At 73.4% G+C, this 115,343-nt stretch carries 87 protein-coding genes, 3 pseudogenes and 4 riboswitches (1 of these 94 running past the window's edge); of the genes and pseudogenes, 61 read left to right on the plus strand and 29 right to left on the minus strand.

The genetic code is table 11. The features are described 5' to 3' along the window. A protein-coding gene (locus B9S64_RS25880; protein ID WP_103490338.1) for an anthranilate synthase family protein crosses the window boundary here: on the plus strand, positions 1–450 show its final stretch. Its footprint begins 1,524 nt before the window's first position; the window shows 450 of its 1,974 coding nt (coding positions 1,525–1,974); the start codon falls outside the window, past its left edge; its stop codon occupies positions 448–450. Positions 451–489: 39 nt separating this feature from the next. On the opposite strand, the gene B9S64_RS25885 is transcribed toward B9S64_RS25880, so the two are convergent. Genes B9S64_RS25885 through modA form a run of 3 tightly spaced genes read right to left on the minus strand, consistent with a single transcriptional unit; the run spans position 490 to position 3,268 of the window. Continuing rightward, positions 490–1,584 (minus strand): ABC transporter ATP-binding protein, encoded by a 1,095-nt coding sequence (locus B9S64_RS25885; RefSeq protein WP_181012217.1) that lies wholly within the window; start codon positions 1,582–1,584, stop codon positions 490–492. Beyond that, positions 1,581–2,444, minus strand: a complete 864-nt coding sequence (locus B9S64_RS25890) for an ABC transporter permease (RefSeq protein ID WP_109492125.1) — start codon at positions 2,442–2,444, stop codon at positions 1,581–1,583. Before B9S64_RS25890 ends, B9S64_RS25885 begins: the two co-directional genes overlap by 4 nt. Further along, complete coding sequence (gene modA / locus B9S64_RS25895; RefSeq protein WP_103490698.1) at positions 2,441–3,268, minus strand: molybdate ABC transporter substrate-binding protein; 828 nt, start codon at positions 3,266–3,268, stop codon at positions 2,441–2,443. The genes B9S64_RS25890 and modA overlap by 4 nt, the downstream gene beginning before the upstream one ends. Before the next feature lie 367 nt (positions 3,269–3,635). On the opposite strand from modA, the gene B9S64_RS25905 reads away from it, so the two are divergent. Further along, positions 3,636–4,127 carry a molybdopterin-dependent oxidoreductase gene (locus B9S64_RS25905; RefSeq protein ID WP_103490696.1) on the plus strand — a complete coding sequence of 164 codons (492 nt, stop codon included), beginning with the start codon at positions 3,636–3,638 and terminating at the stop codon, positions 4,125–4,127. A gap of 108 nt (positions 4,128–4,235) precedes the next feature. Here the strand turns inward: B9S64_RS25905 and B9S64_RS25910 are convergent, their stop codons facing one another. The 3 genes from B9S64_RS25910 to B9S64_RS25920 form a co-directional block, all read right to left on the minus strand. Continuing rightward, positions 4,236–4,634 carry a molybdopterin-binding protein gene (locus B9S64_RS25910; protein ID WP_028441029.1) on the minus strand — a complete coding sequence of 133 codons (399 nt, stop codon included), beginning with the start codon at positions 4,632–4,634 and terminating at the stop codon, positions 4,236–4,238. A 119-nt stretch (positions 4,635–4,753) separates the two neighbouring features. Next, positions 4,754–7,066 carry a 5-methyltetrahydropteroyltriglutamate--homocysteine S-methyltransferase gene (gene metE / locus B9S64_RS25915; protein ID WP_103490695.1) on the minus strand — a complete coding sequence of 771 codons (2,313 nt, stop codon included), beginning with the start codon at positions 7,064–7,066 and terminating at the stop codon, positions 4,754–4,756. A 161-nt stretch (positions 7,067–7,227) separates the two neighbouring features. Beyond that, positions 7,228–7,444: riboswitch (cobalamin riboswitch) on the minus strand. A 267-nt stretch (positions 7,445–7,711) separates the two neighbouring features. Then, entirely contained in the window at positions 7,712–9,124 is a 1,413-nt protein-coding gene (locus B9S64_RS25920; protein ID WP_103490694.1) for a hypothetical protein, read from the minus strand. Positions 9,125–9,241: 117 nt separating this feature from the next. Then, positions 9,242–9,317: riboswitch (cobalamin riboswitch) on the minus strand. 94 nt (positions 9,318–9,411) lie between these two features. After that, positions 9,412–9,546, plus strand: a riboswitch (cobalamin riboswitch). Positions 9,547–9,665: 119 nt separating this feature from the next. On the opposite strand from B9S64_RS25920, the gene B9S64_RS25925 reads away from it, so the two are divergent. The 5 genes from B9S64_RS25925 to B9S64_RS25945 are packed head-to-tail and all read left to right on the plus strand — an operon-like array spanning position 9,666 to position 17,161. Next, positions 9,666–12,455, plus strand: a complete 2,790-nt coding sequence (locus B9S64_RS25925) for a terpene cyclase/mutase family protein (protein ID WP_181387636.1) — start codon at positions 9,666–9,668, stop codon at positions 12,453–12,455. Continuing rightward, the gene (locus B9S64_RS25930) at positions 12,452–13,408 is read left to right on the plus strand and encodes a hypothetical protein (RefSeq protein ID WP_109492126.1); all 957 of its coding nucleotides are present in this window, start codon (positions 12,452–12,454) and stop codon (positions 13,406–13,408) included. Before B9S64_RS25925 ends, B9S64_RS25930 begins: the two co-directional genes overlap by 4 nt. Before the next feature lie 5 nt (positions 13,409–13,413). Continuing rightward, positions 13,414–14,646 carry an energy-coupling factor transporter transmembrane protein EcfT gene (locus B9S64_RS25935; RefSeq protein WP_258317581.1) on the plus strand — a complete coding sequence of 411 codons (1,233 nt, stop codon included), beginning with the start codon at positions 13,414–13,416 and terminating at the stop codon, positions 14,644–14,646. Then, on the plus strand, positions 14,643–16,331 hold the full coding sequence (locus tag B9S64_RS25940; protein ID WP_103505095.1) for an ABC transporter ATP-binding protein: 1,689 nt from the start codon (positions 14,643–14,645) through the stop codon (positions 16,329–16,331). The genes B9S64_RS25935 and B9S64_RS25940 overlap by 4 nt, the downstream gene beginning before the upstream one ends. Next, a complete protein-coding gene (locus B9S64_RS25945) occupies positions 16,328–17,161 on the plus strand; it encodes an ECF transporter S component (RefSeq protein WP_103489842.1) in 834 nt (277 codons plus the stop codon). Before B9S64_RS25940 ends, B9S64_RS25945 begins: the two co-directional genes overlap by 4 nt. A gap of 12 nt (positions 17,162–17,173) precedes the next feature. Here B9S64_RS25945 and B9S64_RS25950 read toward each other — a convergent pair whose 3' ends face one another. Then, a complete protein-coding gene (locus tag B9S64_RS25950; RefSeq protein WP_103489844.1) occupies positions 17,174–17,683 on the minus strand; it encodes a pyridoxamine 5'-phosphate oxidase family protein in 510 nt (169 codons plus the stop codon). Positions 17,684–17,920: 237 nt separating this feature from the next. Here B9S64_RS25950 and B9S64_RS25955 point away from each other — a divergent pair, with 237 nt between their 5' ends. Together B9S64_RS25955 and B9S64_RS25960 are read left to right on the plus strand one after the other, a co-directional pair. Next, entirely contained in the window at positions 17,921–18,400 is a 480-nt protein-coding gene (locus B9S64_RS25955) for a hypothetical protein (protein WP_103489846.1), read from the plus strand. After that, the gene (locus B9S64_RS25960; protein ID WP_103489847.1) at positions 18,397–19,047 is read left to right on the plus strand and encodes a vitamin K epoxide reductase family protein; all 651 of its coding nucleotides are present in this window, start codon (positions 18,397–18,399) and stop codon (positions 19,045–19,047) included. Before B9S64_RS25955 ends, B9S64_RS25960 begins: the two co-directional genes overlap by 4 nt. Here the strand turns inward: B9S64_RS25960 and B9S64_RS25965 are convergent. Continuing rightward, a complete protein-coding gene (locus B9S64_RS25965; protein WP_103489849.1) occupies positions 18,998–20,332 on the minus strand; it encodes a globin domain-containing protein in 1,335 nt (444 codons plus the stop codon). The two genes, B9S64_RS25960 and B9S64_RS25965, sit on opposite strands and share 50 nt — an antisense overlap. Positions 20,333–20,671: 339 nt before the next feature. Between B9S64_RS25965 and B9S64_RS25970 the strand changes: the two genes are divergently transcribed. Beyond that, positions 20,672–21,415: a response regulator transcription factor gene (locus tag B9S64_RS25970; RefSeq protein ID WP_103489851.1), complete on the plus strand. Its 744-nt coding sequence runs from the start codon at positions 20,672–20,674 to the stop codon at positions 21,413–21,415. Between the two features lie 40 nt (positions 21,416–21,455). Here B9S64_RS25970 and B9S64_RS25975 read toward each other — a convergent pair whose 3' ends face one another. Then, on the minus strand, positions 21,456–23,147 hold the full coding sequence (locus tag B9S64_RS25975) for a GAF domain-containing protein (protein ID WP_103505094.1): 1,692 nt from the start codon (positions 23,145–23,147) through the stop codon (positions 21,456–21,458). Between the two features lie 616 nt (positions 23,148–23,763). Here B9S64_RS25975 and ctaD point away from each other — a divergent pair. Then, on the plus strand, positions 23,764–25,560 hold the full coding sequence (ctaD, locus tag B9S64_RS25980; RefSeq protein WP_103505093.1) for a cytochrome c oxidase subunit I: 1,797 nt from the start codon (positions 23,764–23,766) through the stop codon (positions 25,558–25,560). Positions 25,561–25,684: 124 nt separating this feature from the next. Continuing rightward, positions 25,685–26,107: a hypothetical protein gene (locus B9S64_RS25985; RefSeq protein WP_030631061.1), complete on the plus strand. Its 423-nt coding sequence runs from the start codon at positions 25,685–25,687 to the stop codon at positions 26,105–26,107. Between the two features lie 100 nt (positions 26,108–26,207). On the opposite strand, the pseudogene B9S64_RS25990 reads toward B9S64_RS25985, so the two are convergent. Together B9S64_RS25990 and B9S64_RS25995 are read right to left on the minus strand one after the other, a co-directional pair. Then, a pseudogene (locus tag B9S64_RS25990) lies at positions 26,208–29,580 on the minus strand (pyruvate carboxylase). A 331-nt stretch (positions 29,581–29,911) separates the two neighbouring features. After that, positions 29,912–30,148 carry a hypothetical protein gene (locus B9S64_RS25995; RefSeq protein WP_103489307.1) on the minus strand — a complete coding sequence of 79 codons (237 nt, stop codon included), beginning with the start codon at positions 30,146–30,148 and terminating at the stop codon, positions 29,912–29,914. 356 nt (positions 30,149–30,504) lie between these two features. Beyond that, positions 30,505–30,690, plus strand: a riboswitch (cyclic di-AMP (ydaO/yuaA leader). Positions 30,691–30,694: 4 nt separating this feature from the next. Between B9S64_RS25995 and B9S64_RS26000 the strand changes: the two genes are divergently transcribed. Then, positions 30,695–31,534 carry a transglycosylase SLT domain-containing protein gene (locus B9S64_RS26000; protein ID WP_103489306.1) on the plus strand — a complete coding sequence of 280 codons (840 nt, stop codon included), beginning with the start codon at positions 30,695–30,697 and terminating at the stop codon, positions 31,532–31,534. Between the two features lie 257 nt (positions 31,535–31,791). Continuing rightward, positions 31,792–32,370: a hypothetical protein gene (locus B9S64_RS26005; RefSeq protein ID WP_103489305.1), complete on the plus strand. Its 579-nt coding sequence runs from the start codon at positions 31,792–31,794 to the stop codon at positions 32,368–32,370. Positions 32,371–32,626: 256 nt separating this feature from the next. Here the strand turns inward: B9S64_RS26005 and B9S64_RS26010 are convergent, their stop codons facing one another. After that, positions 32,627–33,514, minus strand: a complete 888-nt coding sequence (locus B9S64_RS26010) for an SIS domain-containing protein (RefSeq protein WP_103489205.1) — start codon at positions 33,512–33,514, stop codon at positions 32,627–32,629. A 408-nt stretch (positions 33,515–33,922) separates the two neighbouring features. Between B9S64_RS26010 and B9S64_RS26015 the strand changes: the two genes are divergently transcribed. The 17 genes from B9S64_RS26015 to B9S64_RS26095 all read left to right on the plus strand — a co-directional run bounded on the left by B9S64_RS26015 (position 33,923) and on the right by B9S64_RS26095 (position 52,809). Then, positions 33,923–34,918 carry an MBL fold metallo-hydrolase gene (locus B9S64_RS26015; RefSeq protein ID WP_103489204.1) on the plus strand — a complete coding sequence of 332 codons (996 nt, stop codon included), beginning with the start codon at positions 33,923–33,925 and terminating at the stop codon, positions 34,916–34,918. Between the two features lie 81 nt (positions 34,919–34,999). Further along, positions 35,000–36,553, plus strand: coding sequence for an ATP-binding protein (locus tag B9S64_RS26020; RefSeq protein WP_109492127.1), 1,554 nt, complete (start codon positions 35,000–35,002; stop codon positions 36,551–36,553). Further along, positions 36,550–36,972 (plus strand): roadblock/LC7 domain-containing protein, encoded by a 423-nt coding sequence (locus B9S64_RS26025; RefSeq protein ID WP_028441004.1) that lies wholly within the window; start codon positions 36,550–36,552, stop codon positions 36,970–36,972. Before B9S64_RS26020 ends, B9S64_RS26025 begins: the two co-directional genes overlap by 4 nt. Continuing rightward, a complete protein-coding gene (locus B9S64_RS26030) occupies positions 36,969–37,322 on the plus strand; it encodes a DUF742 domain-containing protein (RefSeq protein WP_103492977.1) in 354 nt (117 codons plus the stop codon). Before B9S64_RS26025 ends, B9S64_RS26030 begins: the two co-directional genes overlap by 4 nt. Beyond that, positions 37,300–37,914: an ATP/GTP-binding protein gene (locus B9S64_RS26035; protein ID WP_103492976.1), complete on the plus strand. Its 615-nt coding sequence runs from the start codon at positions 37,300–37,302 to the stop codon at positions 37,912–37,914. Before B9S64_RS26030 ends, B9S64_RS26035 begins: the two co-directional genes overlap by 23 nt. Continuing rightward, positions 37,911–39,215 carry a cytochrome P450 gene (locus B9S64_RS26040; RefSeq protein WP_228870348.1) on the plus strand — a complete coding sequence of 435 codons (1,305 nt, stop codon included), beginning with the start codon at positions 37,911–37,913 and terminating at the stop codon, positions 39,213–39,215. Before B9S64_RS26035 ends, B9S64_RS26040 begins: the two co-directional genes overlap by 4 nt. Positions 39,216–39,290: 75 nt before the next feature. Beyond that, the gene (locus B9S64_RS26045; protein ID WP_028441000.1) at positions 39,291–39,689 is read left to right on the plus strand and encodes a cell division protein SepF; all 399 of its coding nucleotides are present in this window, start codon (positions 39,291–39,293) and stop codon (positions 39,687–39,689) included. A 55-nt stretch (positions 39,690–39,744) separates the two neighbouring features. Continuing rightward, positions 39,745–41,007 (plus strand): AAA family ATPase, encoded by a 1,263-nt coding sequence (locus B9S64_RS26050; RefSeq protein ID WP_103492975.1) that lies wholly within the window; start codon positions 39,745–39,747, stop codon positions 41,005–41,007. A 137-nt stretch (positions 41,008–41,144) separates the two neighbouring features. Next, positions 41,145–41,489: a nucleotide pyrophosphohydrolase gene (locus B9S64_RS26055; RefSeq protein WP_103492979.1), complete on the plus strand. Its 345-nt coding sequence runs from the start codon at positions 41,145–41,147 to the stop codon at positions 41,487–41,489. A 145-nt stretch (positions 41,490–41,634) separates the two neighbouring features. Continuing rightward, a complete protein-coding gene (locus B9S64_RS26060; RefSeq protein WP_103492974.1) occupies positions 41,635–42,246 on the plus strand; it encodes a DUF6099 family protein in 612 nt (203 codons plus the stop codon). Between the two features lie 148 nt (positions 42,247–42,394). Continuing rightward, the gene (locus B9S64_RS26065; protein WP_103492973.1) at positions 42,395–43,318 is read left to right on the plus strand and encodes an LLM class F420-dependent oxidoreductase; all 924 of its coding nucleotides are present in this window, start codon (positions 42,395–42,397) and stop codon (positions 43,316–43,318) included. Between the two features lie 177 nt (positions 43,319–43,495). Beyond that, positions 43,496–44,446, plus strand: coding sequence for a homocysteine S-methyltransferase (mmuM, locus tag B9S64_RS26070; RefSeq protein ID WP_103492972.1), 951 nt, complete (start codon positions 43,496–43,498; stop codon positions 44,444–44,446). A gap of 30 nt (positions 44,447–44,476) precedes the next feature. Next, the gene (locus B9S64_RS26075) at positions 44,477–45,997 is read left to right on the plus strand and encodes a 3' terminal RNA ribose 2'-O-methyltransferase Hen1 (RefSeq protein ID WP_103492971.1); all 1,521 of its coding nucleotides are present in this window, start codon (positions 44,477–44,479) and stop codon (positions 45,995–45,997) included. A 50-nt stretch (positions 45,998–46,047) separates the two neighbouring features. Continuing rightward, a complete protein-coding gene (locus tag B9S64_RS26080) occupies positions 46,048–48,657 on the plus strand; it encodes a polynucleotide kinase-phosphatase (RefSeq protein ID WP_109492238.1) in 2,610 nt (869 codons plus the stop codon). Between the two features lie 101 nt (positions 48,658–48,758). Then, the gene (locus tag B9S64_RS26085; RefSeq protein ID WP_103490177.1) at positions 48,759–49,991 is read left to right on the plus strand and encodes an arginine deiminase; all 1,233 of its coding nucleotides are present in this window, start codon (positions 48,759–48,761) and stop codon (positions 49,989–49,991) included. Positions 49,992–50,149: 158 nt separating this feature from the next. Beyond that, positions 50,150–51,169, plus strand: a complete 1,020-nt coding sequence (argF, locus tag B9S64_RS26090) for an ornithine carbamoyltransferase (RefSeq protein WP_103490176.1) — start codon at positions 50,150–50,152, stop codon at positions 51,167–51,169. Positions 51,170–51,324: 155 nt separating this feature from the next. Beyond that, the gene (locus B9S64_RS26095; RefSeq protein ID WP_103490175.1) at positions 51,325–52,809 is read left to right on the plus strand and encodes an amino acid permease; all 1,485 of its coding nucleotides are present in this window, start codon (positions 51,325–51,327) and stop codon (positions 52,807–52,809) included. On the opposite strand, the gene B9S64_RS26100 is transcribed toward B9S64_RS26095, so the two are convergent. From B9S64_RS26100 to B9S64_RS26125, 6 genes are all read right to left on the minus strand, one after another. Beyond that, on the minus strand, positions 52,760–53,221 hold the full coding sequence (locus B9S64_RS26100) for an ATP-binding protein (RefSeq protein WP_103490174.1): 462 nt from the start codon (positions 53,219–53,221) through the stop codon (positions 52,760–52,762). The genes B9S64_RS26095 and B9S64_RS26100 overlap by 50 nt on opposite strands. Before the next feature lie 391 nt (positions 53,222–53,612). Further along, a complete protein-coding gene (locus tag B9S64_RS26105) occupies positions 53,613–54,746 on the minus strand; it encodes an FAD-dependent monooxygenase (protein WP_103490173.1) in 1,134 nt (377 codons plus the stop codon). Between the two features lie 58 nt (positions 54,747–54,804). Continuing rightward, positions 54,805–55,374, minus strand: a complete 570-nt coding sequence (locus B9S64_RS26110) for an ATP/GTP-binding protein (RefSeq protein ID WP_093529102.1) — start codon at positions 55,372–55,374, stop codon at positions 54,805–54,807. A 6-nt stretch (positions 55,375–55,380) separates the two neighbouring features. Next, positions 55,381–55,737, minus strand: a complete 357-nt coding sequence (locus tag B9S64_RS26115; protein WP_103490178.1) for a DUF742 domain-containing protein — start codon at positions 55,735–55,737, stop codon at positions 55,381–55,383. A 47-nt stretch (positions 55,738–55,784) separates the two neighbouring features. Then, complete coding sequence (locus tag B9S64_RS26120) at positions 55,785–56,222, minus strand: roadblock/LC7 domain-containing protein (protein WP_103490172.1); 438 nt, start codon at positions 56,220–56,222, stop codon at positions 55,785–55,787. Further along, positions 56,219–59,134: a nitrate- and nitrite sensing domain-containing protein gene (locus B9S64_RS26125; protein ID WP_109492128.1), complete on the minus strand. Its 2,916-nt coding sequence runs from the start codon at positions 59,132–59,134 to the stop codon at positions 56,219–56,221. The genes B9S64_RS26120 and B9S64_RS26125 overlap by 4 nt, the downstream gene beginning before the upstream one ends. Before the next feature lie 479 nt (positions 59,135–59,613). On the opposite strand from B9S64_RS26125, the gene B9S64_RS26130 reads away from it, so the two are divergent. The 6 genes and pseudogenes from B9S64_RS26130 (at position 59,614) to mnhG (ending at position 66,451) form a co-directional block, all read left to right on the plus strand. Next, on the plus strand, positions 59,614–62,514 hold the full coding sequence (locus tag B9S64_RS26130; RefSeq protein ID WP_103493156.1) for a Na+/H+ antiporter subunit A: 2,901 nt from the start codon (positions 59,614–59,616) through the stop codon (positions 62,512–62,514). Next, a pseudogene (locus tag B9S64_RS35565) lies at positions 62,511–63,065 on the plus strand (Na(+)/H(+) antiporter subunit C); the annotation flags it as partial. The gene B9S64_RS26130 and the pseudogene B9S64_RS35565, both read left to right, overlap by 4 nt. Positions 63,066–63,394: 329 nt before the next feature. Then, positions 63,395–65,050, plus strand: a complete 1,656-nt coding sequence (locus B9S64_RS26140; protein ID WP_103493158.1) for a Na+/H+ antiporter subunit D — start codon at positions 63,395–63,397, stop codon at positions 65,048–65,050. Beyond that, complete coding sequence (locus B9S64_RS26145) at positions 65,047–65,721, plus strand: Na+/H+ antiporter subunit E (RefSeq protein WP_258038011.1); 675 nt, start codon at positions 65,047–65,049, stop codon at positions 65,719–65,721. The genes B9S64_RS26140 and B9S64_RS26145 overlap by 4 nt, the downstream gene beginning before the upstream one ends. Continuing rightward, complete coding sequence (locus B9S64_RS26150) at positions 65,718–66,065, plus strand: monovalent cation/H+ antiporter complex subunit F (protein WP_103493159.1); 348 nt, start codon at positions 65,718–65,720, stop codon at positions 66,063–66,065. The genes B9S64_RS26145 and B9S64_RS26150 overlap by 4 nt, the downstream gene beginning before the upstream one ends. Next, entirely contained in the window at positions 66,062–66,451 is a 390-nt protein-coding gene (gene mnhG, locus B9S64_RS26155) for a monovalent cation/H(+) antiporter subunit G (protein WP_103493160.1), read from the plus strand. Before B9S64_RS26150 ends, mnhG begins: the two co-directional genes overlap by 4 nt. A 62-nt stretch (positions 66,452–66,513) precedes the next feature. On the opposite strand, the gene B9S64_RS26160 is transcribed toward mnhG, so the two are convergent. Beyond that, positions 66,514–66,882, minus strand: coding sequence for a nuclear transport factor 2 family protein (locus B9S64_RS26160; protein WP_103493161.1), 369 nt, complete (start codon positions 66,880–66,882; stop codon positions 66,514–66,516). Positions 66,883–67,038: 156 nt separating this feature from the next. Between B9S64_RS26160 and B9S64_RS26165 the strand changes: the two genes are divergently transcribed. Next, on the plus strand, positions 67,039–67,770 hold the full coding sequence (locus tag B9S64_RS26165; protein ID WP_103493162.1) for a CDP-alcohol phosphatidyltransferase family protein: 732 nt from the start codon (positions 67,039–67,041) through the stop codon (positions 67,768–67,770). Here the strand turns inward: B9S64_RS26165 and B9S64_RS26170 are convergent. Beyond that, positions 67,739–68,188, minus strand: coding sequence for an adenylyltransferase/cytidyltransferase family protein (locus B9S64_RS26170; protein WP_103493163.1), 450 nt, complete (start codon positions 68,186–68,188; stop codon positions 67,739–67,741). The genes B9S64_RS26165 and B9S64_RS26170 overlap by 32 nt on opposite strands. 119 nt (positions 68,189–68,307) lie before the next feature. Between B9S64_RS26170 and B9S64_RS26175 the strand changes: the two genes are divergently transcribed. From B9S64_RS26175 to B9S64_RS26185, 3 genes are read left to right on the plus strand one after another with little or no spacing between them, the layout of a single operon-like run. Continuing rightward, positions 68,308–69,600 carry a glycosyltransferase gene (locus tag B9S64_RS26175; RefSeq protein ID WP_103493164.1) on the plus strand — a complete coding sequence of 431 codons (1,293 nt, stop codon included), beginning with the start codon at positions 68,308–68,310 and terminating at the stop codon, positions 69,598–69,600. Then, on the plus strand, positions 69,597–71,348 hold the full coding sequence (locus tag B9S64_RS26180; protein ID WP_109492129.1) for a lipopolysaccharide biosynthesis protein: 1,752 nt from the start codon (positions 69,597–69,599) through the stop codon (positions 71,346–71,348). The genes B9S64_RS26175 and B9S64_RS26180 overlap by 4 nt, the downstream gene beginning before the upstream one ends. After that, positions 71,345–72,592, plus strand: coding sequence for a hypothetical protein (locus B9S64_RS26185; RefSeq protein ID WP_103489394.1), 1,248 nt, complete (start codon positions 71,345–71,347; stop codon positions 72,590–72,592). The genes B9S64_RS26180 and B9S64_RS26185 overlap by 4 nt, the downstream gene beginning before the upstream one ends. On the opposite strand, the gene B9S64_RS26190 is transcribed toward B9S64_RS26185, so the two are convergent. After that, the gene (locus B9S64_RS26190; RefSeq protein WP_181012157.1) at positions 72,561–74,075 is read right to left on the minus strand and encodes a hypothetical protein; all 1,515 of its coding nucleotides are present in this window, start codon (positions 74,073–74,075) and stop codon (positions 72,561–72,563) included. The genes B9S64_RS26185 and B9S64_RS26190 overlap by 32 nt on opposite strands. 121 nt (positions 74,076–74,196) lie before the next feature. Here B9S64_RS26190 and B9S64_RS26195 point away from each other — a divergent pair, with 121 nt between their 5' ends. Both B9S64_RS26195 and B9S64_RS26200 read left to right on the plus strand, forming a co-directional pair. Continuing rightward, positions 74,197–75,366, plus strand: coding sequence for a glycosyltransferase (locus B9S64_RS26195; RefSeq protein ID WP_103489392.1), 1,170 nt, complete (start codon positions 74,197–74,199; stop codon positions 75,364–75,366). 73 nt (positions 75,367–75,439) lie between these two features. Beyond that, positions 75,440–75,817 (plus strand): nuclear transport factor 2 family protein, encoded by a 378-nt coding sequence (locus B9S64_RS26200; protein WP_103489391.1) that lies wholly within the window; start codon positions 75,440–75,442, stop codon positions 75,815–75,817. An 18-nt stretch (positions 75,818–75,835) separates the two neighbouring features. Here the strand turns inward: B9S64_RS26200 and B9S64_RS26205 are convergent, their stop codons facing one another. From B9S64_RS26205 to gmd, 4 genes are all read right to left on the minus strand, one after another. After that, the gene (locus B9S64_RS26205) at positions 75,836–76,663 is read right to left on the minus strand and encodes a glycosyltransferase family 2 protein (RefSeq protein WP_103489390.1); all 828 of its coding nucleotides are present in this window, start codon (positions 76,661–76,663) and stop codon (positions 75,836–75,838) included. Further along, positions 76,660–77,394, minus strand: a complete 735-nt coding sequence (locus B9S64_RS26210) for a hypothetical protein (protein ID WP_109492130.1) — start codon at positions 77,392–77,394, stop codon at positions 76,660–76,662. The genes B9S64_RS26205 and B9S64_RS26210 overlap by 4 nt, the downstream gene beginning before the upstream one ends. Next, entirely contained in the window at positions 77,394–79,649 is a 2,256-nt protein-coding gene (locus tag B9S64_RS26215) for a LamG-like jellyroll fold domain-containing protein (protein ID WP_375153033.1), read from the minus strand. Before B9S64_RS26215 ends, B9S64_RS26210 begins: the two co-directional genes overlap by 1 nt. Before the next feature lie 169 nt (positions 79,650–79,818). Continuing rightward, positions 79,819–80,832 carry a GDP-mannose 4,6-dehydratase gene (gene gmd, locus B9S64_RS26220; RefSeq protein WP_103489589.1) on the minus strand — a complete coding sequence of 338 codons (1,014 nt, stop codon included), beginning with the start codon at positions 80,830–80,832 and terminating at the stop codon, positions 79,819–79,821. Between the two features lie 114 nt (positions 80,833–80,946). Between gmd and B9S64_RS26225 the strand changes: the two genes are divergently transcribed. After that, positions 80,947–81,927: a GDP-L-fucose synthase gene (locus B9S64_RS26225; RefSeq protein WP_103489588.1), complete on the plus strand. Its 981-nt coding sequence runs from the start codon at positions 80,947–80,949 to the stop codon at positions 81,925–81,927. A gap of 52 nt (positions 81,928–81,979) precedes the next feature. On the opposite strand, the gene B9S64_RS26230 is transcribed toward B9S64_RS26225, so the two are convergent. Continuing rightward, positions 81,980–83,473: a sugar transferase gene (locus B9S64_RS26230; RefSeq protein WP_109492132.1), complete on the minus strand. Its 1,494-nt coding sequence runs from the start codon at positions 83,471–83,473 to the stop codon at positions 81,980–81,982. Between the two features lie 383 nt (positions 83,474–83,856). On the opposite strand from B9S64_RS26230, the gene B9S64_RS26235 reads away from it, so the two are divergent. Continuing rightward, positions 83,857–85,350 carry a helix-turn-helix transcriptional regulator gene (locus B9S64_RS26235; RefSeq protein WP_109492133.1) on the plus strand — a complete coding sequence of 498 codons (1,494 nt, stop codon included), beginning with the start codon at positions 83,857–83,859 and terminating at the stop codon, positions 85,348–85,350. A gap of 285 nt (positions 85,351–85,635) precedes the next feature. Next, positions 85,636–89,133, plus strand: coding sequence for a M28 family peptidase (locus tag B9S64_RS26240; protein WP_103489520.1), 3,498 nt, complete (start codon positions 85,636–85,638; stop codon positions 89,131–89,133). A gap of 117 nt (positions 89,134–89,250) precedes the next feature. Here B9S64_RS26240 and B9S64_RS26245 read toward each other — a convergent pair whose 3' ends face one another. After that, positions 89,251–90,258: a helix-turn-helix transcriptional regulator gene (locus B9S64_RS26245; RefSeq protein ID WP_103489521.1), complete on the minus strand. Its 1,008-nt coding sequence runs from the start codon at positions 90,256–90,258 to the stop codon at positions 89,251–89,253. Positions 90,259–90,542: 284 nt separating this feature from the next. Between B9S64_RS26245 and B9S64_RS34625 the strand changes: the two genes are divergently transcribed. The 11 genes from B9S64_RS34625 to B9S64_RS26300 all read left to right on the plus strand — a co-directional run bounded on the left by B9S64_RS34625 (position 90,543) and on the right by B9S64_RS26300 (position 107,848). Further along, positions 90,543–90,749, plus strand: a complete 207-nt coding sequence (locus tag B9S64_RS34625; protein WP_181012172.1) for a hypothetical protein — start codon at positions 90,543–90,545, stop codon at positions 90,747–90,749. 72 nt (positions 90,750–90,821) lie between these two features. Then, positions 90,822–92,738, plus strand: a complete 1,917-nt coding sequence (locus B9S64_RS26255; protein WP_103489522.1) for a BTAD domain-containing putative transcriptional regulator — start codon at positions 90,822–90,824, stop codon at positions 92,736–92,738. 158 nt (positions 92,739–92,896) lie between these two features. Next, on the plus strand, positions 92,897–95,188 hold the full coding sequence (locus tag B9S64_RS26260) for a TOMM precursor leader peptide-binding protein (protein ID WP_109492134.1): 2,292 nt from the start codon (positions 92,897–92,899) through the stop codon (positions 95,186–95,188). Beyond that, on the plus strand, positions 95,178–97,124 hold the full coding sequence (locus B9S64_RS26265; RefSeq protein ID WP_103505174.1) for a TOMM precursor leader peptide-binding protein: 1,947 nt from the start codon (positions 95,178–95,180) through the stop codon (positions 97,122–97,124). The genes B9S64_RS26260 and B9S64_RS26265 overlap by 11 nt, the downstream gene beginning before the upstream one ends. Positions 97,125–97,168: 44 nt before the next feature. Then, positions 97,169–98,779, plus strand: coding sequence for a nitroreductase family protein (locus B9S64_RS26270; RefSeq protein ID WP_109492135.1), 1,611 nt, complete (start codon positions 97,169–97,171; stop codon positions 98,777–98,779). A 15-nt stretch (positions 98,780–98,794) separates the two neighbouring features. Next, entirely contained in the window at positions 98,795–101,569 is a 2,775-nt protein-coding gene (locus B9S64_RS26275; RefSeq protein WP_103489852.1) for a lantibiotic dehydratase, read from the plus strand. 173 nt (positions 101,570–101,742) lie between these two features. Then, on the plus strand, positions 101,743–102,813 hold the full coding sequence (locus tag B9S64_RS26280; RefSeq protein ID WP_374936045.1) for a lantibiotic dehydratase C-terminal domain-containing protein: 1,071 nt from the start codon (positions 101,743–101,745) through the stop codon (positions 102,811–102,813). Then, on the plus strand, positions 102,810–104,048 hold the full coding sequence (locus tag B9S64_RS26285) for a metalloprotease (protein WP_258037746.1): 1,239 nt from the start codon (positions 102,810–102,812) through the stop codon (positions 104,046–104,048). Before B9S64_RS26280 ends, B9S64_RS26285 begins: the two co-directional genes overlap by 4 nt. Positions 104,049–104,091: 43 nt before the next feature. Continuing rightward, positions 104,092–105,087, plus strand: a complete 996-nt coding sequence (locus B9S64_RS26290) for an ABC transporter ATP-binding protein (RefSeq protein WP_103489853.1) — start codon at positions 104,092–104,094, stop codon at positions 105,085–105,087. Continuing rightward, on the plus strand, positions 105,084–105,839 hold the full coding sequence (locus tag B9S64_RS26295) for an ABC transporter permease (protein ID WP_103489855.1): 756 nt from the start codon (positions 105,084–105,086) through the stop codon (positions 105,837–105,839). Before B9S64_RS26290 ends, B9S64_RS26295 begins: the two co-directional genes overlap by 4 nt. Continuing rightward, entirely contained in the window at positions 105,836–107,848 is a 2,013-nt protein-coding gene (locus B9S64_RS26300; RefSeq protein WP_181012194.1) for a TOMM precursor leader peptide-binding protein, read from the plus strand. The genes B9S64_RS26295 and B9S64_RS26300 overlap by 4 nt, the downstream gene beginning before the upstream one ends. Positions 107,849–107,930: 82 nt before the next feature. Here the strand turns inward: B9S64_RS26300 and B9S64_RS26305 are convergent, their stop codons facing one another. Then, complete coding sequence (locus tag B9S64_RS26305; protein WP_018555848.1) at positions 107,931–108,101, minus strand: thiazolylpeptide-type bacteriocin; 171 nt, start codon at positions 108,099–108,101, stop codon at positions 107,931–107,933. Positions 108,102–108,275: 174 nt separating this feature from the next. On the opposite strand from B9S64_RS26305, the gene B9S64_RS26310 reads away from it, so the two are divergent. Both B9S64_RS26310 and B9S64_RS35190 read left to right on the plus strand, forming a co-directional pair. Then, complete coding sequence (locus B9S64_RS26310; protein WP_103489856.1) at positions 108,276–109,538, plus strand: amidohydrolase; 1,263 nt, start codon at positions 108,276–108,278, stop codon at positions 109,536–109,538. An 84-nt stretch (positions 109,539–109,622) separates the two neighbouring features. Beyond that, positions 109,623–110,256 (plus strand): annotated as a pseudogene (locus B9S64_RS35190) (IS5 family transposase); the annotation flags it as partial. Position 110,257: 1 nt separating this feature from the next. On the opposite strand, the gene B9S64_RS26320 reads toward B9S64_RS35190, so the two are convergent. After that, on the minus strand, positions 110,258–111,217 hold the full coding sequence (locus B9S64_RS26320) for a LysR family transcriptional regulator (RefSeq protein WP_103489858.1): 960 nt from the start codon (positions 111,215–111,217) through the stop codon (positions 110,258–110,260). Positions 111,218–111,370: 153 nt separating this feature from the next. Here B9S64_RS26320 and B9S64_RS26325 point away from each other — a divergent pair, with 153 nt between their 5' ends. Continuing rightward, positions 111,371–113,755, plus strand: a complete 2,385-nt coding sequence (locus B9S64_RS26325) for a M4 family metallopeptidase (protein WP_103489860.1) — start codon at positions 111,371–111,373, stop codon at positions 113,753–113,755. Between the two features lie 128 nt (positions 113,756–113,883). Next, entirely contained in the window at positions 113,884–114,810 is a 927-nt protein-coding gene (locus B9S64_RS26330; RefSeq protein ID WP_103489861.1) for an intradiol ring-cleavage dioxygenase, read from the plus strand. Positions 114,811–115,343: the final 533 nt, after the last annotated feature.

Consider the following 115,343-nt stretch of genomic DNA (forward strand, 5'->3'; position numbering starts at 1 on the left):
GACCCGGCCCGGCACACCGACCCCAAGATCGCCCACCTGAGGGACCTCACCGGGCGCCTGCTGCGCTCCCGGACGCCGTTCCTCGCGGTGTGCCTGGGCCACCAGGTGCTCAGCTCGCTGCTGGGACTGGACCTGGTGCGCAGACCGGAGCCCAACCAGGGCTCCCAGCGGAAGATCGACCTCTTCGGGCGGCCGGAACTCGTCGGCTTCTACAACACGTTCGCCGCGCGCTCGCCCGGTGCCCCGCTGACCTGCCCGTACCGGGGCGGCGCGGTCCGGGTCTGCCACGATCCGGGCAGCGGCGAGGTGCACGCGCTGCGCGGCCCCGGCTACGCCTCCGTGCAGTTCCACCCGGCGTCCGTCCTGACGCGCAACGGGACCGCCCTCCTGCGCGACCTCCTGCTCGGCACGGTGCGGGACGGCTTCCCGCCGAAGGCCCGGGGCGCGTGAGCGTCCCGGGCCCTCGGCGGTGGCGCCGGCCCGGCCGGGTCAGGCCGGGTACGCGTGCGTCTGGACCGCCTTGACCGCCGCCCACACCGTCGCCCCGGGGTGCAGGTCGAGTTCGGCCGCGGCCACCGTCGTCAGGTCGGCGGCGAGGGGGAGTTCACCGGTCAGGTCGGCACGGATCCGGTCGCCGTGGGTCTCCAGACCGGCGACCTCGCACCGCCACAGGTTGCGGGCGCTGGAGGCCGTGGGCGGCTCGCGGTGCAGGGTCACGGCGCTCGGCGGGAACGCGACGAAGACCGGCCCCGTCAGATCCTGGGTGGTCGTGACCACCGGCCCGTCCCCGACCCGCACCGTACGGCCGTCGGACCGCCCCTTGAAGAGGTTCAGGCCGACCAGATGGGCGATGTAGTCGGTACGCGGACGGCGGGCGATGTCGCCCGGGGCGCCCTCCTGTACGGTCCGGCCGTCCTCCACCACGACGAGGTGGTCGGCCAGGACCATCGCGTCGAGGGGGTCGTGGGTGACCAGGACGGCGACGGCCTGGAAGTCGGCCAGATGCCGGCGGAGCTGGGAGCGCACATCGAGACGGGTACGGGCGTCGAGGGCGGCCAGCGGCTCGTCCAGCAGCAGGAGCCGGGGACGGGTGGCCAGGGCGCGGGCCAGGGCGACGCGCTGGGCCTGCCCGCCGGAGAGCTTCCGCGGCTTGGCGGCGGCGTGGCCGGCCAGGCCCATGCGGTCCAGCCACTCGGCCGCCTGGGCGCGGGCCGCCGCCTTGCCCGTGCCCTGACAGCGGGGTCCGAAGGCCACGTTGTCCAGGGCGCTCAGGTGCGGGAAGAGCAGATAGTCCTGGAAGACCACGCCGACCGGGCGGGACTCGGGCGGGGTGCGTTCCAACGCGGCGCCGTCCAGGCGTAGATGGCCGCCGGTGAGCGGGACGAGGCCGGCCAGCGCGCGCAGGGCGGTGGTCTTCCCCGCGCCGTTGGGGCCGAGCAGGGCGACGACGTCCCCGGGCGCGGCCTTCAGCGCCACGTCGAGACGGAAGGCGCCGCGGTCGACGACCAGCCGGGCGTCCAGCCCCTCCGCGCCCGGTTCCGGTGCGCCGGCCGTCCGGCGCGCGGTCTTCCCGAAGTCGGTCATGAGGCGGTCATCCATCGGTCGCGCAGCCCGGCCAGGACCGCGACGGACACGACCAGCAGCACCAGGCTGAGCGCGATCGCGGCGGCCGGGTCGCTCTGCAGGGCGAGGTAGACGGCGAGCGGCATGGTCTGCGTCCGGCCCGGGAAGTTCCCGGCGAACGTGATCGTCGCCCCGAACTCGCCGAGCGCCCGCGCCCAGGCCAGGACGGCGCCCGCGGCGATACCGGGGGCGATGAGCGGCAGCGTGACCCGGCGGAACGCGGTGAAGCGGGAGGCCCCCAGGGTGGTGGCCGCCTCCTCGTACCGCGGATCGGCGGCCCGCAGGGTGCCCTCAACGCTGATCACCAGGAACGGCATCGCCACGAACGCCTCGGCCAGCACCACACCCACCGTGGTGAACGGCAGCGTGATCCCGAACCAGGAGTCCAGATACTGCCCGACGACGCCGTTGCGGCCGAGCGCCATCAGCAGCGCCACACCGCCCACCACGGGGGGCAGCACGAGGGGGAGGGTCACCAGGGCCCGGACGAGGCCCCGGCCGGGGAACTCGACCCGGGCCAGCAGCCAGGCCAGCGGGACCCCGATCACCAGGCTCACGGCGGTGGCCGCCGTCGCGCAGACCAGGGAGAGCCGGAGGGCCTGCCACACACCGGGGCTGGTCAGCTGGTCGGGGAGGCTGTGCCAGGGGGTCCGGATCAGCAGGGCGATCAGCGGCAGCACCAGGAACGCCAGCCCCAGCAGCGCGGGCAGGAGCAGTGGCAGCGGTACGCCCCGGCGGGAGCCCGGCCGGACCCGCCGGCGCCGCGGCTCCCCGGCCGGGGGCGCGGCGACGGCGGCGGGCTCGTCGTGCGGGGAGGTCACGGCTTCAGGAACCCGGCCCCGGTCAGGACCCGCTGGCCCTGGTCGGACCGCACCAGCTCGATGAACGCCTTGGCCGCCCCGGCGTTGGGCGCGTCCTTGAGGAGGGCGATCGGGTAGTCGTTGACGGCGTCGGCGGACTCGGGGAAGTCGACGCCCTCCACCTTGTCGCCCGCGGCCTTCACATCGGTCTTGTAGACGACGGCGGCGTCCGCCTCCTTCAGCTCCACCTTCGTCAGGGCGCTCTTGACGTCCTGCTCGAAGGAGACCGGGGTCAGCTTGAGGCCGCTGGCGTCCAGTGCCTTCCGCGCGGCCGAACCGCACGGCACCTCCTCGGCGCACAGCACGACCTTCAGGTCCGACTTGGTGAGGTCCTTCAGGGAGGAGATCTTGTCCGGGTTGCCCGGCAGGGTGGCGATCTCCAACTGGTTGCGGACGAAGGTCTCCGGGGCCGCGGAGGTGTTCCCCGCGTCGGTGACGATCTTCATGGTCTTGGGGCTCGCCGCGGCGAACAGGTCCGCCGGGGCGCCACCGGTGATGCTCGCGGCGAGGGAGTCGCTGCCGCCGAAGCTGAAGGTGACCTTCGTGCCCGGGTGCTCCTTCTCGAACTGCTCGCCCAGCGTCGTGAAGCTCTCCTTCAGCGAGGCGGCGGCGAAGACGGTCACCGTGCCGGAGAGCTTCGGGGAGGAGGAGGACGCCGGCGCGGAGGAGTCGGAGCCGGACGACGAGGAGTCGTCGGAGGAGCAGGCGCTCAGGGCCAGCAGCGCGGCCGCGCCCACGGCGGCGGCCTGCGTGGTCCGGCGGGTCCGGCGCACGGAACGGGTCATCAAGGATCTACTCCCTCTGCTTCTCGCGGTTGTCCGCGAACGCTCATCGGTGGTCTCCCGACGACCCCGTGGGCCGACGTGACGTGGGCCGCGAGGGCCGGCCCCGGGACGGCCCGGCGGCCTGCGCGTCGCGTTCCGCGGCGGGATTCCCGCCGTCGACCCGGTACCCACCGGCCTCGGCGCCGACGCCGGGTACGGCGCCCACACCGCCGGTCCGGTAGGTGTTCATGCGCCGATCATACTTCCGCATATGCGAGGTGTAAGTCTCCTGTCACATTGCATGAGCCTGGGCACACATTCAAAGGGCTTGTATGTGCGTTTATACGGGCGTGCCGGGCGGGTACGGTCATGCGGGAGGTGGTAGCCCGTGAGCCGGTCCCTCACCGCCGTCGGCGCGGCAGCAGGACCCGTGGCGGAGCTCGCCCTCACCGGTGACCTGGCACGTCCGGCCCGTCTGACGGTCTCCCAGCTGCTCGCCTGGCCCCAGCACCGGGCGCGGGTCAGCTTCGACTGCGCCACCAGCGGCACCCGGTACCACAGCTTCACCGGGCCGCTTCTGCACGAGGTGCTGTCGGCCGCGGGCCCCCGCTTCGATCCGGCCCGTCGCAGGGACCGCCTGCGTTTCCTGATCGCCGTACACGGCACGGACGGCCATCACGCCCTGCTGTCCTGGGCGGAGATCGATCCGGACTTCGGCCGGGCACCCGTCCTGCTCGCGGTCACCCTCGACGGCGCCCCGCTCGACGGGGCGGGCGCCCAGCTGGTCCTGCCGCAGGACCGCTGCGGCGCGCGGTACGTCAGCGGCATCGACGCGGTGCGGGTGGACGGCGGCTACCTCGCGGGGAGCGGCGCCGGGTGAGCGGGGTGGCCGTCGGCTTCCGGTGAGCGGGGCGTCCGTCGGCGCCCGGTCCACCGTCCCCGCACGCCCGGCCGCCCGGTTGACCGGGCCGCGCGGGCCGGCCGCCCGTCACACCCGGTCGACGTGCACGTTCGTCGACTTCACCCGGGCGGTGGCCTCCATGCCGACCTCCAGCCCCAGTTCCTCCACCGCCTCGCGGGTGAGCAGCGACACCAGCCGGTGCGGTCCGGCCTGGATCTCCACCTGGGCGGCCACGTCACCGAGCTGGACGGCGGTGACGATGCCGGGGAAGGCGTTGCGTACCGACGTGGAGGAGGGGACGTCGGGCTGTCCGTGCCCGCCCTGGGCGAGTTCGACGGAGAAGGCGGCCAGGTCCTTGCCGTCCACGAGCCGGCGCCCGCCCTCGTCGCGATGGGTCGCTACCCTGCCCGCGTCCGCCCACCGTCGCGCGGTGTCCGGACTCACGCCGAGCAGCCGTGCCGCCTGGCCGATCGTGTATGACGTCATGCGGGTCAAGATAGGCCACCGGACGGTCCCACGTGCCGGTCGGCCACGGCCGTACAGGCGTGTGACCGGGGGAAAGGCCGGGGCGGGGAGGCCGTGGTGGCCTCCCCGCCCCTTCCCGTCTAGGCGAGTTCCGCCCGTACGGTGCGGGCGGCGGCGACCAGGTTCTCCAGGGAGGCGCGGGTCTCGGGCCAGGCGCGGGTCTTCAGGCCGCAGTCCGGGTTGACCCAGAGGCGTTCGGCCGGGATGGCCTCAAGTCCCTTCCGGAGCAGGGCGGCCGCCTCCTCGGTGCTCGGGACGCGGGGGGAGTGGATGTCGTAGACGCCGGGGCCGGCCTCACGCGGGTAGCCGTGGGCGGCCAGTTCGCGGGCGACCTGCATGTGCGAGCGGGCGGCCTCCAGGCTGATGACGTCGGCGTCGAGGTCGTCGATGGCCTGGACGATGTCCCCGAACTCGGCGTAGCACATGTGCGTGTGGATCTGGGTGTCCGGCCGCACCCCGGCGGTGGTGAGACGGAACGCCTCGGTGGCCCAGTCCAGGTAGGCGGGGCGGTCGGCGGCGCGCAGGGGCAGCGTCTCGCGCAGGGCGGGCTCGTCCACCTGGATGACCGACGTCCCGGCCGCCTCCAGGTCACCGACCTCGTCGCGCAGGGCCAGGGCCACCTGGCGGGCGGTGTCGCCGAGGGGCTGGTCGTCGCGGACGAAGGACCAGGCGAGCATGGTGACCGGGCCGGTCAGCATGCCCTTGACCGGCCGTTCGGTGAGGGAGTTGGCGTACGCGGTCCAGCGCACCGTCATCGGGTGCGGCCGGGAGATGTCACCGGCGAGGACCGGCGGGCGGACGTAGCGGGTGCCGTAGGACTGGACCCAGCCGTGCTGGGTGGCGAGGTAGCCCGTCAGCTGCTCGGCGAAGTACTGCACCATGTCGTTGCGTTCGGGCTCGCCGTGCACCAGGACGTCGATACCGGCCTTCTCCTGGAAGGCGAGGACGTCGCGGATCTCGTTCTCGATGCGCTGCTCGTACCCGGCGGTGTCGATCCGGCCGGCGCGCAGGTCGGCGCGGGCGGTGCGCAGTTCGGTGGTCTGCGGGAACGAGCCGATGGTGGTCGTCGGCAGCAGCGGCAGGCCGAGGTGGGCGCGCTGGGCGGCGGTGCGCTCGGCGTACGGCTGGGAGCGGCGGCCGTCCGCGTCGGTGACGGCGGCGGCCCGCTCCCGTACGGCGGGGTCGCGGGTGATCGGGGACCGGGCGCGGGAGGCCAGGTCGGCCCGGTTGGCGGCGAGTTCGGCGGCGACGGCGCCGGTGCCCTCGGAGAGGCCCCTGGCGAGGGTGACGATCTCGGCGGTCTTCTGCCGGGCGAAGGCGAGCCAGCGAAGGATCTGCGGGTCGATGTCCCGCTCCGCCGCCGCGTCGAGCGGGACGTGCAGCAGGGAGCAGGAGGCGGCCACGTCCACCTGGCCGGCCAGGCCGAGGAGCGTCCCCAGGGTGGACAGGGACTTCTCCAGATCGTTGATCCAGATGTTGCGGCCGTTGACGACCCCGGCGACCAGGCGCTTGCCGGGCAGTCCGCCGACGGCGGCCAGCGCGTCGAGGTTGGCCGCGGCGGAGTCGGTGAAGTCGAGGGCGAGACCCTCGACGGGCGCCTTCGCCAGGACGGGCAGGGCGTCACCGAGCCGGTCGAAGTAGGAGGCGACGAGCAGCTGGGGGCGGTCGGTGAGGCCGCCCAGGTCGCTGTAGGCGCGGCCGGCGGCGTTCAGCTCGGCCGGGGTGCGGTCCTGGACGAGGGCGGGCTCGTCGAGCTGGACCCACTCGGCGCCGGCGGCCCGCAGGTCGGCCAGCACCTCGGCGTAGACGGGCAGCAGCCGGTCCAGGAGGGTCAGCGGCTCGAAGTCGGCGGCCACACCCGGGGCGGGCTTGGCCAGCAGGAGGTAGGTGACGGGGCCGACCAGCACGGGACGGGCCGAGAGGCCGAGCGCGAGGGCTTCCTTCAGCTCGGTGACCTGCTTGGAGGAGTCGGCCGTGAAGACGGTGTCCGGACCCAGCTCGGGCACCAGGTAGTGGTAGTTGGTGTCGAACCACTTGGTCATCTCCAGGGGGGCCACGTCCTGGGTGCCCCGGGCCATCGCGAAGTAGCCGTCGAGGGCGTCGGCGCCGACGGCCGCCCGGTGCCGCCCGGGGATCGCGCCGACCATGACGCTGGTGTCCAGCACATGGTCGTAGTACGAGAAGTCGCCGGTCGGCACCTCGTGGACACCGGCGTCGGCGAGCTGCCGCCAGTTGGCCCGGCGGAGCTCCGCCGCGGTCTCCCGGAGGGCGTCGGCGGTGACCCGGCCCTTCCAGTAGCCTTCGACGGCCTTCTTCAGCTCCCGGTCGGGGCCTTGGCGGGGGTAGCCGTACACGGTGGCGCGCGCTGCCGCGGCTGCGGGCTGTGCTGTCACGGAAATCTCCTTCGCGAGATGACTCCTTGAGATCCCGGAGACGGGACACGGGCGCGAAGGGTGACGAACCGGACGGAACGCTCGCTCGCCTTGTGCGGCAGGTTCCGTCTGGTATGTACGCCGACCCGCCCACGAGGTCACCGGGATGTCCGTACGCGATCGTTCGCGTACGGGCAACGGGCAGGTCTTCGGACTCGTGGGCACGTCTGCCGGGGCAGACACCTACTGGCCGTCGCTTCCCAGGTCCGTGCGGACCCAGTGCGTATGACGGCGGTCGTTCCCACTCACCGCTGCGGGGCAGTCCCGGATTCCCACCGGGTTCCCTCTTACGACGCGTCTGTCTGGCGGACAGGGCGAACCAGCTGCACCGGTCAGCCTAGAGGGCGGATCACGAACCGGGTGCCGGTGTTCACATGCCGGACCGGAATATGAGACGGCGACGGGCGCGCCGGCACCCGCGTCCTGCGGCGCGGCGCGCCGGTCGCGGGGCCGTCTCCCGTGACGGCGCTCGGCGTGTCGCGGGACGTCCGCGTCCGGTGGGGGACGCGTGCGGCGGGACGGAATACCGGTGGCGGCCGGGCCCCGTCTGCGGGACCCGGCCGCCACCGCTCACGGGGTTTCCCCGGTGGCGCGGCCGGACGCCGGTCAGGCGCCCCAGCGCAGGGCCAGGGTGTCGCCCGCATGGACGACCGTGCCCCGGGTGGCGGTCGTGAAGGCCGCACCGTCGGCACTGGCCTTCCAACTCCCCGCAGAGCTGTTGGCCTTGCCGTTGAGCGCGGTGACGGTGCCCGTCCCGGACGACGGGGTCACCGACGAGACACAGCCGGACGGGGTGGCGGAGCCGGTCGCCGCGTCGAGCACCGCGCCCAGCGTGGTCGTGGTCCCCGTCGGCGTGAACGAGACGGAGCACACCTTCAGACCGCCGGCGCCGTCGTCGACGGTGAGGGCCAGCTTCGCGGCCGTACCGGAGGTGAAGGATCCCTGGGCCACCCAGCGGGGGGCGCCGGCGGTGGCCGGCACCGGGGGAGCGGCGGTGAAGCCGCCGCCCGCCACGGCACGCAGCCCGTCGACGGAGGCGTAGGCGGAGGGCGTGGTGTCGGAGGGCTGGTACTTGAAGCCGCCGCCCGGGTTGAACTGCTGGGATATCAGGAAGTCGACGGGTGTCTTGCCGGCCGACGTGAGGAAGTCGCCGGTCTGCGGGTCGATGCCGCAGGCGTTCAGACCGGAGACCGCCCAGCCGTTGGAGTCGGTGTTGACGCCGAACATGGCGTTGAAGGCACCGCTGCCCGGTACCAGCTTGCTCTTCAGGAACGCCTTGGCCCGGGTGATGCCGCTGTCGGTGTGCGGGACGCCGGAGACGCACAGCGCGGCCATCGCCGCACCGGTCATGTCGATGTCGCTGGTGGTGCCGAGCTGCCCCGGATCGCCCTCGGCCTTGCCGTAGTTCCAGCCGCCGTCGTCGTGCTGGTTGGCCCGGATACGGGTGACCAGCCGGTCGAGCAGGGCCTGCGGGACGCGTGGGGCCCCGGCCTGGGTGGCGGCGCCGCCGAGGGCGAGTGCGGCGAAGACGGTGCCGTTGAAGTTGGCGGACGGCCCGAAGTAGCCGGGCTCGGCGTTCTGCCAGTAGCCGTAGATGTCGGCGACCAGGTTGCGGGAGGCGGAGACACGGGCCGGGTCGATACCGGCGGCGTAGGCGTTGAGGGCCGCCCGCTCGTAGTCGGTGACCACCGGGGTCGCGGACGGCCAGTTCGCCGTGGACAGCAGCGCGCGGTAGACGGTTCTCGCGTTCTTCGTGGTGTCCCCTCCCGGGGTGACGTCCACGGCGGCCGTGCCCGCCGCCGCGAAGGCGCTGAACGCCCACTCGTTGGAGAGCCCCGGGCCGGCGTACGAACCGTCGGCGGCCTGGAGGGATGTGAGGTATGCGACACCGTTGGTCTTCGAGGTGGCGATCTGCGCGGGCGTCGCGGTGGCGGCCGCGGGCACGACGGTCAGACAGAAGGCGCCGAGGGCCGTGGCGGCGACGAACACCGGACGGCGGGAGGACGAAAGACGGGGCATGGCCTGCTCCTTGGATGAGGAGGCGCCGACCGGACCCGTGTCCTCGGGAGTGCGGGAGCAGCGGGCTGGGCCGCCGCCCGAACGCGTGGACCGGCTTCCTGTGGTGCGTCGCCGCACGGGCATTCGGGCTCGGCACGACGTCCCGTCGTGCCATACCGCTGCGCGTCAGCCCTGGTCTCCCACCAGGTTCCCCCGTGTGGCAGCCCAGGACGCTACCCGAGGGGTACGAGTCCCGCCAGAAGGCCCGCGGACCGCCCGCGCCCGCCGGGGAGGGCACCTTGACGGCGTCCATGGACGCGTGCTCAAATCCGCCTGATACGCACTGAGTTCCAGGGGAAGCCGGTCGAAACCCGGCGCTGACCCGCAACCGTAGGCCCGGCACCGCCGGGCGAGCCGGAACACCTGGGACGAGATCTTCAGCGAGAAACGCCGTCGCGGACTACGGCGTGGTCGACCAGCCCTGCCGTGCGGCACACGCCGCCGCGGTCACGGCCCTTCGCCACGTTCGTGTGCCCGCGGACATCAGGACGAGGGGGCCGCGGTGGGGACCGGAAGACGAAGAGGCGCACGGCGCCGGGCCACGGGCCTGCCGGCGCTGCTGTCGGCGGTGGGCCTCGTGGTCGCCGCCTGCACGACGTTCGTCACCGCCGCCCCGGCGGCCGCCGACCCCCTCGACGCCTGCACCGAGACGAAGGGCGCCGTGGTCGCCGTGGACTTCGGCCCCTTCGGCGGGACGGTCCGGCGCGGCTGCGACACCACACCGACGACGGGCTACGAACTCCTCCACGAGGCGGGGTTCACCACCACCGGCACCCAGCACGACGGGCCCGCCTTCATCTGCCGCATCGGCTACGGCTCGGAGGTCCAGCAGCCCACCGAGGACAAGGAGGCCTGCGTCCTCACCCCGCAGGCCACCGCCTACTGGTCGTACTGGATCGCCTCACCCGGCCAGGACACGTGGCGCTACAGCCCGTACGGCGCCATGGCCCGCACGCTCCGGGACGGCGACGTGGACGCCTGGGTGTACGGCGGCACCGACATCGGCGGCACCACGGGCCAACCCGCCTTCACCCCCGACGACGTGCGGATCGGCGGCGGTGGTACGACACCGGGCCCCGGCACCACCCCCACGGCCCCGGCCGGGCGGATCGACGTACCGGCCGCGGCGGCATGGGTCAGAAGCGGACTGACGGACGGTGAACGCGTCGTCGACGAGGGCGCCGACACCCCCAACCTGCCGCTGACCACGGAGGCCGCGTACGCCCTGGCCGCGGCGGACGGCGCGAGCGCCACCCTGGACCAGGTCACGTCCTTCCTCGCCGCCCGCACCGACGCCTACGCCTACCCGGCCGGCACGGACCAGGCCCCCGACGCGACCGCCGCAGCCCGCCTGGCCCTGCTCGCGGACATCACGGAAGCCGACCCGAGGGACTTCGGGGGACACGACCTGGTCGGCGACCTGGCCGCCCACGTCTGCGCCTCCGGGCCCGGTTCCGGCGGCGGCCCCACGCCCGGCTGCACCGCCGAGGGCGACTTCCGCAACGCGACGTACGCCGACGGCCAGGCGCTGGCCGTGCTGGCGCTGCTGCGGGCCGGTGTGAAGCCCCCGGCCGCCGCCGTGGACCGGCTGACCCAGGTGCAGTGCGACGACGGCGGTGTCACCAGCATCCTCATCCGCCCCGGCGAGTACTGCGACGGCGACCCCGCCACCACCGGCCTGGTGACCCTGGCCCTGCACCGGGCGGGCGGTCACGACGCGGCCGTCGCCAAGGCCCGGACCTATCTCGGCACGGCCCAGCGCGAGGACGGCTCGTTCCCCGGCTGGACGGGATCCACGACCGGCAGCGTCACGGCCACCGCCTACGCGGCACAGGCCCTCCGCACGCTGGGCGACACCGAGCGGGCCGACGCGGCCGTCTCCTGGCTCGCCGGTGAGCAACTGGCGGGCGGAGGCTTCGGGTTCGAGGAGGGCGCCACCGACCCGGCGCTGTACCCGACGTCGCCCGCCGTCCTCGCCGGTACGGGCACCGACCTGACACGGCTGACGACGGCGGCACCCGAGCCCACCGACCCGCCGACCACCTCGCCGCCCGTCACCGGGCCGCCCACGACCGGGCCGCCCACCACCGGCCCCACGGCACCGGCGGGCGAGGGTCCCGACCTCGCCAGGGGCGTCGCCTACCTCACCGCCCCCGCCCAGCTCTCGGGGGGCCACTACTACCCGGCCGTACCCGGCACGGAGCGGGCGGACTTCGGTCTCACCGTCGACGGCGCCTACGCGCTCGCCGCCACCGGGCTCGACGACAACGCGCTGCGCGGCATCGTCGACTTCCTCGACGACGGCGGCAAGGACGGCGAGGGTCGCACCGTGCGCGACTGGACCGGAATCGACACGCCGTACGTCCTCGGAGGGCAGCTCGGCAAGGCGGCCCTGCTGGCCCAGGCGGTCGGCCGCGACCCCCGGAACTTCGGCGGCGGGGACCTGATCGCCGCACTCGGCGCGGCCGTGTGCGCCGCGCCGACCGAGAGCCCGGACCGGAAGTGCGCCGCCGAGGGGGCGTACACCTACACGGAGTCCGTGTTCGGCCAGTCCCTCGCGGTCATGGCCCAGTCGCGGGCCGGCGAGAAGGCGGCCGTGCGGAAACCGCTCGCCTACCTGGAGAGCCTCCAGCTGGACAGCGGCGCGTGGCCCAGCCTGATCCCCTCCACCGGGGACGCCGACGTGGACTCCACCGCCATCGCCGCGATGGCCCTGGACCTGGCGGGCGGCGAGGAGGCCCGGACGGCCGTGGCCGAGGCGCTGGACTGGATCGCGGGCCGGCAGCTGCCCGACGGCGGTTTCCCCGGCGCGGCGGGCAACTCGGTCAACTCCGCCGCCCTCGCCGTCCAGGGGCTCTCGCTCGACGCGCCGAAGTACGCCGACCGGATCGCGAAGGCGAGGGCGTTCCTGGCCTCCCAGCAGAACACCGACGGCGGCTTCAACGTCGCCAAGGAGGGCCAGCGCGGTTCCGACGTGCGGGCGTCCACCCAGGCCGTCGGCGGATCCACCGGCATCTCCTTCGGGGCCCTGGACCGCGACCTGACCGGCACCACCCCGCTGCCCACACCCACCGTGAACCCCTCCACCCCCGTCATCGTCACCCCCGGCGGCACGGACGGCGGCACCGGCGGCATCGTGGACACCGGCGGCGGCACCGGCGGCGGCGGGGCGCTCGCCTCCACCGGCGTACAGGCCGGTCTCCTCGCGGCGTGCGGGGTGGCGCTCGTCGCCGCGGGCCGGGCCGCCGTGGTCCTCGCCCGCCGCCGTACGGCCGCAGGGGGGCGGCCATGAGCCTCCCGCCCGCGCGGCGAGTTGCCCGGCTGACGGCCGCGCTCGCCCTGGCCTTCGCCGCCCTGACCACGGGCGCGGCACCCGCCGGGGCCGCCCCGCAGCCGATGGGGCGGTGCACCACCGGCTCGGGGGCGGTCCTCGCCGTCGACTTCAGCCGGTGGGGCGGGCCCGTCTACCGCTCCTGCGGCTCGACGCCCACCACCGGCTACGAACTGCTCAACCAGGGAGGCTGGCGCACCACCGGTACCGGGCACGACGGACCGGCGTTCATCTGCCGCATCGGCTACAGCGGTTACCGCGACGGCCAACAGTTCCCGCCGCCCGAGCAGGACGACTGCGTCCTCACCCCGCCCGCCTCGGCCTACTGGTCCTACTGGCACGCCGGACCCGGGGCGGACGACTGGGAGTACAGCCAGCTCGGCGCCATGCTCTACAAGCCGAAGCCGGGCAGCGTGGACCTGTGGATCTTCGGCGGCACCGACATCGGGGGCACCCAGGGCCGCCCCCAGATCACCCCCGACCAGCTCCGGGCCCACAACACCAGGCCCAGCGGCGGGGGCGAGCCGGCCTCGACCGCACACGCTCCCGCGCTGCCGCCCGGCACGGACACCGGCCCCGCCCCGGTGACGACGGAGCCGAAGCGGCCCACGGCCCCCACGGCCCCGGAACCGCCCGCGAGCCCGTCCCCCACCGCGTCCTCCAGCCCCTCGCCCGGCGAGACGGCCGAGCCGACCGGGTCCCCCGGGCCCACCGAGTCCGCCGAGGTGCCACCGCCCGCCACCACCGGTCCGGCGGACGGGTCCGGCGACACCCGGGTCCTCGACGCCGCCCCGGCCGCGGACGCGAAGCACGACGCGGGGTCGATGGTGCCCGTGGTGGCGGGAGGCGCGCTGGTCCTGCTCGTGGGCGTGGCGGCCGTGTTCGCGGCCCGGCACAGACGCCGGGGCGCGTAGCGCCCGTGGCCCGCACCGACCCCGGCCCCGCCGGCCCGCCCCCGCCCGGCCGCGCCGCGACGACTCCGCCCGGCCCCGGTACGCCCTCACCCGGCCGCGTCGCCCCGGACACCGGCGGGCGACGGCTCCCCCGGATCCTGCATCCGGTCGCCTGGTGGATCTGGGCGCTCGCCCTGGCCACCGCCGTCAGCCGCACCAACAACCCGCTGCTGCTCTTCCTGGTGCTCGCGGTCCTCGGCTACGTCGTGACCGCCCGCCGCACCGAGGCACCCTGGGCCAGGGGATTCGTGTACTACCTCTACCTGGCCGCCACCGTCGTGGCGATCCGCGTCCTGTTCCGGGCCGTCTTCGCCACCGGCATCACCCCGCACGACCACTTCCTCTTCGCGCTCCCGCACATCCCGACCCCCGACTGGTACGCGGGCATCCAGCTCGGCGGACCCGTCTCCCTGGAGGCCCTCCTGTCGGCCGCCACCGACGGGCTCCGCCTGGCGTGCATGCTCTGCTGCATCGGCGCCGCCAACACCCTGGCCAACCCCAAACGCGCCCTGCGGGTGCTGCCCGGCGCCCTGCACGAACTGGGCGTCGCCGTCACCGTCGCGATCAGCGTCGCGCCCCAACTCGTGCAGAGCGTCCAGCGCGTGGCCCGCGCCCGCCGACTGCGCGCGGGCCGCGGCAAGGGTCTCAAAGCGCTGCGGGGCATCGTCGTACCCGTCCTGGAGGACGCCCTGGAACGCTCACTGCGCCTCGCCGCCGGGATGGACTCCCGGGGGTACGGGCGCGCCGGCACCGCGAGCCGCCGCTCCCGCCGGGTGACCGGGGCGCTGATGCTGCTCGGCATGTGCGGACTGTGCGCCGGGGCCTACGGGCTCCTCGACGCCACCGCGCCCGCCTTCCTCGGGCTGCCCGCCCTGGGCGTCGGCGCCCTGCTGTGCGTGGGCGGCCTGCGGACCGGCGGCCGCCGGGTCACCCGCACCACCTACCGCCCCGACCCGTGGCGCCTGCCCGAATGGGCGGTCGCCGGGGCGGGCGTGCTCTCCGCGCTCCTGCTGTTCGCGAACATCGGGTTCGACGCCGCCGAGCTGAACCCCTCCATCTACCCGCTGAGCTGGCCGACCCTGCCGCCGGTGCCGACCCTGGCGATCCTGCTCGCCGGAACGGCCGGGTTCCTCGCCCCGCCGCCGACCGAGCCGCGCGTCGTGCCCGCGCGGCGCACGGAGAAAGCCGCGACCACGTGATCACCTTCGAACAGGTCTCCGTCCGGTACGACGACACGGACCGGCCCGCGCTGAGAGACGTCGACCTCACCGTCGAGGAGGGCGAACTCTGCCTGGTCGTCGGGCACACCGGCGTCGGCAAGTCCACCCTCCTCGGCACCGTCAACGGCCTCGTCCCGCACTTCACCGGCGGCACCCTGTACGGCAGGGTCACCGTCGACGGCCGGGACACCGCCCACCATCCGCCCCGCGAACTCGCCGATGTGGTCGGTGTCGTCGGACAGGACCCGCTGGACGGATTCGTCACCGACACCGTCGAGGAGGAACTCGCCTACACGATGGAGCAGTTGGCCATCGCCCCGCACGTCATGCGCAAGCGGGTCGAGGAGACCCTGGACCTGCTGGGCCTCGCCGACCTGCGCCGCCGCGCGCTGTACGAACTCTCCGGCGGACAGCAGCAGCGGGTCGCCATCGGGGCCGTCCTCACCGCCCACCCCCGTGTCCTCGTCCTGGACGAACCCACCTCGGCCCTCGACCCCAGCGCGGCGGAGGAGGTCCTCGCGGCCGTCACCCGCCTCGTCCACGACCTCGGCGTCACCGTCCTGATGGCCGAACACCGCCTGGAACGCGTCGTCCAGTACGCCGACCGGGTGCTCCACCTCCCCGGCGACGGACACGTGGTGGACGGACCGCCCGCCGAGATCTTCCGTACGTCGTCCATCGCGCCCCCGATCGTGGACCTCGGCCGCGCGGCCGGCTGGTCGCCCCTGCCCCTCTCCATCCGCGACGCCCGCCGCGCCGCGGCCCCCCTGCGGGGCCGCCTCGCCGGACAACCGCCCCCGCCCGCCGCGCCCCGCCACGGCGCGGGCCGGGCGGAGGAAGGGCTGCTGAAAGCGCGGGGCGTCACCGTCAGCTACCAGGGGGTCCCCGCCGTACGGGAGGTCGGCCTCGACCTGCACGGCGGCCAGGTCACCGCGCTGATGGGACGCAACGGATCGGGCAAGTCCTCCCTGCTGTGGGCCCTCCAGGGCTCGGGCCCCCGCACCTCGGGGACCGTCGAGGTCACCCCGGCGGCGGACGGCAAGGCGCCGGGGGACCCCCACACCATGGCCCCGGCCCTGGCGCGCCGCGCCGTCGGACTCGTCCCGCAGACCCCGTCCGACCTCCTCTACCTGGAGAGCGTCCGGCAGGAACTCGCCCAGGCCGACCGGGAATCGGCCGTCGCCGGACCGGGGGCCGGAACCGCCCGCGCCCTCCTCGACCGGCTCGCGCCCGGCATCGACGGCGCCACCCACCCCCGGGACCTGTCGGAGGGCCAGAAGCTCGCCCTGGTCCTGGCGATCCAGCTGTCGGCCGCGCCGCGGGTGCTGCTCCTCGACGAACCCACCCGCGGACTCGACTACCGGGCCAAGACGGAGCTGATCCGGATCGTCGGCACGCTCGCCGGGGAAGGCCGGGCCGTGGTGATCGCCACCCACGACGTCGAGTTCGTGGCCCGCGCGGCGGACCGCGTCGTCGTCATGGCCCAGGGCGACGTCGTCGCCGACGGGCCGACCCGCGACGTCATCGTCGCCTCCCCCGTCTTCGCCCCGCAGACCGCCAAGATCCTCGCGCCCCTGCCGTTCCTCACCGTCGACCAGGTCACCTCCGCCCTCGACCGGCTCGCCACCGGCCCGGCGGGCCCCGGAAGCGGGGCGGACGCGTGAGCATCCGCCCCGCCTCGGCGATCCGCCTCACCCCGCGCGCCGGAGTGGTCATCGCCCTGGCCGCGTTCCTCGGAGCGGTCGCCTTCTTCTGGCCGTTCGTCGTCGCGCCCGCGACGTTCGGCTCGAACTACGCGCCGCCGCTGATCTTCGGCGTCCTGCTCGTCCTCGTCCTGTGCGTCGTGCTCTCCGAGATCGTCGAAGGGGGCATCGACTCCAAGGCGCTGGCGATGCTCGGCGTGCTGTCCGCCGTCAACGCCGCCCTGCGCCCGCTGGGTGCGGGAACGGCGGGCATCGAGACCGTCTTCTTCGTCCTCGTCCTGGCCGGCCGGGTCTACGGCCCCGGCTTCGGCTTCACCCTCGGCTGCACCTCCCTGTTCACCTCCGCGCTGATCACCGGCGGGGTGGGCCCGTGGATGCCGTACCAGATGTTCGGCTGCGCCTTCGTCGGCATGCTCGCCGGATTCCTGCCCCGCGCCACCGGGCGGCGCGAAGTGGTCATGCTGGCCGTCTACGGCTCGCTGTCCGGCTATCTCTTCGGGTTCCTGCTCAACCTGTCCTTCTGGCCGTTCTCCCTCGACCCGAACAGCTCGATCGCCTACCTGCCCGGCCTGCCCTTCACCGAGCAGTGGCACCGCTACGTGGCCTTCGACCTCGCCACCTCACTCGGCTGGGACACCGGCCGCGCCGTCACCAACCTGGTCTGCGTCCTCCTCGCCGGACCGGCGGTCCTCACCACCTTCCGCCGGGCCGCCCGCCGGGCCCGCTTCCAGGCCCCGGTCCGCTTCCGGGAGGCGGAGGCCGCGAGGGCCCCGGAGGTGCCCGGGGCGTGAGGGCCGCGCGGCTCAGGCGGTCAGCCGGACCCCGGTGACCAGATCGGGGCTGATGCGCACCGCGGCCTCCATCGGCCGGTCCGGCCACGGCCTGATCAGCCGCTCGTAGCGCAGCAGCGCCTCCGGATCGGTGACGGGGTGGCAGTACCCCGTGGCCACGACGCTCCAGCCCAGATGCGTCAACGGGTCGATGTCGTCGGCCTGGTAGGCCACCACCACCCCCTGCCCGCCGTGCTGCCGGGCCTGGTGGAACAGTTCCGAGTCCCGGTGGGTACGGATGACGATCCGGCCGCCGTCCAGCAGGTGGTTCACCGGGCGGATGGCCGGCAGCGCGCGGCGGGTGAAGACGATCCGGCCCAGCGGCGCGCCACCGAGCAGCGCCATCGCCTGCGGTGCCGTCAGCTCGACCGTGTGGCGGGGCGCGAGGGGGCCCGGTGGTGCCGGAGGCGGGGACGGCGCCGCGCGGGTGGACCTCACCGTACGCGTGGACGTACGGGGCGACTGATGCCGTGGGTGGATCATGGTGCGGCCTCGTCTCCTGTGTGTGCCGGCCTCCGCACGAGTACACCGCGCGCCGCCGCCCGGCGACAGGGCCGAACGGCCCGGGGCCGAACGGCCCTAGCCGGGCCGGGGCCACCCGGGTTCACTGCCCTGTGTCGCATGCCGCGGACCGGTCCTACGGCGGCACCGGTGCCGGTCCGCGGCATGCGACGCGGCCCGCCGGGTGGGCGGGACGAGGACACGCGGGAGGGGAACGCGGTGATCGCGGTCGTCGGGCACAGGGACCTCAGCAACAGAACCCTGGAACTGGTGGAGGCGGAGCTGAGAACGCGGCTGGAACGTCTGGCCGAGGGCGCGGCCGCGCTCGTACGGGCCGGATCGGGGCTGCCCCTGGTGTTCGGGCGGGCCGCCCGGGAGACCGGCCGGAAGCTGACCGTGCTGCTGCCGGCCCAGGGCGTGGTGCCCGCCCCGCTGCCGGAGCCGGACCGGCTCGCCGCCGGTGAACTGCTGGTCCTGGCCGAACAGGTACGGCTGCTGGCCTTCGACCCGGCCGACCGCGACGCCTGTGTCGGCGCCGACGAACGCCTCGTCAAGGAGAGCGGGACGCTGTTCGCCGTATGGGACGGCTCGCACTCCAACGGCCGCGACGCCACCGCCCACCTGGTCGCCTTCGCCCGTACCCGGGGCATCCCGGTCGAGGTCGTCTGGCCCGAGGGCTCCGTACGGGAGCCGGCATGACGGTGACCGAACGCGGGCCGGAGACCGGCGCGGCGCGGGAGGCGGGCGAGGGCGAGACCGCCGAGGACTTCGGGGCGCGCCGGGGGTTCGGCCTGCTGCTGGTGGTCATGGCGTCCCTGGGCCTGGTGGCCTCCTTCATGATCACCGTCGACAAGTTCGAACTGCTCGCCGACCCCGGCTTCGTGCCCGCCTGCACCCTCAACCCCGTGCTGTCCTGCACGGACGTGATGCGCAGTGAGCAGGCGTCGGTGTTCGGCTTCCCCAACCCCCTCATCGGGCTGATCGGCTTCTCGGTGGTCCTGGCCATCGGCGCCGGACTGCTGGCCGGCGCCCGCCACCGGGCCTGGTACTGGCTGGGGCTGAACCTCGGCACGCTGGCCGGCGCCGTCTTCTGCATGTGGCTGATGACCCAGGCGCTCTACGACATCGGCGCGCTGTGCCTGTGGTGCGTGCTCGTGTGGATGGTCACCGTCTTCCTGTTCTGGCACACCACCCTGCACAACCTGCGCCACGGCGTGCTCCCCGCGCCGCGCGCCCTGGTGGCGGCGGCGCTGGAGTTCCCGCTCGTGGTCCCGGTGACCTGGTGCCTGGTCGTCGTCACGCTGATAGGGACCCGGTTCTGGTCGTACTGGCAGACGCTCCTGTGACGTCCGCGATCCCGGAGACGTCCTGGTGGACCTGGGCCGCGGGCACCCCGGCGGCGGCCAGTCCGGCCGCGACCGCCCGTGCCGGTTCGGCCGTGGACGCCTCCGGGGCCAGGGCCAGGAAGGCGTGTGGCGGCCGGGAGGCCCCGGGGTGAGGAGGCAGCACCCCGTTCAGGACCCGCAGCGCGCCCCCCGCCGCGTGCACCGCCGAGTGGGTCGGCAGGACGGTCAGCCAGGGGCGTCCGCGCCGGAACGCCTCCAGGTAGGCCGTGTCGTACATGCCCGTGGCCGACCGGGAGTCCTCCGGGGCACCGGCCTCCAGCAGCAGCCGTACCCGGGTGCCGGGCGAGGACGCGGCGTCGATCTCCTGGAGCAGGGCCTTCATCGGCGCCCAGCCCGTGCCCGAGGCGATCAGCAGGATGTCGCCGGACACCGCGCCGTCGGGCAGCGCCAGCATGCCGCGGGGGGCACCGAGCCGGAGGGTGTCGCCCGGCCGGGTGCCGTGCACCAGGGCGTCGCTGACCCCGCCGGCGCGACGGGCCCGTACATGGAATTCGAGCTCCCCGTCCTGATGCGGGGCCCGCGCCAGGTAGTACGGACGCCAGGCCTGCTCCAGCAGCGGGGTCTCCAGCGAGGCGTACTGCCCGGCACGGAAGGGGTAGGGCTGCTGGGGCCGCACCCGCAGGACCGCGAGATCGGGGGTGCGCGGCTCGACGGCGGTCACCGTGGCGTCCCAGCTGGAGAGTTCGGCGATCGCCTCGTACTCGCCCCGGACCATCGAGGACACCGCCAGCCGCAGCATCCGCAGCCAGGCGTCCTCCAGCGGCCCGGTCCACCGCGCCCCGCCCCGGGCGCGCAGCGCCTCGACGAGCGCCCCCTCGAACGCGGCGAAATGCGCCGGGCGCACACCGAGCTTGCGGTGGTCGCGCCCCAGCTGGGTGAAGCGCTCGGCCACCACGTCCGTCCGGTGCAGATTGCCGATCAGATACCGGAAGGCGGCGGCCAGATGGGCCTGCTGGAAGGCCATCGACTCGGGGAACAGCGCGCGCAGGTACGGATGCCGGTCGAACAGCGCCCGGTACAGGTCCCCGATCAGCTCCTCCAACGGGCCCACCAGCGGCAGGAAGTCCTCGACGAGCCGCTGGTCGGCCGTCCCGTCGTACGTCTGGGGAGGGGCCGGACGCCCCGCCTCACCGGAACTCCCCTCCGGGGTCAGGATGCGCCGGCGCAGCCGCATCGCGTCGTGCCGCGCGAGCAGTGCGTGGTAGTCCTCGCTCGGGGTGTTCATGGGCAGGTGGCTCCTCGGGACGGCGCGGTGGGGGTGCGGGGGCGTCCCCCTGGCGGGCGCGCTCCGGCGGCTGCGGCACCGCACAGCACGACCGGGGCGCCCGGAGACCAGGGACGGTGGGACGGCCCTCGGCCGCACCGGGACGTCCCTGGGGTACGGACGGTGCGGGCGGCGTCAGTATGGCACCGGGTGTCCGGTGCTGACCGGCCCAGGTCACAGGGCCTTTCGGCCCCTTCCGCGACCGGGGCCGACGTGCAGCGGAACCCGGCCGCCGACCGGTCCGCGGGTGCCCACATACTGGGTGCCGTCCGACCCGATTCCCGACCGATCGAGCATGGTGTGAACGACGATCCCGCGCAGTCCCGGACGAGCCCGCCCTCGTCACCGCCCGCCGCCCCGGTGCGCGTCTTCATCCTCGACGACCACGAGGTCGTACGGCGCGGTGTGCGCGACCTGCTGGAGGCCGACGGCGGTATCGAGGTCGTCGGCGAGGCGTCCGACGCCCGTGAGGCGCTGGCCCGGGTGCCGGCCGCCGCGCCGCAGGTCGCGGTGCTGGACGTACGGCTCGGCGACGACCGGGGCGGCGACCACGCCGGTATCGAGGTGTGCCGGGAACTGCGCGCCCGGATGCCGGGTCTGGCCTGCCTGATGCTGACGTCCTTCGACGACGACGAGGCGCTGTTCGACGCCATCATGGCCGGGGCGGCGGGCTATGTGCTGAAGCAGATCAACGGCGCCGACCTGGTCGCCGCCGTGCACACGGTCGCCTCCGGCACCTCCATGCTCGATCCGCGCACCACCGCCCGGGTGATGGCCCGCCTGCGCGGCGCCGAGAACCCGCCCGCCCCCGAGGTCTCGGAGCTGGACCGGCTCACCCCCAGGGAGCGGCAGATCCTCGATCTCATCGGTGAGGGGCTCACCAACCGGGAGATCGCCGAACGCCTCTTCCTGGCCGAGAAGACCGTCAAGAACCGCATCTCCGCGATCCTCGCCAAACTCGGCGTGGGCCGCCGCATCCAGGCCGCGATGCTCGCCGGCCGCATCCGGGAACGCCAGGGGCAGCCCCCGGCCCAGGGGCGCTGACCGGCGGCCGACGGCCCGGCGGACCACCGGGCCGGCGCGCTCAGTCGAGGGGGGCGCGCCAGCTGATCCGGGTGCCGCCCCCGGCGGGCCGCTCGACGGTCAGGGTGCCCCCGCACAGCTCGGCCCGCTTGCGCATGTTGGCCAGACCCCCGCCGCGCCGGACCCCGTGCCCGTCCGTGTCCGTGCCCCCACCGGAAGGGGAGGCCCCGTCGGCGGGGGAACCGATCCCGACGCCGTCGTCCGTGACGGTCAGCGTCACCGCCTCGTCGGCGGAGAGCGCGATGTCGATACGGCTCGCACCGGCATGGCGGGACGCGTTGGACACCGCCTCGGCGGCGACCGCCACCACATGCTCCGCCAGCTCGTCGGGGACCACGGAGTCCACCGGACCGTCGATCCGCACGGACGGCCGGAAACCGAGGGCGCGGGACGCCGTACGCGCGGTCTCCGCGATCCGGTGCCGCAGCCCCCCGTGGCCCGAACCGTCCGTGGTGCGCAGGTCGAAGATGGTGGACCGGACGATCCGTATCGTGGTGTCCAGGTCGTCCACCGCGCGCCTGACGCGTTCGGCCGCCTCCGGGCGGTCCGCGATGGCCCGGGTGGTGCTCTGGAGCGTCATCCCGGTCGCGAACAGCCGCTGGATCGCCAGGTCGTGCAGATCGCGGGCGATCCGGTCCCGGTCGTGCATGACCGCGAGCTCCTCGGACTCCGCCCGCCCGCGCGCCAGTTCCAGGGCGATGGCCGCCTGGTCGGCGAAGCCGGAGACGAGCGCGACCTCGGAGTCGTCGAACGGCGGGCGGCCCGCCGGACGCCCCAGCCGCAGCGCGCCCCGCGCCCCCGTACCCACCCGCAACGGCACGGCGACCACCGGGCCGAGCCCCTCCTCGGCGCCGCCGCCGAACGGATGGGCCCGGGGGTCCGTCCGCACATCGGCGCAGTGCACCGGAGTCCCGGTGCGGGCGGCGAGCCCGGCCAGCGACCCCGGCGCCGGGACGGACAGGCCCCGTACCCGGCCGGCGTCCCGGCCGTGGGCGACCAGGACGGTCAGGCGGTCGGGGGCGGCCGGGACCTCCGGCTGGACCGGCGCGCCCGGAAGCGACGGGGGCAGCAGGATCGCGGCCCGGTCGGCGCCCGCCACCTCCATCGCCCGCTCGGCCACCAGGTGCAGCACCTCGTCGGCGTCGGTCCCCGACAGCAGGGCGCGGGTGATCTCGCCCAGCGCCTCCAGCCGCTGCTCCCGGCGGCGGCTCTCCTCGTACATCCTGGCGTTGTCGATGGCGACCCCGGCGGCGATCGACAGGGTGGTCAGCACCGCCTCGTCGTCGGCGTCGAAGCTCCGGCCGCCGCGCTTCTCGGTGAGGTACAGATTGCCGAAGACCTCCTCGCGCACCCGCACCGGGACGCCGAGGAAGCTGTGCATCGGCGGATGGTGGGGCGGGAAGCCGTAGCTGTGCGGATGGGTGCTCAGATCGGTCAGCCGCAGGGGCTCGGGGTGGTGGATCAGCTCACCGAGGATGCCGCGCCCGCACGGGGTCTGGCCGATCCTGGCGGTCATCTCCGGCGACATACCGACCGTCAGGAACTCCTGAAGGGTCTGCCCGTCGCCGACGATGCCGAGCGCACCGTACTCCGCGTCGGTCAGCGCGACGGCCGCCTCGACGATCCCGCGCAGCACCTCGGGCAGTTCCAGCCCCCGGCCCAGGCTCATCACGGCGTCCAGCAGGCCGCGCATCCGGTCCGGCCGGCTGGGCTGCGGCCAGCTGCCCGGTCCGGCATCCGGAGCGGAACCCGCGCCCGTGACCGGGCACACGGGCCGCGGCGTGCCGGGGACGGGAGCGGGGGAGGAGGCGCCGGGGGAGTGGGGCACCGGGCATGCTGCGTCTGTCATCGGGGTGCCGCTCTCTGGGATCCGTGTGCCGTAGGCCGGGCATCGCTCACCGGCTCACCGCGGGGGCTGGGACCGGTCCACGGGCGGTCAGTTTACGGCAGCCGGCGGGCCGGGCCCCGGGCGGCCGGGAGACGGCGGCGCCCGGCGCGTACCCCGGAACCGGACCACCGGACGGCCACCCGCGGCGGACGGCCGGGCGTCCCGCACCAGGGCCGGTCGGCCCTGTCCACGGGTCCCCCCGGCCCCCGGCGGAGGTGTCCCTCGGCCCCGCCCCACGGTCCCCCTCGGCCCCTGGAGACCACCACGGCCCGCGAGCACCATGGTGCGGCCGGGAAGGTCGGCTCCGTCCCCCGCGTGATCGCGGACCTTCCCGGCCGCACCCCCTCCCCGCCGCTCCCGTCCCGGGCGGGCGGGCCGGGGGTGTGCAGGGAGAACCGCACGAGGTGGAGGACACGGTCCGGTGGACGCAACGGAATCGCAGGGCAGCAAGGCCGCTGGGACACAGGGCCCCAAGCCCCCCGGCGGACGAGGGCCCGACGGCCCGGAACCGGCGGGCCTCCGGGACCCGCTCCCCGGCCCGGGGACCGGCACGGCGGCGGTGCCACGCGACCGCGCGGCCAAGGCCTCGCGCGGACGGCTCGTCGTCTCGTGGCTCACCACCACCGACCACAAGCAGATCGGCACCCTCTACCTCGTCACCGCCTTCGCCTTCTTCCTGATCGGCGGGGTGATGGCGCTGGTCATGCGCGCCGAACTCGCCCGGCCCGGCACCCAGATCATCTCCAACGAGCAGTTCAACCAGGCATTCACGATGCACGGTTCGATCATGCTGCTGCTGTTCGCGATGCCCCTGTTCACCGGGTTCGCCAACTGGCTGATGCCACTCCAGATCGGCGCGCCGGACGTGGCCTTCCCGCGCCTGAACATGCTGGCCTTCTGGCTGTTCCTCTTCGGTTCGCTGATCGCCGCGGCCGGCTTCCTCACCCCGCAGGGGGCCGCCGACTTCGGGTGGTTCGCCTACGCCCCGCTGTCCGACGCCACGCACTCCCCGGGCGTCGGCGCCGACATGTGGATCATGGGGGTGGCGCTGTCCGGGTTCGGGTCCATCCTCGGAGCGGTCAACTTCATCACCACCATCATCTGCATGCGCGCTCCCGGCATGACCATGTTCCGGATGCCGATCTTCACCTGGAACGTGCTGCTGACCGCGCTGCTCGTCCTCCTGGTCTTCCCGGTGCTGGCCGCCGCGCTCTTCGCGCTGGAGATGGACCGTAAGTTCGGCTCGCACATCTTCGACCCCGCCAACGGGGGCGCGCTGCTGTGGCAGCACCTCTTCTGGTTCTTCGGCCATCCCGAGGTCTACGTCCTCGCCCTCCCCTTCTTCGGCATCGTCTCCGAGATCGTGCCCGTCTTCTCCCGGAAGCCGATGTTCGGCTACGTCGGTCTCATCGCCGCCACCATGTCCATCGCCGGTCTGTCCGTCACCGTGTGGGCGCACCACATGTACGTCACCGGCGGGGTGCTGCTGCCGTTCTTCGCCTTCATGACCTTCCTGATCGCCGTGCCGACCGGGGTGAAGTTCTTCAACTGGATCGGCACGATGTGGAAGGGCTCCCTGTCCTTCGAGACACCGATGCTCTGGGCCACGGGCTTCCTGGTGACCTTCCTCTTCGGCGGTCTGACCGGCGTCATCCTCGCCTCCCCGCCCCTGGACTTCCACGTCTCCGACTCCTACTTCGTGGTGGCCCACTTCCACTACACGCTCTTCGGGACCGTCGTGTACGCGATGTTCGCCGGATTCCACTTCTGGTGGCCCAAGTTCACCGGCAAGATGCTCGACGAGCGCCTCGGGAAGATCACCTTCTGGGTGCTGACGGCGGGGTTCCACCTCACCTTCCTCGTGCAGCACTGGCTGGGCGCCGAGGGGATGCCCCGCCGGTACGCGGACTACCTCGCGGCCGACGGGTTCACCGCGCTCAACACCATCTCCACGGTGGGTTCGTTCCTGCTGGGCCTGTCGTTCCTGCCCTTCTTCTACAACATCTGGAAGACCTCCCAGTACGCCGAGAAGGTGGAGGTCGACGACCCCTGGGGCTACGGCCGTTCGCTGGAGTGGGCCACCTCGTGTCCTCCTCCCCGGCATAACTTCACGGCGCTTCCCCGGATCCGCAGCGAGTCCCCGGCGTTCGACCTGCACCACCCGGAGATCGCCGCCCTCGACCACGCGGAACTCGACCACGCCGCCGCCCGGCCCTGACCCGCAGGCCCGTACGACCGGCTGCCCTGCCGGCGCCCCCGTCCCCATTTCCCCGTACGACCGATCCGTTCCCGTACGACCGATCCGCCGTCCCGTACGGCCGACCCGAGGAGAGTGCCGTCCGATGTCCCACGGTGTCCTGGCACTGGGAGTCACCGTCGTCTGCCTGGCGGGCAACGTCTGGTATCTGCCCGCCTGCGTCGATCTGCGGGCCGGCGGGGACCGGCCGCATTCCCGGCGGGCGGGAGCCGCCGCCGTCGTGGCCGGCTGGGGGTGCGCCGCCCTCACGGCGCTCCTCCTGCTGACCCCGGTCCCGCTCGTCGCGGTCGCGGGGGTGGCGGCCTCGGGCGCCACCGCCGTGGCCGGACTGGCGATCGGGGCGTGGCTGCTGCGGGGACGGGAGCGGCGCGAGATGGAGGCGTGCATGGCGGCGTTCGGCCACGGACGCGGTCCGGGTCCGCGCCGCTCGCGCGGGCCGCACCGGGAGGCGCACCGGCGGCCGGCCGGGAAGCGCGCCGCGTCCGACCCGGCCGAGCGGGAGCGCTGAGCCGTTCCTGTGCGGGGCGGCCTGCCGGGCGCACCGAGCGGGGCGTGACAACCACGGCCGGCCGGCCCGGCAGCGTACCGCCGGGACCGGCCGGGGCCCGTCAGCCGATCTCGATGAGCAGGTCGCCGGCCTCGACCTGCTGGATCCCGCCGATCGCCAGCCGCCGTACCGTCCCGTCCGCCTGCGCGGTGATCGACGCCTCCATCTTCATCGCCTCGATGGTGGCCACCGTCTGACCGGCTGTCACCGGGGCGCCCTCCTCCACCTGCAACGTCACGACCCCGGCGAACGGGGCCGCGACATGGCGGTCGTTGCCGCGGTCCGCCTTCTCCGCCGCCTTGACCTCGGTCGCCACGGACCTGTCCCGCACCGACACCGGCCTCAACTGCCCGTTGAGCGTGGCCAGTACGCTGCGGTACCCGCGCTCGTCGGCCTCGGACACGGCCTCCAGCTCGATCAGCAGGGTGACACCGGGTTCGAGCGTGACGGTGTGCTCGGTCTCCGTCTCCAGCCCGTACAGGAAGTCCCGCGTCGGCAGGACGGAGGTGTCCCCGTACGCCTCGCGGTGGGCCGTGAACTCCTTGGTGGGGCCGGGGAAGAGGAGCCGGTTCAGGGTCTCGCGCGGTGAGCGTGCCAGCCCCTCCCGGTCCTCGTCCGTCAGCTGCGGCACCCCCGCCTTCGCCGGGCGCCCCTGGAGCGCGCGGGTGCGGAACGGCTCGGGCCACCCGCCGGGCGGGTCACCCAGCTCGCCGCGCAGGAACCCGATCACGGAGTCCGGTACGTCGAACCTGCCGGGATCCGCCTCGAAGTCCGCCGCCCGGACCCCGGCGCCCACCAGGTGCAGCGCCAGGTCACCGACCACCTTCGACGAGGGGGTCACCTTCACCAGGCGGCCCAGCATGCGGTCGGCGGCGGCGTAGCACTCCTCGATGAGTTCGAAGCGGTCGCCCAGGCCGAGCGCGATGGCCTGCTGGCGCAGGTTGGAGAGCTGACCGCCGGGGATCTCGTGGTGGTAGATCCGGCCGGTGGGCGAGGCGAGCCCCGACTCGAAGGGGGCGTACACCTTGCGGGTCGCCTCCCAGTAGGGCTCCAGGTCGCCCACGGCCTGGAGCGAGAGGCCGGTCGCGCGCTCGGTGTGGTCGGTGGCGGCGACCAGCGCCGACAGCGGGGGCTGGCTGGTCGTACCGGCCATCGAGGCGACGGCCGCGTCCACCGCGTCCACCCCCGCGTCGACGGCGGCGATCAGCGTGGCGAGCTGCCCGCCCGCGGTGTCGTGGGTGTGCAGGTGGACCGGCAGGTCGAACCGCTCGCGCAGCGCGGTGACCAGGGTGCGGGCGGCGGGCGGACGCAGCAGCCCGGCCATGTCCTTGACGGCGAGGACATGCGCGCCCGCCTCCACGATCTGCTCGGCGAGCCGGAGGTAGTAGTCCAGGGTGTACAGGGACTCACCGGGGTCGGAGAGGTCGGCGGTGTAGCAGAGGGCGACCTCGGCGACCGAGGTGCCGGTGGCGCGGACGGCGTCGATCGCCGGACGCATCTGGGAGACGTCGTTGAGGGCGTCGAAGATCCGGAAGATGTCCATCCCGGTGGCCGCCGCCTCCGCGACGAACGCCTCGGTGACCTCGGTGGGGTAGGGCGTGTACCCGACCGTGTTGCGGCCACGCAGCAGCATCTGCGTACAGATGTTGGGGACCGCCTCCCGGATCGCCGCCAGCCGCTCCCACGGGTCCTCGGCGAGGAAGCGCAGCGCCACGTCGTACGTGGCGCCTCCCCAGCACTCGACGCTGAGCAGCTCCGGGGCGGTCCGGGCGACGTGCGGCGCGACGGCCAGCAGATCGCAGGTACGGACCCGGGTCGCCAGCAGCGACTGGTGCGCGTCGCGGAACGTGGTGTCGGTGACGGCGACGGCCGACCGGGCGCGCAGTTCGGCGGCGAAGGCCTCCGGGCCGAGGGCCGCCAGGCGTTGCCGGGATCCGGCCGGAGGGGTCCCGGGCGGCAGGGCGGGCAGTTTGTCCGCGGGGTCGATGACGGCCGGCCGCGGACCGTACGGCCGGTTGACGGTGGTCTCGGCCAGGTAGCTGAGCATGCGGCTGCCCCGGTCGGCCGACGGACGGGCCCGGATCAGCTCCGGGTGCTCGTCGATGAAGGAGGTCGTGATGTGCCCGGCCCGGAAGTCGGGGTGGTCGAGCACGGCCCCCAGGAACGGCAGGTTGGTGGCGACCCCGCGGATGCGGAACTCCGCGACGGCCCGCCGTGCCCGCCGTGCCGCGTTGGCGAAGTCGTGCCCGTGGCAGGTGAGTTTCACCAGCATCGAGTCGAAGTGGGCGGAGACCTCGGCGCCGGTGTGGACCGTGCCGCCGTCCAGCCGGACACCGGGCCCGCCGGGGGAGCGGTAGGCGGAGATGGTGCCGGTGTCGGGCCGGAAGCCGTTGGCCGGGTCCTCGGTGGTGATGCGGCACTGGAGGGCGGTGCCGGTCAGCGTGATGTCGTCCTGGGTCAGCCGCAGTTCGGGCAGGGTCATGCCGGCGGCGACGCGCAGTTGCGCGATCACCAGGTCGCGTCCGGTGACCTGCTCGGTCACGGTGTGCTCGACCTGGATGCGCGGGTTCATCTCGATGAAGACGTGGTTGCCGCGCTCGTCGACGAGGAACTCGACGGTGCCCGCGTTCACGTAGCCGATGTGGCGCGCGAAGGCGACGGCGTCCGCGCAGATCCGCGCCCGCAGCTCCGGGTCCAGGTTCGGGGCGGGCGCGATCTCGACGACCTTCTGGTGGCGCCGCTGCATCGAGCAGTCCCGCTCGTAGAGGTGGACGACGTCGCCCTCGGCGTCGGCGAGGCTGTACCTCGATGTGGCGCGGGTTGATCACCGCCTGTTCGAGGAAGACCGTCGCGTCGCCGAACGCGGAGCGCGCCTCACGCATCGCCGCGTCGATCGCCTCGCGCAGCTCCCCGGCCTCGGCGACCCGGCGCATGCCGCGTCCGCCGCCCCCGGCGACGGCCTTGACGAACACCGGGAAGCCGATGTCGGCGGAGGCCGCGACGAGCGTGTCGACGTCCTCGGACGGCTGGGAGGACCTGAGCACCGGCACGCCCGCCTCGCGCGCGGCCGCGACCGCGCGGGACTTGTTGCCGGTCAGGTTCAGCACGGCCGCGGGCGGCCCGACGAACGTGATCCCGGCCTCGGAGCAGGCGGCCGCGAGGTCCGGGTTCTCCGACATGAAGCCGTATCCCGGGTAGACGGCGTCGGCGCCCGCCTTCCGGGCCGCCCTGATCACCTCGTCCACCGAGAGGTAGGCCCGCACGGGGTGTCCGGGGTCGCCGATCTGGTACGCCTCGTCGGCCTTGGCCCGGTGCAGGGAGTTGCGGTCCTCGTACGGGTACACGGCGACGGTGGAGATCCCGAGCTCGAACGCCGCGCGGAACGCGCGGATCGCGATCTCTCCCCGGTTGGCGACCAATACCTTCTCGAACATCGGACTCCCCAGCTCGTGTCACAGGCGCGCGGTCAACAGGACGGGCGGCGACGTCGCACGGGATGCGTGGCTCGGCATCCGCGGTGGTCACGTGGTGGCGATGGCGTCCGGGCGGTGTTCTTCGGGCCCGGAGCGTTCGACACCGTACCGGAGTCCTTCCCGGAGATCGCCGGTGCGAGACGATGGCCTGCGTCACGTCCGCCGGCGGGTGGCGGAGGACCGGGGAGGGGGGGAGTGGGGGCGTCCTCAGGCGGGCTGTACGCCCGCCAGCCGCCCGTCCCGCGCCCGGGTGCTCCGGCGCCCGTCCCGTGCCCCGGTGTCGTGCCGCCCCTCAGTGCAGCTTCCAGGTGAGCTTGCCGCCGCCCACCCACCGGACCGAGGCCGGGTCGTCCAGGTCGTCGATCCGGATCCCGGCGGCCGTGGCGAGGACCACCACATCCGTCATCCCGAACGCGACCCCGGTGATCTCTCCGTCGATCTCCACGAGACGGAACGGCGGATCACCCGGCTCGACGGGCAGAACGGTGATCCGCGGCTGGTTGAGGTGGGGGCTCTGGCTCTCGGTCATGCGGGACCGGTTCCACCAACGCGACCGCTCTATGCCTGTACAGCCATCAGTGAACCGTATGCCCGTTTTAATCATTTAAGTGTTATTCGTTGTGTTATTGGATGGGTGACGCCGTTCCGGGTCGCGCTGTGGCTCGGGGTGTGCAAATCGCCCGTATCGGACGCAGTGACCAGGGTCACCCTGGCGCGACGCGGACGTCCGGGAGGGGGTCGCGGTTCCCTTCTGTGCCGGAGAAGTTGGCGCGGCCGTGTGCGCCCGGTTACACGAATTCCTGTGAATTGATCATGCGGATGAATTGTGATCACGAATTTCGGGCTTGTTCCTTTCGGCATTTCTCGCCTACGGTCACCCTCACTCCGGATGGAACGCCGAATCCTGCCGCCGTCCGGGAACCCGACCACATCTCGTACGGCAGGAGCGGGGGACCCAGGTAAGTGCCGATCCGGTATCCGGAGCGGCTCGGGGTGAAGCCGCAGTCATCTGCGGCCGGGCATCTCCAGCTCGAACCCGACAGCTCACTTCGTAGGCGACGGAGAGGAATTCAGCATGCCCGCAATGGCCAATCACCGTCGTTCCAAGCGCAGTTCACTCACTCGCGGTGTCATAGCCGTGACCACGGGTGGAGCCGCTCTCGCCCTTCCCGTGATCGGCGCCACCGGTGCCTTCGCCGCCCCGGCCCAGCCGGCCGCGGCCGAAAAGGCGGCGGTCTCGGCCCCGGTGTCCGGCAAGACGATCTCCGGAAAGGACTCGGAGACCACCACGTATTCCGTGATCTTGGGTGATTCCCTTGCCAAGATCGCCCGCGACCATTCCGTGAGCGGTGGCTGGGAGCAGCTGTACAAGGACAACCGAAAGGTCGTCGGCGGTAATCCCGACCTCATTCACCCGGGCCTGAAGCTCACCGTCGCGTCCGCGGCGAACAAGGCCGCCGGGACCGAGAACAAGGCGGCGGACACCTCCGCGTCCGAGGCCTCGGATTCCGCGGTCCGCACGGAGAGCGCCGGCAACGAGGTCGTCGCGCAGGGCACCCCCGTCGCCGCGGTCGAGGCCGCTCCGGTCGCGTACACCAACGACCTGGACGGCTGGATCAAGGAGTCGCTGGCGGTCATGGCCGAGCACGGCATCCCCGGCACCTACGAGGGCATCCACCGCAACATCATGCGTGAGTCCTCCGGCAACCCGCTGGCCATCAACAACTGGGACATCAACGCGATCAACGGCGTCCCGTCGAAGGGCCTGCTCCAGGTCATCGACCCGACCTTCCAGGCCTACCACGTGCCCGGTACGTCGATGGACAGCTACGACCCGGTCGCCAACATCACGGCCGCGTGCAACTACGCCGCCGACCGCTACGGCTCGATCGACAACGTCTTCGGGGCGTACTGAGTCGTCACCGCCCGAGGGTGGGCACACGGCCGCCGGGCGGCGCGGGTTCTCCGGAACCGGCGCCGCCCGGCGGCCGTTTTGTGCCATGGGGACCTCCGCGCCGGAGACACGCACCACCGGGCCGTCGCGTCCCGTGGTCGCGACCGGGCGGGGGTGCCTCCGGGGGCGGCCCGCAGGGGCGTACGGTCACGCGGTGGCGGCCGGACGGGCAGCGGGGCGACTGGTCACGTACAGGTTCGTCGTCCATACTGCCCGCCGTGGAGCAGCGCATAGAGTCACCCAACAAGTCCGAGTTCGCCGCGGGAACCGACCCGGCGTTCATCCCCGGCCTGACGGCCCCTGTCCCGGTCTCGGCCGGTGAGGGGGCGAGGAAGGCGCCGAAGGGCCCGGGGGAGCAGCCCGAGGCGTCCGACGGGCCCGCGGAGGAGGCCCCCGGCGACGCGTCAGCGGCCGGCACCGGTGCGGGCGAGGCGGCGGCCTCCCCGGACGCGGAGGAGACCGACGCGCTCCCGGTCCAGGACCAGGATCAGGGCCCGGACCGGGAGCCGGCCGAGGACGGTCCTGTCTTCGAGGTCAGCGACCGGCGCGGGTCCATCCGGGTGAACCGTGAGGGAGTCCGCTTCCGGCTGGACGACCAGGAGGCGGAGTTCGACTGGTCGGAGATCGGCGCCGTCGAGGTCAAGACCTCGCGCTTCGGCCGCCGGTTCACCGTGACGGTGCACCTGTCGAGCCGCCGGTGGTTCAACGCCGAGGTCGAGGCGGAGGCCAGGGGCAGGCTCAAGGAGTGGACGGCGGAGCTCGACGCGGCGCTGGACGCCTACTTCGAGGAGGACTGACCCGGTCCGGGTCCTCGTCTCCGCGTACGGGGGCCGGGCCGCCGCGCCGTGAGAGCGGCGGGCGGCGGCCCTCGGCGTCCGCCGCCCGGCACTCCGGCGCCCGGCCGCGCTCTCCCGTGTGCCCGTGCGGGTCCTGCTCACCCGCACACCGGGCCCGGACGTCGGGCCGGATGGTTCGAGCCGGGACACCGAGCCCGCTCACCCGGCCCGAACCGCGCCGCCGCCCACAGGTGCGCGAGCGCCGGTGCGCGACCGCTCAGGCGTCGGCGTCCAGGACCACCGAGCGGGTCAGGTGCCTCGGCAGGTCAGGGTCGAGGCCGCGGGCCACCGCGCGGGCGATCGCGAGCCGCTGGATCCTGACCAGCTCGGCCAGCGGGTCCAGGCCGCTCTCCACCCAGCGGGCCCCCGTCGCCCGCACCTGCTCCGCCAGCCCGTCCGGCGCCGCGCCGAGCATCCACGTCGCCGTCCCGGCCGTGGCGATGCTGATGGGGCCGTGGCGGTACTCCATGGCCGGATACGACTCCGTCCAGGACAGGGACGCCTCCTTCATCTTCAGCGCCGCCTCGTTGGCCAGCCCGACCGTCCAGCCGCGTCCCAGGAAGCTGAACTGGGTGCACTCCAGCAGGCCTTCGGGCAGGGGCTCGGCCAGCGCGGTCTCCGCGTCCCGCACGACCGCGTCCGTGTGCAGTCCGAGATGCGCGCGGAACAGGGTGAGGGCGCTGGTCGCGAACCGCGTCTGCACGACGGACCGTTCGTCGGCGAAGTCGAGCACCACCAGGTCGTCCGCGGCCTCCCGCACGGGCGTCGCGGGGTCGGCGGTCACCACGACCGTGCGCGTACCGCCACGCAGCCGGGCCAGCAGTTCGAGCACCTCGGTCGTCGTCCCCGAGCGGGTGAGCGCGACCACACGGTCGTACGCCCGGCCGGTGGGGAACTCCGAGGCGGCGAACGCGTCCGACTCGCCCTGGCCGGACTCCTCGCGGAGCGCCGCGTAGGCCTGGGCCATGTAGTACGACGTGCCGCAGCCGACCACGGCCACGCGCTCACCGGCGGCGGGCAGGGCGTCCGCCCGCTCGGCGGCCACCTCCGCGGCGCGGCGCCAGCACGCCGGCTGATCGGCTGTCTCGGTCTCGACGTGGGACATGTCTCTGCACTCCGCTTCCGCTGCTGCCGCACCCATGGATGAACGAGTCACATGATGTTCAAATCTGCATGCTACAGCGGTCAATTGAGCAAGAACAAGCATGAGGTGCAGGAGGGGGCGGTGAGAGCAGGGTCGATTTTCGGTCATGTCTCCTCGGTGGTCGGCTCGATCTGATTCCGTTGCCGCCGAGCGGGTATCTGTCGCCCCCGGCCGCCGATTCCCCGTCCGCATTCCCCGCAATCCAGGTCATCCTGGGGTAAATCGTCCGGGCGGGACCGGTCGCGCACGGCTCGTACGCCCGCCCCGCGGAGGCGGTTCAAGCCGCAGGGGCGGCGATTTCGCGTCATCTGTGATGCGGGTTGGCCGAGTTCGAACGTGCGGACGGTTCGGGGTCGTCATAATCGGCGCATGTCGATCACGGGTGGGGACGTCGTTGACCTCGGCACGGGCTTGTACGCCTGGCTGCCTCCGCAACGCGGCTGGGGGCTGGCCAACTGCGGTCTGCTCGTCTCACCGCGTGGGGCGCTCTGGATCGACACCCCGTACGACCCGGTGCTCGCCGGCCAGTTCCTCGCCGAGAGCCGGAAGCGGCTGCCCGAAGGGGTGAGCGTCGACCGGGTCGTCGTCACCCATGCCAACGGCGACCACTTCTGGGGCGCCGGCGTGCTCCCGGACGCGGAGATCATCGCGACCCGGGAGGCCCGGGAGCACATCCACTACGACCCGACTCCGCAGCAGCAGCACGCCCTGGTGACCGGGAGCGACCCGGCCACCCCGCTCGGCGCCTACCTCGGCCGCCACTTCGGCGCCTTCGACTGGTCGGCCACCGAACCGGTACGGCCCACGACGTACTTCACGGGAGAGCTCGAACTGACCGTGGGCGACTACGCGGTCGAGATCACGGCTCTGCCGCCCGCGCACACCACCGGCGACCTCATGGTCCATCTGCCCGCCCAGCGCACGGTGTTCAGCGGCGACGTCATCTTCTCCTCCACCGAGGACCGGCCGGGGGACCACCCGGTGCACTGGGCCGGCCCCCTGAGCAACGTGATCGGCGCGTGCGAGCAGGTCCTCGCCACCGGCGCCGAGGTGATCGTGCCCGGCCACGGACCGGTACTCGACCGGGCCGGGGTGCGTGAACACATCGGCTACCTCTCCTACGTACGCGAACGCGCCCACGCCCTCCACGCGGCCGGGGTTCCCGCGACCGAGGCCGCCCGCAGGGTGATCGCCGAGGGCCGCTACCCGGCGCTCGGACTGCCCGAACGGCTGGTGGTGACCATCGGGAGCGAGTACCGCGACCTCGACGGCACCGACCTGCCCGGCGTCCTCCAGGTGATGTCCGAGGTGGCGGCCGTCGCACACGCGACGGAGCTCACCGTGACCGGTGGCGGCCCCGAGTGACGGCCCGCCGGAGAGGAACCCGGACCCCCGGCACCCTCGGGGCGCGCGCACCCCGCCCGACGACGAAGACGCGGTGACGCCGTGTTCCCCTGGATCGTGACTCTCGTCGCCGTCGCCGTGTCCGTCTGGTACGGCGTACGGGCCTACCAGGCCGGACGGGACGCCTACGCGGCCTCGGCGCGCGCCGAACTCGCCGACCGCCAGGCGCGGGCGGCCGAGGCCCGCACCCTCGCCCTGACCGAGGAGATACGCCAGCTCGCCCGGAAGCGGATCCCCGCCGCGGCCACCGCCCTGTCCCACCCGTCCGCGCCCGTCCCCGGGCTGCGGGAGGCGGGCGACATCGAGGGCGACGCCGCGCGCCTGCTGAGCGACGCCGTCCAGGCCGCCCGCACGGCGATCCTCGAAGAACGCGGCCGGGTCGACGCCGCGGCCAGATCGGCCATGCGCGGCACCTCGGCCCAGATCCAGTCACTCCTCAACCAGTCCCAGCACCTGCTGCACGAACTCCAGCACGAGTACGACGACCCGCGCATCCTCCAGCTCGACTTCCGTAACGAACTGGCGCTGCGCCGCACCCAGGCCACCGCGGTGCTCTGCGACGCCTGGCCGGGGCTCGCCCGGCAGAACTCCCCCCTCGTCGAGATCGTGCTGGGCGCCCAGTCCCGCGTCGGCGGGTACGAGCGGATCAGGGTCGCCAACCACCTGCGCCAGGAGCGGCTGGCCCTGGTCGCCCGCGCGGCCGAACCCCTGGCGATCGCGCTCGCCGAGCTGATGGCCAACGCCACGGCGTACTCGCATCCGGACACCGAGGTGCCGGTGACGGTCCAGCAGACCGCGGGCCGCGGTGCGCTGGTGCTGGTCGACGACGCCGGGATCGGCATGGACGACGACGCGCTGAAGCGGGCCCGAGCCCTGCTGTCGGGCCCCTCCGAGGTGCTGCTGACCGAGCTGGGCGACCCGCCGCAGACCGGCTTCGCCGTGGTGGGACGGCTGGTGGCGCGCTACGGCTTCACGTGCCACATCGAACCGTCGCCGTACGGGGGCATGCGGGCGATGCTGCGGGTCCCGGCCCATCTGCTGACCGTGATGGACGACGACCGCACCCTGTCCGTGCTCGCCCCGTCCCCGGTGCACGCCCGCCCGCCCGGCCGGGACGGGGGCACGGTGGGCGGCGAGGCCCGAGGCGGCGGCGCGGTCCGGAGCGACGACGGGCACACGCCTGAGGGCGGCGACGGCGAAGGCGACGGAGACAGGGGCTCGGACGTGAGGCGTGCGGGCGGGGCCACTGGTGCGGACGAGGCCGGTGGCACGGGCGGGACCGCCGGACCGGGCGGAACCGCCGCTCCGGCCGTCACCGCCCCGGCCGTCACCGCCCCGACAGCCACCACCGGCTCCTCCGCCGGCCCGGCCGCCGCCCCCGCGCTGCCCAGCCGCCGCCGCAGGGCCCGCCTGACGGCGCCCCCCGAGGCCGCCGGGCCCGCCCGGACGGAGGAGGAGGCCGAGGAGGCGGTCCTCCGTACGCCCGAACGGGCCGGTGCCTCCTGGACCGCCCTCCAGCAGGGCACCCTCGACGGCAGAAGCGCGACCACGCCCCCAGCATCCTCAACGGACGACCAAGGAGACGACGAGACGTGAGCGCCACCCCTACCACCGGTGATCTCGCCTGGGTCCTGATACCGCTGCTGGAACTCCCGGGTGTCCAGCACGCGGTGGTCGCCACCGGCGACGGGCTCGTCGAAGGCGCGTCGCCGGGTCTGGAGCGCGCCTCCGCCGAGCGGGTCGCCGCGATGACCGCCACGCTGCACGCGGCCGCCCGCGCCTTCACCACCGCCTTCACCGACGTGGAGGCTCCGCGCCTGGCCCAGACGGTCGTGGAGTCCGACCTCGGTTTCGCCGTCGTCGTACCCGCCGGCCGGAACACCACCCTGGCCCTGTTCGCCGCCCCCGACGCCCACCTGGGCAACATCGCCTACCAGATGCAGGTGCAGGTCACCGCGCTCACCCGGGCGATGCACGCACCCACCCGCCGTCCGGACGCCGCCACCCGGCCATGAACCCCGGCCCAGGACGCCGTCTGATACCCGCCTACCTGGTCACCGGGGGCCGCTCAGCGCCCTCCGGTCCCGCGCTCGACCGGCTCGCCGTGCTCATCCGTACGGACACGGACCTGCCGCCGGGCACCGGTGCGGAACAGCGCCGACTGTGCGAACTCCTGGCCCCGGGAGCCCTCACGGTCGTCGAGTGCGCCGCCCATCTGGACCTGCCGGCGGGCGCCACCGTGTTCCTGGCCACGGATCTCGTGGCCTCCGGACACCTGCGCGCCCGGCCACCGATACCCCGTGCCGGTGAGATCGACCGGTCGCTCGTCGAGAGGCTGCTCGTTGGACTCCGTTCCCTCCACTGACCGGGGCGGCGTCGGCTACCTGCCGAGTGCCGCCGAGACCCTGATGAAGCTCGTCGTCACGGGTCCCTTCGGCGTGGGCAAGACGACCCTGATCCGTACCCTCTCGGAGATCGAGACCCTGCACACCGAGGAGGCGATGACGCAGGCCGGCGCGGGACTCGACGACACCGCCGGGCTGCCGGAGAAGACCACGACGACGGTCGCCGTCGACTTCGGCCGGCTCACCGTCCAGGACGACCTGGTCCTCTACATGTTCGGTACCCCCGGGCAGGAGCGTTTCCTCCCCCTGTGGGAGGACATCGCCCGGGGCGCACTCGGCGCGCTGGTCATGGTCGACACCCGCCGCCTGGAGGACTCCTTCGCCGTCATGGACCTGGTGGAGGAGCAGGGCCTGCCGTACGCCGTCGCCGTCAACCGGTTCCCGGACGCGCCCGCCCATCCGGACGAGGTCCTGCGCAAGCACCTCGACCTCGACCCCGGCACCCCGCTGGTGCAGTGCGACGCCCGAGAGCGGCGCGGCAGCATCGACGCCCTGATCGCGCTCGCCGAGCACGCGCTGACCCGCCTCCCCGCGTCCCAGGAACCCTCATGACCCCGGCCCGCACCCCCTTCCCCGACCCCTCGTCCTCCCCGTACGAGCCGCTGGCGCTCTACGGCCCCGACTTCGCCGCCGACCCGCACGGCCACTACCGCCGGCTCCGCGCCCAGGGCCCGCTGGGGCGGGTCCGTATCGCCCCCGGCGTCGACGCCCTCCTGGTCACCGACTACCAGGCGGCCGTCGATCTGCTGCGCGACACCGACACCTTCTCCAAGGACCCGCGCGTCTGGCAGGCGGGCATACCGGCCGACTCGCCGGTCCTGCCCGTGCTCGGCCACCGGCCGACCGCCCTCTTCTCCGACGGGGAGGTGCACGCCCGCTACCGCGAGTCCGTCACCGACATCCTCGCTCTGCTCGAACCCCACCTGCTGAGAGCCGACGTCGGCCGGGCCGCCCGGCGGCTGATCGGCGCGTTCTCGGCCACCGGCACCGGTGACCTGATCGCCCAGTACGCCACCCTGCTCCCGCTGCACGTCTTCACGACCTGCTTCGGCGTGGCCCACGAGGACCGCGAACGGCTGCTGGAGGGCATCGCGGGCATGATGGACTCCGCCGAGAACGCGGCCGCGGCCTATGCCGACTTCGTCGCGGTCGTCACCGACCTCGTGGCGGAGCGCAGGGTCAGGCCCGGCAAGGACCTCACCACCTATCTGCTCGCCCACCCGGCCGGTCTGGACGACGACGAGGTCGTGCGCCAGATCACGCTCATCATGAGCGCGGGCCACAACCCGACGACCAACCTGATCGGCAACGCGCTGCTGCGGATGCTCAGCGACACCGGCTACGGGGGCTCGCTGCACGGCGGCGCCATGACGGCACGTGAGGCGATCGACGAGGTGCTGTGGCGGGATCCTCCCCTGGCCAACATGGGCGCCCACTACCCGCGGCACGACACCGAGTTCCACGGGGTCCCGCTGCGTGCCGGGCAACTGGTCCTGGTCTCCTTCGCCGCCGCCAACACCCAGTCCCCGCCCACGGTTTCGGACCCGGCGGTGCGGTCGGGCGACGGGGCGCACCTGGCCTGGTCGGCCGGGCCCCACCGGTGTCCGGCCAAGCAGCCCGCCCTGCTGATGGCGACGACCGCCATCGAGCAGATCACCAGCCAGCTGTGCGACCTCGAACTGGCCGTCGACCCCTCGGAACTGCTCTGGCGGCCGGGCCCCTTCCACCGCGCGCCGGCGCATCTGCCGGTACGGTTCACACCGCTCGACACCCTCGCCGGGACGGCCACCGGCACCGGACAGAAAGGCGCCGATCCCGTTCCGGCCCGTGTCGGTGGTACGCCGAACGGGTGAGGGACGAGAGAATTGCCCGATGAACAGCGAGCGCAGCCGGCGCACAGCCAACCGGCATACGGACGGGGTGGTTCTGTGAGCAGGTACGACAGGTACGACGCCACCGACGAGCAGTGGGAGGGCCTCGCCCAGGTCGTACCGCTGCGGGGCCGGAACGAGTGGCCGTCCAGGGTGGACCACCGCACGGTCCCGGAACAGCGGGAGGAGGCCGAGCAGCGGCGGCTGGTCGTGCTGAGGGTGCAGGTCTTCGCGGACGCCCGCGAGGTGGCCGAGTACCTGGTGGCGCAGATCCCGGTCCTGCTCGACCTGACCGGAGCGGAGGGCGATGTGGCCAAGCGCATCCTGGACTTCAGCAGTGGCGTGGTCTTCGGGCTCGGCAGCGGCATGCACCGCGTGGACCGCAACGTCTTCCTGCTGGCGCCGGTCGGCATGGAGGTCGAGGGGGTCACCGCGGCGGGCGTACCCCAATCGTAGGAAGGTCCGGCGGAGGGAACGGTTCGCCGCCCACCGGCGTGCGTACGGTCCGCTCATGACTGTGATCCCTGCGGGGAGTTCCACCCCGTCGCCGCCGTCGGACCCCCGCACGACGCCACCGCTCCCGCCGAGGGCGTCCGTGCCGCCGCCGTCGTCCACGCCGGCGGTCTCCGTACCGCCACGGCCCGCGTCCGGGGGCGCGGCGCGTCCCGTCGTCAGCGAGCTGCGGCTCGACTCCTTCGCGTCGCACCGGCGTGCCGTCATCCCGCTCGGCCCGTTCACCCTGCTGACCGGGGCGAGCGGCAGCGGGAAGTCGACCGCCCTGTGCGGGTACGAGGCGCTGGCCCGGCTCGCCGCCGGTGATCCGCTGGAGGAGGTGTTCCCGGACCCCGGTGCCTGGGTGCCCGAACGGTCCGGCGCCGACGCACAGGGGAGGCGCGGCTTCCGGCTCGGCTGCACCGTGGACGGCCCGGCCGGCCCGGTGACGCTCGAACTGGCCGTGCAGGCGCAGCCCGTCCTGCGCATCGTCGGTGAGCGGCTCTCGGAGCGCGGCGGGACGCTGCTGAACACGGCGCTGCGGGATCCGCGCCGGTCCTCGGTACAGGCCGCCTGGCACACGGCGGGGGCGGTGTCCGTCACCCGGGCGCCGTTCCCCGACGACCGGCTCGCCACCGCGCTGCTGCCCCTGCGGGTGGCGGGGACGACGGAGGGCGAACTGCGGGTGCTGGCCGCCGCAGAGCAGGCGGTGGTGGCGCTGCGGTCGGCCTTCGCCTGCGACCCGCGACCGCACGGGATGCGGGGCGCGGTGCCGCTGGGTGAGGGGCGGCTGACCTCCTCCTGCGCCAACCTGGCCGACGTGCTCCACCGCACCCAGGGCCAGTGTGCGCAACGGCACGCCCGGCTGGTGGCCACCGCCGACGCGGGGTGCGCGGGCCCGGTGACGGGGCTGGGGGTCGAGTGCCTGGCGGACGGCACGGTGCGGGCCCGCGCCGAACGCGGACCCGGGCGCGGTACACCCCTGGGCCGCCTCGGAGACGGGGAGCTGCGGTATCTGGCCCTCGCCCTGGTCCTGCTGACGGGTCCGCACGTCCTGGTGGTGGAACCGGCGGCGGAGGTCCCCGAGGCGATGCAGGCGCTGACGGTCCTGGCCGACGGGTTCGACCGGAGTCTGGACGCCCGGCAGGCACGGGAGTTGCTGGCGCTGGCGGCCTCCATCTGTGCCGGAGGACACATGCGCCTGCTGGGTACGGTCACGGAGGCCACGGCGGCGGTGGCCCGCGCGACCCCGGGTGTCGCGGTGGTAGACCTGACCCCGTGAGGGAACGCGACAGGACGGGGCGGGACATGGCGGGGCAGGACGTGGCCGGGCGGCGGGACGTGGCCGGGCGGCGGGACGTGGCAGGGCGGGACGGGACTGCCGGGGATCCGGACGTCGGGGGCGCGCCGGGGCCCGGGCTGGCGGAACTGCGGCTCCGGCTGGCCGACTTCGCGTCGGCCCGTGACTGGGGCCGGTACCACACCCCCAAGAACCTGGTGGCCGCGCTGAGCGTGGAGGCCTCCGAACTGCTGGAGATCTTCCAGTGGCTGACGCCCGAGCAGTCCTCGCGGGTGATGGAGGACGCCGCCACGGCGCATCGGGTGGAGGACGAGGTCGCGGACGTCCTGGCGTATCTGCTGCAGTTCTGCGAGGTGCTCGGCATCGATCCGCTGACCGCGCTGGCGGCCAAGATCGAGCGGAACGAGACGCGTTTCCCGGTCCCGGACCGCACAGACTCCCGCCTCCGTCACTCTTCGGAGTGATCCACTTATCCACCATCGACTTCCTGTCCACAGATTACCGATTTCCTCTGGATTTCCGGTGGCGGTCAACTCACTGTGGGTAATGGAAGTAGAGAGCGGAACGCGCGGACGGCGGAGACAGCGGTGAAGACGACGGGGGAGACCGATGGACGCGGTGCGGCTGATCGAGGCGGGCAGGCGGGCCCTGGCGGTCACCGGGGGAGCACCCGCCGTCATGGCGGAGGCCTGGCAGGCCCAGGCTCTCGCCAGGGCGGTCGGCGGACGGCTGGCAGGGTGCGGACCGGCGGAGTTGCGGACGGAGGCGCGCCAGCTCAGCGAGATCGGCGGGCTGGGCACCGTGGTGGCACTCGACGGCCCGGCGGTGCCGGTGGGCGCGGTGAGGGCGTCGCTGCTCACCGAAGTCACCGACGCCCACCGGGCACTGACGGATCTCGGCGATCTCCTCGGGGAGGTGGGGATCGCGCTGGTCGGTGTCGCCTGTGACACGGAGGACGGGCTCTACTGGCAGTGCATCGAGGCGATAGACGCGGTCGACGAGTCGCTGGACCGGGTGCACGGCATGCTGAGACGGCTCGCCGAGACGCCCCCGGAGTACGCCCACGAGCGCGGGCCCGACGGGGAGCACGGCGGGGAACGGAGCGGGGAGCACCGCACGGGGGAGCCCCGCCCCGAAGGGGAGCGGGTGCCGGGCCATGAGCGGGACGGCCCGCGCGCGGTGGTCCGGGGCGCGGCGGAATCCGTGGCCCGCCCCTCCTGAGCCGGACGGCCGGGAGCCGCCGGGCCGTCCGGCGGTCCCCGCGACGTCCGCTCCCCACGGCGGCCGGCCCTCGCCCCGCCACGGGGACAGCCCTGAGGCGCGGCACGGGGTAGGGCGTGCCCCGGGCCCGAAGGTGCAGGATGGAGGCATGGATCTTCGAATTTTCACCGAGCCCCAGCAGGGGGCGAGCTACGACACCCTGCTCAGCGTCGCCAAGGCCACCGAGGACCTCGGCTTCGACGCCTTCTACCGGTCCGACCACTATCTGCGCATGGGCTCCGGGGACGGGCTGCCCGGACCCACCGACGCGTGGATCACCCTGGCGGGGCTGGCCCGTGAGACCAAGCGCATCCGTCTCGGGACCCTGATGACGGCGGGTACGTTCCGGCTCCCCGGTGTCCTCGCCATCCAGGTGGCCCAGGTCGACCAGATGTCCGCCGGCCGGGTCGAGCTGGGCCTGGGGGCGGGCTGGTTCGAGGAGGAGCACAAGGCGTACGGCATTCCGTTCCCGAAGGAGAAGTTCGGCCGGCTGGAGGAGCAGTTGGCGATCGTCACCGGCCTGTGGGGGACCGAGACCGGCAAGACCTTCAGCTATGACGGCACGTACTACCAGCTCACCGACTCGCCCGCGCTGCCCAAGCCGGCCCAGGCCAAGGTGCCGATCCTGGTCGGCGGGCACGGAGCGGTCCGCACCCCGCGGCTCGCCGCCCAGTACGCGGACGAGTTCAACATCCCCTTCGCGTCCATCGAGGACAGCGAGAAGCAGTTCGGCCGGGTCAAGGACGCGGCCAGGGCGGCCGGCCGCGCCCCGGACGACCTGGTGTACTCCAACGCCCTGGTGGTCTGCGTCGGTAAGGACGACGCGGAGGTGGCACGCCGGGCCTCCGCCATCGGCCGGGAGGCCGAGGACCTCCGGGCCAACGGACTGGCCGGCTCGCCCGCCGAGGTGGTCGACAAGATCGGCCGGTACGCGGCCATCGGGGCGTCCCGGATCTACCTCCAGGTCCTGGACCTGGACGACCTGGACCACCTGGAGCTGATCTCCTCTCAGGTCCAGTCCCAGCTGGGCTGAACCCCGGGCCGGCCGCCCCGGTGAGGACCAGGGGCGGCCGGGCGTGGGCGGGAGTGGGGCCGCGGCACGCGGATCGTGGCGCGGCCGGTGAGGCGACGCGTGGTGCGGCTAGTGCTGCGGCCGGGCCCGGCCGCAGCGGGGCCCCGGACAGACCGAGGAAAGGAACGAACGATCACCATGACGGACGCGGCCCGGAGGCCGTCCGGCCCGCCCGGCCGCGCACTCGGCGACGTACTCGCGAAGGAGACCGTGCCGCTGGACGGCGGGCTCTCCGGCCAACTGCGGGCGCAGGGCTGCGATCTCTCCGACGCGCTGTGGTCGGCCCGTCTGCTGGCGGACGCGCCCCAGCAGATCGAAGCGGCCCACGCGGCGTACGTCCGGGCCGGCGCGCGGGTGCTCATCACCGCCTCCTACCAGGCGACGTTCGAGGGGTTCGGGCGTCGGGGCATCGGGCGGGAGCGTGCGGCGGAGCTGATGGCCGACAGTGTGGCGCTGGCCCGCCGGGCCGCCTCGGGGACCGACCACGACGTATGGGTCGCCGCCTCGGTCGGTCCGTACGGGGCGATGCTCGCGGACGGCAGCGAGTACCGCGGCCGCTACGGACGGACCGTGCGGGAGCTGGAGCGCTTCCACCGCCCCAGGGTGGAGGCGCTGGCCGAGGCGGCCCCGGACGTGCTGGCCCTGGAGACGGTGCCGGACACCGACGAGGCCGAGGCGCTGCTGCGGGCCGTGCGGGGGTGCGGGGTGCCGGTCTGGCTCTCGTACACCGTGGCGGGGGAGCGCACCCGGGCCGGGCAGCCGCTGGAGGAGGCCTTCGGTCTGGTCACCGGCGAGGACCAGGTGGTGGCGGTGGGGGTCAACTGCTGTGATCCGGCGGACGCGGACCACGCGGTGGAGGTGGCCGCCGCCGTGACCGGGAAGCCCGTCGTCGTCTACCCCAACAGCGGGGAGGCGTGGGACGCGTCGGCCAGAGGGTGGACGGGGCACGGCACCTTCGACCCGCGGAGGGCGGGGGCCTGGCGGCGGGCCGGCGCCCGGCTGGTCGGGGGCTGCTGCCGGGTCGGCCCGTCGGACATCAGGGAACTGGCCGCCGCACTGGCCGTGTCGGGTGAGGAAAATGCCTGGTAGGGGGAGGGAGCCGAAGCCATACTCGGACGGGTGTTCCTGACAATCAGCACGACCGGCAGCCCTGAACGCCCCGCCACCGACCTCGGATTCCTGCTGCACAAGCATCCCGGCAAGGCGCAGGCGTTCTCCACCTCACACGGCACCGCCCATGTCTTCTACCCGGAGGCGTCCGAGCGGCGCTGCACGGCGGCCCTGCTCCTCGAGGTGGATCCCGTGGCGCTGGTGCGGCGGGGGAAGGGCAAGGGCCGGGGTGGTGCCCCGGACGCCGCGCTCGCGCAGTACGTCAACGACCGGCCGTACGCCGCGTCCTCGCTGCTCTCCGTCGCGATGGCCGCGGTCTTCGCCTCCGCGCTGAACGGGGTCTGCCGGGCGATGCCGGACCGGGCCGGGGAGGCGTTGCCCCTGCGGATCGAGGTACCCGCCCTCCCGGCCCGGGGAGGCACCGAGCTGGTGCGGAAACTCTTCGGGCCGCTCGGCTGGACCCATGTCGAGGCCGTGGCCGTGCCCTTGGACGAGCGGTTCCCCCAGTGGGGCGACTCACGGTACGTACGGCTGGTGCTGGAAGGGGAGATGAGGCTCGCGCACGCCCTGCGCCAGCTGTACGTGCTCCTGCCGGTGCTCGACGACGCCAAGCACTACTGGGTCGCGCCCGACGAGGTGGACAAGCTGCTGCGGGCCGGAGAGGGCTGGCTGGCCGAGCACCCCGAGCAGAAGCTGATCACCAGCCGGTACCTCTCCCGGCGCTGGGGACTGACCCGGCAGGCCATGGAGCGCCTGGAGCTGGTCCGGCTGGCCGAGTCGGACGACCTGGAGGTGGAGAGCGTCGACAACGCGGTGGACGAGACCACCGACACCGAGGAGAGGCCGGTACCGCTGGCCGAGCGGCGCCGCGAGGCGATCCTGACGGCCCTGCGTACCGCCGGGGCGAACCGGGTGCTGGACCTCGGGTGCGGACAGGGCCAGTTGGTGCAGGCGCTCCTCAAGGACCCGCGGTTCACGGAGATCGTCGGCCTCGACGTGTCGATGCGCGCCCTGACCGTGGCCGCGCGCCGGCTCAAGCTGGACCGGATGGGGGAGCGGCAGTCCAGGCGCCTGGCCCTGTGGCAGGGCTCGCTGACCTACACCGACAAGCGGCTCGCGGGGTACGACGCGGCGGTGCTCAGCGAGGTGATCGAGCACCTGGACCTGGAGCGGCTGCCCGCCCTGGAGTACGCGGTCTTCGGCGCGGCCAGGCCCGGGACCGTCCTGGTGACCACCCCGAACGTCGAGTACAACGTCCGCTGGGAGACGCTCCCGGCCGGGCACGTACGCCACGGGGACCACCGCTTCGAGTGGACCCGCGCGGAGTTCGGGCAGTGGGCGCGCGCGGTGGCCGGACGCCACGGGTACGAGGTGGAGTTCGTGCCGGTCGGCCCGGACGACCCCGAGGTGGGCCCGCCCACGCAGATGGCCGTGTTCACCCGGGACGCGGCCGGTACGACCGCCGGGAGGACACCCGGCGCGACCGACGACCGGACCACCGGGAAGACGAAGGAGGCGAAGGCCGCGTGAACCGCACCACCGACGTGAACGGCCCCACCCGCGCCGCCGGCGCCGCCGACGTGAACGGCACCACCGACGCGAACGGCACCGCCCGCACAGCCGGCACGCCCCGCAGGCTGCCGGTGACCGACCTCTCCCTCGTCGTGCTCATCGGCGCCACCGGCTCGGGCAAGTCCACCTTCGCCCGCGCCCACTTCAAGCCCACCGAGATCCTCTCCTCCGACTTCTGCCGCGGCCTGGTCGCCGACGACGAGAACGACCAGAGCGCCAGCGCTGACGCCTTCGACGTCCTGCACCACATCGCGGGCAAACGGCTGGCCGCCGGGCGGCTGACCGTCATCGACGCCACCAACGTCCAGTCCGAGAGCCGCAAGCGGCTCGTACGGCTGGCCCGGGAACACGACGTCCTGCCCATCGCCATCGTGCTCGACCTCCCGGAGGAGGTCTGCCTCGCCCGAAACGCCGAGCGTCCCGACCGGGCGGGCATGCCCCGCCATGTCGTCCGGCGGCACCGCGGCGAACTGCGCCGTTCGCTGCGCGGCCTGGAGCGCGAGGGCTTCCGCAAGGTGCACATCCTGCGCGGCGAGGACGAGGTGTCCAGCGCGGAAGTCGTCCTGGAGCGCCGCTACAACGACCTCCGCCACCTCACCGGCCCCTTCGACATCATCGGTGACGTCCACGGCTGCCGCTCCGAACTGGACACCCTGCTCGGCACCCTGGGATACGTGGACGGCGCGCACCCCGAGGGGCGTACCGCCGTGTTCGTCGGCGACCTGGTCGACCGGGGGCCCGACAGCCCCGGTGTGCTGCGCCGTGTGATGTCCATGGTCGCCTCGGGCAACGCCCTCTGCGTCCCCGGCAACCACGAGAACAAGCTCGGCCGTTACCTCAAGGGGCGCACGGTCCGGCACACCCACGGACTGGCCGAGACCGTCGAGCAGCTGGAGCGGGAGGACGCCGTGGACCCCGAGTTCCGCGCGCGCGTCGCGGAGTTCATCGACGGACTGGTCAGCCATTACGTCCTGGACGGCGGCAAGCTGGTCGTCTGCCACGCGGGGCTGCCCGAGAAGTACCACGGCCGGACCTCCGGCCGGGTGCGTGCGCACGCGCTGTACGGGGACACGACGGGCGAGACCGACGAGTTCGGCCTGCCCGTGCGCTACCCGTGGGCCGAGGAGTACCGGGGCCGCGCCGCCGTGGTCTACGGGCACACCCCGACGCCCACCGCCTCCTGGCTCAACAACACGCTCTGCCTGGACACCGGGGCGGTCTTCGGCGGCACGATGACCGCGCTGCGCTGGCCGGAGCGGGAGATCGTCGGCATACCGGCCGAGCGCGTCTGGTACGAGCCGGTGAAGCCGCTGACCAGCGAGGCGCCCGGGGGCCGGGACGGCCGTCCGCTGGACCTCGCGGACGTGCGGGGCCGCCGCGTCGTGGAGACCCGCCACATGGGCCGGGTCGCGGTGCGCGAGGAGAACGCGGCGGCGGCGCTGGAGGTGATGAGCCGGTTCGCCGTGGACCCCAGGCTGCTGGCCTACCTCCCGCCGACCATGGCCCCGACCGCCACCTCGCGTGAGGAGGGCTTCCTGGAGCACCCGGCGGAGGCGTTCGACCGGTACCGGGCCGACGGCGTCACCCGGGTCGTGTGCGAGGAGAAGCACATGGGCTCCCGCGCGGTCGTCCTGGTCTGCCGCGACGCGGACGCCGCCCGTGCCCGCTTCGGCACCGGGGGCACCTCCCACGGCCCCGGCCGCGGGGCGGGCCCCACCGGTGCGCTGTACACGCGCACCGGACGGCCCTTCCTGGACGACACGGCCCTCACCGAGGCGGTCCTCGACCGGCTCCGCGCCGCGCTAAGCGCGGCGGGGCTCTGGGAGGAGTGGGACACGGACTGGGTGCTGCTGGACGCCGAGCTGATGCCCTGGTCCCTCAAGGCGGCCGGACTGCTGCGCTCGCAGTACGCCGCGGTGGGCGCCGCCTCCGGCGCGGTCCTGCCCGTGGCGGGCGCGGCCCTCGCCGCCGCGGCGGCCCGGGGCGTGGACGTGGGCGCCCTGGCCGTCCGGCAGCGGGAGCGGGTGGCGGACGCGGCCGCGTTCACCGAGGCCTACCGCCGTTACTGCTGGAGCACCGAAGGGCTCGACGGTGTCCGGATCGCACCGTTCCAGGTCCTCGCCGTCCAGGGCCGCTCGCTGGCCGGCGTACCGCACGACGGGCAACTGGCCTGGCTGGACCGCCTGGTCGAGCACGACCCGACCGGGCTGCTCCAGGTCACCCGGCGGCTGGTCGTCGACACCGGGGACGAGTCCTCCGTGCGCTCCGGCATCGACTGGTGGCTGGAGATGACGGGGCGCGGCGGCGAGGGCATGGTCGTCAAGCCGCTCGGCGCCCTGGTCCGGGACGCCGGGGGCAGGCTCGTCCAGCCGGGCGTCAAGGTGCGCGGCCGGGAGTACCTGCGGATCGTCTACGGCCCGGAGTACACCCGGCCGGAGAACCTGGAGCGGCTGCGCTCCCGGTCCCTGGGCCACAAGCGGTCGCTGGCCCTGCGGGAGTACGCCCTCGGCCTGGAGGCGCTGGACCGGCTGGCCGAGGGGGAGCCGCTGTGGCGGGTCCACGAGGCGGTGTTCGCCGTGCTCGCCCTGGAATCGGAGCCGGTCGACCCCCGGCTGTGACCCCGGCCGTGACCGCCGGCTGTGGCCCCGGGGGCCGCGGCCGGCGGAAGTGGCGGGCGATTCGCGGGGTGAACGGGGTGCCGGGTGGTGAGGATGAAGGTATGGGATTCCATGTCGACTCCGAGGCCGGGCGGCTCCGCCGCGTCATCCTTCATCGCCCCGATCTGGAGCTGAAGCGGCTCACCCCGAGCAACAAGGACGCGCTCCTCTTCGACGACGTGCTGTGGGTGCGCCGTGCCAAGGAGGAGCACGACGGCTTCGCCCGGGTGCTGCGCGACCGCGGTGTGGAGGTGCACCTCTTCGGCGATCTGCTCCGCGAGTCGCTCGGCATCCCGGCGGCCCGGCGGCTCGTCCTCGACCGGGTCTTCGACGAGAAGGCGTATGGACCGCTCGCCACCGAGCACCTGCGCGCCGCGTTCGAGGAACTGCCGCCGGCCGAGCTGACCGAGGCCCTGGTCGGCGGGATGACCAAGCGGGAGTTCCTGGAGCGGTACGCGGAACCGACCTCGGTCCGGTTCCACGTCATGGATCTGGACGACTTCCTGCTCGACCCGCTGCCCAACCACCTGTTCACCCGGGACACCTCGGCCTGGATCTACGACGGGGTGTCCATCAACGCGATGCGCTGGCCCGCCAGACAGCGCGAGACCGTGCACTTCGAGGCGATCTACCGGCACCACCCGCTCTTCACCGGCCCCGACGCGGGCGTCTTCCACCACTGGTCCCAGGGGCAGGACGACTACCCGTCGACGATCGAGGGCGGCGACGTCCTCGTCATCGGCCAGGGCGCGGTCCTCATCGGGATGAGCGAACGCACCACCCCGCAGGCCGTGGAGATGCTCGCGCGGGGCCTCTTCGACGCCGGGTCGGCGCGCACCATCGTGGCCCTCGACATGCCCAAGCGCCGGGCCTTCATGCACCTCGACACGGTCATGACGATGATCGACGGCGACACCTTCACCCAGTACGCGGGCCTGGGCATGCTCCGCTCCTACACGATCGAGCCCGGCAGCGGCCCCCGTGAGCTGAAGGTCACCGACCACCCGCCGGAGCACATGCACCGGGCCATGGCCGCCGCGCTCGGACTCGACTCCGTCCGGGTGCTCACCGCCACCCAGGACGTCCACGCCGCCGAGCGCGAGCAGTGGGACGACGGCTGCAACGTGCTGGCGGTGGAGCCCGGGGTGGTCATCGCCTACGAGCGCAACGCCACCACCAACGGCTATCTGCGCCGCGAGGGCATCGAGGTCATCGAGATCCAGGGCAGCGAACTGGGCCGTGGCCGGGGCGGCCCCCGCTGCATGAGCTGCCCGGTGGTCCGCGACCCCGTCTGAGCACCCCTCGCACCGTCCCCGGCGCTCCCACTCCGGCGGGGGAGGCGCGCGCAGGGGGCATGAGGGCCCGCACAGCAGCCTGTATAGCGATGCGGGTGCTCGTATACACTTCCAGCAACAGTGTACGAGCGCCCGCGTCAGACCCAGGAGCAGTCACCATGGCCATAGACCTCGCAGGCCGCCACTTCCTCAAGGAGCTGGACTTCACGGCCGAGGAGTTCCGCGGCCTGATCGCCCTGGCGGCCGAGCTCAAGGCCGCCAAGAAGGCGGGCCGCGAGGTGCGCAGGCTGTGCGGCAGGAACATCGCGCTGATCTTCGAGAAGACGTCCACCCGCACCCGGTGCGCCTTCGAGGTGGCCGCCGCCGACCAGGGCGCCTCCACCACCTACCTCGACCCCTCGGGCTCGCAGATGGGACACAAGGAGTCGGTGAAGGACACGGCCCGTGTGCTCGGGCGGATGTTCGACGGCATCGAGTACCGGGGCGACAGCCAGCAGGCCGTGGAGGAGCTGGCCGCGTACGCCGGGGTGCCGGTCTTCAACGGGCTCACCGACGACTGGCACCCCACGCAGATGCTCGCCGACGTCCTCACGATGACCGAGCACACCGCGAAGCCGCTGGAGGAGACGGCCTTCGCCTACCTCGGGGACGCCCGGTTCAACATGGGCAACTCCTACCTCGTCACCGGGGCCCTGCTCGGTATGGACGTCCGGGTCGTCGCCCCCGCCGCCTACTGGCCGGCGCGGGACGTCGTGGACCGGGCCCGGGAGCTCGCCGCGGTGAGCGGTGCGCGCGTCACCCTCACCGAGGACGTCACCGAGGGCGTCCGGGGCGCCGACTTCGTCGCCACCGACGTGTGGGTCTCCATGGGAGAGCCCAAGGAGGTCTGGGACGAGCGGATCGCCGCGCTGGCGCCGTACGCCGTGACCATGGACGTGCTGCGGGCCAGCGGCAACGACGCGGTGAAGTTCCTCCACTGCCTGCCGGCGTTCCACGACCTCGGCACCACGGTGGGCCGGGAGATCCACGCGCGGTACGGGCTCGCGGAGCTGGAGGTCACCGACGAGGTGTTCGAGTCCCCGCACTCCGTCGTCTTCGACGAGGCGGAGAACCGGATGCACACGATCAAGGCCGTCCTGGTCGCGACCCTGGCCGGAAACGACAGCCGGCCCGCATGAACATGCACCCAATTGGGTGAATATGCACGCATGCGGCTACGATGGTGGCACTTGGTGGGGTCCGGGCTCGCACGTCCGGACCCCGTTTTCTGTTCACGGGCCCACCCCACAGCCCGTCGCCCCCACGCAGCGCGCCAGAGAAGAGACACGCCCGCATGAGCCCGGCCCCCCACAGCCCCCGGACACCCATGAGCCCGTCACGCGGGCCGGGGGCCCGTGTCAAGAGCCCCGAGCTGCTGCTCGCGGAGTCGGGCACCGACCTCGAAGGGCACGGCCTCAGGCGCACGATGGGGCTCTTCCAGCTGGTCTGCTTCGGCGTCGGCGCGATCGTCGGCACCGGCATCTTCGTCGGCCTCTCCGACAGCGTCGCCGAGGCGGGCCCGGCCGTGGTCGTCTCCTTCGTCCTCGCCGCGACCACCTGCGTCTTCACCGCGTTCTCCTTCGCCGAGCTGGGCGGTGCCGTCCCGGTGTCCGGCAGCTCGTACTCCTTCGCCTACGCCACCCTCGGGGAGCGCGTCGCGTTCCTGGTCGGCTGGTGCCTGCTCCTGGAGTACGGCGTGTCCGTCTCCGCGGTCGCGGTCGGCTGGAGCCAGTACGTCGACGAACTGCTGGACAGCCTGGTCGGCCTGCACCTGCCCACCGCCCTCTCGGCGGGGCCCGGCGACGGGGGCGTGATCAACCTTCCGGCCGTCGTCGTGGTGATGATGGCGGCCACCCTGCTGGTGCGCGGCATCCGCGAGAGCGCCGGTGCCACGGCCGCGATGGCGGTCCTGAAGATCGGCATCCTCATCGCGTTCTGCGCCATCGCCTTCACCGCGTTCGAGGACGGACACCTCTCGCCGTTCGCCCCCCACGGCGTGGCCGGGGTCACCGCGGGCGCCTCGGTGGCCTTCTTCTCGTACATCGGGTTCGACGCCATCACCACGGCCGGCGAGGAGGTCAAGAACCCCCGGCGGAACATCCCGATCGCGATCCTGATCTGCATCGGCCTCGTCACGCTGCTCTACTGCGCCGTCGCCCTCGGCGCCATCGGCGCACTGGGCGCGGACCCCGTCTCCGGTAAACCGGCCGCGCTCTCGCTGGTCGTCGACCAGGTCACCGACTCGTCCGTGGGCGGTGGAATCATCGCCTTCGGTGCCGTCGTCGCCATCGCCTCCGTCGTGCTCGCCGTGATGTACGGCCAGACCCGCATCCTGATGTCGATGTCCCGCGACGGACTGATCCCCCGGATCTTCGAGCGCGTCTCGCCCCGGACCCACACCCCGGTGGCGAACACCTGGATCGTGGCCGTCCTCTTCGCCCTCCCCGCCGCCTTCTCCTCCCTCGACGTCGTGGTGAACCTGACGACCATCGGCACCCTCGCCGTCATGGCCGTGGTGAACATCGCGGTCATCACCCTGCGCCGCGACCACCCCGCGCTGCCGCGCTCCTTCCGGGTCCCGCTGTACCCGCTCAGCCCCGTCGTGGGCGTCGGCTTCTGCGTGTACCTCATGTACGGCACGGGCTGGACGACCTGGGCGCAGTTCGCCCTCTTCCTGGCCGTCGGCGCGCTGATCTACTCCCGCTACGGGCGTGGCAGGTCGCGGCTGGTCAGCTCCGGGGAGACGGCCCCGGCTGCGACGGGATCGCCGGAAGCGTGAACCAGACCGCCTTGCCGTGCTCCGTGGTGCGGTGACCGCAGGCGGAACTGAGCGTGCGGATCAGCAGCAGCCCCCGGCCGTGCTCCTGCCACAGGTCGGGCGTGCTGCCGGGCCCCGGCCGGGACAGGTCGCCGGGCGGGTCCGGATCGCGGTCGTGCACCTCCACCTGGCAGCCGGTGGCCATCAGCTCGACGACCAGCTCGATCGGCCCGGCGCCACCGGTGTGTTCCACGGCGTTGGCGACCAGCTCGGCGGTGAGCAGCTCGGCCGTGTCACTGTCCGCCACCGCCGTGATGTCCGCCAGCGCCGTACGGACGAGGGCGCGGGCGATCGGCACGGCGGCCGTGGAGTGCGGCAGGGCGATACGCCAGGAGGCCGGGGAGGGAAGGGGAGCGGGGGTGTCGGGCGGCAAGGCGGGGATCCGTTCGGGAGCGAGACGTCCTGTACAGGACCTCTGTTCCGGCACTGCTGTTCCAGGACCGCTGTACCGGGACAACCGTGCCGTCGAGGACCGGAAGGGGACCTTCTGTTCCCGACCCTACGAAGTGCGACGGCCGGGGCACAGGGGCGGCCGACCGGTACAAACGGGACCTTCGACACCACGGTCTCACGGATCGTTTATCCCGCGCCTGTGACTCACGACACGCGCCCGCCCCGGTCGGCCCGGCCCGGCGCACAGGGTTTCCGGCGGCCGCGCGGGCAGGACACGGCCGTTCGACGGCGTACGGGTACGCCTGAGCCGGGACGGCGGGAACGTACGACCGCCGCCCCGGCTCAGGGACGTACCGGGACCGGGCGAGGGGTCAGTAGGGCCTGGCCAGCACGTGGGCGGCGCCGGGGATGCCGGTCTTGAGGAGTTCGTCCTCCTCGGGGGTCGTCGCCACGCCCATCTCCTCCTTGAGGACCGCCCGCGAGAGGTTCTGTACGAACATGGCGCGCGGCCTGCGGCGGGCCTCCCACGTGGCGAGCGCGGCGGCCACGTCCTCCTCGGCGTCCAGCGACTGGGCCAGGACGAGCGCGTCCTCCACCGCCATCGCCGCCCCCTGGGCGAGGTGCGGGGTGCTCGCGTGGGCGGCGTCACCGGCGAGGACGACCCGGCCGACGTGCCAGGGCTCCTCCACCGTGACCTGGGAGATACGCGAGTGGACCACGGCGCCGGGGTCCTTGACGTGCGACAGGGCCTCGGCCACCGGCCCGCCGAAGGCGGCGAGCCGCTCCGCGAGCTGTTCGTGCGCGCGCTCCGGGTCCGGACGGAAGCCGGGCTCCTCGGCGAAGACCGCGCCCAGGTACATCAGCTCGTCCGTGATCGGGGTGAGCAGCGCCTTGGCGGACCGGTTGCCCGTGCTCATGACGACGCCCCGGACCTCGGGCAGACGCGGCACGGTGACGCGCCAGTTGGCGAAGCCGGTGTACTCGGGGGAGAAGCGGTCGCCGTGGAGCCGGGTCCGCAGCGGTGAGCCGATGCCGTCGAAGCCGACGACCAGGTCCCAGCGGGCGGACGAACCGTCCGAGAGGGTGACCTCGACACCGGAACCGTCGTCGGACAGTTCACCGATCGTCGTGCCGAAGCGGATCGGGACCCCGGCGGCCGCAGTGGCGTCACCGAGCACCTTGGCCAGGGCGGGACGGGGTATGCCGTTGCAGGCCGGCGCCCCGTCCATCCGGGGCTGCGGGATCTCGGCGAGGGTCGCGCCGACCGGGTCGCAGATGGTCAGCACGTCCCACGCGAAGCCGGCCGCGAGACACGCGTCGAGCAGACCGGTCTCGCGCATGACGTGCAGCGCGTTGGACGGCTGGATGATGCCGACGCCGAGGGCGTCCAGCTCGTCGCGGAGCTCGGCGACCTCGACGGTGTGACCGCGCCGGGCGAGCGCGACGGCCAGGGTCAGGCCGCCGATGCCGCCGCCGTGGACCAGGACACGCAAGGGGGTTGTCATCTCAGAACTCTCCAGGCGGGAGGAACGGGAAGAACCGGAAGAAGGGGCGGGCCGGCGGTCAGCCGACCGCGGCGGGCAGGCTCATCAGGTGGTCGACCAGTGCCAGGAGCACATCCCGCCCGAACGGCCGCAGCCGGACGTCGCCGATCAGCAGCGGGACGTGCGGATCCAGGTCGAGGGCCGCCCGGATCTCCTCCGCGGTCCGGGTGTTGTGGCCGTGGAAGCAGTTGATCGCCACCACGAAGGGGATGTCGCGGCTCTCGAAGAAGTCGATCGAGGCGAAACTGGTGTCGAGCCTGCGGGTGTCGGCGATGACGACCCCGCCGAGCGCGCCGTTGACCAGGTCGTTCCACATGAACCAGAAGCGCTCCTGGCCGGGCGTGCCGAACAGGTAGACCACCAGTTCCGGGCTGACCGTGATACGCCCGAAGTCCAGGGCCACGGTGGTGGTGTCCTTCTGGCCGATGCCCGCCAGGTCGTCGACACCGACGCTCGCCTTGGTGAGGTATTCCTCGGTGCGCAGCGGAGCGACTTCGCTGACGGCGCCCACCAGGGTGGTCTTCCCGACGCCGAAGCCGCCGGCGACGAGGATCTTGACGGCGGCAGGCGCCGTCTGGCTGGTTGTCATCTTGGGTCAGAGTCTCCGGAGTCCGTCACGTACGGCGGCCAGCAGGCCCATGTCGGCCCCGCCGGATGCCCGTGCCACCGTCAGGGGCGCGCGGGCGAGCAGCAGTCCCTGGGCGACCAGGTCCGCCAGCAGGATCTTGGTCACCGAGACCGGCAGATCGAGACCCGCGGCCACCTCGGCCACGGCGGCCGACCGGCGGCACCGGTCGAGGATCAGGCGGTGCTCGGGCTGGAGCCGGCCCGCGCGCAGCGGGACACCGTGCTCGTCCAACGGCTCGTCGGCCGTGGTCAGCACGGTGATGAGGCTGAAGTCGTCCCGCTCGGGAGCGGTCCGGCCGTGGGTGATGGTGTACGGCCGGACCATGGTGACGGCCGCGTCCTCCTCGGGCTCCTCCTCGTCCCAGTAGGGAGTCACACCCGCTGCCCGTCTCCGGTGCCGAAGGCGTCGAACTCACCGCGCACCGGCGCCGTGAGCTTCTGTCCGACCTGCTGCACGAGGTTGTGCATGGCCAGGGACATCACCTCGGCGTCGACCTCCTGGGAGGCGACCACGGCGAGGTGGGTGCCCTGGCCGGCCGTGACGATGAAGAGCCAGAGGTCGGCGAGCTCGACGATGACCTGGTGCACGGTGCCGCCGTCGAACAGCTGGCCGACGCCGCGGGCGAGGCTCTGCTGGCCGGTGCATATCGCGGCGAGCCGCTCGGCGTCGGCCCGTTCGACGGTCCGTGAGTGGCTCACCACCAGTCCGTCGTCGGACAGCAGCACGGCGTTCATGGTCTCGGCCACCGAGTCCACCAAGCCGTCGAGCAGCCAGTCCAGATCCTGGAGGGTGGCCGTAGTGCGTGTCATGACCGTTCTTCTCTCGTGGGTTGGGTGGGTGTGGGGCGGTCGGGCGGGTTCGGCGGCTCCTCCGCCGCACGGGCCGCGCGCGACCGCCGCTGGAACGCCCCGATCGCGGCACCGGCCCGGCGGGGCGCCGGGCGGAGCAGCGGGTTCTCGTCCCAGCTCGGGGGCCGCCTGGGTGCGGCACCCGGGGAGGCGGGACCGGTCCGCAGCTCGTCCACCAGGCTGGCCTGGCGCACCCGGCGGGGGAGCGGACGCTCGCCACCGCCGTCCGTGCCGATGGCGGCGGGTTCCGGCTCCGTGGCGGAGGCCGGGGGGCCCGGGACGGCGGGCGGCCGCTGACCGGGGGCGGGGTGCCGCCCCGAGTGGTCGTGGCCGGACACGCCGTCGTAGGGCGGCGGGGCGGAGGCCGCGGCGGAGCGGGGGTGCTGCCCGTACGGCTGCTCCGGGGTCCGGTAGCCCTCGTCGGAGGGCGGATACGTGTGGGCGGGCACGGGGAACTGCCCGGCCGCCGTCATGTACGGCTCGTCCGGCCCGGGGTACGGGCCGTCCTGCGTGGGGTACGGGCCGTCCGGCCCTGGGTACGGGCCACCGTCCTGCCGGGGGTACGGGTCGCCCTCCGGTCCGGGGTACGGCCCGTCCTGTTCCGCGTACCGTCCGTCCGCCGTGCCGTACGCCCCGCCGGGCCCTGCGTACCCGGTGCCGGGCCCGGCGTACGGGACACCGGTCGCCGGGTACGGCTCCTGGGGCCCCTCGTACGGCGGCCGGTCCGGCGCGCCGTAAGGATCCTGGGGCCCGCTCGCCGGTCCGTCCGACGGGGCGGGCCGTCCCGGTGCGCCGGGGTGTCCGGCCGGGCGGCCGGTCCGGGCGGCGTGGTCGGACAGGGCCGTGACTCCGGCCAGCGCCTGGCCCTGTACGCGGGTCGGCAGCGCGCCCGGTTCGGCGGGCGCCGGACGGTGTTCCGGCGCGGGCGGGGCGGACGCGGCCGGTCCCGGTACCGCCACCGGACCGGAGTGGGGTCCGGGGACGGTCAGCTCGTCGGGGACGAGGACGACCACACGGGTGCCGCCGAAGGCGGACGGGCGGAATTCGACCCGCAGCCCGTACTGGTCCGCGAGGCGCGCGATCACATGGAGGCCGAGCCGGATGTCCTCCGAGTGGGCCAGCACGTCCATGCGCGGCGGACGGCTCATCAGTTCGTTGGCCTCGGCGAGCTGTTCCTCGTCCATGCCCAGGCCCCGGTCCTCGACCTCGATGGCCAGGCCCCGGCTCACCTTGGCGGCACGGACCTCGACGGGGCTGGGCGGCCGGGAGAAGCTCAGCGCGTTCTCGATGAGTTCGGCCAGCACGTGGGAGACCGGGCCCACGGCCCGCTCGGACAGCCACGGGGCGCCGTCGAGGTCCAGCACCACCCGGCGGTAGTCCTGCACCTCGCCCTGCGCCGAGCGCATGACGTCCAGCAGCGGCACGGGCTTGCGCCAGCGCCGGTGCGGCGATCCGCCGGAGAGGATCACCAGGTTCTCCTCGTACCGCCGCAGACGGGCCGTGAGGTGGTCCAGGTCGAAGAGTCCGTCGAGGACCTCGGGGTCCTCGTGCTTGCGCTCCAGCTCGTCCAGCTTCTTCAGCTGCTGGCCGATCAGCTGCTGGGTGCGGCGCGCGATGCGCTGGAGGAGCCGTTCGAAGCCGCGGTGCTGGTCGGCCTGTCTGACGGCGGCCGTCAGGGCGCTGGTGCGCGCCTGGTTGAGCGCGCTGCCGAGCCGGGTCAGCTCGTCGCCGCCGTCGGCCGGGGCGTCGATCGCGCGGGCCTCGGCCTCGACGTCGATCTTCTCGCCCCGCGACAGCCGCTCGACGACGTCGGGCAGTGCCTTCTCCAGCTCCTCGGCGCGTTCCTGGAGGCCCAGGACGCGTCGGCGGAGGTTACGCGTGAGACGCCAGGTGGTCCAGACCACCACGACGACCGCGAGCAGACCGATCACCGAGGTGAGGACCATCTTCAGCAGCAGGGACATGACGCTGTCCTTGCCGGTCGCCACGACCGCCTCGGTGCGGGTCTCCAGCAGTCCGACCAGCTCGGGCGTGACGCCGTCCATGGCCTCGCGCCAGGTCTTCTCGTCGGCGTCCAGCGCGACGGAGCCGGACCGGTCGGCCGCCACCGGTCCCAGGAGCCGCTTCTCGATCTTCGTCTTGGCCGCCCAGGCCGAGCCCTCGGTCAACTGCTGCCAGCGGGCCCGCTCGTCCTCGGGAAGGTACGGGACCACCTTGGTCGCGGCCTGGAACGACTGCCCCGCCACGGCTTCCCGGACCTCCTGGAGGTCCTCCGTGCTCAGCTTGCCCGAGGGCCAGCCGCGCGCCAGGATCGCGTCCGAGCGGGAGATCATCTCCTTCGCCCAGAAGAGGTCCACGAGCGGCTGACTCAACTGGGTCACCTCGCCGTTGTCCACGTGGCTGAGCGCCGCGAAGAGCTTGAGGTCCGTGGCGATGAGGTCCGTGTAGTACGCGTAGACGACCCGCTGCTGCTTGCCGCCCCCCTCGTCGACCAGCGTGCGCTGCGCGGGCAGCTGGTTCATGGCCTCGCGTGCCCTGGCGACCGCGTCCCGCACCTCGGAGGGGGCGTCGTCGGCGTTCACGTCGGAGAGCGACTGGAAGACCGCGATCGCCTCGTCGGTGAGCGCGCGCTGCTTCTTCAGCGCCGCGCGTGAGGCGTCCGGCCGGGCCAGCGACTCGGCGCTGAGCCGCCTCTCCTCCTGAAGGTTGTAGTAGACGATGTTGGACGGTTGGCCCGCTTGCTCCGCCAACAGCCCCTGGGCTGCCTGGCGTTGGAAGTCGAGCAGGGTCTGTCCGCTGGTGACCGCCCAGAGGGCCGCCAGGGCGACACCGGGGACGACGGCCAGGATGAGGAGGGCTGTCCGCAACGACATGGGTGCCGAGTCGGTCCGCCGTGACGCGCGCGTGCGCAGGGGAGGCTCCTTGACTTTGGTGCCAGCCAGTGACTGGTCAAATCCGTTGAGCACATGGACACATGGATAGTAGTCACAGGGCAAAAATGAAGAAAAAGCGGGCTCACATGTACAACACCGCGCGCCCACATGATCCACACCTGTCTCCGCCGAAACCCCACGACCGGGCCCTGGCGGCGCCGCGCCGGACCTGCGGAAAGACCGTCATGCGGACAGCCGCCCGACGGTCTGTGGAGACCCGCCGCCCGGCCTTGTGTGCGGACCGGCGGCACGGGCACACGCACCCCCATGACCACGGCGGAGCGCCGGCCGGTCCCGCTCCGGGTGCCAGTGGTCCGCGCCCCAGCGGCGCGCCGTACGGGTGAAGGGAGCCAGGGGATATATCTGTATTCGGTGCCCTTCGCTCACTCTGTCCCCTTTCCTCCCCTGGTCTCTCCGTCGTGATCACGCTCATCGTCTGCCACTTCGCCCTGGCGGCCTGCGCGGCCCCGCTGGTGCGCCGGCTGGGCAGGCGCGCCTTCCTGGTGCTCGCCCTGCCGCCCGCCGCCACCACGGTGTGGGCGGTCACCGAGTGGGGCGGCGCGGCGGCCGGCCGGTCGGTCACCTGGACCTGGGAGTGGATCCCCGACTACGGCGTCTCGCTCGCCCTGCGCCTGGACGCCCTCGCCGAACTGATGGTGCTGCTCGCGGCGGGGGTCGGCACGCTCGTCCTGCTGTACTGCGCCTCCTACTTCACCGACGACTCCCCCCGGCTGGGTTCCTTCGCCGGGAACCTGCTCGCCTTCACCGGCGCGATGCTCGCCCTGGTCCTCGCCGACGACCTGATCTCCCTCTACGTGTTCTGGGAGCTCACCACCGTCTTCTCGTACCTGCTGATCGGCCACGGCAGCGAACGCAAACAGAACCGCAGGTCCGCCCTCCAGGCCCTCACGGTCACCACCTTCGGCGGCCTCGCCATGCTGATCGGCTTCCTGATCCTCGGTCAGGCCGCCGGCACCTACCGCATCTCGGCGATCGTCGCCCACCCGCCCGAGGACACGCTCGCCGTGTCCGTCGCGGTCGCCCTCGTCCTGTGCGGGGCCCTGTCCAAGTCCGCCGTCTGGCCTTTCAGCCTGTGGCTCCCCAACGCGATGGCCGCGCCCACCCCCGTCAGCGCCTATCTGCACGCCGCCGCCATGGTGAAGGCCGGTGTCTACCTGGTGGCGCGGCTCGCCCCCGCCTTCGCCGACGTACCGCTGTGGCGGCCCGTCGTCCTCGTGCTCGGCGGTGCGACCATGCTGCTCGGCGGCTGGCGGGCGCTGCGCCTCAACGACCTGAAGCTGGTGCTGGCCTACGGCACCGTCAGCCAGCTCGGCTTCCTCACCGTGCTCGCCGGGGCCGGCAACCGTGACGCGGCGCTCGCCGCCGTCGCCATGATCCTCGGTCACGCCCTGTTCAAGGCCGCCCTGTTCCTCGTCACCGGGATCGTCGACCACGCGACGGGCACCCGTGACCTGCGCAGGCTCTCCGGGGTCGGCCGCGCCTCACCCGCCTTGTGCGCGACGGCGGTGCTCGCCGCCGCGTCCATGGCCGCGCTGCCGCCGTTCCTGGGCTTCGTGGCGAAGGAGGCGGCGTTCGACGCGCTGCTGCACGGCGGCACCGCCGACCGCTGGGTGCTGGCCGTCACCGTCGCCGGGTCGGTGCTGACCGTCGCCTACACCCTGCGCTTCGTCTGGGGCGCCTTCGCCCGCAAGCCCGGGGTCGAGGACACCCCCGTACACCGGGTGGGACCCGCCTTCCTGGCGCCGCCCGCGCTGCTCGCCGCCGCCTGCCTGGTGCTGGGACCCGGCATCGGCTGGACGGACGGGCTGCTGAGCGCGTACGCCGACACCTTCCCGCGCCCCGCCCACCCCTTCCAGCTCGCGCTCTGGCACGGCTTCGGGACCGTCCTGGTGCTGTCCGCCGTCGCCTGGCTGGGCGGGGCCGTGCTCTTCGCGGGGCGTACGACCGTCACCCGGCTCTCCCGGCGCATCGCCTGGCCGACCGCCGACAGGGTCTTCGGCCATCTCCTGCTGGGCCTGGAACGCCTGGCCCTCCAGGTCACCGGCTTCGTCCAGCGCGGCTCCCTCTCCGTGTACCTCGCCACCACCCTGCTGGTGATGATCGGCGGCCAGCTCGCCGTGCTGTTCACGGACCGCCCCTGGGACGGGGCGGCCGCACCTCGGCTGTGGGACACCCCGCTCCAGGGCGCGACGGCCGTGCTGACCTGCGCGGCGGCGCTGCTCTGCCTGGCCGTCAGCCGCCGGATGAAGGCCGTCGTCCTGGCCGGGCTGACCGGATACGGCACCGCGCTGCTCTTCGTGGTCCAGGGCGCTCCCGACCTGGCGCTCACCCAGTTCTGCGTGGAGACCGTGTCGATGATCGTCTTCGTGCTCGTCCTGCGCCGGATGCCGGTGCACTTCCAGGAGTCCGTCAGCCCGTGGCGGCGTGCGGTCCGGGTGCCCGTCGCCCTGGGCGGCGCGGCCACCCTGGGGGTCGCGCTGTGGGTGACGGCCGCCGCGCGGGTCGCCCCGGCGGCGGGTGCGGCGATGGTCGAGGAGAGCGCGGACCACGGCCTCAAGGACGTCGTCGCCACCATCCTGGTCGATCTGCGGGCCTGGGACACCATGGGGGAGTCGGCCGTGCTCGCCGCCGCCGCGATCGGGGTCACCAGCCTCATCTACGTACACCGCCGCAGCGAGGCCGACATGCGGCGCGGAGAGCTGCTCGGCCAGACCGCCTGGTCGCTGAACGCCACCTCGCTGACCGGGGTGCCGCAGGGCTACGACACCGCCCCCGAACGCACCTGGCTGGCCGCCGGATCGACCCTGGCGCCCGAACACCGCTCGGTGGTCTTCGAAGTGGTCGCCCGCCTCGTCTTCCACCCGATCCTGGTCCTCTCGCTCTACCTGTTGTTCTGCGCGGAGAACATGCCGGGCGGCGGCTTCGTCGGCGGTCTGGTCGCGGGACTCGGCCTCATCACCCGCTACCTCGCGGGCGGCCGGTTCGAACTCGCCGAGGCGGCCCCGCTGCAACCGGGGCTCTTCACCGGTCTCGGGCTCTTCCTCTCCACCGGGGTCGCCCTGCTCGGCCTGGCCAACGGCACGGTGCTGCACGCCTGGACCTACCACGGCCACCTGCCCGTCTTCGGCGACTTCCACATCGGTACGCCGGTGCTCTTCGACTGCGGCGTCTACCTCCTGGTCCTGGGCGTCGTCCTGGACATCGTGCGGGCCCTCGGCGCCAAGGTCGACCGGCAGATCGAACGGGCGGCGGGCGCGCTGGCGCCGGCCGGGACCGGGAGCGGGGGGACCGGCCGATGACCGTCAGCGTCTCACTGCTCCTGACCGCCGTGGTCCTGTGCGCCGTCGGCGGGGTCCTCATGCTCACCCGGCCGCTGACCCGCATCCTGCTCGGGGCGGTGATCGCGAGCAACGGCATCAACCTGCTGGTCCTCTCCTCGACCGGCAGGGCGGGGGAGGCGCCCCTGCTCTACGGGGTGGCGCTGGGCCGGGTCACCGACCCGCTGCCCCAGGCCATCGCGCTCACCGCCATCGTCATCACCCTCGCCACCACGGCGTTCCTGCTGGCCATGGCGTACCGCGGCCACCAGCTGACCGGCACGGACGAGGTCCACGACGACCTGGAGGACCGACGCATCGTGCTGCGCGCGGAGGTACGGGGCGAGTGGGCCGAGCTGCGGGAGGAGTACCGGGCGGAGCCCGGCCGTACGTCCGAGGAGCGCGACCGCTACCGCGAGGAGCGCGGGCGGCTCCGGGCCCGGCTGCGCGCCGACCGGGCCCTGCAGGCCCGGGGCCGCGACGCCTCCGGTGACCTCTGGCACGACATCCTGGGCGCCGACCCGGAGGACTACCCGGACGCCTCGCCCCACGGGTCACGCCCCCCGTCGGGCACGGAACCCGCGGACCGCGACCCGGGCTCCCCGGCCCACGACACGGGCGCCGACCCGTCGCCCCCGCCCTCCGGAGCCGGGGGACGGGGCCCGGAGGACCCGGGCGGCGGCGCCACCGGTCCGGACGACGCCGGTGACGAGGGTTCGGGCCCCGCCGGACCGGGGCCCGACGACGGGCCGGGAAGCGGGGGACCCGCCGGGCCCGGCCGCCCCTCGGGTCCCACCGGCCCCGGCGGCTCCCCCCGCCCCACCGGCCCCGATCCCTCCGATTCCGACCGAGGAGCCGCCGGATGAACGCGCTCGTTCCGCTGCCGGTGCTGCTGCCGCTCTGCGCCACCGGCCTGAGCCTCGCCTTCGGCACCCGGCTCGCCCGCTTCCAGCGCTTCATCAGCGTCGCGGTGCTCAGCGCCGTACTCGGCCTCTCCGTGGCCCTGATGGTGGCGGCCGACCGGCAGGGTCCCCTCCACGTGGACCTCGGGGACTTCCCGCCGCCGCTCGGCATCACCCTGGTCGCCGACCGGCTGTCCGGGCTGATGCTCACCGTGTCCTCGGCCGTCACCCTCGCCGTGCTGGTCTACTCCCTCGGCCAGGGCATGGCCGACCGGGACCAGGAGACACCGGTCGCCGTCTTCCACCCCGCCTACCTCATCCTGGTCGCCGGTGTGTCCTGCACCTTCCTGGCGGGCGACCTCGTCAACCTGTTCGTCGCGTTCGAGATCATGCTGGTGGCCAGCTTCGTCCTGCTCACCCTCGGCGGCACCGGCCCGCGCATCCGGGCCGGTTCGACCTACGTGATCATCTCGCTGTTCTCCTCGATGCTGTTCCTGACCGCCATCGCCATGACCTACGCCGCGGCCGGCACCGTCAACTTCGCCCAGCTCGCCGGGCAACTGCCCGAACTTCCCCTCGGGGTGCAGACGTTGATCCAAGCGATGCTGCTCACCGTCTTCGGCATCAAGGCCGCCGTCTTCCCCGTGGCGGCCTGGCTCCCCGACTCCTATCCGACGGCACCCGCCCCCGTCACCGCCGTCTTCGCCGGACTGCTGACCAAGGTGGGCGTGTACTGCATGCTGCGCACCGAGACCCTGCTCTTCCCCGGCAACCGGCTCGGTGACCTGCTGATGGCCGTGGCGCTCTTCTCGATGGTCGTGGGCATCCTCGGAGCGGTCGCCCAGACCGATCTGAAGCGGCTCTTCTCGTTCACCCTCATCAGCCACATCGGTTACATGATCTTCGGGATCGGGCTCGCCACCCGCGAGGCGTACGGCGGGGCGATCTTCTACGTCGTCCACCACATCACCGTGCAGACCACGCTCTTCCTCGTCGCCGGTCTCATCGAACGGCGCGGCGGCACCAACGAGCTGACCCGGATCGGGGGACTCGCCAAGGCGGCCCCGGTCCTCGCGGTCCTCTTCTTCGTCCCCGCGATGAACCTCGCCGGCATCCCCCCGCTCTCCGGATTCATCGGGAAGCTCGGCCTGATGCGGGCCGGGGTCGCCGACGGCGGTGCCTGGGCGTGGATCCTGGTCGCCGGAGCCACCGTGACGAGCCTGCTGACCCTGTACGTGATGGCCAAGGTGTGGAACCTGGCGTTCTGGCGGGCCGAGCCGCCCGACCAGGCCGCCTACGGCACGGTCCTGGAGTCCGCGGACGACTCCGACGACGCGGACAGCGACACCGGGCCCGACCGGATCCCCGGCTCCGGTGACGAAGGGGTCCTGGGCGCACCGGCACCGGCCGGGCAGGCCGTCGCGGCGAGCCTGCACGGACGCGCCGTCACCACCACGACCAGGCCGCCCGGCGCGATGACCGCCGCCACCGTTGCCGCCGTCGCCCTCGGCCTCGCCTTCACGGTGCTGGCCGGTCCGCTGACCGCGTTCACCGACCGCTCGGCCGCCGAACTCATCGACCGCGGCCCCTACACCGAGGCGGTGCTCGGCCGGTGAAGCGCCTGATCACACTCTCCCGCCGCGATCCCGAACTGCCGCCCTTCAGCGCCGAGCTGGCCGGCCGGCGGCGCCGGGTGCTCGATCTCCCGCTGATCGGCTGGCTCACCCTGATCTGGGTGCTGCTGTGGTCCACCCTGACGTGGGCCAACATCATCACCGGTGCCGTCGTCGCCGTCTTCGTCTCGCTGGCCTTCCCCCTGCCGCGGGTGGACCTCGGGCTACGGCTGCACCCCTGGGGCATCGTCGTACTCGCCGGAAGCCTGCTGTACGACATGTACACCTCCGGGGTGAAGGTCACCCGGCAGATCTTCACGGGCTACCCGCACCGGCCCGCCGTCATCGCCGTACAACTGCGCTGCCGCAGCGACCTGATGATGGCCGCCATCGCCGTGTCGGTGTCCAACACACCGGGCGGTTCGGTGATCGAGGTGCGCCGGGCCACCGCCACGCTCTTCCTGCACGTCCTGGACGCGGACCAGCCCGCCGCGCTGGAGGCGGCCCGGCGCTCGGTCTGGCGCCTGGAGAGACTGACCGTACGGGCGTTCGGTACGCGTGACGAGATCGAGCGGGTGGCGGATCCGCCACCGGACCGGGACGCCGGGAACCCAGGGGACAGAGGCGGGGAGCCGGACCGGGACCAGGACGGCGAGGGAAGGAACGGGACATGAGCGCACCGGAGACCGTCGACCGGGTCCTGCTGGTCGCCGCCGTCGTGATCCTCGTCGTCGCGGGGGCGCTGCTGCTGTACCGGATCTGGCGCGGCCCCTCCATGCTGGACCGGGCCATCTCCCTGGACGTCCTCGCCGCGCTGATCATCGCCGGACTCGGCGCGAAGTCCGCGATGGCCCGGGACCCCTTCTACTTCCCCATCATGCTGGTGCTGGCCTTCCTCGGCTTCACGGGCTCGGTGGGCATCGCCCGCTTCATCGCCGTACGCGACCGGCCGCCCTCACGTCCGGCGCCCGCGCGTCCGGCGCCTGCCCGTCCCGGAGACAAGGAGGGACCCCGATGAGGGTCTGGACGCAGTTCACCGACACCCTCGGCGCCTCCCTGGTCTTCGTCGGCGCGGCGATCTGCCTGCTGGGGGTGATCGGCATGCTGCGGCTGCCGGACGTCCTCTCCCGCAGCCACGCCGCGACCAAACCGCAGACCCTCGGCCTCCTGCTGGTGCTGGCGGGGGTCGCGCTGCGGCTGCGCAGCGGCATGGACCTGGCGACCCTGGCCCTCATCGGCTTCTTCCAGCTGATGACCAGCCCGGTGGCCTCCCACCTGGTGGCCCGCTCGGCGTACCGGACCGGCCAGATCGAGCACGCCGAACTGCTCATCGACGACCTGGACGAGCAGCTCACCGAACGGACGCCGGAACCGGAACCCGAGCCGGGCCCCGGCACGGACTGACGCGGCCCGGCGAACGGACCGGTAACCCGGCACGGACCGGCGTACCGGCGGACGGGGCCTGCCTACGCCCCGGGCAGCCGGTCCAGGAAGCCGCTGACCGAGCTGATCCGGCCGTCCTCGGCCAGGGTGATCACGTCGAACCCGGCGGCGGGCGCCGAGCCGTCGGCCCGGGAGACCAGGTCCCAGGTGAAGCGGACCAGGTGGTGGTGGGCGTCCGGGGTGCCGGTGGGGACGAAGTCGAACCCGGCGAACTGCTGCCGCGCCCCGCTGATCGCGGCGGCCAGCCCGTCGTGGCCGCGCACGTCGGCCAGCGGGTCGGTGTAGGTGGCGTCCTCGGTGAAGGCGGCCGCCACCGCCTTCTCCAACTCCTCGGCGGTATCCGCGTTCCACGCGGTGAAGTAGCGCTGTACGGCGTCCTGGTGCACGGTCACGGCGGTGTTCCCTCCGTCGGTGCCGCGGCGGTCCGCGGCGGTGGGGTCAGCTTGTCCCGGCGGCGGGGGAGGCGTCGATTACCTGCCGGGTAATGCGGCCGGTGACCCGTGTCTGCCATGATGCTGCCCACGGTGGGGCCGGGCGCTGGGGGGCGTATGGGAAGCACGGGAGCGGCGCTGCGCGCGTTGCGCGGGGCGCAGAAGCCGTCCAAGGGTGTCTCGCTCTACTCGCGGTACGTGAACCGCCCGGCCGGCCGTCTGCTCGCCGCCGGGGCCTTCCGCGCCCGATTGACGCCCAATCAGGTCACCGCTGTCAGCGCGGTGTTCACCTTCACCGCCGTCGCCACGGTCGCCCTGGTGGAACCCTCCTGGTGGCTCGGCTGGGCGGTGTACGCCGGGCTCGCCCTCGGTTTCGCCTTCGACTCCGCGGACGGGCAGCTCGCCCGGCTGACCGGCCGGGGCGGCCCGGACGGTGAGTGGCTGGACCATGTCGTGGACTGCGCGAAGATGATCCTGGTCCACACCGCCGTACTGCTGTCGTTCTACCGGTTCGGTGAACTCCCCTCCGAGGCGTGGCTGTTGCTGCCGCTGGGCTTCGGGTTCGTCGCGGTGCTGACCTTCTGCGCGGGGCTGCTGCGCGAACAGCTCGGAAAGGCCGCCGCCGGTGCCGTGTCCGCCCCGGCCGGTGCCCCGGCCCCGGTCTCCCGGATACGGGCCGTCGCCCTGCTGCCCGCGGACTACGGGGTGTTCTGCCTGGTCTTCGCGCTGCTCGGCGCGCCCTCGGCGTTCCGGACCGGGTACGCCGTGCTCGCCGCGGTGCACACCGTGTTCCTGGTGGCGTTCCTGGTGAAGTGGTTCAGGGAGCTGAAAGCGCTCCGGGCGCACTGACGAGCATGTCCAGCGCCCGCCGCAACTGGGTGCTGGAGGTGTGCACGGTGTATGGGAAGTAGACGACCTCGACGCCGAGTTCGGCGAAATCACGCTCCAGTCGCGCGCCCTTCTCCGTGCCCCGCCAGTCGTCGCCCTTGAAGAGGACGTCGAAGCGGACCTGCTGCCACGTCTCGACCTTGTCCGGCACGGTCTCCACGAACGCCGCGTCCACGAAGCGCACACTGCGCACGATCTCCAGCCGCTCGCGCAGCGGGATCACCGGCTTGTGGCCCTTGGCGAGCGCCGCCATCTCGTCCGACACGACCCCCGCCACCAGGTAGTCGCACTCGCTGCGGGCGTGCCGCAGGATGTTGAGGTGGCCGACGTGGAACAGGTCGTACACCCCCGGGGCGTAACCGACCCTGTGCTGCGCCATCCGTTCTCTCCCCCCACGGTGGAACTGGTCCAACGACCTTACTGTGGAGAACACTTGTGCAACGCGTGAACGGATAAGCTCGACGGCGGAGGCTGTTCCGGGGGGAAGGCGATCGTCCGATGTCCGCTGCCGCGCACCACCGACCGCTCGACCACCGACCGCCCGGCCACCGGCCGTGGGAGAACCACCGATTACTGGTGGTCTCCACCAACTACGCGCCCGAGGTGACGGGCATCGGCCCGTACGCCACCCAGCTCGCCGAACACTGGGCCGCTTCGGGCGCCGTGACGGACGTCCTGGCGGGCATGCCGCACTACCCGGCCTGGCGGGTGGACGAGCGCTACCGGCGGGTGTGGCGGCGTGAGGAGAGCCGGCAGGGGGTGACCGTCCACCGCCGGCGTCACTACGTCCCGCCCCGGCAGAGCGCCCTGCGCCGCGCCGTGTTCGAGGCGTCCGTGCTGGTCCACGGCCTGCTCGCGCCCCCGCCCGGCCGCCCCGACGCGGTGGTCTCCCAGATGCCCAGCCTGGCGGGCGGTGTGCTCGGCGCCCGTATCGCCCGCCGCCACGGTGTCCCGCACATACCCGTCGTCCAGGACCTGATGGGCGCCGCGGCCGCGCAGAGCGGCATCCGGGGCGGCGGCCGGGCGGCCTCGGTCGCCGGGGCCGCCGAGCGGTACGCCCTGCGGGACGCGGCCCTCGTCGGGGTCATCCACGAGAGCTTCGTACCGGGCGTCAGGGCGCTGGGTGTGGACGCAGGGCGCATCCGCGTCGTCCCCAACTGGTCGCACGTACAGGGGCCTTCGGCGGACCGGGCCGCCACCAGGATGCGGCTCGGCTGGCCGGAGGACACCCCTGTGGTCCTGCACTCCGGGAACATGGGACTCAAACAGGGGCTGGACGTCCTCGTCGGCCTGGCCCGGCTCGCGCCGCACGTCCGGGTCGTACTGATGGGCGACGGCAACCAGCGCGCAGCCCTGCGGGCGAGCGCCGCCGGACTGCCCAACGTCGACTTCCTGCCGCCCGCCGGGGCGGCCGAGTTCCCCGATGTGCTCGCCGCGGCCGACGTACTCGCCGTGACCCAGCGGGCCTCGGTGCTCGACATGAGCGTCCCCTCCAAACTCACCTCGTACTTCGTCTCCGGGCGCCCCGTCGTCGCCTCCGTCGCCGCCGAGGGCGGCACCGCCGACGAGGTGCGGCGCTCGGGCGCCGGGGTCCTCGTCGCCCCGGAGGACCCGGCCGCGCTGCTGGCCGCCGTACGCGCCCTGACCGAGGACCCGGCAGCCTCGGACGCGCTCGGCGCGCACGGGCCGGACTACGTCGCACACCACCTGAGCCGGGAAGCGGGCCTGGCCCGCTTCGACGCCCTGCTCACCGAGGTCCTCGGGGACGCACAAGGGGGAGCACGCCGATGACGCACACGATCCGCACGCCGGAGGACCAGGACGAACCGGCCCTGCTCAGGGACCAGTTCCGCCAACTCCTGCGCTACCGCGCCCTGCTCGCCACGGGTGTCGCCCTCGGCCTCCTGGGCGGCGCCTTCCTGGCCCTGGGCGGCGAGGACACCTACACGGCCACCGGCGAGGTCCAGGTCCGGTCCGCCACCGCCGACCCGTTCGCCACCGGGGCCTCCGCCGACAAGGGCATCAACATCGGCTCCGAGCGCCAGACCGCCGTCAGCGACACGGTCGGCACCCTGGCCGCCCGCACCCTGGCGAAGAAGGGCGACAAGGTCCGCCCGCGCGCCCTGCTCGGCGACCTCCAGGTCACCAACCCGCCCAACACCCTCACCCTGCGCTTCGCGTACACCACCACCGACCCCGCCCTGGCGAAGAAACGCGCGGCCGCCCTCGCCGACGCCTACCTCGAAATCCGCCGTCAGCGCACCGAGGGCAGCATCGACAACATGGCCGACGGCTACCGCGCCCAGCTCGAACCCCTCGTGGAACAGCGCGACCGGCTGGAGGAGCGGGCCGCCGGGAGCGCGGTGGACGACACCGACGCCGCCCGCGCCAACCTCGTCGTCGCCATCTCCGAACTCAACCGGAAGATCGTCGAGCTGAAGGCCCTGGACACCACCCCCGGCTACCTCAACAAGGAGCCCGTCACCCCCACCCGGCCCACCGGCGCCGGCCTGCCGCTCCTGCTGGGCCTCGGCGGCGTGGTGGGCCTCGCCCTCGGGCTGCTGCTGTCCTGGGTACGGCTCGTCTTCGACCCCGCCGTACGCTCCCCCCGCGAACTCGTACGGTCCCTGGGCGCACCCCTTCTCGGCACCCTGCCCCGCGAGCGCGGGTCGGCGGGACCGTCCCTGCTCGCCATCGGCCGCAACGGCAGCAGGCTCGCCGAGGAGTACCGGGCGGTCGCCTTCCGGCTCGCCTACGACCCGGCGTTCGCCCGCGCCCGCCGTCTGCTGGTCACCGCCCCCCGTGGGGACAACGCGGCGGCCGCGGCCGCCGCCGCGAACCTGGCCGCCGCGTTCGCCGAGATGGGCCGCGAGGTGCTGCTCGTGGAGGCCGACCTGCGCACCCCGGCGCTCGCCGCCCGGCTGGGTTCCGCCGCCCGGGGGTCCCGCCCCCGCTGGGCCGCCCCCGGCGACGGGGAGGGCGGCTGGCCCGCGCACAGCCGCGCCCATGTCGAGGTACCCGGCTCCGGGGCCTTCACGCTGATCGCCGGGCGCCCGGTGGACAACGTGCCGCGCGCGCTGACCTCGGCACCCGTCGGGCACATCCTCTCCGAGGGCGACCGGTCCGGAGCCGTCGTCATCGTGCTGGCCCCGCCCGTCCTGTCGTACGCCGACGCCGTGGCGCTCGTCGACCGGGTCGAGGGCGTGATGATCGTCTGTGACCCCCGTGAGGTGCACCGCGGCGACCTGGAACGCATCCGCGAGGTCATCGGCGCCTCGGGCGGCACGGTCCTCGGCGCCCTGCTCCACCCGGCCCGTGGCCGCCGCGCCCGCCGGGAGGCCCGCCGCGAAGCGCGCCGCGACTCCCACAAGGACGGGCACAAGAAGCCCGGCAGACGCCGCGGCTCCGGCTCCCGGCCCGGCGACCCCGGCCCCCGGGCCGGACACGACGGCGATCCCGGCACGGACGGCACCACCGGCGACCCCACCGAGACCCTCGGCCTGCGCAGCCCCTTCGGCACCCCCGCCGGCCGCCCGTGAGAGCACGCACCGCGATCGTCTGCTCGGTCGCGGACCAGGGCGTGGCCGCGCTGACCAACATCCTGGTCCTGGTCGCGGCGGCCCGGCTGTCCACCGTGGACGGCTTCGCCCGGTTCTCCGCCGTCTACCTCGTCTTCACCGTGCTGCTGGGCGTCTTCGGCGCCTACACCGGGCAGCCGCTCGTGCTGCGGCGCGGCGAGGGCGAGGAGACACGCGGCGCGTGCCGGTCGGCGGTCCTGTTCACGCTGCTCGCCGCGGGCGCCACCGGCCTCCCGCTCGCCGCCGTCTGCCTGCTGCTGCCCGGCGACACCGCGCACGCCCTGGTCATGCTGGGCCTGGTGCTGCCGATCGTGCTCGGCCAGGACACCCTGCGCTACGCCTTCTCCACCCTCCATCTGCCCCATCTCGCCCTGCTCGCCGACCTGGTGCGGCTCCTCGGCGTGCTGGGCGCGCTCGCCGCGCAGTCCTACGGGGCGGGCGCGGCCCGGCTCGTCCTCGTCTGGGGGCTGTCCGCGCTCCCCGCCCTCCTGCTGTCCGCCGCCCTGCTCCACCGCCGCACGGCCGGAACCCCGGTGCGGATCAGGGTCCTGCTCCGCCGCGGGCACCTGGGGCGGCGCTTCGTTGTGGAGTTCGGCGTCGGGAACGCCACCAGCCAGCTGTCCGTGCTCGGGCTCGGCGCCGTCGGGAACCCGCTGGTGGTCGGCGCCCTGCGCGGGGCGACCACCCTCTTCGGGCCGCTCAACGTGCTCTTCACCTCCGCCACCAGCTTCGGCCCGCCCCTGCTGGGCCGTCTCGCCGACGACCGCCGCCGCGTACGGGCCACCGCCGCCCTCGCCGCGGTCCTGGCCGCCACCGCCGCCACCTGGGCCACCACGCTGGCCCTGCTGCCCGACCCGGCGGGCCGTCATCTGCTTGGTGACACCTGGCCCACCGCCGCCGCCCTGCTGCCCGCGACCGGCAGCCAGTACGCCGCCATGGCCGTCGGCACCTGCGGGCTGCTGGCCCTGCGGATCCTCGACCCGCGCACCACCCTCGCCGTCCAGGTGGTCTTCTCCCTGCTCGCCGTCGTCTTCCTGACCGCCGGCTACGCGCTCGCCGGGGTGCCCGGTGCAGCCTGGGGACTCTGCCTGGGCTCCGTCTGCAAGGCCGTCGCCACCTGGATCCGGGTCGCCCGGCTGCGCCGGAACCCGGGACAGCCCTCAGGGGACCCGGTCAGCGCGGGCGCCGCCGGGAGCCGTCCCTGAAGCTGGCGACCAGCGCGAGGCAGAGCGCCGCCACGGCCAGCTTCCCCGCCGCCTGGAGCAGCGGGCCGCGCAACAGGATGAAGGTGTATCCGGCGATCAGCGGTACGGCGACGGCCAGCACACCGCCCGGCCCCGGCCCGGCCCGGGTCACCGCGAGCGCGTACCGGCGGTCCGTGCGGGCCGCCGCGTACCCGACCAGGGCCATGCCCCCGACCATGCCCGCGGCGCCGAAGTCCACCCACAGCTCCGTCCACAGCGGGGCGGAGAGGTTGGTCATGCTCATCCCCATCCACTCGCCCACCCGGACCCCGGTGTCCTCCGGCTTCCCACCCCACACCGCACGCGGCACGAAGAACAGGGCGGAGCCGCTCAGTTGGCGGCCGTAGGTGTGGCCCCGGGTGTCCACCCAGGAGATGGTGTTGGCGAACATCACCGTCTGGTCGTAGTCCTTCGTGGCCAGCGGCTCGAAGACGGAGGCGGAGCGCACGGGCCGGTAGCCCTCGTCGTCGTACCGGAAGCGGTCCGCGTACGGGAACAGCACCAGCGCCCCCACCACCCCGGTGGCCAGCACCGACCGGTACATCGCCGCACTGCTCGGGAACGCGGTGAACAGCAGCGACACCAGGACCGTGAGGAACCAGTAACGGGCGTTGGAGACGGGATTGTTGACGATCACGTTGAGGACGGCCAGGGCCACCCACGCCAGCACCGTCGAGGGGGTGCGCCGGGCCCGGCGCGAGGTGGCCAGACGGCGGGTGTAGAAGAGCAGCGCCAGCAGCGCGGGCACGGTGCCGAAGCCCTTCAGGAAGGCCGACCCCACGTTGGACCCGTCCGAGGCCACCCCGCTCACCGCCACCGAGGCGCTGATCTCCTGCCGGCTGCTGAAGAAGATCTGCGGCCCGCCCAGCTTCATGACGTAGTAGCCGCTCGCCGCGAACGCCAGCACCACCAGCAGCCGCAGCCGCACCGGATGCGCGACCGCCGGTCCGTGCCCGCCCCGGGCCGACCGGCGGCGCGGCGGCCGCCGGGACGCCAGCAGCGCTCCCAGATCGAACGCGGCACAGCCCATCAGCACCATCGACACCGCCGTCACCAGGTCGGAGCGCGGCCCGACCATCGGTGTCGGCGTCTGCCCGATGACGGCCTGGGCGAACGGCGCGACCCCCATCGCGATGTACACGAACATCCAGAACACGCCCTGGAGCAGGCGCCGTCGGGTGGACAGGATCATCGTGGCGAGCCGGGCCCCGGCGTAGCAGGTCAGGACCAGTTGCAGCCAGTACGCGGTGTCCCGGGGGCCGGTGCCGGGCTGGGCGGCGACCAGGGCGGGCAGGAAGCAGACCAGCCCGAGGATGAGGGGCACCGCGAGCGCCCGCGAGAGCATCGCCCACGACAGCGACCTGCCCGGCGGCCCGGCCGGTGTCCACCGTCCGGGCCCACCGTCCGGCGCGGGCGCGGACACAGCCTCGTGCACGGACGTCATGGCCCCCCGATCGCCCGGTCCCGCCCGGTCTGCTGATCGCTGAACACTCTAACGAACCAACCCACTTGAGGTGATCCGATGGCTAGTCTGTGACTGTCGGCCGAGGTTGAGGGGAACCCTGGTGAAGATCCTGCACATCGTCACGCTGCACACCCCGGACCACGCGTTCGGCGGCCCCACCCGCGTCGCGCTGAACCTCTCGAAGGCCCAGCGCGCACACGGCGACGACGCCAGGATCATGGCGCTCGGCGACGGCTTCGACGGACCCCTGCCCCGCGAGGTCGAGGGAGTGCCCGCGCACCTCTTCCAGGCCCGCCACCTGCTGCCCGCCTTCGAGGTCAGCGGCATCACCTCCGCCCCATTGCTGCGCACCGCGCGCCGCATGATGCGCGGCGCCGACCTCGTGCACGTCCATCTGATGCGCGACCTGGTGACCCTGCCCGCCGCCCTGCTCGCCCTCGCCACCCGCACCCCGCTCGTCGTCCAGACCCACGGCATGGTCGACCCGACCGAGAAGCGGGTCGCCCAGCTCACCGACCTGCTGGGCGTCCGCACCGTGCTGCGCCGCGCCGACGTCGTGCTGCACCTGACCGAGCGGGAGCGGATCGACGTCGAGGCCGTCGCGGCGCCCGGCGCCCTCACCCGTACCGTGCGGCTGGTCAACGGCGTACGGCCGCAGGAGCGCAAGCCCGCCCGCGCACCGGGGCGCCCGCCGGTCGTCCTCTTCCTGGCCCGCGTCCAGGAGCGCAAGCGGCCCGAGGACTTCGTCGCCGCCATGCCCGCCGTGCTGGCCCGCCACCCCGACGCACGCTTCGTGCTGGCCGGGCCGGACACCGGGGCGCTGCCGTCCACGCTGGCGCTCGCCCGGAAGCTGGGGGTCCTCCACGCCCTGGACCAGGTGGGCCCGCTCGGCCACGAGGAGGTGCTGGAGGCGGGGCGCCGGGCCGATGTGTACGTCCTGCCGTCGATCGAGGAGCCGCTCGGCGTCTCCGTCCTGGAGGCGATGTCCGTGGGCACCCCCGCGGTCATCACCCGCACCTGCGGCCTGGGTCCCGATGTGGCGGCGGCGGGGGCGGGCCGGGTCATCGACAGCAGGGCCGGCGAGGACGCCGCCAACGCGGCGAAGGTCGCCGACGCGGTGCTGGAACTCCTGGAGCCGGAGGCCAACGACCGTGCGGGCAAGGCCGCGTGGGAGCTGGTCAGCACCCAGTTCACCATCGACGCGGTGACCGGCACCCTCCGGCGGACCTACGAGGACGTGCTCCGCCAAAGACGCGGCGCCCAGTGCTGACCGGGACGGTCCACCGTGACCGGAAGGCGGCTCGTGGGACAAGCGCACGCGCATCCGGTGGTATTACTGGGGCATGCAGGAAGAGACGGCACGCTCCGCGATCGACACCTTCATCTCCGCGTTCAACGCCTCGGACGACAGCTATGTGACAGACCTGCTCTCCCAGGCCCTGACCTCGGACGTGGTCTTCTGGGGGCCGTTGGGCCGCAGCGAGGGAATCGCGGCGGTCGAGCGGTTCGTGCTGGACATCCGGCGCCACCCGGCGGGGACCGGCACGATGGTGCGCTGCTCGGCGGTGGACATGCCTGACGAGTGGGCCCGGTACCAGTGGGTCTTCACCACGCCGGACGGAGGTCCCCGCCTGGCGGGGACGGACGTCGTCCATCTGCGACGGAGCCTCATCGACCAGGTCATCGTCTTCGCGGGGGAGATCGAGCCCTCCGCCTCCTGAGTCGTTCAAAAGACTGACTCAACTCCCCCTCCCCTCACGGGACTTCAGGGCGATCTGCCACCGGTAGAAGCTCATCGCCAGCGCGAAGTCCAGCCCCGCCCGCCCGTCCAGGAAGCCCCGCCGGTAGACGTACATGTAGGCGAAGGACACCAGCGGCTTGAACGGCGCCTTGTGGAAGAGCTGCCCCTGCCGGGACTTCACCTTCCGCACCTGCTCCTTGACGTCGGGGTGGTGCTCCAGCCACGCCTCCCAGTCCGAGTAGCGGTTGTGCCGCTCGAACCAGTCGGTCACCGGGTCGAGGTCCTGGTGCTCGATGGGGTTCCGCAGCGCCTGGAACGTCGCGGCCACCGGCTGGTAGTGCCCCTCCACCTCCCCGATCCCGGGCGCGTCCAGGTCCCCCACCTCGGGGTAGTGGCAGCGGGTGCGGTCGGTCAGCGAGCGTTTGCGGATGGTGTAGCCGTGCCGCAGCCGCTTCCCCGAGAACCAGTACCCCAGCGGGATGTCGTACGCCGCCGGCTTCGGCCGGGCCGGACCGGCGAAGACCTGCCGCAGCTCCGCCAGCAGACCGGGGCCGATCCGCTCGTCCGCGTCCAGCAGCAGGATCCAGTCGAGGTCCGTGCGGACGTTCTCCAGACACCACTGCTTCTTGCGCGGATGGCCGCCGTCCCAGGTGTACGTGACCACCTCGGCCCCGCACTCCTCGGCCGTCTTCGCCGTGCCGTCGGTGCTGTGCGAGTCCACCACGACGACCGCCTCGAAGTGGCCGAGGACCGATCCCACCGCCTCGGCGATGTTCAGGGCCTCGTTCTTCGTGGGGATCACCACGGCGATGGGCAGCTTGCTCAACGGGTCGCTCCTTCGGGCAGCCAGGCGTAGCAGCCTGTGGAGATGAACGTGGCGGCGGACGCCGGGACGGTGAGCGACACCGGGCGGCCGGTGTCCGAGCTCCCGGCGGCGAGCTCCTTGCCCTTCGCGCCGGTCAGCCGCCACGCGCAGTCCTTCGTGGGGGAGGGGGCGCGGTAGCGGCCGGGCCGGAGCGCCGCGCCGGTGTGGGTTCCGTCCGGGTAGCCGAGCGCCGCCTCGTCCACCAGGTCCTGGTGCCGGGGGCAGAGATGGGCCACGGCGGGCTCCGCGTCGGCGACCTCGCCGGTGACGATCGCCGCCACGGCGATGTCCCGGTCGGCCTTGACCAGGTAGCGGAGCCGGTCACAGGTCTCCTGGCCGGTCTGGAGCACCGCCGCCGGGTCCATCCCGCGCGGCACACGGTCGGTCAGGTACTCCTTCTGCGGCTTGCTGAAGGTGCCCGTGGCCGGGGTGATCTCGTCGGCGGGCACCTTGGGGAGGGCAGGTGTCTCCGCGTCCTCCGGACCGGCCTCCGGGGCGTCCTCGCCCGCCGGGTCCCCGCCCGGCGCGCCGGACGGTCCGGCGACGGCGGGTGCGGGGGCGGAGGGCGCGGAGGCGGCCGGTCCGGACGGCGTCCCGCCCGCCGTCGCCGGGCCGTCGCCGGACGAGCCGCAGGCGGCCAGCGCCGCCGTCGCGAGGACGACGGCGGCGCAGACCAGGGCCGGACGTCTCATCAGCCCGTCCTCAGGGCGTAGTGCGCGCTGATCTGGGCGGCGGTCAGCGCGGTCGGGTAGACGGCGGTCTCGTCGATCTGCCCGGCGAAGAAGTTGCTGGTGGGACGGCTCGGCCAGCTGTTCAGGTTGTCCCCGCCGACCCTCCAGTAACCGGGGGTGTCCTGGTTGGTGGTGTAGGTGCCGGACGACGCGCGCAGCTGCCCGTCCACGTAGAGCGCCATGCCGCCGGTGCCCTGGGTGGCGACGACGTGGTGCCAGTTGCCGTCGTTGTAGGCGGCGGGGGTGGTCACCGTGCGGTAGCCGCCGCTGTAGACGCCGAAGAGCAGCCGTCCGTTGTTCGCCATGTAGACGTGTTTGTCGTAGCGGGTGCTGTTCTGCATCGTCAGGTTGCCGAAGCCGATGATCTTGCCGCCCCGGGTGGTGGTCGTCTTGATCCAGGTCTCCACGGTGAAGCGGGTGGGCGCCGGCAGCGCGGTGTTGCCGTAGGCGTACTGGCTCGTCCCGTCGAAGCCGATGGCGGTCGAGGCGCCGGCCACGGCGGCCGGGGTCTGCCGGTACGCCGGGGCGTTGCGCAGGAAGCCGTTGTTCAGCTTGCCGGTGGCGTCGGCGGCGAAGGTGGAGGTGCCCTCGTCGTAACGCCAGTACTGCGAGGCCCCGTCGGAGAGCACCCGGGCCGGATAGCGCTCCGCCGTGGCGGCCACGGTGGCGGACTGGGCGGGGGACTTGGCGCTGGTGTTCGTGCCGTCGCTCGCGGTGATTCGGTACGAGTGCGTCTCGCCCGCCGCCACGTCGGTGTCGGTCCACCGCAGCTGCGGCCGGTCCCAGAAGACCGAGTAACCGGTGGTGGTGTGGACGGGTGTGCTCGCCCCGTCCTTGTAGATCCGGTAGGTCAGCACCCCGTCGTCGGTGTCGAAGCTGGTCTGCCAGTTCACGTCGATCCGCCCCGGTGTGAGGGTGGACAGGCTCACGTTGGGCACCCAGGGCGCCCCGGTGTCCGGGCCGTCCGCGAACCGGGTCAGGCCCTGCTGGCGTACCCCGTTGACGGTGGTGAACTCCCCGCCGACCCACAGGTAGTGGTGGCCGCCCTGGTCGGTCTGGGCCATCACCCGGGGGCCCACGGGCTCACCGATGCCGTCGTTGGTGTCCGGGAACCACGGCAGCAGCTTCGGGTCGTCCACGGACTGCGCCAGCAGGTGTTTGCGGGGCTGGTCCGGGAACTCGCCCATGCTCGCGCAGTCATGGGCGTGGCTGCCGCTGTAGAGCACGCCCGAGTGGACCAGCACCGCCTGGGTGGCGCCCAGGCAGGTGTCCCGCCAGCGCTGCTGGTAGCCGGCGAGGTCGATGGCGATCCGGCCGTCGAACACCCCGCCGCCGGTGCCCTCGTTGGCGGTGTAGAGCCCGGTCGCGTCCGTGGTGAGGTCCTGCACCGTGGAGGTGTTGGGGATGAACCCCGGGTAGCTCTTGACCAGGGCCCCCGTGGTGGCGTCCACCACGGCCAGGGCATGTGAACTCGTGCCGTTGACGGTGAAGAAGTCCCCGCCGAGCGCCACGTGCCGGCCGTCCGGGGTGACCTGGACGGCGCGGGCCACCTCGTCCGCGTCGGCGGTGAACGGCAGCAGACCGGCGCCCGCCGTGGTGACGGCGGCGAACTTCCGCCGGGTCTGGCCGCCCACGTTGTTGAAGTCGCCGCCGAGGTAGACGGTGTCGGCGGTGACGTCCAGGGCCCGCACGGTCGCGGAGACGGAGATCTTGAAGTTCGTGCGCGGGGTGCAGGTCGCGGTGTCGATGGCGGCGATGTTGCTGACGCCCTCGCCGTTCACCGAACCGAACTGCCCGCCCGCGTACAGCGTCTTGCCGTCCGGTGACAGTGCCAGCGCGCGGACCGTCGCGGTGCCCGAGGACATGGTGAACGACAACTGGCAGCCGGTCGGTGTACCGGTGGCCGCGTCGAACGCGGCGAAGTTCACCGCGGGCTGCTCCGAGGTGCCGGCCGCCGCGCCCGGCGGGCGGAGGGTGGAGAAGGTGCCGCCGGCGTAGACGACACCGTCCCCGGCGGCCATCGACCAGACGATGCCGTTGGTCTGCCAGGTGGTCAGGTCGTCCGCGGTGAGGGAGACGGGCGGTGTCAGCGCCGCCGCCGGGGAGGTCCCGGCCGCGGCCGCGGTCAGCGCCCCGGCGGACAGGCAGAGCGCGGCGGCCGCGGCGCGGATCCGGCCGCGTCCGCCGCTCGGGCCGCGGCCTTTGGTCAGGTTCATCATTCAGCTCCGGGGATGAGAACGAGCCGCGGCCGGCCGGCCGCGGTCCAGGGGGTGTGCGGGGACGCGGTCCGCGGGCCGGCGTCCGGCACGGCGCGGCGGCGTCCCGCCTTCCCGGCCGTCCGCGTACGGGCGGCGGGCCGGGCGTACACGGGCGGTGCGGGTGTCGTCACCGGTCCACCCGCACGGTGGCCCCGGTGAGCTGGTCGGCCAGTAAGCGGATGTCCGCGTCGACCATGATCCGGGCCAGCTCCCGGGACTTCACCTCGGGTTTCCAGCCCAGCAGCCGCTCCGCCTCGGAGGCGTCGCCGATGAGCGCGTCCACCTCGCTGGGGCGCTCGTACTTCGGGTCGTGGCGGACGTGTTCGGTCCAGTCGAGTCCCGCGTGCTCGAAGGCGTACTCGACGAACTGCCGGACGCTGACCCCCTCGCCGGTGGCCACGACGTAGTCGTCCGGGGTGTCGCACTGGAGCATCCGCCACATGGCGTCCACGTACTCCGGGGCGTACCCCCAGTCGCGTACGGCGTCGAGGTTGCCCAGGTGCAGCCGGTCCTGTAGCCCGGCCTTGATCCGGGCCACCCCGCGGGTGATCTTGCGGGTCACGAAGGTCTCGCCCCGGCGCGGCGACTCATGGTTGAAGAGGATGCCGTTCACGGCGAACATCCCATACGCCTCACGGTAGTTGACCGTCGCCCAGTAGGAGTAGACCTTGGCCACGCTGTACGGGCTGCGCGGGTGGAAGGGGGTGCGCTCGTTCTGCGGCGGCGGGCTGGCGCCGAACATCTCGGACGAGGAGGCCTGGTAGATCCGGGTCTCGATACCGCTGGCCCGCACCGCCTCCAGGAGCCGGACGGTGCCGAGGCCGGTGACGTCACCGGTGTACAGGGGCGCGTCGAAGGAGACCCGGACGTGCGACTGGGCGCCCAGGTTGTACACCTCGTCGGGGCGGATGTCGCGGAGCAGGTTGACCAGTGCCACGCCGTCGGTCAGGTCGGCGTGATGGAGCACGAAGGAACGATTCTCCTCCTCGGGGCCCTGGTAGATGTGGTCGATGCGCCCGGTGTTGAAGCTCGACGAACGGCGTATCAGGCCGTGGACCGTGTATCCCTTCTCCAGCAGCAGCTCGGACAGGTACGAACCGTCCTGTCCGGTCACCCCGGTGATGAGCGCGGTCTTGGCCATGACTCCCCCCTTCTCTGATCGCCCGACGGGCGCGTGGTACACCGAAATAGCGTGTTCTGAGCGCTTTATCGCAAAACGTCACCAGGGCGCGGCGCCGCTGGCACAATCCGAGCCATGACGACCGATCTCCCCGGCCCTTCCCCTGAATCCGTCCGCCCCCTGCTGTCCCCCGGGTCGCGCATATTCGTCGCGGGCCACCGCGGGCTCGTCGGCTCGGCGCTGACGCGCCGCCTCACCGAGGACGGCCACGAGGTGGTCACACGCGGCCGGGACGACCTCGATCTGCGTGACGCGGCCGCGACCGGTGCCTTCCTGCGCGACGTCCGCCCGGACGCCGTCGTGCTGGCCGCCGCCAAGGTGGGCGGGATCATGGCCAACAGCACCTTCCCGGTGCAGTTCCTGGAGGACAACCTGCGCATCCAGCTCAGCGTGATCGCGGGCGCGCACGCCGCCGGGACGCGCCGGCTGCTCTTCCTCGGCTCGTCCTGCATCTACCCGAAGCACGCCCCGCAGCCCATCCGCGAGGACTCCCTGCTCACCGGCCCCCTGGAGCCGACCAACGAGCCCTACGCGCTCGCCAAGATCGCCGGGATCGCGCAGACACAGGCCTACCGGCGGCAGTACGGCGCCTCCTTCATCAGCGCCATGCCCACCAACCTCTACGGCCCCGGCGACAACTTCGACCTGGAGACCTCCCATGTGCTGCCCGCGCTGATCCGCCGCTTCCACGAGGCCGCGCGGGACCGGGCACCCGAGGTCACGCTCTGGGGCTCCGGCAGCCCGCGCCGCGAGTTCCTGCACGTCGACGACCTGGCGAGGGCCTGCGTCCTGCTGCTGGAGGCATACGACGACGCGGAGCCGGTCAACATCGGCTGCGGCGAGGACCTCACCATCCGGGAACTGGCCGAAACCGTACGGGAGGTGACCGGCTATCAGGGCCGGATCGCCTGGGACACGTCCAAGCCCGACGGCACCCCGCGCAAGCTGCTGGACGTGACCCGGCTGACCGCCCTCGGATTCCGGCCGCGGATCCCGCTGAGGGACGGCGTCGCCCGCACCTACGCCTGGTGGCTGGAGCGGCACCCCCACGGCTGACCGCCCGGCCCGCCCGTGGCGCGTACCGTCCGGCACGTGGCCCCCCGCCACCTCAGTACGCCCCTCGGCCGTCGGCGACGGCACGCACCGTACGGGCGAGAAGTCCCAGGTCCATGGCGAGCGACCAGTTGTCGACGTACCAGAGGTCGAGGCGCACCGTCTCCTGCCAGGTCAGGTCCGAGCGGCCGCTGACCTGCCACAGACCGGTGAGTCCCGGTCTGACCGCGAGCCGCCGCAGCTCCCGCTCGTCGTAGGACGCGGCCTCGTCCGGTAACGGCGGGCGTGGGCCTACCAGGGACATGTCACCCCGTAACACGTTGAGGAGCTGCGGGAGTTCGTCGACGGAGGTCCGGCGCAGCGCGTGCCCGATCCGGGTGACCCGTGGATCGCGGCGCATCTTGAACATCGGGCCCTCGCTCTCGTTGGCCGGGGCGAGCTGCTCCCTGCGGGACTCGGCGTCCTCCACCATCGTGCGGAACTTCCACATGGTGAAGGGCCGGTTGTGCCGCCCGTGCCGGATCTGGCGGTGGAAGACGGGTCCGCGCGAGGAGAGCCGTACGGCGAGCGCGACCGCCAGGAACAAAGGCGCCAGCACCAGCAGGCCCAGCGCCGCCCCGGACCGGTCGACCAGCGCCTTGAGGACCGCCTGCGGTCCGTGCCGCAGCGGAGGCGCCACATGCAGCAGCGTCAGCCCGGCGGCGGACGCGGGCCGCACCCGGCCGGCCGCCGTCCCGGACAGCTCCGAGAGCACCCCCAGCGCGATCCCTCCGTCGTGCAGGCCCCAGGACAGCCGCCGCAGCCGGTCGCCGGTGAGCCGGGGGCCGGGCGCCACGAGCACCAGGTCCGCGTCGTGGGCGTAGGCGCCGCCGAGCACCGTGGACACGTCGTCGTCGGCGGGCGCGGGGGCCAGCCGGCCCGGCACCGGTGTCCGCCCGCGTGGTGTTCCCTCACCCACCGGCACGGCGGCCACCACCGCGTACGGATGGCCGGCGGCTGAGGTGAGCCGGCCCACCGCGCGGTCCAGGCCCGCCGCCTCACCCACCACCAGCACCCGGCGGACGCCGTTCCGCGCCCGCCACCGTGCCGCCCCGGCCGCCGCCAGGGCGACCGCCAGGCCGGGTGTCAGGGCGAGTACGGCGGTCGCCGGGTCGGGGCGGTGGCCGGTCACGGCCAGCAGGACGACGAGGGCCCCGACGAGGACCAGCCAGTCGCCGAGCGGTCCCGAGACGGAGCCGGGCCGCCCCGGCCGGGGGTCCGTGTACCGGCCGCGGGCCGCCCGCACCCCGGTCCAGACGAGACCGGCCACGGCGGCGGCGGCCAGCGGCCGCGGCCCGGCGGCCGCGTGGAGCACACACCCGGCGGGAACACCCAGGCCCAGGAGGTCGGTGAGCGCGAGAAGCGGCGGGCGCCGGGCGGTGCGTCCGGCCGCCGGGCGTGAGGGCGGGCGGCCGGAGCGGACGCGTGGCGCGCTCCTCGGTGGCCCGAGCGCCGTGGTGCGGTCGCGGGGCGCGGCGGTACGCGGCCGAGGTGCCCCGGCCAGCCCCACCGGCCCGGGTATACCCGATTCGGGTAAGTCGACATGCCCCATGAGCCCCCCAGCCACAGTCGCATCCCCCGAACGGGACGCATCCGCCGATCCCATGGACAGACGGATGCGCCTTCGCTCGGTGCACGATATCCACACACGTGCCATTTCGCTGGGGTTCTCGTGAAGTTCAGGTGCGAGGATCGTCCGGATTCCGGGCCGTCGCGGAAAGGATCTCCGGCCCCGCGCCGCCGCCGGGCGATTGCGGAGTTTCCGGGCAAGCGCTTACGCCCGCGAGGACGGCCGGGCGGGGGATAGGCGCGCGCGGACGAGTGTGCGACAGTGCCCGGTGGCCGAACGTCGGGCCGGTGCTGCGGGGTTCGCAGCCTCGCACGGGAGGGACCATGTCCGATGCCAACCGCGCCGACCGGCCGTGGGCCGCGTTCGGCGCCCGGCTGCGCGCCCTGCGTCGCGGAGCGGGGCTCACCCAGCTCCAGCTGGGGCAACTGGTGGGCTACCACCACACGTTGATCAGCAAGCTGGAGAGCGGGCGGCGTGAACCGCCCGCCGGGCTGGCGGACCGCCTGGACCCTCTGCTCGGGTCACGGGGGGAACTGGCGGCGCTCGCCGGGGCACTTGGGCCCCGGCGCACCACGTCCTTCCTCCCGGAGGCGGTCGGCCGCGCCCTGTTCGCCCCGCTGCCCGGTGGCGAGGCACCCCGCGGTGGAGCGGCGACCGGAGGCGGGCCGCGGGTCGAGGGCGGGATGCTGAGCTGCGACGGGGTGCCCGTGCACGGCACCGGGGCGGGCGGCGACGGGCCGGGTGGAGGGCGGGGCTGGCCGGTGAGCCTGCCGGACCAGGGGGTGATCTGCCCGCTGCACGCCTCCGACGGCTGCGCGGTACCCGAGCCGCTCGCCGTGCTCTCGCTGCTGAAGAGCCCGGCGGCGCTGCGCGAGAGCTCCGACGCCGACGCCGTGCACGGGCTCACCGCGCTGCTGAGCTGCCTGACCCGGGCGGCGGCGGAGGACCTGACGCCGGGTGTCCTGGAGACGGCCGAGCGGGTGCTGCACCTGGTGGTCGGCTGGGCGCGGGCGGTCGACGCGACCGGCAGGCTGCCCCACGCGCAGTTGCGGCTCGCCGCCGCGTACGCCCAGCTCGCCGGGCAGGCCCGGATGTCCCGGGGGCAGACGGCGCTCAGCACGGTGTGGTTCGAGCACGGGCTGCGCTGGGCCTGCGCCTCGGACGACGTCGTCTCCCAGGCCTCCCTGCTAGGTGACCTGTGCACCCTGGCGCGGCTGGACCGGGACGCGGAGTCCGCCCTGGTGTACGCGCAGGCGATGGGGGCGCTGGACCCGCGCCGGGGCTGGGTGGGCGCGCTGGCCCATCTGTACCAGGCCCGGGGGTACGCGCTGCGCCAGGACGGCCCGGAGTGCCGGCGGCACATCGAACTGGCCCGCCGCCGGCTCGCCCGCCTCGGCCGGCGCGACGGCGCGGAGGCGCCCTGGCTCACCGGGGCCGACGGTCTGATGCGCGCCGAGTCCGCGGTGGGCGGAGCGCTGCGGGACCTGGCGGCCCCGGGCGGCGACCGGGCGACCGCCCTCGGGGCCGTGGCGGCCACCGGCGCGTCCCTGGCCCACCTGGCCCCCCGGCTGCGGCCCGTCCGGCTGCTGCTGACCCTGCGCCTCGCGGACAGCCACGCGTGCGCCGGGGACCTGGAGCCGGCGTTGGACGCGGCGGTGCGGGTGGTGGAGCAGGCGGTGAGCAGCGAGCAGTCCACGGTCGTCCAGGAACTCCGGGGCCTGCACGCCCGCCTGACGGAGCGTTGGGGCGATCTGCCGCAGGTCCGCGACTACCGGGAGCGGGTGCGGGACGCGGCGGCGGTCGCCGGGCTCCCCTGACGGGCCCGCTCGGGCGACCGGGCCGGCCCGGTCGCGGGCGCCTGACGGACTTGCCGGAATTTGACAACCGGGCCCCGGTGACCGGAAAGCGTTGACCCGCCTGTGCGCCGCCTGTGAGGGTGCGGCTGCTCCCGACATGGACATGACCTTACGGTGTCCGGCCTCCCCGGGCCGGGCACCGCCCCCACCGGGGCGAGCGCCGCACCCCGTGCGCTCGTGACGGTCCGGTCCGAGGCCGACAGGCCCGGTGCGGGAGCACCTCACCCCTCACCCAAGGAGCAGCAGGTGCTACGAAGACTCGGCGCCGCCGGGACCACCCTGGCCGTCGCACTCGGCCTGGTGGTGGTCCCGGCCCTCTCGTCGTCGGCGGCCACCCCGCCGACCGCGTCCGACCCCGGACCCACCCCTCTCGCCCGTGCCGTCACCGCCGCCGACCGGGCCGCCGACGCCGGCCTGGACGCGCTGGCGAAGGGCCCGCTGGAGACGTACGAACGCCGCACGGTGACCCCCTGGCTCAAGGGCCTCTACTCCGTCGCGTACGAACGCACCTACCGCGGGCTGCCCGTGGTCGGCGGCGACGCCGTGGTGCTCGCCGACGGCAAGGGGGCCGTACGCGGACTCCAGTCCGCGACCCGGGCACGGATCTCCGTGCCCACCCGGGCCACGGTCCGCGCCTCCGCCGCAGAGAAGAGCGCCCGCGCCCGGCTGAGGACCGTGGAGAAGGTCGAGTCCCAGCGGCTCGTGGTGCGCGTCGAGGACGACCGGGCCCGCCTCGCCTGGGAGACCGTGCTGACCGGCGCCACCGCGACGGCCCCCAGCCACCTCACCGTCTGGACCGACGCCCGCACCGGCAGGACGCTCGGCCAGTACGACGACGTACGGGCCGGGTCGGGCACCAGCGAGTGGAACGGCCCCAGCCCGCTGGCCATCGACACCACCGCCTCCGGCGGCCAGTACTCCCTCAGGGACCCCGGCCGGCCCGGCCTGAGCTGCGCCGACTACAGCACCAACGCCGTCTTCACCAAGAGCACCGACAGCTTCGGCACCGGCAACGCGAGCAGCAAGGAGACCGGCTGCGTCGACGTCATGTGGGCCGCCCAGAAGGAATGGGACATGCTCGGCAGCTGGCTCGGGCGCAACGGCCACAACGGCAACGGCGGCAGCTGGCCGGCGAAGGTCGGGCTCAACGACGTCAACGCCTACTGGAACGGCTCCACCGTCTCCATCGGCCACAACAACGCCGGCAAGTGGATCGGCGCGATGGACGTCGTCGGCCACGAATACGGCCACGGCATCGACCAGTTCACCCCCGGCGGCGCCAACAACGAGTCGGGTCTCGGCGAGGCGACCGGGGACATATTCGGCGCCCTCACCGAGGCGTACGCCGACGAGCCCGCCCCCTACGACACCCCCGGCGACTACCTCGTCGGCGAGATGATCAACCTCGTCGGGCAGGGCCCCATCCGCAACATGTACAACCCCGCCCAGCTCAACCACCCCTCCTGCTACTCCTCCGCGATACCGGGCACCGAGGTGCACGCGGCGGCCGGCCCCCTGAACCACTGGTTCTACCTGCTGGCCGAGGGCTCCAACCCGGGCGGCGGCAAGCCGTCCAGCCCCACCTGCGACAACTCCACGGTCACCGGGGTCGGCATCCAGACCGCCGGGAAGATCTTCTACGGCGGGATGCTGCTCAAGACGAGCGGGATGACCCACAAGCGGTACCGCACCACCACCCTGACCGCCGCGAAGAACCTGGACCCCGGCTGCGGCCTCTTCGAGCGGACGAAGGCCGCGTGGAACGCGGTCTCCGTGCCCGCGCAGAGCGGTGACCCGGTCTGCACCCCGACGCCCGGCGACGACTACTCGCTCACCCTGAGCCCCGCGTCCGGCAGCGTCACCCCCGGCTCCTCGGTGGAGACCACCGTCCACACCACCGTCACCAGCGGGGGTTCGCAGAGCGTCTCGCTCTCCGCCACCGGCGCGCCCACCGGCGTGACGGTCGCCTTCAGCCCCGCCACGGTCACCTCCGGCGGCAGCGCCCGGATGACGGTCGGCGCCTCGTCGAGCGCGGCCCCCGGCACGTACACCCTCACCGTCAAGGCGGACGGCGCCACCGCCCACACCGCCCAGTACACCCTGACCGTCGGCGGCTCGGACCCGACGCCCGGTGTTCCCGACATCGACGTGGACAAGGTCCGGGCCCATCTGACCCAGTTCGCCTCCATCGCCTCCGCCAACGGCGGCAACCGCCGCTCCACCGGGCCCGGTTACGCCGCCTCGGTGGCGTACGTCAAGGGCAGGCTCCAGGCAGCGGGTTACACCGTCTCCGAACAGGCCTGCACCTCCGGCTGCACCGCCGGGGCGGGCAACAACCTGATCGCCGAGTGGCCGCGCGGGGACGCGGACAAGGTCTACATGTTCGGCGCCCACCTGGACGGGGTGTCCGCCGGGCCCGGTATCAACGACAACGGCTCGGGCTCCGCGGCCCTGCTGGAGACCGCGCTCGTCCTCGCCGAGAAGGACCCGGCCATGCTCAACCGGGTCCGCTTCGCCTGGTGGACCGACGAGGAACAGGGCCTGAAGGGATCGGACTTCTACGCCCGGTCCCTCACCGCCGCCCAGCGCTCGGCCGTCAAGGCCTACTACAACTTCGACATGGTCGCCTCGGTGAACGGCGGCTACTTCGTCAACAACCTGAACAGCGCGGCGAGCGTGCCGATGAAGGCGTACTGGGACTCGCTCGGCCTCCAGCCCCAGGAGAACGTGGAGGGCCAGGGCCGGTCCGACGACTACTCCTTCCAGAAGGTGGGCATCCCCACCTCCGGCTACGCCACCGGCGCCTCCGCCCGCAAGACGGCGGCCGAGGCGGCCAAGTGGGGCGGCACCTCGGGCGGCGCGTACGACCCGTGCTACCACTCGGCGTGCGACACGACCGCCAACATCAACGCCACGGCGCTGAACCGGGCGGTGGACGGCATCGCGTACACCGTGTGGAAGACGGCCGTCGGCGGCGCCGACCCGGAGAGCGACTTCTCGCTCGCGGTCAGCCCCGTCTCCGGTACGGTCGCGCCCGGCGCCTCCACCACCGCCACCGTGACCACCACGGCCACGGGTCCCGCCCAGACGGTCGGCCTGACGGCCACCGGCGCCCCGGCGGGCGTCACCGTGGCCTTCAGCCCCGCCTCGGTGACCTCCGGCGGCAGCGCCGGGATGACGGTGACCGCGGCGTCGAACGCGGTGCCCGGCTCGTACACCCTCACCGTCACCGGGACCGGCACGGCGACCCACTCCACCACCTACACCCTCACCGTGCAGGGGGCCGGGAACTGCTCGCCCCGGCAACTGATCGCCAACGGCGGCTTCGAGAGCGGCACCGCGCCGTGGACCGGGTCCACCGGATCCATCGGGGCCCACTCCGGCCAGCGTGCCCACTCCGGCACCAGCTTCTCCTGGCTGGGCGGTTACGGCTACACGGCCACCGACACCATCAGCCAGACGGTCGCCGTGCCCGCCGACTGCGCCCGGGTGACGCTGGAGTACTGGCTGCACATCGACACCCAGGAGTCCGGCCGCACGGCCTACGACCTCTTCCGGGTCAAGGCCGACGGCACCACGCTGACCACCCTGTCCAACGCCGACGCGGCGAGCGGCTACACCGTGAGGACGCTGGACCTCAGCGCCTACGCCGGCCGCCAGGTCACGCTGACCTTCACGGCGACGGAGGACGCCTACCTCCAGACCAGCTTCGTGGTGGACGACGTGACCCTGCGCACGAGCTGACGTTCCCTCAACCCAGGTGACACCGAATGCCGTTCCGCCCGGCTCTCCCCGGGCGGAACGGCCGCGTGTGAGAGGCAGCCCTCATCCGCCCGGCGGGCGTGGACCGCGGCTCCTGGCTCACGGCCTCGGGCCGCCCGCGGGCAGGTAACCCAGCTGCGCCGCGTGGACGCCCGCCTGGAACCGGCTGCGGGCGTCGAGGTGGCCCAGAAGTCCGGTGGCGATGCGCCGGGCGGTGCGGGGGGAGACGCCGAGCCGTTTGGCTATGGCCTCGTCCGTGTAACCGCGGGCCAGCAGCCGTAGCGTCTCCTGCTGCTGGCGGGTCAGCGAGCGTTCCGGGGTCGGTTCGGCCCGGCCCAGCGGCTCGGCACGGTCCCAGACGCTCTCGAACAGCGCCTCCAGGGCCGCGATGAGCCCCCGCCCGCTCACCACGAGCGCCCCGAGCGAGGAGTCCTGGTCGTCCAGGGCCACCAGGGCGAGCCGGTGATCCGTGATGATCATGCGGGTGCTGAGCGAGGGCGCCGTACGGATCTCGCCGCCGATCGAGGCCAGCCAGTTGACGTGCGCCACCGTGGGGGCGTGGTTGTGGATGCTGTCGAGGTAGACCGTGCGCATGCGCACCCCGCGCTCCAGCAGCTGCCGGTTGAGCGGACGCGAGGCGTGCATGTTCTCCTCGGTCTGCGCACCGCCCGTCGCGAAGGTCAGGATCTCCTCCTCCACCTCCTCGTGCAGACGGGCCAGATAGTCCCGTACGTGGTCCACACCGTCCAGGTGCACCACCGGTGACTCGCCCGCCACCGGGTGCGCGGGCGGGAGCTGGCACAGCAGCGCGGCCACCGCCGCCTCGCCCTGCTCCACCCGCTGACGGCGCGCCGCGAGATCCGCGCGCTGACGGGCCAGCAGCATCTCCAGCCCCAGCCGGGGGTTGACCACGTGCATCCGCCGGGAGTCGTCACCGGCGGCCGGCCGCACCAGCGAGAGGTCGGTCAGCACCTTGACGGCGCCCTCGAACTGGTCGGCCGTCAGCCGGAGCCCGGAACAGTGCTCCGCCGGACTCGCGCCGGGTCGACCGAGCATCGCCCGGTACACCGCCTCCGCCGTGGAGTCCAGCCCCAGGGGGTCGAGCATCGTCCCTCCTCGCCAGGAGACCTGTGCCTCCGAGTGGTTATTGCCGCAGGCAACGATGTCTACTCTTCGGCTCTCCGGTGACGCTTTGGCAAAGATCATGACATGAGCAGGTCTCCTGGGGCAGAGGGCGTCACGCGCCGGGGCCGCCGGGACGTCCGCATGCTGGACGGAAAGGGCCATGGCCTCATCGGTCCAGGGGTCTGACCTTCACCGTTGCCTCGCTTCCGTACAAAACTCGCCATGCTGTCGACCGCTCCCCGCAGATGGTTGGAAGGGCTCCCCACATGACGCAGGTCCACCGCTCGTCCTGTCCGGTCCTCGGAACCCTGGTGCTGGCGGGCTTCGCCTTCGCCGCCCTCACCGCTCCCGCCCAGGCCGCCGCGCCGGCCGTCCCCGCCCCGCACACCGCCTCCGCCCCGGCCGCCGCACCCGCCCCCTTCGACCACCTCCCGGCCCCCGGCCACGGCACGCACGACTTCGGCTGGCAGTAGGACCACGGCGGGCACGGCATCGGCGCGGCCCGGCACGGCCGCGGAGAGGCATGGGGGAAAGGGTGGACGACGGTGCGATTCCAACTGCTCGGGCCTTTGAGCATCACCGACGGACGGGACGTGGTGGTGCTCCCGCCGTCCAAGCCGACCGCGCTGCTGGCCGCGCTGCTCCTCCGCCCGGGATCCGTGGTCTCCACCGACCATCTGCGGGGCGTCGTCTGGGGTGAGGAGCAGCCGACGACGGCCAAGGCCGCCCTCCAGAGCTGTGTGCTGCGCCTGCGTCGGATCTTCGCCAAGTACGGCATCGAGGACCAGGCCGTCGTGGCGGTCGCCGGCGGCTACCGCATCCAGGCCGACACCGAGACCCTGGACCTGCTGCACTTCCGCCAACTCGTGGACCGCGCGGGCACGTCCGGGGAGGAGGCCGAGCTGTACACGCTGCGCGCCGCCCTCGCCCTGTGGCAGGGCCCGCTGCTCGCCAACGTGCCCTCCGACCTCCTGCACCGGGACGAGGTGCCGAGGCTGGCCGAGGAGCGGCTGAGGGTGCTGGAGCGGGTCTGCGACATCGAGCTGGAGCACGGCCGCTACCGCGAGACCCTCGTCGATCTGTGGGAGGTTACGCGCGTATACCCGGCCCATGAGCGGTTCACCGAGCAACTGATGCTCGCCCTCTGCCGGACCGGCCGGCAGACCGAGGCGCTGGCCGAGTACCGGCGGATCAAGGAGCACCTGCGCGAGGAGCTGGGCGTGGACCCCCGTGCCGAACTCCAGCGTCTGGAACTGGCCATCCTGCGCGGCGACGACCTGGGAGCGGTTGACACGGGCCGCGCCCCCGTGCCGTTCGCACTCCGGGGCACCCACCCGGGAACCGGCACCCCCGCGGTCCAGGAGCACGAGCGGGCGGCACACCACCAACAGCCGGCCGCCCCCGAGGCGGCGCCCCTCCCCACCGTGCCCGGTTTCACTGGACGTGTGAGGGAAGTGAAGTCGCTCACGGAACTTCTGACGGGTGGTCAGCAAGACGGCGCGTCAGGTGCAGATATGGGCACGGAGAACCGGTCCCCGGTGGCCGTGCTCTCCGGAGCCCCCGGCATCGGCAAGACCGCGCTGGCCCTGCACGTCGCCCACCTGGTGCGCGGCCACTACCCCGGCGGCCGCCTGCTGCTGCCCCTGACCCGCCCCGACGGCACACCGCTCACGGCCGGGGAGGCGCTCGGCGCACTCCGCGAGGCGTCGGCCGGGCAGCCCGGGACCGGCCCCACCCTGCTCGTCCTCGACGACGCCGTCCACCCCGACCAGGTACGCCCGCTGCTCGCCGCCAACGCGCGAGGCGCCACGATCGTCACCAGCCGGATGGGCCTGGCCGCGCTCGTCGCCACCCACGGCGGCACCGTGCACCGGCTCGGCGCCCTGGAACCGCGGGAGTCGCACGCCCTGCTCACCGCCGTGGTCGGCCGGGAACGGATCGGGGCCGAACCGTCGGCCGCCCTGCTCCTGGCCTCCGTGTGCGGGCACCACCCGCTCGCCCTGCGCATCGCGGCCGCCCGGCTGCTCACCCGGCCCCGGCTGCGGCTGGCCGACTGCGCGGACTGGCTGCGGCGCGACCTGCCCGCCCGGCTCAGCCTGGCCGACGACCCCCGGATGTCCGTACCGCTGACGCTGGACGAGGCCCTGGAGCGGCTCCCCCCGGCCCTGGCCGAGGCCCATCTGCGCCTGGGGTCCACCCCGCACGACGTGCTCACCACCGGCCGGGCCGCCGCGGTCCTCGGGATCGCGGAGGGGACGGCGGAAGAGGTGATGGAACGCCTCCTGGACGCCGGACTCCTGGAGGAGGGGCGGCCAGGGGCGTTCTGGATGCACGACCTGCTGAGGGCCCACGCCCGCCGCGCGACGGCCTTACCGCCCGGCCCGGTACCGGACCCGGCGCACCCGTCCTGGCGCGAGCGGATCCCCCCGGTGGGCCGTACCAGCCCGGCCGCCCTGCGCTGACGGCGAGCCCGCCGGCGCACCCGAGTCCGCTTACCCGCCCTGGTGCACGTCCCCGCCTGCCCGGCCGCGCCCCGCAGGCACCCCCGACCACCCCCTCACAGGCCAGGCCCGCACCCGGGCCGTACGCCCCGTCCCAGACCAAGAGGTGTGACGCACGCATGGCAACAACGCCGTACGCAGAGACCGCCGGAACCCGGCCGCGAGTCCGTCGCGACGTCCTGTTCACCGAGACCCCCGACGGCGTGATCTTCCACAACGCCGACGGCGGCTTCCAACTGACCGCCAAGTCCGGCTACCGCTTCGCCACCCTGCTGGTCCCGCACCTGGACGGCGCCAGAACCGTCGAGGAGATCTGCCAGGGCTTCGGGGACCGGCAGAGAGCCATGGTGGGCGAACTCGTGAAAGCGCTCTACGCGCGTGGCTTCGCCCGCCCCGTGCCCGCCCCGGACGAGACGGCCGGGTCCCTGGTGACCGCCCCGCCCGCCGCCGCCCGCTTCGCTGAGCAGATCGCCTACGTGGACCACTACGCCGACGACGCCGACGCCCGGTTCGCCCGCTTCCGTGACACCCGCGTCGCCGTCCTCGGCCACGGCCCGGTGGCCCGCTGGTGCGTCCTGTCCCTGATCCGCAACGGCTGCGCCACCGTGGCCGTGGACCCCGCCCTGCCGGCCGGCACGGGCGGCGTCACCCCCGAGGAGTTCGCGACGGTCCATCAGGAGGCGGCCGACCTCGCCGAACAGGGCTGCCCGGTGGAGCTGGCCGTGCTGCCCGCCTCCGGCCCCGAGGGCTGGGCGGCGTACTCGGGGTACGACGTGGTCGTGGCCGCAGGCGGTCCCGACGTGCCGTCCACGGTGCTGCCGCTGCTCCGGGAAGGCGTCCCGGAGGGCCGGACACTGCTGCCTGCCTGGACGTTCGGACAACGGGCCGTCGTCGGACCGGTGATGACGGCGGACTCGACGGGCTGCTGGTCCTGCGCCGCCCTGCGGCTGGGCGCCTCCGGCGGCGCGGCGGACGCGGCCGCCGCCGACCTGTGGAGCGGTCTGGCCCTCGGCACCGGCTCGTCCGGCGCGCAGCCGGCGGGCCCGCTCGCCGCGATGCTCGGCAACCTCCTCGGGTACGAGGTGTTCCGGCTGGTCACCGGGGCGCTGCCGGCCGAGACCCGGGGGCAGGTCCTCATCCAGGACATGGCCTCCTTCGACGTCGCCTCGGAACGCCTGCTGCCACATCCCCGCTGCCCGTTCTGCGCGGCCCCCGCGCGGAGCCCGGAGCCCGTCGACCTGTCCGCCGCCCCGGCTCGCCCGGCGTTCCTCCCCACGGTCGCCACCGCCCCCGACGACGACGCCGCGCAGGGCCCGCTCGCCGAACTGGAGCGCCGCTCCGCGCTGGTCCGCCCGCACACCGGGGCCTTCACCCGGTACGCGGACGAGCCCGTGACGCAGACCCCGCTCAAGGTCGGGTCCGTCGTCCTCGGCGCCGGGCCGCGCGGCCCCCGGACCGTCACCGCCTTCGACGTCCACCACACCGCCGGGGCCCGGCTGCGGGCACTGAACGCCGCCGCCACGGTCTACGCGGAGCACGTGGTCCCCGCCGCCCGCGCCGCCGGGACCCTGGACGGCCTCCCCGCCGTCGCCCCGGAGACGCTCACCGTCGCCTCCGGCACGGGCGGCACCGGGACCGACTCCGTGTGGACCCTGGCCACCTCGCTCGTCACCAAGGAGGAGGTGCGGGTGCCCGCCGGGGCCGTACGCCCCTTCGGCACGGACAACGCCGACCGCCGCTTCGAGCCGACCCGGGCCGGTGCGGGCGCCGGGACGGACCTCCCGGAGGCGGCCGCCGCCGGTCTGCTCTCCGCCCTCGCCCACGACGCGCTGCGCCGGGCGGTCCGGGGCGACGGGGAGGTGGCGGTGATCGCCCCCGAGAGCTTCGGCGAGGACCCGGAGACGGTGTTCCTGCTGCGGTCCGCCGCCCACCTCGGGGTGCGGGTGGAACTGCTCGACCTCGGCGAACACGCGTACTCCGGCGCGTCCGTGGTGCTCGCCCGGACCACCGGGACGGCGGACGGCTCCGGGCCGGGCGACGGCTCCCTCGCCCCCGGCAGCTGGGCCGTGGGCGCCGCCCTGGACCGCACGGCCGCCGCCGTGGACGCCGTACGCGACCTCCTCGGCGCCGCCCAACTCGCCTCCGAGGCACCCGAGTCCACCGGTGGGGGCCTCGACGCCGGGGACCCGCTGATGCGCGACCTGGACGCCGCGCTCATCCCCGTCACCGGCTCCGGACCCGCCGCTCCCGCCGCTTCGGGCGAGACCGTGGACTGGACGCGTGTCCTCGAACGCCTGGCCGCCGCCGGGCGGGACGCGCTCGTCGTGCCGACCCACGCCGCCGACCTGCCCACGGCGGGCATCCACACCGTGCGCGTCCTGCTCACCCGGGCGGTCACCGATGCGGGCTGAACCGACGGCCCGCCCCGGGCCCGCCCCCGTACGGGCCGCCGCCGAGCCCGCCCCCGCCCGGTCCGCGAGCGCCCGCCGGTTCACCGCCGCCCTGCGCGACGCCCTCGACGAGATCGCGGCCCCCGCCGGACGCCCCACCGCGACGGCCGCCCCCCTCGGCGTCCGGGACGCCTACACGGACGACCCCGCCGGGCCCGTACCCGGCGGGCACGTCCCCGTCCACCTCTACGGACGCCAGGTGCTGGTCGGACCGTGGCCCGGCGACGGCGGCCGGGCGGCGGGGTGCGCGAGCTGCCTGGCCCGCAGATGGCAGGGCGTGCGCTCGGTCTCCCTGCGTGAAGGGCTCGAACGGGGCTCCGGCACCCGGTCGGTGGGCGCGTGGCCGTACGCCACCCCGTTCGCCGCCACCGCCGTGGCCGCGCTGCTCGCGGGACTCGCGGACCAGGAACCCGGCCCCGGCCCCTACCCGCGCGTGCACCTGCTGGACCTGGACGCCATGACCGTACGCAGCCACCCCCTCGTCCCGGACCCGGAGTGCCCCGTCTGCGGGGCGCCCGGACCGGACACCGCGGAGGCGGCCGCGCTCACCCTGGAGCCCGCGCCGAAGCACCGGCCCGGAGCCTTCCGGGTACGCCGGATCGAGGACTACCGGCTGCCCGTGGACGCCTTCGCCAACCCGCACTGGGGCGCGCTCGGCCCCTCCGTGGTCTGCGACGTCGCCTCCACCACCACCTCCGCCACCATCGGCTGCTTCTCCACCCGGTCCGGGGAGTACCTGCGCGAGACGTTCTGGGGCGGCCACGCCGCGAGCTACGCGGACAGCCTGGGCATCGGCGTGCTGGAAGGACTGGAGCGGTACGCGGGGATGCGCGCCCGGGGACGGACCACCGGCCTCACCGCCTCCCTGGAGGACCTCGGCCCGGACGCCGTCGATCCCCGCGAGACCGGCCTGTACTCCGAGGAGTTCTACCGCGACAACCCACGGGTGCGGCCCTTCACCCCGGACCGGGAGATCCCCTGGGTGTGGGGCTGGTCCCTGCGCGACGCGAAACCCCGCCCGGTCCCCGAGATCCTCGGCTACTACCACGCCCCCGGCCTGGAGAACCGGTTCGTGCAGGAGAGCTCCAACGGCTGTGCCTCCGGCGGCAGTCCGGCCGAGGCCGCGTACTTCGGGCTGATGGAGGTCATCGAACGCGACGCCTTCCTGCTCGCCTGGTACGGGCAGGTGCCCCTGCGGGAGATCGACCCGGCGACCAGCACCCGCCCCGCCACCCGGCACATGGTGGACCGGCTCGCCCTGTACGGCTACCGGGCCCGCTTCTTCGACACCCGGGTCAGCTTCCCCGTCCCCGTGGTCACCGCCGTCGCCGAACGCTTCGACGGCGGCACCGGACGCATGTGCTTCGGGGCGGGCGCGGGCCTCGACCCCGAGTCCGCGCTCGACTCGGCCCTCTGCGAGATCGCCACCGACTCGGTCAACCTCGTCGGCCGGACCCGCCGCGACGAGGCCCGGCTGCGCGCCATGGCCGAGGACTTCACGAAGGTCACCACTCTCCACGACCATCCGCTGGTCTACGGCGTCCCCGAGATGGGGCGGCACGCCGACTTCCTGCTGAGGCAACCGGACTCCCGCCCGCCGCTGCGCGTCGCCGACGTGCGGTGGCCCGGCCCGGACGGCGCCCCGGCCGCCCCCGATCTGAGGGAGGACCTGCTGCGCTCGGTGGCCGCCGTCACCGCCGCCGGGTTCGACGTGGTCGTCGTGGACCAGACCCTGCCCGAACAGCGCGCCCTCGGCCTGCACACGGTGAAGGTCCTGGTGCCCGGCCTGGTCCCCATCGACTTCGGCTGGTCCCGGCAGCGCGCCCGCCACATGCCCCGGACGCGCACCACGCTCACCGCGGCCGGCCTCAACCCCGCCCCGCACCCGTTCCCGTGACGGCCCGTCCGTACCGCACGCCCATCCGAAAGGGGGCCGGCCCCATGGGGTACGCCCACGAGTACGCCGACGCCGTCCTGCACCGGGGACGCGTCCCGATGGAACCCGCCGACTTCGTCCCCGACTGGGCCGACGGCCCGCGCAAGGGGAAGTTCTACCCCGGCGTGGAGTCCTACGCCCTGCCGGACGGCGACGACCTGCCCGACCCCCCGGCCGCCCCCGGCCTCCTTCCGTCCGGCGGCGGACCGGACGGCCGTCCCGGCGGGTTCACGCTGCCGCTGCTGTCCGCGATGCTCAAGGACTCCTACGGGCTGACCGGGCGCCGCCTGGGCGTCCAGGCCAACAGCGACCTGTCCGGACTGCCCTTCTACACCCACGCCAACTGGTCCCGGGGCACCGCGGGCGGCGGCGGGCTCTACCCGGTCAGCATCCACTGGGCGTCCGGCCCGTCCGGACCGCTCACCCCCGGCCTCCACTACTACGACGTCCACCGGCACGCCGTGCAGCGGCTCCTCACCGGCGACGTCTCGGCCCGGATCCGCGAGGCGCTGGGCCCGGACGCGCCCGCCGAGGCGCTGGAGACCGACCAGTACCTGGTCCTCGGCGTCAAGTACTGGCAGAACACCTTCAAGTACAACAGCTTCTCGTACCACGTGGTCTCCACCGACCTCGGAACGGTCGTGCAGACCTGGCGCATCTGGGCCGCCGCCCACGGGCTGCGCACGGCACCGGTGCTCTGGTTCGACGAGCCCCGGCTGAACGGACTGCTCGGCGCCCCCGGCGAGGAGGAGGCCGTCTTCGCCGTCGTCCCGCTGCACTGGGCGGGCCAGGAGGGACCGCCGCGCACCCCGGGCGCGCCCGGACCCGATCCGGCGGTCGTCCACCGCGACCTGGAACGCTCGCGCACCGTCCTGGACTTCCCGACCGTCCGCGCCATGCACGCCGCGACCACCGAGCGCGCCACGGACCGGCCCCCGGCGGGCGCGCTCGCCACGGCCGCCGCCCTCGCCACCCCGTCCGGCGGCACCCGGGTACCGCTGCCCGCCCCCGCCTTCCCCGACGTACCCGTACGCCGGGCGTTGCGCTCCCGGCGCAGCAGCTTCGGCCGCTTCGACGCGGCCCGCCCGGTCACCCCCGCGCAGCTCTCCGCCGTCCTCGCGGCCTGCGCGGCGACCACCCTGGACAGCGACGCGGACCCGGCGGGCACGGTGCGGCTGGCCCGGCTGTACGCCTTCGTCAGCCATGTGGAGGGCGTCGAGCCGGGCGCGTACGCCTACGACCCGGACACCGGGGCGCTGCGGCTCGTGGACGCGGGGCCGCAGGGAGCCTTCCTCCAGGACACCTACTTCCTGGCCAACTACAACCTGGAACAGGCCGGGGCCGTCCTCGTGCCGACCGTCCGGACCACGGCCGTCCTGGACGCGGTGGGGGACCGGGGCTACCGGCTCGCGGTCGGCACCGCGGGCGCCGTGGCACAGACGTTCTACGTGGCGGCCGCCGCGCTGGGCCTCGGCGCGGGCGTGGCCCTGGGCTTCGACAACATCTCCTACATCGAGAAGCTGGGCCTCGGCGACGGCGACGAGGCACCCCTGCTGATCATGCCGCTCGGCAACGAACGACCCCGGCCCGCCGACTTCCGCCACGAGATCGCCTGACGGGGAGACCGCCCGATGACACTCATGACCTCCGACACCGCCGCCCCCACCACCCGCTGGGAACCGGGCCGGCGCTTCCTGCTCCGCGCCGCCGGGCTCCCCGTCGAGTCCGTCCGCGGCCTGCGGTGCGCGGGCACCCGCCGGTGGGCCGACCAGGTCCTCGACGGGGAGGAACGCCTCACCGAGGGCGGCGCCGCCCTCAGCGACCTGCTGCACGGCCTGGTCGAGGCCGCCGACGCCACCGGCGGCGACGCCCGCCGGGCCCTGCTCACCCTGCGGCGCCAGGTGTACAACAACCGCCTGCCCGCCGACCCCGGGGCCGCCGTACGCCTGGTCGCCGCCCTGGACGAGACCGCCGGGGCGCGGACCGCCGCCTGGCTGGACGACCGTGCCGCCCACGGCCGGCTCCTCGCCGAGGGGCCCGCCCTGCTGGCCGGTGAACTGCGTTCCGCACGAGCCGAGTTGCGCCGCGCCCTGTCCCGGGACCGGCTGCGGCTCGGTCTGCTGCTCGCCTCGCCCACCCTGGACGGCCGGCTCGACGGCTATCTGCGCGACACCTCGCCCGAACCGGGCAAGCGGATGCGGAAGATCGAGCGGTCCGCGCTCACCTACCTCTACCGCACGGCCTGCAAGACCAGCCCCTTCAGCACGCTCACCGCCGTCGCGGCCGGCACCTTCGACGACGGTCCGGCGGACGGCACGGCCCGGGACACGCCTGCTCTGCGGATCGACGGGGAGTGGCGGAGCCAGGTGCGGCTCAACGTCGTCGCCCTGGGACGGCTGGCCGACCTGATCATGGCCGACCCGGTGCGCCGCCAGGACCTCCCCGTCGTCCTGTCGCCGGGCTGGGGCCGCGACGAGGACCGCATCCGCTACGTCCGCCAGTGGGTGACCACGGGCGACGACAGCGCGGCCGTCACCTTCGACGCGGTCCGCGACCGGCTCTTCTACCTCCGCAACAGCGGCACCCTGGAACGCCTGCTCGCCTTCTTCGGCAGCCACGACCGGCCGCGCCACCGCGACCTCGTGGCACGGCTGCGCGCCGAGCACGGCGCCGACGAGGCCGAGTGCGAGCGGTACGCGGCGGCCCTGCTCCAGCTCGGCATGGTCCAGGTCCCCGGCCTGCGCACCGACGTGCACAGCCCCGACCCGCTGGGCTCCTTCCAACAGGCCCTGCGCGCCCTGGCGGCACCGTGGGCCGACACGGTGGCCGACGCCCTGGGCGGTCCGGCCGCCTGCCTGGCCGCGTACCCGGCGGCCCCGCTCGCCGAGCGGCGCACCCTGCTGCACACCCTGCGCGAACAACTCCTGGACGTACAGCGCGACTTGGGGGCCCAGGCGCCCGCCCTCCCGCAAACCCTGCTGTACGAGGACGTCAGCGCGGGCGACGACGTGACCGCCCCGGGCGGCCTGCTGGCGGGGGAGACGGGCCGGTCCCTGCGGGCGGTCGAGGGCATCCTGCCGATGTTCGACATCACCCTGCCCCAGCGCATCACCCTGCACGGCTTCTTCACGGCCCGCTACGGGCGCGGCGGGCGCTGCGACGACCTGCTCGGCCTGGTGCACGACTTCCACGAGGACTTCTTCGACCAGTACATCTCCTTCACCGCCAAGCGCACCGCCTTCGACGAGACGGGCCGCTACGTCCCCGAGGAGAACTGGCTCGGCCAGAGCGCGCTGCGGACCCTGGACGACGCCCGACGCCACTTCGCCACCGGTATGGCACGGCTCTGGGAGGAACACGGCACGGCCGACGAGATCCACCTGCCGGACGGGCTCCTGACCTCCGTCGCGGACCAACTGGCGCCCCTGGCATCCGACTTCGTCCCGCAGAGCCACCACCTCCAGGTCGCACGCCCCGGCCCGGACCGTCCGGGCGAGCCGCTGGTCGTCCTGAACCGTTCCTACGGCGGACTCGCCTTCCCCTTCAGCCGCTTCACCCATGTGTACGACACACCGGGCGCGGACGGACCCGGCCTCTCCGCGCGGCTGCGCGCGGAACTGCGCGAACGGCAGCCGGAGGGAGCCGTGTTCGCGGAGTTGACGGGCGGTCAGATCACCAGCAACCTCAACCTCCACGGGCGGCTGACCGACTTCCAGATCGTCTGCCCCGGCGAGACCTCCACCGTCCCCGAGGCGGACCGCCTCCACCTGGACGATCTGTACCTGGAGCACGACGAGGCCACCGACCGGCTCGTCCTGCGCTCACGCCGGCTGGACCGCGAGGTCGTCCCCGTCTACCTCGGCTACCTCGTCCCGGTGGCCCTGCCCGAGATCCCCCGCACCCTGCTGCTCCTCTCGCCGAGCACCATGACCCCCACCGACCTCTGGGGCGGCGTCCCCGAGAGCCCGTCCGTGGACGGCGTGACCCGCCGCCCCCGCGTACGCCACGGCGACGTCGTGGTCAGCCGCCGCAGCTGGACGGCCGACGCCGCCGCCCTCCCGGTCCGCGCCCCCGGGACCGACGCGTCCGGGTGGTTCCTCCAGTGGCGGCGCTGGCGCCGCGCGCACGGCCTGCCCGACCAGGTCTTCGCCACGACGCTCCGCGACGGACGCCGGGCGCTGGGCGCCAAACCCCTGTACGTGGACTTCGACAGCCCCCTGTCCCTCACCGCGTTCGACGCCCTGGTGGACCGCGAACCGGGCACCACCGTGGTCCTGCGCGAGATGCTCCCGACCGAGGACGGGCTGCACCTCACCTCGGACGAGGGCCACCACGTGGCCGAACTCGCCGTAGAGACCTTCACCTCCCGCTCCCGCACCGAGGACGGCCCCACATGCCCGAACTGAACCCGCCCCGCCCCGCCCCGGCCGCCGTGCTGACCGAACCCGCCGCCGTGACGGCCCACCAGGTAGCCGTGACGACAGATCAGGTCACGGTGACGGAACGACCCGTCGCCGCGACGGCGGAGCCGGGGGAGTGGATCGCCCTGCACGTCTTCTACGCCGCCAGCCCGCAGCCGATGCTCGTCAACTGCGTACGCCCCCTGGTGGACCAGCTCACCGGCGAGGGGCTGCTGGCCGGTCACTTCTTCATCAACTACTGGCTGGAGGGCCCTCACGTCCGGCTGCGTCTGCGCCCCGCGAGCGCCGCCGCCGCGCCCGAGGTGCTGCGCCGGGCCGAGGAAGCGCTGACCGCGTTCCTGCGGACCCGTCCCGCGCTGTACGAGGTGGACTCGGGCTTCCTCAAGGACTTCTACAACGCCCTGTTCGACATCGAGTTCCCCGGCGAGGACCGGGACCGCTTCATGGGCGAGGACGGCCGGATGAACCTGCGGCCCAACAACTCCTTCAGCCGCGAGCCCTACGCCCCCGAGTACGCCAAGTACGGCGGGCCCGCCGGGGTGGAGCTCGCCGAATGGCACTTCCGGCACTCCAGCGACCTGGTCATGGACGCCTTCCGCACCAAGAACCTGCACCTGCGCACCGTACTGCTGGGCACCTCCGCCCAGTTGATGATGGTGATGGCGAGCTGCTTCCTGCCGGAGGAGGACCGCCTCGCCGACTACCTCGACGGCTACTACGAGTTCTGGCACCGCGCCTTCCCTGGCACCGGGTTCATCGGCTCGAAGGAGTACGAGAAGAACTACGCCGAGATGGCGCCGCCGCTGGGCCGCCGCTTCGCCGAGATCCGTGCCGCCGTCGCCGCGGGCGAACTTCAGCGGCTCCCCGGGTTCCTGCGGGGCTGGGCCACCCACTGCCTGGAGCTGCGGGCCCGCATCGAGGACCTCACCGTCCGGGGCGAGCTGGCCTTCCCGGTCTGGGACGGGCCCGCCCGGGAGGACACCGGGCAGCAGCGCGCACAACCGGCGGACGCCGCGCCGCTTCAGACGCTCACCCATGTGCCGGCCGTGCTGCCCCGGCTGCTCTCCCCGTACATGCACATGACCAACAACCGGTTGCACGTGACGATCCGGGACGAGGCCTATCTCTCCTTCGTCCTCGGCCAGGTCCTCAGGGAACCGGGCACGGCGGACGGGTCGGCGGCGGCGGACGGGTCGGCGGCGGGCGGCCCCGAGGCGGCCACGCCATGACCGACACCCCCGACAGAGCCGCGTCACCCCCGGGCACCACCACGGCACCCGCCGCGCCCGAGTCCGCCGGGGCCGCCCCGGCCGCACCCGTACCCGACGCATCCGCCCCGGCCGCACCCGCCCCGGACGCCCGCACCGCCGCCGTCCGGGCCTACCGCCCCGCCCTGCGGGACGGCGTCCTGCTCAGCGGGCCCCTGCTGCGCGGCCCCCGTACCGTGCACCTGATCCGGCACCCCGCCACCGGTGCCGCGTTCGAGGCCGGGGTCAAGGAGTTCTTCCTCCTCTCCCGGCTCGACGGGACCAGCAACCTCGACGACCTCGCGCCCGCCTACGCCGCCCGCTTCGGCCGCCGGCTGGACGAGGGCAACTGGAACCGGCTCCTCGGCCTCCTCGGCAGCCGGGGCCTGCTCGACGGGGCCCCCGACCCGCCGCCGCCCGCACCGGCCCCCACCCGCACCGGCACCTTCTGGCGCGGCACCCGCCGGATGGTCGCCGACGCGGACGCGACCACCGCCCGCCTCCACCGGTTCCTGCGCCCGCTCCTGCACCCCGCGCTCCAACTGCCGCTGCTGGCAGCCGTGCTGGCCATGGAAGTGGCACTTGTCCTGCACTTCGGTGAACTCATGGACGGTACACTGGAGTTGTTCCGGCAACCCGTGGTGCTGGCGGCGGTCGCCCTGTTCCTCTGGTTCAGCATCACCGTCCACGAACTCGCCCATGGTGTCGCGGCCCAGCACTACGGCGGTCATGTAGCCGAGATCGGGCTGCGCTGGAGATTCCCGGCAGCGATGCTCTACTGCACCGTCGACAACTACCTCTTCCTCCCGGGCCGCCGCGCCAAGCTGGTCATCGCCGGCGCGGGCGCCCACATCAACCTGCTGCTCCTGCTGCCGTTCGCCCTCTGGTGGGCCCTCCTCGACGGCGACGACCCGGCCCGCCCGCTCCTGGCCGGACTGCTGTTCCTCGGCAGCGTCCAGGGACTCAGCAACCTCGTCCCGCTGCCGCCGCTCGACGGCTACCGGATGCTCGGCCACGCCCTGGGCGCCGCCCACCTGGCCCCCGAGACCCGCACCTATCTGGCGCTGCGCGCGGGCCGCGGCGGCGCCGAGGCGACCGCCGCCTACCCCCGCCGGGCCAGGACCCTCTACACGGCGTACGGCATCGGATCGGCCCTCCTGCTCCTCCTCGCCGTGACCGGCACCTGCACGGTGGCGGTCCTCCTGCTGCTGCGGTGACCCGACCGCGCGACCGCCCCCGACCCGAAGGATCACGCACCACATGAGTGAGGTACAGGCCATGCGACCCACACCCACCGACGGCCCCGACCCGGCCCCCGCCGTCCGCGTCCAGGGGGTGTCGAAGCGGTACGGCGACCGGCAGGCCGTCGACGACGTGTCCCTGGACATCCACCGCGGCGAGTTCTTCGGCCTCCTGGGCCCCAACGGGGCGGGCAAGTCCACCCTGGTGGAGATCATGGAGGGCCTGCGCCAGGCCGACTCGGGCTCCGTCGCGCTGTTCGGGGAGCCGCCCTGGCCCCGCAACACCGCGCTGCTGCCACGCCTCGGCGTACAGACCCAGTCCTCCGCGTTCTTCGTCCGGCAGACCGCGCACGAGCACCTGCGGACCGTCGCCGCGCTCTACGGGGTCGCACGCGCGGCCGTCGACGCCACCCTGGAATCGGTGGGACTGACCGAACAGCGCGACATCCAGGTGGAGAGCCTCTCCGGCGGTCAGCGCCAGCGGCTCGCCATCGCCTCCGCCCTGGTGCACGGCCCCGAGCTGATCTTCCTGGACGAGCCGACCGCCGCCCTCGACCCGCAGGCCCGCCGCGCCCTGTGGGAGGTGCTGCGCGCCCTCAAGGCCGAGGGCCGCACCATCGTCTACACCACGCACCACCTGGACGAGGCCGAAGCCCTCTGCGACCGCATCGCCATCCTGGTGGACGGCAAGGTCGCGGTGACCGACTCCCCGCACAACCTCGTCGGCGCCTCCGAGGCCCCCAGCCGGCTGATGCTGCCGCTCGGCCGGCTCGACGAACAGCAGGCGGCCGCCATCTCCGGCGTGGACCGGGTCACCGTCCAGGGCGGCTCCCTCGTCCTGGAGACCCGGACGGCCGGACAGGTCCTCAGCGCCGTCGACCAGCTCACCGGACTGGACGGCGTGCAGACCCGCACCGCCAGCCTCGAAGACGTCTACCTCGACCTGACCGCCCGGCTCACCAGTGCCCCGCAGTCCCCCCTCCGCACCGCCGAGACCACGGAGCACCAGCCATGAGCGCGTACGCCGCACTGACCGGAGCGGGCTACCGCGCCCAGGTCCGCGACAAGACCACCCTCTTCTTCACCTTCGCCTTCCCGCTCCTCTTCCTCGTCGTCTTCGGCCTCATCTTCCGAGGCCAGGACGTCGAACAGAGCGGACTGTCCTATCTCTCGTACACCGCCGCCGGAGTCCTGTCCTGGGGTGTGGCGAACGCCGCCGTCTTCGGCATCGCGTTCACGCTCATGCAGTGGCGCACCGACGACATCCTCCGGCTGATCCGGATGTCCCCGGCCCCGCTGTCCGCCGTCATCGGCTCCCGCTACGCCCTCGCCCTGGTCGTCGGCGCCGTCCAGTCGCTCCTGTTCGTCGGCGTCGCCATGCTGCCGCTGTTCGGACTGGAACCCGCCTCCGGCTGGCCGCTGCTGATCCCCGTGATGGTCCTCGGCATCACCACCTTCCTGCTGCTCGGCGTGATCATCGGCTCCTTCGCGAACACCCCCGAGTCCGTCGCGGCCGTCGCCAACTTCCTGATGCTGCCCATGGCGTTCCTGTCCGGGTCCTTCTTCCCGCTGGACGCCATGCCGGACTGGCTCCAGAAGGTCTCCCTGGTCATGCCGCTGCGCTACCTCAACGACGCCGTCTCCCACGCGCTGACCGGACGCGGCGACCTCTCCGACGTCACGGTCGGATGCGCCGGACTGGCCGTCTTCGCCGTGGTGTTCGGCGCGGTGGCGGTCAAGACGTTCCGCTGGACGAGGTCGTCATGAGCACCTTGACGCGGCCCCTGCCGCAGCCGATGGACCTCGCCCGGTCCGCCCTCCACACGGCGCTCGCCGACCGCCTCGGCCGCCCCGTCGCCGTCGTCCCGGTGGGCGCGACCGACGCGGCCGCCACCCTCGGCGACCGGGGCGCCCCCGATCCGTGGGCCGCCGCACGTCCCGGCGCCCGCGTCCATCTCACGGCCTCCGCCGTACTGATCGGCCCCTGGGGCGGCGACGGCACCCAGCCTGCCTGCGGACGCTGCCTGGCGATGCGCTGGCAGCGGTTGCGCAGCCGCAGCGAACGCGACGCCCTGGAGACCGGCGGCCCCGACGGCCCCCGCCCGGCCGGCCAGTGGCCGCTGCTCACCGCCTACACGTACGACACGGTCGCCGCCCTCTGCGACGCCCTGCTGGACGACGCCCTGCTGGACGACGCCCTGCCGGGCGGTGCCCTGGTGGGCGGTGCCCTGGTGGGCGGTGCCCGCCCCGAACCGCCCGCCACCGCCCCCGCCGACCGCGCCCTGCCCCAGGTCACCCGCCTCGACCTGGCCACCCTCCAGGCGCGCACGTACCCCCTGCTGCCCGACCCCCTCTGCCCCGACTGCGCCCCGCCCCGCACCACCGCCGACGCACGGCCGCAGGCCCTCACCGCCCGCCCCAAACCCGACCCCGGCACCTACCGGCTGCGCTCCGCGTCCTCGTACCCCGTCCCGGAGGCGGCCCTCGCCAACCCGGTCTGCGGCGCCCTGGGCGGCGGCACCTGGATCAACGTCACCTCACCGACGACCGCGCCGGTCGCCGGAAGCGTCTTCGTACGCGGCTACGCCGGGCTCAACGACGTCACCTGGAGCGGCCAGGAGAACGCCTTCTCCACCAGCCGCACCCTCGCCTTCCTGGAGGGCCTGGAGCGCTACGCCGGAACCCACCGGCGTGGCCGCACCACCCCCGTCACCGCCTCCTACAACGACCTCGGGGCCGACGCCGTGGACCCCGCGACCTGCGGTTTCTACGACCCCCGCACCTACCGCGACGACCCGCTGGTGGACCCCTTCGACCCGGACCGCCCCATCCCCTGGGAGCGGGGCTGGTCCCTGCGCGACGACCGGCCCGTGCTGGTTCCGTCCCGCCTCGTCTACTACAGCGCCGGAGTGGCCGCCGACAACTTCGTCTTCGAGTGCTCCAACGGCTGCGCCATCGGCGGCTGCCTGGAGGAGGCGGTCCTCGGCGGCCTGCTCGAACTCGTCGAACGTGACGCCTTCCTGAACGCCTGGTACGGCAACGCCCGCCTCACCGAGATCGACATGGCGACCGTCGGGGGCCGGACCGCCGCCGCGATGGTGGAACGGGCCGCGCTCCAGGGCTACGACGTCCATGTCCTGGACAACCGCATCGACCTGGCCGTCCCCGTCGTCACCGCGCTCGCCGTACGCCGCGACGGCGGCCCCGGCACCCTCTCCTTCGCGGCGGCCGCCTCGCTGGACCCGCTCGGCGCCGTCGAGGGCGCCCTGTCGGAGGTGCTCACCTATATCCCCCACCTCTCCCGCCAGACGGAGGAACGACGGCCCGAACTGGAGGCCATGGCTGACGACTTCTTCCAGGTCCGCCACCTCAAGGACCACGCCCAGCTCTACGGCCTGCCGAGGATGGCGGAGCACGCCCGTACCTACCTGGAACCCCTGGCGGTACGCCCCTTCGACACGGTCTACCAGGACTGGGAGTCCACCGGCCGCCCCCGCACCGGGGACCTGCGCGACGACGTCCTGGCGGTGACCGGCGAACTGGTCGGGGCCGGCCACGACGTGATCGTGGTGGACCAGACCACCCCGGAGCAGGAGCACATGGGCCTGCGCACCGTCAGCACCCTGGTGCCCGGCCTGCTGCCGATCGACTTCGGCTGGAACCGTCAGCGCGCCCCGCTCATGCCCCGGCTGCGCACCGCACTGCGGCGCGGCGGCCACCGCACCACGGACCTGACGGACGCCGAGATCCGTATGGTTCCGCACCCGTTCCCGTAGGGCGGTCCGGGCGACAGAAGCGCCCGGTACCCGTCCTGGGGACGGATACCGGGCGCCGGGCCCTGCGGCTGCCTCTGCTCGATCAGGCGGAGCAGGAGGTGGTGCTGGTGGTGGAGCTGCACGTCGAGGTCGAGCTGGTGCTCGTGGAACCGGCGAGCACGACCTCGCTGGCGTCCGAGTAGTCGGAGATCTCGAAGGTCTCGGCCTCCAGCTCAAGGATCTCGTCGGCGAGGGTGCTCAGGTTCTTCTCCATGGTGTCTCCTCCTGATGGGGCCGCCGGTTTCGGGGCCGTCTGCCGGGGTGTGCACGCCTGGTGTGGGGTACGCACCTATTCCACCGCCCGCCGCTCACCGTTCGGCATGCCTCGCGCTCACACATCGCTGGCACGCGACGCCAGCGCCCTTCGCACCGAGCACAGGAGTCCGACATGTCCCAGTCCCACCCCGCCCGGTCCCACCCCGCCCTGGCCCGCCTGGGAGAGGCGGTCCGTCCCGCGCTCACCCTCTACCTGGACGTCCACCGCACCCCGGAACTCTCCGGCGAGGAGACCCGCACCGCGGCCCTGTTCGCGGAGCGGTTGACCGCCACCGGCTTCGACGTCGTACGCGGCATCGGCGGCCACGGAGTCGCGGGCGTCCTGCGCAACGGCGACGGCCCCCGCGTCTACCTGCGCGCCGAACTGGACGCCCTGCCCGTCGCCGAGCGCACCGGCCTCCCGTACGCCAGCGCCAACGGGGCCATGCACGCCTGCGGCCACGACCTCCATCTCGCCGCGGCGGCCGGGGCGGCGGAGCTGCTGGCCCGCACCACCGCCCACTGGAGCGGCACCCTGGTGGTGGTCGGCCAGCCTGCCGAGGAGACCCTGACGGGAGCCCGCGCGATGCTGGCGGACGGCCTCTACGAGCGCTGCGGCAGACCGGACGTGGTGCTCGCCCAGCACGCGGCCCCGCTGCCCGCCGGGATGGTCGCCCACGGCGGCCCGCACGCCCCGGTCGCCGCCGCGAGCGCCGCGCTGACCGTGGTCCTGCACGGCCGGGGCGGCCACGCGGCCACCCCGCACCTCACGGTGGACCCGGTCGTCACGGCGGCGGCCGTGATCACCCGCCTCCAGGCCGTCGTTTCCCGCGAGACGGCCCCGGCCGACCAACTCAGCCTCACCGTCGGCACGTTGCGGGCGGGCACAGCGGTGAACATCGTCCCCGACACCGCCGAACTCGGCATCGGCGTCCGGGCCCTCACCGACGCCTCCCTGGACCGCGCGCTGGCGGCCGTGGACCGCGTGGTCCGGGCCGAGTGCGCGGCCTCCGCCTGTCCCCGCGACCCGGAGCTGACGACCCTCTCCCGCTCCCCGGCCCTGTGGTGCGACCCGGCCACGACCGACGCGATCCGCGCCGCCCACACCACCCTGTACGGCCCCGAACGCGTCGGCACCTGGCCCGCGTCGATGGCCGCCGAGGACTTCCCCCTCTACGGCGACGCGGGCCTCGCGGTCCACGGCGAGCCCAAAATCCCCCTGGTCTACTGGATGTTCGGCACGGCGAGCCCGAAACAGTGGTCCGAGTCCGGCCCCGGCCTCCCCCCGAACCACTCCCCGCACTTCGCCCCCGACATCCGCACGGCCCTGCCCCCGGCGATCACGTCCCTGACGGCGGCGGCCCTGGACCGGCTGGGCGGGGGAGCGGGGGCGTAGCCGCTCTTGCGGTGTCCTCAGCACCGCTCCAGAAGTGCGTGCTTGAGGAGTCATCTCATGTGGCAACTCGACGGAGTGTTGGCCATGAAGGAGATCGTTGAGCGGCTGGTGCCGGACGAGTTGGGGGAGTTCTTCCAGAGGGTGGTGCCGGAGCCCCCGTCTCGGGCTCAGGGCGGTGGTCGGCGTCGGCGCGGCGACCGGGAGGTGCTGGTTGCGATTGTGTGCGTGGCTACGGCGGGTTGCACCTGGCAGCAGCTGCCTTCGGCGTGGTTCGGCCCGTCCGGCGCGCTGCCCACCGGCGGTTCTCGGAGTGGTCGAAAGCCAGGGTGTGAGCCAAGCCTCACCGCCTGGTCCTCGACGAGTTCGGTGCCCGCGGTGAGCCGGACTGGTCGCGGTGCGCGATCGACTCGGTGAACACGCGGGCCCTGGAAAGGGGGACCTGGCAGGTCCGAATCCTGTCGACCGGGGCAAGTACGGCGCGAAGATCCACCTGATCAAGGAATGATCGGGAATGCCCATATCCGTTTGCGTTTCCGGGGCCAACCTGCATGACAGCCTGGCCCTGATACCGCTCGTGAAGGGCATCCCGCCGATCCGCTCGCGCCGCGGCCGGCGACGGCGCAAGCCCGGCAAGCTCCACGCCGACAAATGCTACGACTATGCCCACCCGCGAAGATGGTCGCACGAGGGAGGCATCACCCACCGCATCGCCCGCAAGCTCAGTCGAGCGCCGGGTGCAGCTCCGGCCGGGATTCCCACCATGCCTGGAACAACGCGTTGTTGGGAATGCTGTCGAGATAGGCACGGGCCGACGCCCGGAACAGCAGGCCGGCACGCTGTTCGCAGACTGCGGCCCGGTTCCAGGCGAGTCGGATGCGGCCCGTGACCGGGTCGCCGGCCAGCGGTCGGAGCACCGTGCCCTCGACATATGGCGAGGTGGGCTGGCACAGGGAGACGGCCCGTCCGGCGGCGATCAGTTCCCACCGCATGCGGCGGTCGGCGATCCGGTAGCGCAGCTTGGGCGTGAATCCGGCCCGGCGGCAGGCATCGGTCATGGCCTCAGGTCCTCCGTCACCGTCATCGGTCAACGTCGTCCAGGTCTCGCCCGCCAGGTCGGCAAGTTCGATTTCCTTCTGCCCGGCCAGCGGGTGGGAGGCCGACAAACGCACGCATGCGGGTTCCTTCGGTATGAGGGTGCGCACCGCCACACCGTCGGGGAGCGGTACCTCGTGGTCCGCGACCTCCCCGAACAGGATCGCGTCGTACTGTCCGGCCTCGAGCATGCGGACGAGCACCGTCGCCGAGTGCTCGATGGTGATGTCGATCTCGTGGCCGGGCAGTTCCGCCTCCAAGCGCCCGAACAACTGGTCCACCAGCACGAGCAGGATGCACCCGAGCCGCAGTGCCGGGTGCGGAGCGGCGGCTCGCGTCCCGGCGGTCAGGGCGTCCATCTCGCCGAGCACCCGGTGGGCCACCGACAGCACGAACTCGCCCAGCGGCGTCGGTGCGACCCCGGACCTGCTGCGAACGAACAGTTCACCGCCCGCGACCCGTTCGATACGGCGCAGCTGCGCGGAAAGGGCGGGCTGGGACACCCCGAGCCGTGTCGCGGCACGCCCCAGACTGCCTGCGTCCGCCACCTGGAGGACAGCTTGCAGATGCCTCAACTCAAGCTGCATTTTTCCAGAATATGCAGGCACAGCTGCTGAGTTGAAGGGTTCCGGCGAGGCAATCCATAACACCGGTCTTATGGGCGATGAGATGTCCCATCCATGGCATGCACACACCCATACTCAGCCCATCCCCACCCCCCCTGAGTAACCGGAGCAGAAGTGCAACCCACCAGACTCACGGCAGTACTCGCCGCCCTCGCACTGACGGCGGGCCTCGCCGGCACCCTCACGACCACCGCCACCGCAGCTGACCGGAGCGCCGACAGCACCCCTCAAGGTCCGCGCCACGGCGCCCTGGAAGCCGAGCTCAGCCCGGCCCAGAGCAAGGCGCTCCTCCGCAAGGCCGAGAACAAGACAGCTGACACCGCCCGCGCCCTCGGACTCGGCGCCAAGGAGAAACTGGTCGTCAAGGACGTCGTGAAGGACAACGACGGCACCCTGCACACGCGCTACGAGCGCACCTACGCCGGCCTGCCCGTTCTCGGCGGCGACCTGGTCGTGCACACCGCACCCGCCTCGAAGGCGTCCGGCACGGTAGCCACGACCTTCAACACCAAGCACCACATACGCGTCGCCTCCACCACCGCCACCCTGACCAAGGCGCAGGCCGAGACCAAGGCGCTCAGGACGGCCCGCACACTGGACGCCCGACAGCCCGCCGCCGAAAGCGCCCGCAAGGTCGTCTGGGCCGGCAGCGGTACCCCCAGACTGGCCTGGGAAACCGTGATCGGCGGCCTTCAGGACGACGGCACCCCGAGCCGCCTGCACGTCATCGCCGACGCGGACAACGGCAGGGAGATCACCCGCTACCAGGACATCAAGACCGGCACGGGCAACACCCAGTACAGCGGCACCGTGACTCTGGACACCACACGGTCCGGCTCGACGTACCAGATGTACGACACCACGCGCGGCGGCCACAAGACCTACAGTCTCAACAACGGCACATCGGGCACCGGGACACTGATGACCGATGCCGACGACGTCTGGGGCACCGGCTCCGGCTCCCACACGCAGACCGCTGGTGCGGACGCCGCCTACGGCGCGCAGGAGACCTGGGACTTCTTCAAGAACACGTTCGGCCGCAGCGGCATCCGCAACGACGGCGTCGCCGCCTACTCCCGCGTCCACTACGGCAACGCTTATGTCAACGCCTACTGGGACGACAGCTGCTTCTGCATGACCTACGGTGACGGCTCCGGCAACAACCACGCACTGACCGCGCTGGACATAGCCGGTCATGAGATGAGCCACGGCGTCACCTCCAACACCGCGGGCCTCACCTACAGCGGGGAGTCCGGCGGCCTCAACGAGGCCACCTCTGACATCTTCGGCGCGGGTGTGGAGTTCTACGCCGACAACAGCGCGGACGTCGGCGACTACCTCGTGGGGGAGAAGGTCGACATCAACAGCAACGGCTCGCCGCTGCGCTACATGGACAAGCCGAGCAAGGACGGAAACTCGGCCGACAGCTGGTACTCCGGCGTCGGCAACCTCGACGTGCACTACTCCTCGGGCCCCGCGAACCACATGTTCTACCTGCTCTCCGAGGGCAGCGGCAGCAAGACAATCAACGGCGTCACCTACAACAGCCCGACCTCCGACGGCGTCGCCGTCGCCGGCATCGGCCGCGACGCAGCCCTGAAGATCTGGTACAAGGCGCTGACGACGTACATGACGTCCAGCACCAACTACGCCGGCGCCCGCACCGCCGCCCTCAACGCCGCCACCGCGCTGTACGGTACCAACTCCGCCCAGTACGCAGCCGTCGGCAACGCCTTCGCCGGCATCAACGTGGGCGGCCACATCAACCCGCCGGCCAACGGCGTCACGGTGACCAACCCCGGCAGCCAGTCCTCCACCGTCGACACCGCCGTGAGCCTCCAGGTCCAGGCGAGCAGCACCAACAGCGGCTCCCTCAACTACAGCGCCTCCGGCCTGCCCGCCGGCCTGTCGATCAACGCCTCGACCGGCGCGATCTCCGGCACGCCCACCACGGCCGGGTCCTACACCACCACCGTCACGGTGACCGACTCCACCGGTGCCACCGGCACCGCGACGTTCACCTGGACGATCAACACCGGCGGGAGTGGCAACTGCACCTCGGTCCAGCTGCTGACCAATCCGGGCTTCGAGTCGGGCAACACCGGCTGGACGAACAGCGACGTCATCAACAACGACGTCCGTGAGCCGGCCCACGGCGGTTCCTACACGGCCTGGCTCAACGGCTGGGGCTCCGCGCACACCGACACCCTGTCCCAGACGGTGACGATCCCCGCGGGCTGCAAGGCGACTCTGTCCTTCTACCTTCACATCGACACCACGGAGTTCTACGCCGGCGTATACGACAAGCTGACGGTCACCGCAGGATCGAAGACCCTCGCGACGTACTCGAACGCCGACGCTGCCTACGGCTATGCCAAGAAGTCCTTCGATCTCTCCTCGCTGGCGGGCCAGACGGTGACCCTGAAGTTCACCGGCGTCGAGGACGCGTACCTCGCGACGAACTTCGTCGTGGACGACACCTCCCTGACGACCGGCTGAGCGTTCGGCCGGCACGGTGACGTGCCGGCCGATGACGCGCACGGAAGTCCTGGCCAAGACAGAGAGGCAATGCCGTGATCACGCCTGGAAGCTCTTCCGAAGAACCTGACAACGCTCTCGTCTCCCGAATGGTGTCCCGCCGCCGCATGCTCCTGCTGGGCGGAGCGGCCGGTGCCGTAGCCCTCAGCGGCGCGGGCGCCGTCGCGAACGCCGTCGGACGGAACACCGCCGACGCCGGCCCCCTCGACTCGGTGAAGGCAGCCGCCTCCGCGTCCAGCACCTGCATGTCGCTGATCACGGAGCAGATCGAGGGCCCCTACTACATCGACTACGAGCTCTTCCGGAATGACGTGGTCGAGGACCGTACCGGTATCCCGCTCCTCCTCGTGCTGCGCGTACTCGACAGCACGACCTGTAGGCCCGTCCGCGACTCCGCCATAGAAATCTGGCACTGCGACGCCTCAGGCGTCTACTCCGGCTACACCCAGAACGGCAACGGAGGCGGCGGGGGAACACCTCCCGGCCCGCCGCCCACCGGAATGCCGACGGCGCCTCCGGACGGCCCAGGCGGCCCAGGCGGCCCAGGCGGCCATGCCACGCCGACCGACGACCTCACCTGGCTGCGCGGCATGCAGATGACCGACCACCAGGGGTTCGTCACCTTCCGGACCGTCTTCCCCGGCTGGTACGCCGGTCGCGCCGTCCACGTCCACACCAAGGTCCACACCGGCGGCGCGCGTACACCCGACGGCTACACCGGCGGACGCACCTGTCACACCGGGCAGTTCTACTTCCCCGAAGAGGCGGTCAAGGCCACCGCGAACACCGAGCCCTACTCAGCGAACACCATCACGCGCATGCCCCTCGACGACGACTCCATCTACCCGGGAACCGGCACCCAGGGTGGCCTGCTCAAGATCGTCTACGACAAGCGGCACATCGAGCGCGGCGTCGTCGGCCACATCACAATGGCAGTCGATCCCGACGCCACCCATGACGGCCAGGGAGCACCCGGCGGCCCCGCCCCCACCGCCTCCTCGTCGTTCCCCTCCTGACGCGGGGACACCAGCACGCGCGACAGACCAAGGCTGCCCGGAAACCGTTCGGTGTCCGGGCAGCCGGCCTCACCACGCTCCGGCCGGGGCTGAGGCGGGATCGAGAACCCGCTTCGAGCTCGCGGACGCTCTGGTCGGTGCGGCGCGGCTGCCACATGAGGTAGTCCCGGGTGGCACGATGAGCACGTGCCGTCGGCAAGGCATCGACCCGGCCAAGAAGATCACCAGACGCAACGGAACATCGCCACGCCTGCGCCGACGTGTTGCCGCCACTGCTGCCGCGCTTGCCGTGGCATCCAGCGGGCCGGCCGCTCCCACCGTTGCCCGCCGCGTCGGCCGCTCCGGCCGGGGCCCGGAGCTGCGTCGGCCGGGGTGTCACGGGCAGTGGCGGGCACGCGAAGTCGACGGCCTGGTGCGCGGTTCCCGGCCAACGGGTGGCGGACGGCGGCGGGGACATGGTCCACGCGTAGCGCGTTCCTCCCGGTAGGCGCCCGGCCGCTCGACACAGCCACATGAACGGTCCCGAGGCACGG

The organism is Streptomyces sp. SM18 (assembly GCF_002910775.2).
Classification (GTDB): domain Bacteria; phylum Actinomycetota; class Actinomycetes; order Streptomycetales; family Streptomycetaceae; genus Streptomyces; species Streptomyces halstedii.

Excerpts from the sequence above, each read along its gene's own strand:
- B9S64_RS25885 (WP_181012217.1), bottom strand. The coding sequence starts at position 1,584 with ATGACCGACTTCGGGAAGACCGCGCGCCGGACGGCCGGCGCACCGGAA.
- modA (WP_103490698.1), bottom strand. The coding sequence starts at position 3,268 with ATGACCCGTTCCGTGCGCCGGACCCGCCGGACCACGCAGGCCGCCGCC.
- B9S64_RS25910 (WP_028441029.1), bottom strand. The coding sequence starts at position 4,634 with ATGACGTCATACACGATCGGCCAGGCGGCACGGCTGCTCGGCGTGAGT.
- B9S64_RS25920 (WP_103490694.1), bottom strand. The coding sequence starts at position 9,124 with ATGCCCCGTCTTTCGTCCTCCCGCCGTCCGGTGTTCGTCGCCGCCACG.
- B9S64_RS25930 (WP_109492126.1), top strand. The coding sequence starts at position 12,452 with ATGAGCCTCCCGCCCGCGCGGCGAGTTGCCCGGCTGACGGCCGCGCTC.
- B9S64_RS25950 (WP_103489844.1), bottom strand. The coding sequence starts at position 17,683 with ATGATCCACCCACGGCATCAGTCGCCCCGTACGTCCACGCGTACGGTG.
- B9S64_RS25960 (WP_103489847.1), top strand. The coding sequence starts at position 18,397 with ATGACGGTGACCGAACGCGGGCCGGAGACCGGCGCGGCGCGGGAGGCG.
- B9S64_RS25965 (WP_103489849.1), bottom strand. The coding sequence starts at position 20,332 with ATGAACACCCCGAGCGAGGACTACCACGCACTGCTCGCGCGGCACGAC.
- B9S64_RS25975 (WP_103505094.1), bottom strand. The coding sequence starts at position 23,147 with ATGCGCGGCCTGCTGGACGCCGTGATGAGCCTGGGCCGGGGGCTGGAA.
- B9S64_RS25985 (WP_030631061.1), top strand. The coding sequence starts at position 25,685 with ATGTCCCACGGTGTCCTGGCACTGGGAGTCACCGTCGTCTGCCTGGCG.
- B9S64_RS25995 (WP_103489307.1), bottom strand. The coding sequence starts at position 30,148 with ATGACCGAGAGCCAGAGCCCCCACCTCAACCAGCCGCGGATCACCGTT.
- B9S64_RS26000 (WP_103489306.1), top strand. The coding sequence starts at position 30,695 with ATGCCCGCAATGGCCAATCACCGTCGTTCCAAGCGCAGTTCACTCACT.
- B9S64_RS26010 (WP_103489205.1), bottom strand. The coding sequence starts at position 33,514 with ATGTCCCACGTCGAGACCGAGACAGCCGATCAGCCGGCGTGCTGGCGC.
- B9S64_RS26015 (WP_103489204.1), top strand. The coding sequence starts at position 33,923 with ATGTCGATCACGGGTGGGGACGTCGTTGACCTCGGCACGGGCTTGTAC.
- B9S64_RS26030 (WP_103492977.1), top strand. The coding sequence starts at position 36,969 with ATGAACCCCGGCCCAGGACGCCGTCTGATACCCGCCTACCTGGTCACC.
- B9S64_RS26040 (WP_228870348.1), top strand. The coding sequence starts at position 37,911 with ATGACCCCGGCCCGCACCCCCTTCCCCGACCCCTCGTCCTCCCCGTAC.
- B9S64_RS26050 (WP_103492975.1), top strand. The coding sequence starts at position 39,745 with ATGACTGTGATCCCTGCGGGGAGTTCCACCCCGTCGCCGCCGTCGGAC.
- B9S64_RS26060 (WP_103492974.1), top strand. The coding sequence starts at position 41,635 with ATGGACGCGGTGCGGCTGATCGAGGCGGGCAGGCGGGCCCTGGCGGTC.
- B9S64_RS26065 (WP_103492973.1), top strand. The coding sequence starts at position 42,395 with ATGGATCTTCGAATTTTCACCGAGCCCCAGCAGGGGGCGAGCTACGAC.
- mmuM (WP_103492972.1), top strand. The coding sequence starts at position 43,496 with ATGACGGACGCGGCCCGGAGGCCGTCCGGCCCGCCCGGCCGCGCACTC.
- B9S64_RS26085 (WP_103490177.1), top strand. The coding sequence starts at position 48,759 with ATGGGATTCCATGTCGACTCCGAGGCCGGGCGGCTCCGCCGCGTCATC.
- argF (WP_103490176.1), top strand. The coding sequence starts at position 50,150 with ATGGCCATAGACCTCGCAGGCCGCCACTTCCTCAAGGAGCTGGACTTC.
- B9S64_RS26095 (WP_103490175.1), top strand. The coding sequence starts at position 51,325 with ATGAGCCCGGCCCCCCACAGCCCCCGGACACCCATGAGCCCGTCACGC.
- B9S64_RS26105 (WP_103490173.1), bottom strand. The coding sequence starts at position 54,746 with ATGACAACCCCCTTGCGTGTCCTGGTCCACGGCGGCGGCATCGGCGGC.
- B9S64_RS26110 (WP_093529102.1), bottom strand. The coding sequence starts at position 55,374 with ATGACAACCAGCCAGACGGCGCCTGCCGCCGTCAAGATCCTCGTCGCC.
- B9S64_RS26115 (WP_103490178.1), bottom strand. The coding sequence starts at position 55,737 with ATGGTCCGGCCGTACACCATCACCCACGGCCGGACCGCTCCCGAGCGG.
- B9S64_RS26120 (WP_103490172.1), bottom strand. The coding sequence starts at position 56,222 with ATGACACGCACTACGGCCACCCTCCAGGATCTGGACTGGCTGCTCGAC.
- B9S64_RS26125 (WP_109492128.1), bottom strand. The coding sequence starts at position 59,134 with ATGTCGTTGCGGACAGCCCTCCTCATCCTGGCCGTCGTCCCCGGTGTC.
- B9S64_RS26140 (WP_103493158.1), top strand. The coding sequence starts at position 63,395 with ATGAACGCGCTCGTTCCGCTGCCGGTGCTGCTGCCGCTCTGCGCCACC.
- B9S64_RS26150 (WP_103493159.1), top strand. The coding sequence starts at position 65,718 with ATGAGCGCACCGGAGACCGTCGACCGGGTCCTGCTGGTCGCCGCCGTC.
- mnhG (WP_103493160.1), top strand. The coding sequence starts at position 66,062 with ATGAGGGTCTGGACGCAGTTCACCGACACCCTCGGCGCCTCCCTGGTC.
- B9S64_RS26165 (WP_103493162.1), top strand. The coding sequence starts at position 67,039 with ATGGGAAGCACGGGAGCGGCGCTGCGCGCGTTGCGCGGGGCGCAGAAG.
- B9S64_RS26170 (WP_103493163.1), bottom strand. The coding sequence starts at position 68,188 with ATGGCGCAGCACAGGGTCGGTTACGCCCCGGGGGTGTACGACCTGTTC.
- B9S64_RS26175 (WP_103493164.1), top strand. The coding sequence starts at position 68,308 with ATGTCCGCTGCCGCGCACCACCGACCGCTCGACCACCGACCGCCCGGC.
- B9S64_RS26180 (WP_109492129.1), top strand. The coding sequence starts at position 69,597 with ATGACGCACACGATCCGCACGCCGGAGGACCAGGACGAACCGGCCCTG.
- B9S64_RS26190 (WP_181012157.1), bottom strand. The coding sequence starts at position 74,075 with ATGACGTCCGTGCACGAGGCTGTGTCCGCGCCCGCGCCGGACGGTGGG.
- B9S64_RS26200 (WP_103489391.1), top strand. The coding sequence starts at position 75,440 with ATGCAGGAAGAGACGGCACGCTCCGCGATCGACACCTTCATCTCCGCG.
- B9S64_RS26210 (WP_109492130.1), bottom strand. The coding sequence starts at position 77,394 with ATGAGACGTCCGGCCCTGGTCTGCGCCGCCGTCGTCCTCGCGACGGCG.
- B9S64_RS26215 (WP_375153033.1), bottom strand. The coding sequence starts at position 79,649 with ATGAACCTGACCAAAGGCCGCGGCCCGAGCGGCGGACGCGGCCGGATC.
- gmd (WP_103489589.1), bottom strand. The coding sequence starts at position 80,832 with ATGGCCAAGACCGCGCTCATCACCGGGGTGACCGGACAGGACGGTTCG.
- B9S64_RS26225 (WP_103489588.1), top strand. The coding sequence starts at position 80,947 with ATGACGACCGATCTCCCCGGCCCTTCCCCTGAATCCGTCCGCCCCCTG.
- B9S64_RS26235 (WP_109492133.1), top strand. The coding sequence starts at position 83,857 with ATGTCCGATGCCAACCGCGCCGACCGGCCGTGGGCCGCGTTCGGCGCC.
- B9S64_RS26245 (WP_103489521.1), bottom strand. The coding sequence starts at position 90,258 with ATGCTCGACCCCCTGGGGCTGGACTCCACGGCGGAGGCGGTGTACCGG.
- B9S64_RS34625 (WP_181012172.1), top strand. The coding sequence starts at position 90,543 with ATGACGCAGGTCCACCGCTCGTCCTGTCCGGTCCTCGGAACCCTGGTG.
- B9S64_RS26260 (WP_109492134.1), top strand. The coding sequence starts at position 92,897 with ATGGCAACAACGCCGTACGCAGAGACCGCCGGAACCCGGCCGCGAGTC.
- B9S64_RS26265 (WP_103505174.1), top strand. The coding sequence starts at position 95,178 with ATGCGGGCTGAACCGACGGCCCGCCCCGGGCCCGCCCCCGTACGGGCC.
- B9S64_RS26270 (WP_109492135.1), top strand. The coding sequence starts at position 97,169 with ATGGGGTACGCCCACGAGTACGCCGACGCCGTCCTGCACCGGGGACGC.
- B9S64_RS26275 (WP_103489852.1), top strand. The coding sequence starts at position 98,795 with ATGACACTCATGACCTCCGACACCGCCGCCCCCACCACCCGCTGGGAA.
- B9S64_RS26280 (WP_374936045.1), top strand. The coding sequence starts at position 101,743 with ATGCTCGTCAACTGCGTACGCCCCCTGGTGGACCAGCTCACCGGCGAG.
- B9S64_RS26285 (WP_258037746.1), top strand. The coding sequence starts at position 102,810 with ATGACCGACACCCCCGACAGAGCCGCGTCACCCCCGGGCACCACCACG.
- B9S64_RS26290 (WP_103489853.1), top strand. The coding sequence starts at position 104,092 with ATGAGTGAGGTACAGGCCATGCGACCCACACCCACCGACGGCCCCGAC.
- B9S64_RS26295 (WP_103489855.1), top strand. The coding sequence starts at position 105,084 with ATGAGCGCGTACGCCGCACTGACCGGAGCGGGCTACCGCGCCCAGGTC.
- B9S64_RS26300 (WP_181012194.1), top strand. The coding sequence starts at position 105,836 with ATGAGCACCTTGACGCGGCCCCTGCCGCAGCCGATGGACCTCGCCCGG.
- B9S64_RS26305 (WP_018555848.1), bottom strand. The coding sequence starts at position 108,101 with ATGGAGAAGAACCTGAGCACCCTCGCCGACGAGATCCTTGAGCTGGAG.
- B9S64_RS26310 (WP_103489856.1), top strand. The coding sequence starts at position 108,276 with ATGTCCCAGTCCCACCCCGCCCGGTCCCACCCCGCCCTGGCCCGCCTG.
- B9S64_RS26320 (WP_103489858.1), bottom strand. The coding sequence starts at position 111,217 with ATGCAGCTTGAGTTGAGGCATCTGCAAGCTGTCCTCCAGGTGGCGGAC.
- B9S64_RS26330 (WP_103489861.1), top strand. The coding sequence starts at position 113,884 with ATGGTGTCCCGCCGCCGCATGCTCCTGCTGGGCGGAGCGGCCGGTGCC.